The sequence below is a fragment of the Oerskovia flava genome (genome assembly GCF_026163685.1).
GTDB classification, from domain to species: Bacteria; Actinomycetota; Actinomycetes; order Actinomycetales; family Cellulomonadaceae; genus Oerskovia_A; species Oerskovia_A flava.
The window spans coordinates 974,395-1,055,317 of record NZ_JAOXSR010000001.1 but is presented as its reverse complement, the minus strand read 5'-3'; the positions used below and the strand labels follow the sequence as shown (position 1 = coordinate 1,055,317).

The window sequence follows — 80,923 nt, the reverse complement described above, 5'->3', positions numbered from 1 at the left end:
GCTCGGGGGTTGGGGGGGCCGGGGGTGGTTCGCCCCCCCCGGGGGGGGGGGGGGGGGGGGGGGGGCGGGGGGGGCCCCCCCCACGACCCGGTGCTCACCGAGGGGCCCTGCGGGGCCCAGCGGTGCGAGGGATCAGTTGTTGAGAAGCGGGTCGATCTTGGCGTCGTACTCGGCCGCCAGAGCGGTCACGTCGCCGCCCTCGGCGATCTTCTGGAACAGCTCCTCGAGGACCTTCGAGCCCTCGACGCCTGCCCAGCCCGGCGCGGCCGGGGTGAGCTTGGAGTCCGCGGCGGTCTCGATCATCGCCGTGGCGAACTTGTCGTCCCCGAGGGAGCCGACGTAGTCGCTGTTGGCCGGGCCGAGCCCGTTGGCGCCGAGCATGTTCTGGTACTCCTCGGAGAAGATGATCCGCAGGAGGTTCTCCGAGAGCTCGGGGTGCTGCGACTGCGCGGAGATCGCGATGTTCGAGCCACCGGCGAACACCGGGGCCAGGCCACCGTCGACGCCCGGCAGGGCGAAGATGTCGAACTTCGAGTCGTCCACCATGCCGTCACGGACCTCTTCGCCCTCGTCGTTCTCGACGAGGTCACCGATGGACCAGCGGGCCCAGCCCGGAGCCATGATCGTGGCCGCGGGAGCGGGCGAACCGTCGGTCCCGTCGTTGAGGAACTCCCAGTACGCGACGTCCTGCTCGGTGGCGGGGATGTTCGACGTCTCGGTGTAGAGCTCCTGGAACTGCTCGAGACCGGTGATCGTGTTCGGGTCGGAGAGCGTGGACGTCCAGACGCCGTCCTCCTCGACGGCGAGCTCGCCGCCGTTCGCGAAGACCCAGGAGATGCCGTTGCGCCAGTCCTGGCCGCCGAGGGCGAAGCCGGACTGCTCGTCGGTGCGCAGCTCCTTGGCGGCCTCGGTGAACTCGCCCAACGTCGTCGGGACCTCGACGCCTGCCTCGGACCAGACGTCGGAACGGTAGAACATGTACCGCGAGCCGAAGTAGTACGGCAGCGCGAACTTCTGGTCCCCGACCGAGCCGACCTCGACGAACGAGGGCAGCAGGTTGTCGCCACCGAGCTCCTCGTAGAGGGGCGTGAGGTCGCGGAAGGCGCCGATCGTGGTGAAGGTCGGCGACTGCGTGTTGCCGATCTCGACGACGTCCGGCGTGTTGTTCGCGTCGGGCAGCGCGGTCGTCAGCGCGGTGACCAGGTCGGGCCACTCCTGCTGCTCGATCGTCAGCGTCGAGCCCGGGTTCTCCTCGGCGAACGTGTCGACGAGGTAGGTGCGCAGCTCGTCCGGGGTGTCACCGCCGGCGACCCAGAGCGTGATGTCGCCGGACTCGGCGGTGGTGTCGCCGTCCGTCGTCGGGTCGTCACCGGGGCTGTCGGTGCCGCACGCGGTGAGTGCGAGCGCGAGCGTGATCGTCGACGCCACGGAGGTGGCGACGATGCGGTTCCTCTTCACTGGGGTACGTCCTCTCGGTCATGCTGTGGCGGCGTCGGGGACGCCGCCCGAGGTGTGCGGGAAGGTCCTGCTGGTGGAGCGACGTCCTGCTGGGATGCCGGACGGCGGGGACGTGGTTCTGGGGAGTCCCCTGGTCGCGGTGGTGCGCTGGGGACCTGCGACCGTCCGCGACCAGGACGGGCAGGGGTCGAGCACCCGGGGCTAGGAGACCCCGAGCTGTCCGGAGAGCACGAGGACGGCGGCCCCTGCGAGGACGACGTCTTCGTCGAGCGAGGCCATCCGCAGCTCGAGCTCGGCGCTGATCGCCGGCATCGTGCGCTGACGGACGGTCTCGAGCGCCTGCTCCCGCAGAGGTCCGTCGAGCAGGTCCGCAGGACCGCTGAGAAGGACCTCGGCGAGGTTGAGGGCGCTCACGACCGGCGCGAGGGCGACGCCCAAGAGCCGGCCGACCGACGCGAGTGCCGCGTCGGTGGCATCAGGGTCGAGCCCATCGACCGCTCTGCGCAGCGCGGGCTCGGACAGGATCGTCTCGAGGCAGCCGCTGCGCCCGCAGGCGCACGGCTCGCCACCGTCGACCACGGTCACGTGACCGAGCTCTCCGGCCGCGTCACTGTGACCGCGCACCCGGGCGCCGTCGAGCATGATGCCCGCGCCGACCCCCTCCCCGACCGTGAGGACGAGGAGCCCGTCGCCGGACGCGCCGCCGAACGTGAACTCGCCGAGCGCTGCGATGTTGGCGTCGTTCGCGACGTGCACGGGCAGGGCGAGGCTCTCGGAGAGCTCTTCGGCAAGTCCCAGGTCGAACCAGCGGCGGTTCGGCGCCTCGATGACCCGGCCGGCCGCGTCGATCACACCGGGCGATCCGATGCCGACGCCGAGCACGGGCTGGGTGGCAGCGGCGATGAGGCGGCGGGCGAAGCGGGTGAGCAGATCGACGAGCTCGGTGCCGGTGCGCCCGTCGATCGCGAGGCTCTCCCGGACGACGAGGTCGCCGGTGAGCGACAGGACGGCTCCCCGCATGACGGCGGCGTCGGTGAGGTCGACGGAGACGATCTGGTAGGCGCTCGTGCGCATCCCGACGAGGATGGCGGGCTTGCCGACGCGCTGGCCCGGACGGATCCCGAGCTCCTCGACCAGGCCCTCCGCGATGAGGACCGCGACGAGGTCGGAGATGGTGACCCGCGTGAGCGACGTGGCGCGTGCGAGGTCGGCACGGGACGTGGGCCCGGCGTGGAAGAGGTGCTGCAGGACGAGGGCACGGTTGTGCGCCCGCGCGTGCTCGGGCAGCACCTTGGAGGTCGGCCTGAGCCCTGCGCTCAGCCCTTTTCTCGTGGTCCCGTTCCGGGTGACTGCCGTTGTCATGTTAGTTAGTAGACCTCCTTTACTAAGCGCGTGTCAACCGTCTCGGGAGGTCGTGTCCGCACCGTGACCTTTCGGCCCCAGGGTGCCGATCCCGGCGGGTCAGGGATAGCGCAGGAGCGCTGCGGTGCTCGTCCAGCCGCGAGCGCCGGTGAACCCGACCGAGTGCGACGCCACCCGCGCGGCCGCCTCGAGCGCGGGCAGCGGGCGCGCCCCGCGAGCGAGCGCCGCGGCGAACGCACCGTGCAGCACGTCCCCTGCCCCGAGCGTGTCCACGACCCGTTCGGCCCGCGGCACCGGCACGACGGACAGCTCGCCTGCGACGAGCACCTCCAGGGGAGCCTCGCCGTGCGACTGTGCCACGAACGCAGGCCCGAGCGCTTGGACGGCGGCGAGCGTCCCGTCGTCGGGCACCCCCGGCAGGCGGAAGTCGTCGGAGAGCACGACGGCGTCGCACAGCGCGAGGAGCTCGGCGGTCCCGGGCTTGTAGGACCCGCCGTCGAGGACGACGACGTCCCCCCGCTCGCGCGCCCGGCGCGCCGTGGCCAGGGCGAGGGACGGCAGGTGCCCGTCGAGCAGGAGCACGCCGCCGGGCTCGGCGGGAAGGAGCGCGTCGACGTCGACGTCGAGGTCCGGCACCGCACCGGCGTTCGTGCTCACCACGGCCCGCTCGCCGGTCGCACCCGTCACGAGCACGGTCGAGACGGCCGGCCGCGCACCGTCGGGACGGGCGGCCTCGACGAGGTCGACACCCGCCGTCGCGAGCTCGCCCCGGACGACGTCGGCCAGCGACCCGTTCCCGACGACCGTGACGAGGCGCGCGGGAACCCCCAGCGCGACCGCGGTGGCGGCGGCGTTGGCGGCGGGCCCCCCGAACGTCGCCTCGACGGACCGGGAGACCACCTTCTCGTTCGCCGCCGGCAGCCGGTCGAGGGTCTGGACGACGTCGAGGGTCACGAGTCCGCAGCACACGAGCACGGCTCCATCATGGCGCACGCTGCGTGCCGCGTGCGGACCGCCTCGGCGATCACGGAGCGGTCGGCGGAGTCGCGGGAGGGAATACCCGACCCCTCGATGCGTTTGCATCAACATGCGACTCGGCTTCTACACCTTCGGTGACAACGCCCCCGACCCCCTGACCGGCGAGCAGACCGCGGTCTCGACGCGCCTGCGGGACGTGCTCGAACGGATCCGGCTCGCCGACGAGGTCGGCCTCGACTACGCGGGCATCGGCGAGCACCACCGGCCGGACTACGCCATCTCCTCCCCCGCGACCGTCATCGCGGCCGCGCTCGCCCAGACCGAGCGGATCACGGTCGGCAGCGCCGTCACCGTGCTCTCCACCGAGGACCCTGTCCGGGTCTACCAGCAGTTCGCCACCATGGACCAGATCTCCGGTGGTCGGGTCGAGCTCCTCGCCGGACGGGGCTCGTTCATCGAGTCCTACCCGCTCTTCGGGGCCGACCTCGAGGACTACGACGCGCTGTTCGACGAGAAGATCATGCTGCTGCGGCAGATCGACCAGGGGAACCCCGTGACCTGGTCGGGCCGCTTCCGCGCCCCGCTCACGGGCGCCGAGATCCTCCCGCGCCCGTTCGACAAGCCCGGCCGCGGCGAGCGGCTGGACATCGCGATCGCCACGGGCGGCAACCCGCAGTCCTCCGTGCGCGCCGGCGTGCTCGGCATGCCCGTCAACTACGCGATCATCGGCGGACGCCCGGCCCAGTTCGCCCCGCTGGTCGACCTCTACCGGCGGGCCGCGGACGAGTCCGGTCACGACGGCGCCGCACTCGAGGTCTCGGTGTCGACCATGGGGTTCGTCGGCGACGACTCGCGCGGCGCCCGCGACTTCTACTACCCGTACTACCTGCAGAACATGAAGAAGATCTCGGCCGAGCGTGGCTTCCCCCTGCCGAACCGCCTCTCCTACGACGCCACCGCCGCCCCCGGCGGTGCGTACTTCATCGGGGAGCCCGAGGAGGTCGCCGACAAGATCATCACCCTGCACGGCGCACTGGGCCACGACCGCCACATCCTGCAGATGGACCTGTCGGGCGTCCCCCAACGTGAGTCGCTCCGGGCGATCGAGCTCCTCGGTACGCAGGTCGCGCCCCGCGTCCGCGAGGCTCTGGCCGACTGAAGGTCCGCCCCACCGAGCGCAGGTACCGGGTCGATCACGGCCAGTTCACAAGACGGTCACGATCGCCCGATCGACCCCATCTTCGGGTGAAGTGCCCCCTACGCTCGCAGCATGGCGATCACACCTCGCAGGCCTGGCCTGCTCGCAGCACTCCTCCTCTCCGCGGCACTGGTCACGGGGTGCACGGCGAGCGGTGGGGACGCAGGCGACGCGTGGGTCAGCTCCGACCAGGGGGCGGGGAGCGACTCGGCCGAGGAAGGCGTCGCCTCCGACGAGAGCGCGGCCCGCCAGAGCACCGTGGACGACGAGCTCGCCGCGCGCGAGGTCATCACCACCGGGTCGGCGACCGTCGTGGCCGACGACGCGGCCGGCGCGGTCGGCGCGATCCAGGCGCTCGTCGACTCCGCCGGGGGCTACCTCGAGGCGCGCCACGAGTCGGCCGCGACCGACGACCGTCCGGGATGGGCGAACGTGACGGCCCGGATCCCCGCCGACCGGATGACGGCGACGATCGACGGGCTCGACGGCGTCGGCACGGTCCAGGACATCGACCTCGACTCCGTCGACGTGACCGGCACGGTCCGGGACCTCGACGCTCGGATCGACGCGCTGCGGGCGTCGGTCACCCGCCTCACGACGCTCATGGCCGAGGCCGGCTCGACCGCCGAGCTGCTCGCCGCGGAGCAGGAGCTCACGACCCGCCAGTCGGACCTGGAGTCGCTGGAGTCGCAGCGCGCCGGGCTCGCGGAGCAGGTCGCCATGTCCACGCTGCACATCGAGGTCACCGAGGTGGCCGAGACCCCCCAGCTCGCGCCGGGCGGGTTCCTCGGCGGCCTGACCTCGGGATGGAACGCGCTGCTGGCCACCCTCAACGGGCTGGTGGTCGTCGTCGGTGTGCTGCTGCCGTGGATCGTGCCGGCCGGGGTCATCGCCCTCCTCGTGCGGTGGGTCGTGCGACGTGTCCGGCGCCCCGCACCGGACGCGTCCGCCGGCGGCGGAGCCGGCGGCACCGGGGACGGCGACGGCCCGGGCGACCCGGGTAGCGGCGGCACCGGCACCGACGCAGGCCCCGTACCCGGCTCGGACCGGCTCGTCGGGGCCGGGTCCCCCGAGCGCTGACGTGCCGGCCGTGCCCGACCTCGAGCCGTACCGCGCGCGGGTCGCGCGGCTCTGGCCCACCGGCGCCGCCACGGTTCCGCGCCCTGCGGGCACGACGGAGACCGAGCCGACGAGCGTCGGCTACCTCGTCACCCGGGTCTGCACCCACTGGGAGACCGTCGGACCGCACGCGTTCCCCCACCACGTCAACCCGCAAGAACGACTGGAGTGGCGCATCGAGCGCGACCGCCACCGGGACGTCTTCTGGGACGACGGCGACGCCGAGCGCGACATCACCCGACTGCTCGCGACCTGGGACTCCGGGCACATCACGATCGACGGCGTGACCCTGCGGCTCGAGTGGCTGGAGGGCGACGACGCCGCCCGGGCGTGGGCCGAGCGGGGCTGGTGACGCACGCGGCGTGCACGTCACTCCGCGGTCAGGACCCCCACCGGTCGTCCTCGTCGCTGCCCGCGGTGAGGTCGGCGCCGCACTCGGCGCGCGCGGCAGCTGTGGACCGTCCGCCTGCTCGTACGCCGGTGGGCACGCGCCCCTGCCCAGGCAGGGGCTGGACGAACGGCGTGACGACACGCCCGCCGGTGGGGCGGGTGGAGCTCAGGCCCGTGCGGGTCTGCTCGGTGACCGCGGCGATGTTCCCCGCCACCGCGCCTGCCGGGAAGTCAGCGTCGGGCGCCGTGGTCTCGTTGGCCGCCTGCTCGAACGCGGGCGGGATCGAGGTGGCGAGCTCGTCGCCCCAGTCGATGACCCCGTCCGGTGGCAGCCCGGCGCCCTCTCAGCGCTCGCGCAACGCGCGCCCAGCTGGATCTCGTTGGCGATGGCCCTCATGGTGGTCATCGTTCCGTGACAGCATCGATTGTCACGGAACCGTGACCCCGCCCCGACGCGGGGGCGCCGCCCAGGACCGGGCCGCGCCGTCGGCCGGTGCAGCGCCTCCGGGGCTGAGGGACGACACACGAATGCCCTACCCCAGCAGGGCTGAAGTAGGGCACCCGTGCAACTTCACTGGTGGAGGTGCGGGGAATCGAACCCCGGTCCGGTGACGCAAAAGGAGGACTTCTCCGGGCGCAGTCTGCTGTTGATTTTCTCGGCCCCAGCACTCACGCAGACAAGGTGCTGACGGGCTCAGTCATCTAAGAGTCCCTACGCCGCCGATGACGAACGTCGTAAGCAGTGGCTCTCTCGCTGACGCCAGGATCCGGGTCGAGAGCGAGCCCGGGCTGACGGACTTCGAAGACTCGCTCAGGCGGCGAGTGCGAAGTCGGTGCGCTTGTTATCGGCACCTATTGGTTTGCAGACATCGTTAACGAGATAAGTCTGCATCCTCGGCCCGCTTCTCCTCGAAACACGACCACCGTCGAAACCGATCACCCCCTGTGCAGTTGTCAACCACAGACCCCGACGCTCTCGCGCTGCGGCCTGCAGGTCCAGACTACGTCATCAACACCACGAGGGGCGACGGTATTTCCGGCTACTTCTTGCGGCTCAGCGCGTCCACGAGCAGACCGCCGGCGATCCCGAGGAGGAACACGTCCTTGGCCAGTCCCGTGCCGGCCTCCGTGGGACGGACGCCGTCCTCGCGCGTCATGCCCGGCGTGTTGAGGTACATGCCGACCAGACCGCCCGAGAACGCGCCGAGGCCGAGCGCGACCAGACCGGTCGGGACGAACGGGGCGACGAGCGCCGCGCCGAGGGCGATCTCCGCCGTCGACAGCGACTTCGCGAACTGCTGCGGCTCGACGTCCTCGAGGAACGAATAGGTGCCGGCGGCCAGCCCGTGCATGCCGCGGGCCGCCTCCTCGTCCGCGCCGCGCTTGGTCAGGCCGGAGTTGAGGATGTAGGCCCCGGCGGCGAGCCGGGGGATGTACTGACGGAGCTTGACCACGTGGCCTCCTCGATCGCGGATGAGTTCCTGTCGACCGTACGGCTCCGGGCGTCGCCTCGCACGGTGCGCCACCGCCCCGAGGCCTACCTGTGGTGGCTACCGGTGCTGGCGCTGGCGCATGGCGCGCTGCGCCTCGCGGTTGTCCTGCTGCTCGCGGAGGGTCTGGCGCTTGTCGTACTCCCGCTTGCCGCGGGCGAGCGCGATCTCGACCTTCGCGCGACCGTCGAGGAAGTACAGCGCGAGCGGGATGATCGTGTGGCCCTTCTCGCGCGTCTTGATCTCCAGGCGGTGGATCTCGTCGCGGTGCAGCAGGAGCTTGCGGCGCCTGCGCGGCGCGTGGTTGTTCCACGTCCCCTCGGTGTACTCGGGGATGTGGACGTTCTCGAGCCACGCCTCGCCGCCGTCGATGCCGACGTAGCCGTCGACCAGCGACGCCCGCCCGGCCCGCAGCGCCTTGACCTCCGTGCCGCTGAGCACGATCCCGGCCTCGAACACGTCCTCGATCACGTAGTCATGGCGTGCCTTGCGGTTGCTGGCGACGATCTTGCGGCCAGTGTCCTTCGCCATGCTCACTCATCCGATCTGCTCGTGTCCTGCGACGTCACGCTCGGGGCGCGACGTCCCAGGCTACGCGACCGGCGGTGCGGACGGCAGCGATTAACGGCCACCGCCCACCCGCTGCTCGCCGCCTGCCGCCGACCGGAGCGCGTCAGAGGCGGGACATCGGGTTGACCGTGCTGCCGTTGATGTACACCTCGAAGTGCAGGTGGCACGCGCTCGAGGTCCCGGTGTTGCCCGAGTACCCGACGACGTCGCCCTTGCGCACCGACTGCCCGGCCGACACCGCGAAGCGGGACAGGTGGTTGTAGCTCGTCATCACGCTGTCACCGCCCGAGTAGCCGTGGTTGACGAGGACCTGGTTGCCCAGGCCGCCGTAGCTCCGGGCGAACTGGACCGTGCCGTCGGCCGACGCCATGATCGGCGTCCCGCAGTAGGCCCGGAAGTCCGTGCCGGCGTGCAGGCGCCAGATGCCGAGCACGGGGTGCAGCCGGTTGCCGTAGTGGGACGTCACGTGCGGGACCGCCGTCGGGTACGACAGGAACCGTCCGGTGCTGGAGCCACCACCACCGCCCCCGCCACCGCCACCGCCGGAGCCGCCCGAGCTCGATCCCCCGCCGCCGCCGCCGGAGCCGCCGCCGGAGTTCTGCTGCGCGGCCTCCTGACGCTTGCGCTCCTCCTCGGCCCGGCGCTGACGCTCCGCCTCGGCCTTGCGGTCACGTTCTTCCTGCTCGGCGATGATCTGCTGGAGCTCGGCGGCGAGGGACTGCTGCGACCGCTCGTTCTCGGCGACCTGCTCGATCGCCGCCTCCTTGCGGGCCTCGATGGTCTCCTTGGTGCGCCGCTGCCGGTCGATGAGCTCCTCGACCTCGACCTTGCGGTCCGCCGCGGCCTTGCGTGCGGTCTCCGCGTCGACCACGTTCTGGTCAGCCTCGTCCTTGAGGTCCGCGATCTTCTCTCGCACCGCCTCCAGCCGCGCCTCGCGGTTGCGGGCGATCGACTCGGCCTCCTGCAGCTCCGTGAGCGTCCGCGACTGGCTGCGCGCCGCCGTGGAGGAGATCGCGTACTCCTCGATGAACTCCTCGGTGCTCTCGACACCCGTGACGATGCCCAGGCTGGAGACTTCGCCCTGGCCCCGGTAGGCCATCCGCGCCATCTCCGCGATGGTCGACTTCGCCTCCGAAACCTCGGCCGCCCCCTGCTGGATCTCGCGGCTGATCGCCGCTTCCTCGCCGAGCGCGTCCTCGAGACGCTGCGCGAGCAGCGCAGCCTCGCGCTGGGTCCGTTCCAGCTCGGCCTCCGCGGCCTCCAGCTCGGCCTGCGCCACCGGGAGCCGCGCCTCGATCTCCTGCAGGTCGAGCACGGCCTGCGCAAGCTCGGCGTCCGTGTCCTCGAGCTCGGACTGGAGCTGCTCGCGATTCTCGAGGATCTCCGACTGCCGCTGCTCGGCCGCTTCCCGGCGGTCGTCGATGTCGTCCGCGTTCGCGGAGCCGACCACCGACCCGAGCACGAGCGCGGCGGCCGCGAACGTCGCGACGGACCGTCGGCCGAGCCGCATCGCCATGGAGGGACTCGTGCGGGAAGAACTCATCGAGGCATTCACACCTTTCACACCCTCGTGTACCGGTTGAGCGTCACGAACGAGGATATGGCAGCCAGGAGAAATGCGATCGCGATGAGGACGGGCGCCAGACGCAGCACGTCCCCGCCCGAGACGTAGGCGACCCAGCTCAGCGACTCCGACAACCAGTCCGTGACCAGGTACTTCACCCCCAGCCACAGGCCCCCGATCGCCAAGAGCGCACCGATCACCGCCGCGATCGCCCCCTCGAGCAGGAACGGCAGCTGGATGAACAGGTTGGACGCGCCCACCAGGCGCATGATGCCGGTCTCCCGTCGACGGCTGAACGCCGAGAGCCGGATCGTCGTCGTGATGAGCAGGACCGCGGCCAGGAGCATCACCCCCGCCAGCCCGGCCGAGAGCAGGGACGCGCGGTTGAGCATGAGGAACAACGAGTCGAAGATCCTGCGCTGGTCCTCCACGAGCTCGACGCCGGGCCGACCGGTCAGGACGTCGTTGACGATCTCGTAGTGCTCCGGGTTGGCGAGCTTGAGCCGGAACGAGGCCTGCATGTCGTCGACCGTCAGCGGCGTGCCCAGGTAGCCGTCAGGGTAGCGCTCCGAGAAGACCTCGAACGCGTCCTCCTTGGACTCGAAGAACACCTGCTCGACCTCGTCTCCGAGCTCGGTGTCGAGCACCCCCTCGATCGAGGCCATCTGCTCCGGCGTGGCCTCTCCCACCGCACACGTGGGCGAGGGCGAGTCGACCGGGCAGAGGAAGACCGAGACCTCGACCTTGTCGTACCACTCGTCCTTGAGCATGCCGATCTGCGTCTGCAGCAGACCTGCGGCGCCGACGAAGGTCAGCGACACGAACGTCACGAGGATGACCGAGATCGTCATGGACAGGTTGCGACGCAGCCCCGTGAGGAGCTCGCCGAGGATGAACTGTGCCCGCATCGTCTACCGCTCCTGGGTCCCGGCCGAGACCTCGGCCTGCGCAGAGGGCGGGTCGAGGACGACGGGCGACGTGCCGTCGTCGGGCTCGTGGCCCGGCGCCGCGACCGCAGGTGCGGCCGGTGCCGGCCGGACGGTGCCCTGCGCGCCGTAGCCGCCGCGGGACTGGTCACGGACGAGCTCACCCGTGGAGAGCTCGATGACGCGCTTGCGCATCTGGTTGACGATCTCCTCGTCGTGCGTCGCCATGACGACGGTGGTACCGGTGCGGTTGATGCGGTCCAGGAGCCGCATGATCCCCAGCGACGTCGTGGGGTCGAGGTTTCCCGTCGGCTCGTCCGCGAGCAGGATCGGTGGGCGGTTGACGAAGGCTCGCGCGATCGCGACGCGCTGCTGCTCTCCGCCCGAGAGCTCGTGCGGCCGCCGCTTCTCCTTGCCGCCGAGGCCGACCATCTCCAGGACCTCGGGGACGGTGATCGCGATGGTGTGCCGCGGCTTGCCGATGACCTGCAGGGCGAAGGCGACGTTCTCGAAGACCGTCTTGTTGGGCAGCAGGCGGAAGTCCTGGAAGACGACGCCGATCTGCCGGCGCAGGCTCGGCACCTTCCAGCTCGACAGGCTGGACAGGTCTCGGCCGGCCACGAAGACCTTGCCGCGCGTCGGCCGCTCCTCGCGCAGGATGAGGTGCAGGCACGTCGACTTGCCGGAGCCCGAGGCGCCGACGAGGAAGACGAACTCGCCGCGCTCGATCTCCACGGACACGTCGTCCAGCGCCGGCCGCGCACCGCGTGCATAGACCTTCGTGACGTTCTCGAATCGGATCACAGCCGTTGACCAGTTTCTGGGTGGGGGGTGCGAAGACGTTTCGCTGGTCGCCCCCGAGAGTAGGCACGCCACCGGCGGCCGATCCCGCAGACACGCCGCGCGACGACCTGCCGTTGCCCGGAGCATCCGTCGTCGAGGCGGGCGCCCGGCGCCCACGGACAGGTCAGGCGGTGCGGTCCGCGCCCCGGCGCCAGCGGATGCCGGCCTCGATGAAGCCGTCGATGTCGCCGTCGAACACACCCGAGGTGTTGCCGACCTCGTGCTCGGTGCGCAGGTCCTTGACCATCTGGTACGGGTGCAGGACGTAGGAGCGCATCTGGTCGCCCCAGCTCGCCTTGATGTCGCCCGCCATCTCCTTGCGGGCCGCGCTCTCCTCGGCCTGGCGCTGCAGCAGCAGGCGGGACTGCAGGACACGCAGCGCGGCGGCACGGTTCTGGATCTGCGACTTCTCGTTCTGCATCGACACGACGATCCCCGTGGGGATGTGCGTCATGCGCACGGCGGAGTCCGTGGTGTTGACGGACTGCCCGCCCGGGCCCGACGAGCGGAACACGTCGACCTTGATCTCCGACTCGGGGATCTCGATCGAGTCGGTCTGCTCGATGAGCGGGATGACCTCGACCGCGGCGAACGACGTCTGGCGGCGGCCCTGGTTGTCGAAGGGTGAGATCCGCACGAGGCGGTGCGTACCCGCCTCGACCGAGAGGTGGCCGAACGCGTAGGGCGCCTTGACCTCGAAGGTGGCGGACTTGAGCCCGGCCTCCTCGGCGTACGACGTGTCCAGGACGGCCGTGGGGTAGCCGTGGCGCTCCGCCCAGCGCAGGTACATGCGCATGAGCATCTCGGCGAAGTCCGCGGCGTCCACACCACCGGCACCCGCGCGGATGGTCACGACGGCCTCACGGGCGTCGTACTCCCCCGCCAGCAGCGTGCGGACCTCGAGCACACCGAGGTCCTTGCGGATGTCCTCGAGCTCGGACTGCGCCTCGGCGAGCGTGTCGGCGTCGCCGCCGTCCTCGGTGGCCATCTCGACGAGCGTCTCGAGGTCGTCGATGCGCCCGCCCATGCTCGTGATGCGCTCGAGCTCGCCCTGCGCCTGGGAGAGCTCGGTCGTGACCTTCTGCGCGGCGTCCGTGTCGTCCCACAGGTCGGGCGCGGAGGCCTGCTCCGACAGCTCGGCGATCCGGGTCGCCAGCGCCTCGGGGTCGCTCACCGCGCTGATGGTCTCGAGCGTGGAGCGCAGGGTGCGGATCTCGTGCGGGAAGTCGATGGTGGCCACGAGGTTCAAGGTTACGCGACCGGCGAGGCGGGTGGGCCGCACGTCCGGGCAGGGCTGCCCGACGGCGCGCGATCCCCCCGGTTGGTGGGCCTCAGTCGGCGCGGGGCGTGGGGGCAGGCGCGCCGGTCTCGGGCGTGAGCGCCGCCTGGCGGCCCTCGTCGCGGGCCCGGTCGAGCATCTGCTGCAGGCGTGCACGCTTGCGGCGCCGCTCGTCGCGGACACCGAGCACCAGCACGACGACGATCGCGACCAGCAGGAGCTGCGGCCACGGGATCGCCCAGGTGACGACCTGCTGGGTGACCGGCGCCGGGGTGGTCTCGAGCTCGTCCTCACCGACCGGGACGGGGGTGAGGGTGACGTCGGTCGTGACACGGCCGAGCGGCCACACGTCGGTGATCTCCGTGGTGACGGCGTAGCTGCCGCCCGGGAGCACCTCCTCGACCGGGGTGGCGGTCGAGGTGCGGGGCGCGAGACCGAACGGGCCGGTCGCGGTCGCCTCGCTCTGCGCGCCGAGGCGGATGTTCCCGTCGTTGCTCACGTCGTAGGAGACGCGCAGGTCCCCGGGGGCGAAGGGGTTCCAGGACGGAGAGTAGGAGGCACGCGGCTGAGGCACCGCGAGCACGGCGGAGACCTCGCCCGTGACGCGCATCATCACGCGGAAGCCGACGCGGCTCTCGACGCCGACGCTGTCGCTGGTGCTCGTGACCGACGCCGCGACGCCGGCGGGGTGGTCACCAGGCGTGACCTGCTCGGGGACCACGATCGTGAAGGGCACGACGACAGTCTCCCCCGCACCGACGACGACCTCGTCCTGCAGGTCGATCCAGGTACCGCCGTCCACCGACGGCTCGGACGACGGCAGCATGTTGAAGCGGCCCTTGTCGGTGAGGTAGCCGTCGGCGGCCTGGAGGGCGAACGTCGACTCGACGTCACCGAGGTTGCGCACGGCGAGGTGCTCGGTGACCCGGTCGCCGGGGTCGAGCGTGAGCTCGAGCCAGCGACGCCCGTCAGGTCCGTCGGCATCGGCGGGGACGACGGACCACGTGACCGAACCCGCAGGTTCTGTCTCGTCGTCGGTCGCGGCGTGCGCCGAGCCCGGGGCGAGGGCGAGCAGTGCGGCGATCGCGGTGACCACGAGCGCGCGAGGGCGAGATGAAGCAGTGATCACCGGTGATCCTTCGATGCGTTCGGGTGAGGGCTGCTGGGCCGCGAGGTGCTCGCAGAGCAGCCCTCACCCGGCCTGAACCGTCGTGCCTCGAGGTTACTCGAAGAGCGAGAGGGTCAGGGTCGAGCTGTACGAACCGCCAGCGACGTCGGCAGGGGTCCGCAGGAAAAGGTCGGCGTTGACCGAGAACTCGCCACCGGCAACCTCACCGGAGTCGAACGTCGAGATCAGGAGCTCCTGGTCGACGAGACCGACGTTGTTGCCGGGCTGGGTCGCTTCGTCGAGGACGGTGACGACCTCTTCACCTTCCGAGACCAGGCCGTCCTCGTCACCCTCGAGGAGGTTCGGCGTCCAGCCGAGGTGCTCCGCGCCGATGACGTCATCGCCCGACGTGAAGTCGGACGCGCTACCCAGGACGGCCCATGCGGCTCCGTCCGGGATCTCCTCGGCGGTACGCGTGTCCGTGACGGTCACCTCGGGAAGGGTTCCGGTGAACTGGCGCACCTCCTCGTCCGAGCCGTTCTCCGTGAGGGTCACGGCGTTGCTGGCGACCGAGAACGCGAGAACTCCCGGCTCCACGGTCGACTCGATCTCGACCGAGATGTCGATGTCCTCGTCGGCGATCGCTGATGACGAGAGAGCGACGGTCCCGATCAGAACCGCGCCGAGGGCACCCCCGGCGATCCACTGCTTCCTTGCGCGTGTCTTCATGTAAATCTCCGTCGTAGGAGTTGCTGGACGGGTTCACCATAGCGGCGAACTCGTTGTTTCGACAGAGTCCGTCAAAAGTGCCCTCTCCACCTTGAGAAAGTTGACGCCTATGTGAGCGCTAACGTAGTCACAAACCGTTCATCCCCAGTCATGATCGGGGATGGGTGGTGCTACCACGCTCGCGCGCTGGACTCCGCACGAACGATGATGCCATCACTCCAGAGCTCCGTCACGCGACTGACGAGGGTCGGCCGCGTCCGGGCAGCCAACGAGACGGTCGCGGTCCGGCCGTCGGGGGTCGACGCCGAGACGACCGTGACGTCCCGCAGGCTCCCGACCGCACCCGGGTTCGCGGCCAGGTACGCACCGACCTCGGCGCGGATCTCCGCGTCTGCGAGGGACAGGACCGCGCCCTCGGTCGGCTCGGGCAGACCCTCGACGTAGAACGACTCCTGCGTCATCGAGTCCGCCGCGGCGAGGGCGAGCGCATCGGCGAGGTTGTACAGGCGCTTGCGGTCCAGGTGCATCCCGGTCGCTGAGACGACAACCGTGATGAGCAGCAGCGCGAAGGCGACGAACGCGCTCGTCATGAGCATGATCTGCCCGCGCTCGCCGTCGCCGGGTCGCGTTCCGTCGCCGGTTCCTTCGCCATGGAGTCGTCCACGGAGTCGACCGCGCAGGCGCTGCAGCAGGCCCGTTCGCACGGGTCCGAGCTCGCCGTTCCGGTGGATTCTTTTCACCCGCTCCAGCTCCGTCGTCAACCTGTTCGTTTCTGTCTGCTTTATGGCCGGCGCGCGGCGTACTGGTCGACGGACGCGACATACGTCGCCTCGAGAGGGATCGCGAGCGGCACGGCTCCCTGGACGAACGCGGGGACCCACGGGAGGTCGACCGCATAGCTGACCTGTACCGCGACCTCACCGCCGGGTTCGAGGCAGGGGTCGAGCGAGCAGGCGAGCGAGAGCGCGCTCGAGCCGTCGGCGCTGTCGAAGCCCTGGTCCTCGAGCGCGAGCGCGACCGCCGTCCCGGCCCGCGCGGTGCCCTCCGCGGAGGTCTCCGCGGTGACGAACGCCCGGCCGGCCTCCCGCGAGGCCCCTTCGACGGCGAACGTCGCGGCCTGGATGCGCCCGAGCAGGACCACGAGGTACATCAGCGGGATGAGGAGGATGAGCGCGACGCCGAGGAACTCGACGACCGCGTTCCCGCGGTCGCCCGTGGCGGTCGCGCCCTCCGTCCGCGTGCGGTCGGCGACGAGCCGTGCCCGCCCGGCGGCGACGACACTGCGGAGGCGGTCGGTGGCGCGTCGGACCGCGTTCATGCGGTCTCGTCCAGCGCGTGGCCCTCGACCGTGATGACGCCGGCCGGTCCCAGCAGGCCGACGACCGGCAGCGGTGCGCTCACCGTGACCTCGACGACGGGCAGCCCGGCGTAGGTGGTGCGCCGCGCCGAGACGTCCTGCGCGTAGCGGCTCGAGAGCGAGCCGGCGATGAGCTGCTCGGTCCGCACGACTCCGTCCGCCGGAGTCCGGTCCGCCCGTGCGGCGACCCGAGCACCCTCGGCGGCGGAGTCGATGAGCATCGCCCGGACGTGCACGGCGAGAGCGACCTGGACGACTCCGAGGAACAGGACCAGGACGAGGACCGAGACCAGGACGAAGTCCACGACCGCCGAGCCCTCGTCACCGGCGCGCCCCGACGCCGGCCCGCCCTCCGCCGGTCGGCCGCTCCCCGGATCACGACCCTCGCTGCGCACGCCCACCGGTCGTCAGGGCCCGCCGACGCTGCTGATCGCCTCGCTGAAGGCGTTCGTCAGCGCGGGACCCGCGACCGCCCACAGCGCGATCACGAGACCAGCCGTCATCAGCGTCACGAGAACCCAGCCGGGGACGTCGCCCCGGTCCGTACCGCCCTGGCGAAGCCGTCCGGCGACCTTGCTCGTCCACGTCCTGACACCATCCATCGATCCGGTTCCTCTCGTTCGTGCCGTGATGAAGTCCGGCGCCGTCGCGCGCCGGCAAGCAGTCGTGCACAGTCAGAAGCCGATCCGCAGGGTCGCGATGGACGGGAACACGGCGAAGACGACGGTCACCGGGAGGATGAGGAACACCACCGGGACCATCATGATCACCTCCTTGCGGCCGCCCGCCTCCATGAGCGCGCGACGCCCGGACTCCCGGACGTCCTGCGCCTGAGCACGCAGGACCTCGGCGAGGGGCGTCCCCCGTTCGACGGCGACGGAGACCCCTTCGGCGAAGCGGGCGAGGCTCGGCAACGACGTCCGGTCGGCGAGCCCTTCGAGTGCCCGAGTGAGCGGGACACCAGCACGGACGGAGGCGAGCATGGTGGCCAGCTCGCCGGAGAGCTCACCCTTGGCCGTCGTCGAGACCCGTTCGAGCGCCGAGACCGGACCCTCCCCCGCGGCGACCGAGAGCGCGAGGAGCTCGGCGATGGTGGGGAACTCGGCCATGATCCGTTCCTCCCGCCTGCTGATCGCACGGGAGAGCATCTGGTCGCAGGCCAGCACGCCGCCGATACCGCACATCAGAGCGAGCAGCACGAGGGCGACGACCGAGGACCCACGGGTCGCGGCGAGCACGAGGGCGAGGGCGACACCGCCAGCCAGGCCGAGCACGCCCCAGACGATCTGCCGTGCCCGGAACTGATCGACGCTCTCCGCGCGCCCGGCGCGGTCCAGCCGTCGGCGCAGCTCGGTCCGGGACGAGCCCAGCCGCTCGAGTGTCCGGCCGACGTCGGCAACCCACGGTGCGACGAGGCGCTCGAGCGTGGGGAACGGCGTATGCACCGGTACATCACGGAGCAGCGCGGACGTACGGTCCTGCACACGGAGGTACGGCCCTACCCGCTCGTCGAGACGGATACGGCGTGCCCGGAGCCGCGAGACGACCAGCAACAGGCCGACCGCACCGAAGGCACCGATCCCGGCCCCGAGCCACGACACCTCCAGCCCGCTCACCGCAGCACCCGCACTTCTTCGGGGAGGCGACCGATCCGGAGCATCAGCTGGTAGGCGAACGCCGAGCACGCCGCACCACCCAGGAGGACCATCGCACCCGAGACGGTGTTGTAGGCCGTCGCCGTCTCCGGGCGAGTCGCGAGGAACGCCAGCACCACCCAGGGTCCGGCGACCGCGAGCCGCGCGCCGTTGACCGTCCAGGACTGACGCGCCTCGAGCTCTCCTCTGGTGCGGGCGTCCTCCCGCAGGAAGGTCGACAGGGTACGCAGCAGGCGGCCGAGGTCCGTCCCCCCGACGTCGCGCGTCATGCGCAGCGCCTCGACGATCCGATCGGCCACCGGGTCGGCGAGCCGCACCTTGAGCGCGTCCAGGCACTCCACGAAGCGCCCGGATGCACGGTAGTCCTGCGCGAACCGCTGGAACGGCTCGCGCAGCTCGACCGGACCCCGGTCACCGAGCTGGCCGACCGCTTCCGGGAGGGAGAGTCCGGCCCGCACACCGGAGGCGAGGTGGTCGACCACCTCGGGCCACACCTCGCGCAGGGAGGCCCTCCGGCGCCGGGCACGAGAACGCACGAGGACACCGGGGACCGACGCGGCGATGAGCGCGAAGCATGCGGCGATGGTGACCGAGCGGGTCAGCGCAGTCCCGACGAGGAGGACCACTGCTCCGATCCCGATGCTCGTCCCCGCCAGCGCCGCCGGGGTGACCGTCGGGGCGCCGGCCTGCACCAGGAGGTCCTGCGTCCGCCCCGCCCATCCGTCGGCGCGACGTGCCGGCCGAGCCACCGGCTCCCAGAACGACCACCAGACGCAGAAGAGGCCCGCGCCGAGGAGAAGCCCGACGACGACACCCACCTCAGTAGACCTCCGCGTGCCGCACGTCGCGCAGGAGAGCCGGCAGGTCGATCCCGGCGCGCGCGAACCGGTCCGCCGCGGGCGGGTAGCCCTCGCCCCGCACGAGGTGCTGTCCTCGACGGACGAAGATCTCTGAGGTCTCGACCACGCCCTCCTCGACCCGCCCGGGAACACCGAGGACCTCCCGCACCTGCCGTGTGCCGTCGGCGCTCACGCCGAGATGCACGACGAGGTCCACCGCGGACGCGACGGTCGGGACGACGAACCGGTCGGACACGTTCTCACCGGCCAGCAAGGGCAGGGTGCACATCTTCGCGAGGGCCTCCCGGGCGGAGTTGGCGTGGAGGGTGCACATGCCGGGGACGCCAGCGTTCAGAGCGATGAGGAGGTCGAAGCTCTCCGCCTCCCTCACCTCGCCGATCACGATCCGGTTCGGTCGCATCCGCAGCGCCTCCTTGACGAGCCGGCGCAGCGGGATCTCACCGGTTCCCTCGAGGCTGGGCTGACGGCACTGCATCGAGACGATGTCCCGGACCGCGAACCGCAGCTCGAAGACCTCCTCGCAGGTGATGACGCGCTCGGTCGCGGGGATCGAACCCGACAGCGCGTTGAGCATCGTCGTCTTGCCGGCCTGGGTCGCACCGGCCACGAGAACGTTCAGACCTGCCCGCACCGCCGCGTCCAGGAATGCCGCCGCCTGGGGGGTCAACGAGCCGAGCCGCACCATGTCGTCGAGGTGGGACGCTCGCACGACGTGCTTGCGGACGTTGACCGCGAAATGCTCGCGGGTGACGTCGGGGATGACCACGTGCAGTCGCTCACCTCCGGGCAGCGCGGCGTCGACGAACGGGCTGGAGAGGTCGAGTCGCCGACCTGAGGAGCGCAGCATCTGCTCCACGAGGTCGCGGACCTGCGTGTTGGTGAGGATCGTCGTGGTGAGCTCGGGCTCCCCGCCACGGGCGATGAACACCTGGGTCGGCGAGTTGATCCAGATCTCCTCGACGGCGGGGTCGTCGAGGTACTGCTGGAGCGGGCCGAGCCCGGCGACGGCGTCAACGACCGTGCGGGCCGCGGCGTGCGCGTCGGCGAGCGGGGGGACGACGCCGAGCGCCGTCCTCGTGTCGTAGTCGGCGAGGGCGTCACGGACGAGCTGGTCGATGCCCGCGCGGTCACGGGCAGGGTCGAGACCGCGACGGCGGATGAGCTCGCGCACCTCGGTCTCGAGGATCGCGACCCCGCTCGTGTCTGCCACGCGTCTGCCCCCTGATCAGCTCACCCTGCACCGCACCTGCACCGCGCCGTCGCCCTCGTCGGGGCGGTCCGTGCCGGTTCGGTCTGGCCAGGACTTTAGGGCATCCGTGAAGGTCGGCACCTCTGCCCCTGTGGACAACTGGCGGGATCGTTGCGAACGCGTGACCTTGCGCGGTGACCTGTCCGCGATGTGGGCACGCCGCACGTCGACGCCTCGTCGGAGCGAGTCGGCGGGTGGCGGATAGGGTCGATGACCATGACGACGCCTTCCCCGACCGGCCGCTGGCGCGACGCCGCGCGGGCCGCCGGCCTCCTGCGCGCCGACGGCACGGTCGCGGCGACGATCTTCGCGGAGATGACCGCCCTGGCGACGCGCACGGGCGCGATCAACCTGGGCCAGGGCTTCCCGGACGTCGACGGCCCGCACGCGATCCGGCAGGCCGCGATCCGCGCGATCGAGGCCGGGCACAACCAGTACCCGCCCGGCCCGGGCATCCGCGCGCTCCGGCAGGCGATCGCCGACCACCAGCACCGCCGCTACGGCCTCGACGTCGACCCCGACACCGAGGTCCTCGTCTCCACCGGCGCCACGGAGGCGCTCGCCGCGACGATCCTCGCCCTCGCGGATCCGGGCGACGAGGTCGTCACCCTCGAACCGTTCTACGACTCCTACGCGGCGTGCATCGCGCTCGCCGGCGCGACGCACGTCACCGTCCCGCTGCTCCCCTCCCCGGACGGCTTCCGGCTGGACGTCGAGGCGCTGCGCACCGCCGTCGGGCCCCGCACCCGGCTGATCGTGGTCAACAGCCCGCACAACCCGACCGGCACGGTCCTCACCCCCACCGAGCTCGCCGAGATCGCCGCGGCAGCCCGCGCGAGCGGCGCCGTCGTCGTCACCGACGAGGTCTACGAGCACCTGACGTTCGACGGGGCCCGGCACGTCCCGATCGCCACCCTCCCCGGCATGGCCGAGCGCACGCTGACGATCTCCTCGGCCGGCAAGACGTTCTCCTTCACCGGGTGGAAGGTCGGCTGGCTGCACGGGCCGGCGGAGCTCGTCACGGCCGTGCGGACCGTCAAGCAGTTCCTCACCTACTCCTCGGGCGCACCCTTCCAGCCCGCGATCGCCGAGGCGCTCGGGGACGACGTCGGCCCGCGCGCCCTCGCCGACTCCCTCGCCACCCGCCGCGACCTGCTGTGCGAGGGCCTGGTCGCCGCGGGCTTCGACGTGGTCGTGCCGCAAGGCACGTACTTCGTCGTCGCCGACGGCACACCGCTCGGGTTCGACGACGGCGCCGAGCTCTGCCGCCGGTTGCCCGACCTCGCCGGCGTCGTGGGCGTGCCCGTCAGCGCGTTCTGCCGCACCCCCGCACCTGGTGCCTCCCCCGACGCTCCGTCGGACCTCGCGGCCCACCTGGTCGCCGGCGTCCGGTTCACGTTCGTCAAGCGCGAGGACGTGCTGCGCGACGCCGTCGGACGCCTGGCGTCGCTGCGCCGGGCCTGACGCTCGGCCGTCCGCTCGGCCGGCCGCTCAGTCGTCGCAGACGCCCGGCAGCGGCTCGTCCTCGGGCCCCTCGGTCTCGCCGCCCGAGGGACCGTCGGTAGCGTCGTCGGTCGGATCCTCCGGCGCGTCGTCGCGCGGGTCCGTCGAGTCGTCGGTCGGCTCCTCGGACGCACCTTCCGTGGCGTCGTCGGTCGCGCCGTCCGTCGTGCCGTCGGTCGGCTCGTCCGGAGCCTCCCAGCCGGGAGGCGGCTCGTCGGCGGCGATGCGCTCCCACAGGGGCGCCGCCTCCGCCGTCCACACGACCCGGTTGGGGTCGCTCGGGGCGTCCACGACAGGGACGGACGTGAACTCGACCTGGCTCGGGTCGATCCCGCGCAGGCTCACCGCGAGCCCAGCGAGCGCCTGCGGGCTGCCGAGATCGGGGCTTGTCGAGATGGACTGCAGGACGGCCTCGACGAGCGAGTAGAGCTCCGGGGAGTTCGTCAGGAGGTTCTTCGAGGTGATCTGGCGGACGGTCGCGTCGAGGAACGCCTGCTGGCGTTCGATGCGGGCGAGGTCGCTGCCCATCTCGAGTCCCATGCCGGTGCCCTTGCGGGCGCGGATGAAGCTGATGGCGGTGCGACCGTCGAGCACCTGCTCCCCCGCCTCGAGGTCGAGGTCGGGTGAGTTGGAGCCGCCTTTGACGGGCTCGGGCAGGCACATGCGGACCCCGCCGACGGCGTCCACGACTCCGATCACGCCGGTCATCTTCACGACGACGTGGCTCGTGATGGGCACGCCTGTGAGGGACATGACGGTCCGCTGGGTGCAGGCGGCGGCGTGCGCGAGATCCTGCTCGGGCCCGCCGCCGGTGGCGAAGGCCGAGTTGAACATGGCGCCGTACTGCTCGTAGGTGCGGGTGCCGTCGGGCCGGACGCACTCGGGGATGGTCACGAGCGAGTCGCGCGGGATGGAGACGACCTCCATCCGACGACGGTCGCCGGAGACGTGCACGACGAGCGTCGTGTCGGAGGCGAACTCGCCTCCGCCTCCGGCGATCTCGGCGTTCGCCTCGTCACGCATGTCCGTGCCCATGACGAGGATGTTGAGGGCTTTGCCGGCGAACGGGTCGTCAGGGTCCTTGGTGGGTTCGACGACCGGCAGGTCGTCACCGACGAGCTCGGTGATGTCGTGGACCTCCATCTGCGAGCGGAGGTCGATGTACGCGGCCGCGGCCCCGACGCCGACGAACGCGACCGCTGCGGTCGTCACCATGCCGACCGCGCGCGCGACCCGGTGCGAGCGGGGGTTCCGCGTGTGCCGCGGGAGCCCGCGACCGCTGCGTGCGGGACTTTCGGAAGACGACACGTCCTGAGAGTAGGCATGCGGCACCGATCGCGCTCTTCGGAACACCGGAGGAAATGTGAACGTTACGAGGATCGTTCGTCGGTCGAGGGCCGAATCGGTGCAGGTCGGGCACCGGGGTGCTGTCAGACGGGGGTGTGCCATCCGCCGCGCCGGAAGGCGGGCGTGGCGAGGGCGAGGATCAGGATCGACGCGACGACCACGCCGAGCATGACGCCGGACATCGCCAGGGCGTCGCCGCCGAGGACGCCCACGAGCGGGCTCACGAGGCCGGCCACTCCCGCCTGGAACGCGCCGATCACCGCCGCCGCGGTCCCGGCCATCTCGCCGTGCCGGGACAGGGCGAGGGCCGAGGCGTTGGCCGGGATGAAGCCCTGCATCGACAGGACGAGCCACAGCGCGACGAGCAGGCCGATCAGCCCGCCCGCGCCCGTGATCGCGACGGTGAGCAGCGCGAGCGCGAACACCCCCTGGACGACGAGCGCCGCGCGCAGCAGGCGCACGGGCGCCACCCGTCGCACGAGGGCGGCGTTGGCCTGGGCCGAGGCCACCAGCCCGATGCCGTTGACGGCGAAGAGGAGAGCGAACTGCTGGTGGCTGAGGCCGTAGCCCTCCTGGAGCACGAACGGGGAGCCGACGACGTAGCTCATCACGACCGCCATGCCGAGGCCCGGCAGGATGGCGAGCGCGATGAAGTGGCGGTCGCGCAGCAGGGTGGCGTACCCGCGGAAGACGGTGCCGACGCCGCCCTCGCGCCGACGCTCGGTCGGCAGGGTCTCGGGCATCCAGCGCAGGACGACGGCGCCGAGCACGAGGCCCATGACCGCCAGGACCCAGAACACCCAGCGCCAGGTGCCGTAGGTCGTGATGAACGAGCCGATGGTCGGCGCCAGGAGGGGTGCGAGACCGATGACGAGCATGAGCCGCGAGAGGATGCGGGCGGCGTCCGAGCCGGTGAACCGGTCGCGGATCACGGCGATCGCGACCACCTGGGCCGACGCGTTGAAGAACCCCTGCAGGACACGCAGCACGATGAGCGCCTGGATGCCGGGCACCACGGCGCACAGGACGGACGTGACGACGTGCAGGCTCAGCCCGACGACGACGGGCAGCCGACGCCCGAACCGGTCGGAGAGCGGCCCGATGACGAGCTGACCGACGGCGCCGCCGATGAGCATGCCGGAGAGGGTGAGCTGCGCGAGGGCGGGGCTCGTGTCGAGGTCGGCCGCGACGTCGGGCAGTGCCGGGAGGTACATGTCGACGGTGAAGGCCGGCAGCGCGGCGAGCGCCCCGAGGAGCAGGACCCAGCGCGCGGTCGAGCCTCGGGAGCGCGACGACGGGCGATGGGGTGGTTCAGGGGCGGCCATGGCCTCGATCATATCGATTCGATCGTTGCCCGGGGACATCTCCTGAGTGTCGATGTGGGTGACGTGCGGCACCCTGGAGGCATGTGCGGACGCTATGCCTCCTTCCGGGACGCCCAGGACCTCGCGGACGAGTTCGCCGTCGCCGACCTCGCCGAGGACGCGCGTCTGCTGCCCCCCGCGTGGAACGTCGCGCCGACCGACCCGGTGCGGATCGTCGTCGAGCGCGCCGCGAAGGAAACCGGGGAGATCCGCCGCTCCCTGCGCGTCGCCCGGTGGGGGCTCGTCCCGTCGTGGTCCAAGGACGCCCGCGGCGGCGCGCGGATGATCAACGCGCGCGCCGAGACGCTCCTCGACAAGCCCGCGTTCGCCAAGCCGCTCGCCGTCCGGCGCTGCCTCGTGCCGGCCGACGGCTACTACGAATGGCGCCGGCCCGCCACGGACGCAGAGGACGCCGCCGCACGGGCGGGCACGGGCGCCCGCACGGCCAAGCAGCCGTACTTCATCCACCCCGACGGGCCCAGCGCTGCCTTCGCCGGTCTGTACGAGTTCTGGCGCGACCGCTCGGCGGCCGACGACGACCCGGCGCGATGGCTCGTCACCACGACCATCATCACGACGGACGCCGCCCCCGACCTCGCCCCGATCCACGACCGGATGCCCGTGACCCTCGCCCCCGGCGACTGGGACACGTGGCTGGACCCCGCCGTCGGGCCGCAGGACGCCGCGGCGCTCCTCGGCGGCCCACCGGGCGTGGCACTGACCGCCGAGCCGGTCTCCACCGCGGTCAACACGGTGGCGAACGACGGTCCGGAGCTCGTCCGCCCGGTCTGAGGATCAGACGGTCCGAGGGTCAGCCGGTGTAGGCCCACTGCAGGCGGACCGGCTCCACCACGCCCAGGCCCGGCACCTCGCGCTCGGGCTGCGCGGTGAGGGCGAACTGCGACTCCCCCGCCAGGAGCGCCGCGGTGCCGCGGTCGAGCAGGACGGTCGCGGGCTCGGCGAGCTCGGTGAGCCGGGAGGCCAGGTTCACCGACGGCCCGAAGACGTCCCCGAACCGTGACAGCACACGGCCCCACACCAGGCTCACCCGCACGGGCGGGACGTCCGCGGAGTCCTCCGGACCGGCCGACGCTGCGAGACCCAGGGCCACCTCGGCGCCGGTGACGACGTCGTCGGCGACGAAGAGCACGGCGTCGCCGATGGTCTTGACCACCCGCCCGCCCGCAGCCGTGATGACGTCGCGCGCACGCGCCTCGAAGAGCTCCACGAAGTCCGCGAGCTCGCTCGACCCGAGGCCGGCCGTGCGCTTGGTGAAGGAGACGATGTCCGCGAAACCCACGGCACGCGGCAGCGGCAGCGCGCCCGAGTCGATGTTGCTGGCCCGAGCCTGGGAGAACTCCACCGCGAAGCGCCCGGCGACCGCCGCGAGCTGGCGCCGCCACGCGTGCACGAGCTGGCGCTCCAGCACGGGCGCGAGGTCGGGCAGCCGGTCCAGCACCAGGAGCCGGGCGCTCGTGTCGTCGAGCCCGTGCCGCCGGGCCATGTGCTCGACGAGCGCCTCCACCTGCCACAGCACGAGGCGCTCGGTGGTGTGCCCCGTGGAACGGATCAGGGTCGTCAGGGAGCGGTCGTCGAGGTCCTCCGTGGCCGCGACCGAGAACATCTCCTCGAGGGCGCTCGCGTCGTCCTGCGTGAAGATCGGTTCGGTGCCGTCCGTGCTCGGCAGGCCCAGGGCCCGCCAGTAGGACCGCACGTCCGCCTCCGAGACGCCCGCCCGCTCGGCGAGGTCGCGGTCGGTGTAGGCGCGGGGCCCACCGAGGAGCGCCTCGTCGAGATGGATCTCGGTCTCGCTGTTCTCGGGGGGCACGGGCCCGATCCTAGTTCAGGGCACCCAGCCGCAGGTGCCGGACGTCGCCGCTGCGCAGCACCTGCTCGCTCCCCGCGTCGTCGCGGACGACGAGTCCGCCGTCGGGCGCGAGAGCCACTGCAAGCCCTTCGACGGACGAGCCGCCCGCGAGGTCCACCCGCACCCGTTCGCCGAGCGTGACGCAGACCTCCACGCACTCGTCGACCAGACCCGCACCGAGGGCGTCACCGCCGGCGTCCTGCCAGCGCACGATGACGTCGAGGAACGACTCGGACAACGCCGTCAGCAGCACCTCGCGGTCCGTCGTGGCACCGCCGCACAGGGCGAGCGACGTCGCGCTCGGCACGGCCAGCTCGTCGGTCGTCTGCAGCACGTTGAGCCCGACGCCCACGATCACCCCGCCCGGCACGACCTCGGCGAGGATGCCCGCGACCTTGCGGTACCGGCCCCAGCCGGGAAGGTCTTCCGGCTGCCCGTCCTCGGCCTGTCCGTCGTCGGTCTGCTGGTCCGACGAGACGGGGACGAGCACGTCGTTGGGCCACTTGACCACCGCCTGGACGCCGGCCGTCGCGCGGAGCCCGTGCGCCGTCGCGAGCCCGGCGAGCAGCGGGAGCCAGCTCAGCGCCTCCGGCGGCACGTCCGGGCGCAGGAGGAGCGAGCCGAGGAGCGCGGAGCGCGGCGGCGCGGACCACTGCCGCCCCGTGCGCCCGCGCCCGGACTCCTGGTGCTCGGCGACCAGCAGGGACGGCGCCGGCCACGCGTCGGGGTCCGCCGCGACCGCCGCGGCGAGCTCGGTGTTCGTGGACGTCGTCGTCTCGACGACGTCCAACCGGTGCAACGGTCCGTTCGGGGCGACGAGGAGGTCCCGGAGGAAGTCGGCGCGCAGTGCCGGACGAACTGCCGGACGAACTGCCGGACGAACTGCCGGACGAGCTGCCGGACGAACTGCCGGACGGTCGGTGGGCGTCATCGATCCATCATCGCGCACCCGGAGCCGCTCGCCCTGCCGACGGGACCGCCCGCGCGGCCTTTTGTCGGAACCCCCCAACGCGAGCACACGCCGCGCTGCGCACCCCGCCATCGAGTTGGCCGCACCCACCAACTAGGCTCGACCCCGTGAACGAACCTGCGAGCACCACCGTCGACGCCCTCGCCGGCACCGCGGCCAAGCTGGCCGACCTCGAGCGCCGTCGCGCCGAGGCGACCACCGCGCCCGAGGAAGCCGCCCGGACCAAGCAGCACGCGCGCGGCAAGAAGACCGCCCGCGAGCGCATCGAGGCCCTGCTCGACGAGGGGAGCTTCGTCGAGCTCGACGCGTTCGCCAAGCACCGCTCGTCGAACTTCGGTCTCGAGAAGAAGCGTCTCGCCGGTGACGGCGTCGTGGTCGGGTACGGGACGATCGACGGGCGCCAGGTCTGCATCTACTCGCAGGACTTCACGGTGTTCGGCGGCAGCCTGGGCGAGGTGCACGGCGAGAAGATCACGAAGGTGCAGGACCTCGCGCTGCGCACGGGCGTCCCGCTGATCGGCATCTCCGACGGTGGTGGTGCCCGGATCCAGGAGGGTGTCGCGGCGCTGACGCAGTTCGCGGAGATCTTCCGGCGCAACGTCGCCGCGTCGGGCGTGATCCCGCAGATCTCGCTCATCCTCGGCCCGAGCGCCGGTGGCGCGGTGTACTCCCCCGCCCTCACGGACTTCATCGTCATGGTCGACCAGACCTCGAACATGTTCATCACGGGTCCGGACGTGATCCGCGCGGTGACGGGTGAGGACGTGGGGTTCGAGGAGCTCGGGGGTGCGCTGACGCACAACGAGCGCTCCGGGGTCGCGCACTACATGGGCAGCGACGAGGACGACGCGATCGACTACGTGCGCCACCTGGTGGGCTACCTCCCGCAGAACAACCTCTCGGACGCGCCGACGTTCCTGCCGGAGCACACCGAGCTCGAGGTGACCGAGGAGGACCTCGAGCTGGACGCGCTCGTCCCGGACTCGGATTCCCAGCCGTACGACATGCGCACGGTGATCGAGCACGTCCTCGACGAGGGTGCGTTCCTCGAGGTGCAGCCGCTGTTCGCGAAGAACGTCATCGTCGGGTTCGGCCACGTGGAGGGTCAGTCGGTCGGGGTCGTGGCGAACCAGCCGCTCGCGATGGCGGGCACGCTCGACATCGACGCCGCCGAGAAGGCGGCACGGTTCGTGCGCACGTGCGACGCGTTCAACGTCCCCGTGCTGACGTTCGTCGACGTGCCCGGCTTCCTGCCGGGCGTCGACCAGGAGCACCAGGGCATCATCCGCCGCGGCGCGAAGCTCATCTACGCCTACGCGGAGGCGACGGTCCCGCTCGTCACCCTCATCACGCGCAAGGCCTACGGGGGCGCGTACATCGTCATGGGGTCCAAGCAGCTGGGCGCGGACGTCAACCTCGCGTGGCCGACGGCGCAGATCGCGGTCATGGGCGCGGGCGGCGCGGTGAACATCCTGCAGCGCGCGGCGCTGAAGAAGGTCGCCGACGAGGGCGGGGACACCGAGGCCGAGCGTGCTCGTCTCGTCGCGGAGTACGAGGACGCGATCGTCAACCCGTGGGACGCGGCGGAGCGCGGGTACGTCGACGCGGTGATCCGCCCGTCCGAGACGCGCGTGCAGGTGGTGCGGGCGCTGCGGGCTCTGCGGACCAAGCGCGCGAGCCTGCCGCCCAAGAAGCACGGGAACATCCCGCTGTGACCCACGACCAGGACCCGCCCGACGACACGCAGCGCGACGACACCTCAGGAGACGACGTGCACGGCGACCGCGCGCACGGTCCGGCTCCGCTCCCGCCCGTGGACGCCACCCCCTTGCACGCGGCGGTCGACGCGCTGACCGCGTCGCTGCACGACTACGTCGAGACGGCGGTCGGGGTGCGTGCGGAGTTCGGCGCGGCCGAGGCCGACGAGGACCCGCGGGTGCTGGCGCTCGAGAACACCGTCGGCGTCCTCAACGCGAAGCTCTTCGACACCCTGCACGGCGCGCTCGGGATGCACCCCGACCTCACCACATCCGTGTGGGAGCCCGACGCCGCGGAGGGCGGCCCGGGTGCGAGCGTGGCCCCGGCGGGCACCGCCGAGGCGTTCTACCTGGGCTTCGTCGTGGCGGCCTCGCCCGCCGGTCCCGCCGACGGGACCTCGGACTGGTCGATGGACTCCGTGATCGACCTCCTCGACGAGGCGGGCGAGGGCGTGGTCCAGCGGTTGGTCGACGCGGGCCTGGACGTCGTGGAGTGGGCCGCCTCGCGCGGCGACGCCGCGGACTTCGACACCGACCCGCCGGGCGACACGGACGAGGAGGACCTGTCGTGAGCGATGCACCCTCGCGCGGCACGCAGGTGCGCGTCGTCCGCGGCGTTCCCGACGACGTGGAGGTCGCCGCGCTCGTCGCCGGTCTCGCCGCCGCGGCGGCCGCGGCCGACGTGCCCGACGACGTCGCACCGGTCGACGAGTGGACCAGCCACGCACGCGGTCTGCGCGGCAACGGCGCCGGGACCACGGCGCGCTCGTTCGGGGGCCGCTCGGGTCGGCACAACGCCGACGCGTGGCGGTGGAGCCTGCGGTCGTGACCCGTGCCGTCCTGCAGGTGGTCGCCACCCCGGAAGCGGTCGACGCCCCGCTCGGCGAGGTGCCGTCCCCGCCGGAGCCTCCGGTCTGGCGTCGCCACGGCTGGTTGCTCGGCGCCGTCCCCGCCGCGGCAGTCATCGTCGTCCAGCGCGCGGTCCCGCCGGAGGACCTCCCGCTGCGGCCCGCCGTGCTCAGCGCGATCCTCGGGGTCTTCCTGCTGGTCACGGTGGTGCTCGGGCTCGTGCGCTACCGCGACGACCGGGCCGCGGTGAGCTGGTTGCGCGGCACGGCCGCGCTGCGGACGGACACGCACGGGACCACGGGCTCGTTCGTCCGCGCCTCCGCCTCGGAACGCCGCGGGCGAGTGCTGTTCACCGGGCAGGTCATGTGGTCCGACGGCGGGGTGCCGGACGTCGTGCGTGTCACGCACGAGGACGCCGTGGACACTCCCCTGCCGCGTCGCGACGACCCCGTCGCGCTCTGGCCAGCACCGGGTGGCGAGCTCGTCGTGCTGCGCTATCACCGAGGCTGGGCCGACGACGTCCTCGATGCACGCGACTGATCGCAAGGCCGGCCCCGCGTGAGCATCGCGCACACGCAGTAGCCTTCATCGGTGAGCACTTCTGGCACCGACCTTCCCCACGCCCCCCGGACGCCCTCGGCGGTCGACGCTGTCGCGGACGCCTACGTCCTGCGGACCGCCGAGCTCGACCCGCTCGAGGCGACCTCCATGGGCCTCGCGGGGTACGACCACCTCATGACGGACCTGTCGCCCGCGGGGCACGAGGAGCGGGCGGAGGCCGACCGGGCCGTCCTCGCCGAGCTCGACGGCCTCGACCCCGTGGACGACGTCGACCGCGTGACGCTCGCGGCGATGCGTGAGCGTGTCGGGCTCGCGCTCGAGCTGCACGAGGCGGGCGAGCCGCTCGCCTCCCTCAACAACATCGCCTCGCCCGTGCAGGGGCTGCGGGACGTCTTCGACATCATGCCGACCGGGACCGTCGAGGCGTGGGAGAACGTCGCGGCGCGGCTCGGCGCGCTGCCGGACGCCGTCGAGGGGTACATGGCGTCCCTGTCGCAGGCAGCGAAGCGGGGGAACGTGGCCGCGATCCGCCAGGTGACCGAGGGCGTGCGCCAGGCGCGCGAGCTCGCCGACCCCTCGTCGTCGTTCTTCACGACGTTCGTCCAGGGGCCCGAGGCCTCGGCGGTGCTCGACGACTCGGCGGCGTGCCAGCTGCTGCGCGGCGAGCTCGAGCGCGGTGCGCACGCCGCCCGCGCGGCCTACGACCGCCTCGCGGACTTCCTCGGCACCGAGCTCGCGCCGCGGGCACCGCAGGCGGACGCCGTCGGCCGCGAGCGGTACGCGCTGCTCTCCCGGACGTTCCTCGGGGCCGAGGTCGACCTCGACGAGACGTACGCGTGGGGGCTCGAGGAGCTCGCCCGCGTCGTCGCCGAGCAGGAGGAGGTGGCCCGTCAGGTCGCCGGACCCGGTGCCTCGGTCGAGGACGCCGTCGCCGCTCTCGACGCCGACCCGGCTCGCACGCTGCACGGCAAGGACGCCCTCAAGGCGTGGATGCAGGAGACGTCCGACGCCGCGGTCGCCGCCCTCGACGGCGTCCACTTCGACGTCCCGACGCCGGTGCTCGCCCTCGAGTGCCTCATCGCACCCACCGAGACCGGCGGCATCTACTACACCCCGCCGTCGGACGACTTCTCCCGGCCCGGCCGCATGTGGTGGTCCGTCCCTCCGGACGTCACGGAGTTCAACACCTGGCGCGAGAAGACGACCGTCTACCACGAGGGTGTCCCGGGCCACCACCTCCAGTGCGGTCAGGCCGTCTACGCCCGCGAGACCCTCAACACGTGGCGTCGCCTCGCGTGCTGGGTGTCCGGGCACGGCGAGGGGTGGGCGCTGTACGCCGAGCGGCTCATGGCGGACCTCGGCTTCCTCGACGACCCGGGCGACCGCCTGGGCATGCTCGACGCGCAGCGCCTGCGGGCAGCCCGCGTCGTGGTCGACATCGGCGTGCACCTGGGCCTCGAGGCGCCCGCGCAGTGGCGCGGCGGCGCGAGCGACCCCCGGTGGGACGCGGACAAGGCGTGGGACTTCCTGCGCGCGAACGTCAACATGCCCGAGTCGTTCGTCCGCTTCGAGCTCACCCGCTATCTGGGCTGGCCCGGGCAGGCGCCCTCGTACAAGGTCGGTCAGCGCCTGTGGGAGCAGACGCGCGACGGCGCGCGGGCGGCCGCGCTCGCGCGCGGCGAGGACTTCGACATCAAGGCCTTCCACGCCCGCGCGCTGAACCTCGGATCCGTGGGTCTCGAAGTCCTCCAGGGCGCGCTGCGGTGAGCGGCCCGACGACGCTCGTCCTCGCCTCCGCGTCCCCGGCCCGGCTGAGCACGCTGCGGTCCGCCGGCATCACGCCGGTGGTGCAGGTGTCCGGCGTCGACGAGGACCGGGTCCTCGCCGAGGCGGTCGGCCGCTTCGGCGTGCTCGACCCCGCCGACGCCGTGCTGCTCCTCGCGCAGGCGAAGGCCGAGGACGTCGCCCGCACGCTCGAGGCGGTCCCCGGCCACGTCGTCGTCGGCTGCGACTCGATGCTCGAGCTCGACGGCGAGGTGCACGGTAAGCCGAAGGACGCCGAGACCGCGCGCGAGCGGTGGCGCGCGATGCGAGGGTCGAGCGGTGTGCTGCACACCGGGCACTGGCTGGTCGACGTGCGCGACACGGCCGACGGCGGCACGGGCGCCACGCTCGGCGCGACGAGCTCGACGACCGTCCACTTCGCCGACGTGACGGACGCCGAGATCGACGCGTACGTCGCGACGGGCGAGCCGATGCGCGTCGCGGGCTCGTTCACGATCGACGGCTTGGGAGGCGCGTTCGTCGAGCGGATCGACGGCGACCACCACGGAGTCGTCGGGCTGAGCCTGCCCCTCCTGCGCGAGCTCCTCGGGGAGCTCGACGTGGTGTGGCCCGACCTGTGGCGGTGAACCGGCCAGTGGGCAGCGTTGTGGACGCATCACAACGCACGAGCGCCCTGGGGACTCCCGATGGTCGCGCCATGGAGGTTTCCTACAACCAGCCGTGACGCGCGTTGGCCCGTTCTCCAATCTTGCCCTCGAGGGTGGTGCGGAGCGTGATCGCCCGGGCACCTTCGCGTTACCGTGAGCCGTGCCCGAGAACCCCCACCAGCCGCGACGTCTGACGAAGGTCCTCATCGCCAACCGCGGTGAGATCGCCGTCCGGATCGCCCGCGCCTGCGCCGACGCCGCCATCTCCTCGGTCGCGGTCTACGCCGACCCCGACCGCGAGTCCCTGCACGTTCGCCTGGCCGACGAGGCGTACGCCCTCGGCGGGGTGCGCGCCGCAGAGACCTACCTGGACATCAACAAGCTGCTCGACGTCGCGCGGCGGTCCGGTGCCGACGCCGTGCACCCCGGCTACGGCTTCCTCGCGGAGAACGCCGAGTTCGCGCGCGCGGTGCAGGGCGCCGGTCTGGTGTGGATCGGCCCGTCCCCCGCCGCGATCGACGCGCTGGGCGACAAGGTCAGCGCCCGGCACATCGCGCACCGGGCCGGCGCACCGCTGGTGCCCGGCACGCCCGACCCGGTCGCGGACGCGACCGAGGTGCACGCGTTCGCCGCGGAGCACGGGCTGCCGATCGCGATCAAGGCCGCCTTCGGCGGCGGCGGGCGCGGGCTGAAGGTCGCGCGCCACGCCGAGGAGATCGACGAGCTGTTCGAGTCCGCCGTGCGGGAGGCTGTCGCGGCGTTCGGGCGCGGCGAGTGCTTCGTCGAGCGCTACCTCGACACCCCCCGCCACGTCGAGACGCAGTGCCTGGCCGACGAGCACGGGACCGTCGTGGTCGTGTCCACGCGTGACTGCTCGCTGCAGCGTCGGCACCAGAAGCTCGTCGAGGAGGCGCCCGCTCCGTTCCTCAGCGCCGAGCAGCAGGCCGAGCTCTACAAGGCCTCGGAGGCGATCCTGCGCGAGGCCGGGTACGTCGGCGCCGGGACGTGCGAGTTCCTCGTCGGCGCGGACGGCACCATCTCGTTCCTCGAGGTGAACACCCGCCTGCAGGTCGAGCACCCGGTGTCCGAGGAGGTCACGGGGATCGACCTCGTCCGTGAGCAGCTCCGCATCGCCGCGGGCGAGCCCCTCGGGTACACCAGTACGGACGTGCGCGGGCACTCCATCGAGTTCCGCATCAACGGCGAGGACCCGGCCGCGAACTTCCTGCCCGCACCGGGCCGCATCACGGCCCTGCAGTTCCCGAGCGGCCCCGGCGTCCGCGTCGACTCGGGCGTCGTGGCCGGCGACACGATCTCCGGTGCCTTCGACTCCATGCTCGCCAAGGTCATCGTCACCGGCGCGACACGCACCGAGGCGATCGAGCGCGCGCGCCGTGCGCTGCGCGAGCTGCACGTCGAGGGGATCGCGACGGTCGTGCCGTTCCACCGCGCGGTCCTCGAGGCCGAGGACTTCGTCCCGGCCGGTGACGGCCCGTTCCGGGTGCACACGCGCTGGATCGAGACCGAGTTCGCCGAGACGCTCGCCACCCTCGCGCCCGCGCCCGTGGCGGTCCCGGACGAGGAGGAGGAGCCGGTCGCGACCGAGCGCGTCGTCGTCGAGGTCGGCGGCAAGCGCCTCGAGGTCGTCCTCCCGGCGGGCCTCGGCATGGCCGCCGGTCGCGCCCGCACGGCCAACGCGGCGCGGCGGCCGGCGCGGCGCGCCGGCCCCAAGGCCGCTCCCACGAGCAGCACGACGCTGGCGTCCCCCATGCAGGGCACCATCGTCAAGGTGGCCGTGGGCGACGGCGCACAGGTCGCCGAGGGCGACCTCGTGGTCGTGCTCGAGGCGATGAAGATGGAGCAGCCGTTGCTCGCCCACCGTGCGGGCCGGGTCACCGCCCTCACCGCGGGGATCGGCGCGAGCGTCAGTGCCGGGACCGCGATCTGCGAGATCGTCGACTGACAGGCCTGCGGCGGCGCATGCCGCCGGGTTCTCAGCGCCCCAGGGCAAAACCTGGGGCAATCTTGAGGTGATGCTGCACCCTCGGCGTGCTGGCACTGCACCACGCTCACCAGAATGATCGCGTCGGGCACGCACGAGATCATCTGGAGCAGAAGTGACCACAGCTCGCCGCCCCGAGCGCCAACGCCCCGGCCCGAGCGCGTGAACGCCGGGGCTCCCATGGGTGACGCGTGGCGGGACCTCGCCGCGCAGCTCGACGGTGACGTCCAGGCGGTCCGTCGCTTCGCCGTGTCCTACCTGGGCCAGCTCGACGATCGCCTCGAACGGCTCGGTCGCACGCTCGCGGACGGTGACGTCGAGGCCGCACGGTCCACCGCGCTCACGTTGCACTGCACCTCGGCCATGATCGGGGCCGGACAGCTCGCACGGTTCGCGGGCGAGGTCGACGCCCACCTCGTCGAACGCAACCTCGAGGCGGCGCGCACCACGTTGCCGCTCGTGATGTGGGCGGGCGACCTCGCCCGCAAGGAGTGCTACGTCCAGCTCGGCGCGCCGGCCTGGCGCAGCCAGGCGGGAGGCGCCCCGGCGTGATGGCAGGCCGGGCTCAGGCCCCGGTTGGCGCGAAGCGGTAGCCGACACCTCGCACGGTGTGGATCCACCGTGGCTGCGACGGGCTGTCGCCGATCTTGCGACGCAGGTTGGCCACGTGCACCTCGACGCTGCGGCGGTCGGCCTCCGCGACGGCCGTTCCCGTCCCGTACTCCTCGGCCCACAGGATGCGCACCAGCTCGGTCTTGCTGACGACCCGCCCGATGCGGCTCGCGAGGCCCTCGAGCAGGTCGAACTCGCTGCGCGTCAGGTGCACGTCCGCGCCGTCGACGCGCACGAGCCGTGCCGGGACGTCGATCACCAGGCCGCCGGCGCTGATGACACCCGGGTCGGCCTCCTGCACCGGCGACGCCGGAGCCACGACCGGGGCCAGGCTCGGCGGTGCGCCGCTGCCCGAGGCCGTGATGGCACGGCGGGGCCGCCGCAGCATCGCCTCGATCCGTGCGCGGAGCTCTCGGGGGCGGAACGGCTTGGTCTGGTAGTCGTCTGCACCGGCGTCGAGACCCATGAGGGTGTCGATCTCGTCGGCCCTGGCGGTCAGCATCACGACGTAGGCGTCGGAGAACGCCCGGATACGGCGTGCGACCTCGAACCCGTCGATGTCCGGCAGGCTCACGTCGAGCGTCGCGACGAGCGGGTCGTGTGTCCGCACGAGCTCGACGCCCTCCTCCCCTGTCCCGGCGGCGTGGGTGACGAACCCCGCCTGGCGCAGCACGACCTCAAGGAGGTCCCGGATGTCCGGATCGTCCTCGATGATCACTGCTGTACGATCCGCTCCCCTGCTCATGCCCACCACGCTAACCGCTGGTACCCCCACATGCACCGACGGCACGGCGCTCTGGGGACAACTCCCCCACGGCTTCACCCGCCCCGTACCACCGTCCCGGATGGCACAGTGGTGCGGTGACCATTCCCACGAGCCCGCCGGACCCGGACGCACCCGCCCCTCGCGCGCCCCGACACCTGCAACCCGGTGACGGGTGGGTCGAGTGCACGTGCGGGCGCCGGCACTGGGGTCTGCACGGGGCGGCAGGTCTGCTCCTCGCTCGCCGGGACACGGCGGGCCGAGCCGCCGACGTCGTGCTGCAGCACCGGGCGCCCTGGAGCGACCAGGGCGGCACCTGGGGTGTGCCGGGCGGGGCGATCGCGCCCGACGAGACGCCCGCGCAGGGCGCGCTGCGCGAGGCGCACGAGGAGGCGGGCATCGACCCGGGCGCCGTGCGGGTACTCACGCAGCGCACCCTCGAGCACGGCCCCTGGCGGTACACGACGGTCGTGGCGGAGGTCGTGGCCGGTGCGGAGGTCACACCGGCCGCCACCGACGCCGAGAGCCTCGAGGTCGTGTGGGTGGCTGTCGAGGACGTCGCCACGCTCGACCTCCTGCCCGCATTCGCCGAGGCGTGGCCCGCGCTGCGCGAGCTGCTCGGCTGAACAGCGGGGCCCGCGCCTCAGGCCGTGGTCCGTGGTGCGGCCCGCAGCGCGGGGACCACGACCTGGCCGTAGGCCCGCAACGTCTCCTCCTGGGCGTCGTGCTGGAGGTACACCGCGAACTGGTCGACGCCGAGCGCCTCGAGCTCACGGAGCCGCTCGACATGGTGCTCGGGCGGCCCGACGAGGCAGAACCGGTCGACGATCTCGTCGGTGACGAACGCCGTGTGCGTGTTCGCGGCCCTGCCGTGCTCGGCGTAGTCGTAGCCCTCGCGGCCCGCGACGAAGTCGGTGAGCGCCGGAGGGACGACGCCCCCGCCCGCGCCGTACCGCGCGACGATCTCGGCGACGTGGTTGCCGACCATGCCCCCGAACCACCGGCACTGGTCGTACGCGTGCTCGAGCGTGCGGCGGGTGGCCTCGGCCGCCGGTCGCCCGGACTCCGAGCTCTCGTCCGTCACGTAGGCGGGCGCGGCGACGCAGATCGTCACGTCGTGCGGGTCCCTTCCGGCCGCCTCGGCCGCCGCGCGCACCGCCGCGACCGACCACTCGACCACGTCCGGGTCGGCGAGCTGGAGGATGAACCCGTCCCCGACCTCGCCGGTCAGCGCGAGCGCCCGCGGACCGTAGGCCGCGACCCACACCTCGAGGGCCGAGCCCACGCTCCACGGGAACTGCACCGTGCGGTCGTTGACCTCCACCGACCGGGAGTTCGCCAGCTCACGGATGACGTGCACCGCGTCGCGCAGCGTCGCGAGGTTCGACGGACGCCCGTTGAGGGTGCGCACCGCCGAGTCCCCCCGCCCGATCCCGCAGACCGTGCGGTTGCCGAACATCTCGTTGAGCGTCGCGAACAACGACGCCGTCACCGTCCAGTCACGGGTCGCGGGGTTCGTCACCATGGGCCCCACGGTGACGCGGTGCGTCTGGGCGAGGATCTGGGAGTAGATGACGAACGGTTCCTGCCACAGCAGGTGCGAGTCGAACGTCCACACGTGGCTGAATCCGTACGACTCCGCCTGCCGGGCGAGGTCGACGACCCGCCACGCGGGCGGATCGGTCTGCAGGACGACGCCGAGGTCCACCGGGGTCACCGCAGGTAGGCCGACGGGCCGCGGCGCAGGTAGTTCCCGTGACCGGGGCTGCCGTGGTATTCGCCGTCGGCGACGAGCACCCGGCCCCGGGACATGACGAGGTCGACGTGCCCGTCGATCTCGAAGCCCTCCCACGCCGAGTGATCCATGTTCATGTGGTGGGTCTTGCCGAGGCCGATGCTCGTGTGCCCGGCCGGGTCGTAGACGACGACGTCGGCGTCGGCCCCCGGGGCGAGCACCCCCTTGCGGCCGTCGAGGCCGAACATCCGCGCCGGCGTCGTGCAGCACAGCTCCACCCAGCGCTCGCGCGTGATCCGGCCCTCCACGACGCCCTGGTAGAGCAGGTCGAGGCGGTGCTCGACGCCGCCGATGCCGTTGGGGATCTTCGAGAAGTCACCGAGCCCGAGCTCCTTCTGCTCCTTGAGGCAGAAGGGGCAGTGGTCCGTGCTGACGACCGACAGCGCACCCGTGCGCAGGTACTGCCACAGCTCGTCCTGGTGGCCCTGCGCCCGCGAGCGCAACGGCGTCGAGCACACCCACTTGGCGCCCTCGAACCCGGGCGCCCCGAGCTGCTCCTCGAGCGAGAGGTACAGGTACTGCGGGCACGTCTCGCCGTACACGGGCAGATCCTCCTCGCGGGCGCGGGCGAGCGTCGCCACCGCCTGCCGGGCGGACATGTGCACGATGTACAGCGGCGCGCCGGTGAGCCGCGCGAGCATGATCGCCCGGTGCGTGGCCTCCTCCTCGGTCTCCCAGGGGCGGGTCGTGCCGTGGAAGAAGGGTGCGGTGTCGCCGCGGTCGAGCGCCTGGCGCACGAGGACGTCGATCGCGATGCCGTTCTCGGCGTGCATCATGATGAGCGAGCCGTTGTCGCGGGCCTTCTGCATGGCCCGCAGGATCTGGCCGTCGTCGCTGTAGAACACACCCGGGTAGGCCATGAAGAGCTTGAAGCTCGTGATGCCCTCGGCGACGAGCTCGTCCATCGCCTTGAGCGCGTCGTCGTCGACGCCGCCGAGGATCTGGTGGAACCCGTAGTCGACCGCGCACTGGCCGGCGGCCTTCTCGTGCCACGCGGCGAGCCCGTCCTGGACCCGCTCGCCGGTGCGCTGCACGGCGAAGTCGACGATCGTCGTCGTGCCGCCCCAGGCCGCGGCCCGGGTCCCGGTCTCGAACGTGTCGGACGCGTGGGTGCCGCCGAACGGCAGCTCCATGTGCGTGTGGCAGTCGACGGCGCCGGGGATGACGTACTTGCCCGTCGCGTCGATGACGCGCTCGGCGCCCGCGGCGAGGTCGACGCCGAGGCGCATGTCCCCCGGGCGGAGCAGCGCGGCGACCTGCTCCCCGTCGACCAGGACGTCCATCTCGGCGGAGCCCGTCGGCCCGACGACGGTCCCTCCCCGGATCAGCGTGTGCGCCACGGCCGTGCTCCCCTCAGGTGGTGACGTAGGTGTCGGCGACGTCGAGCGCCGCGTCGATGCCGTCGAGGCCCCGGTGCAGGTCCTCGGCCGAGGTGATGAGCGGTGGCGCGACGTGCAGCCGGTTGAAGTGCACGAACGGCCACACGCCCTGCGCCTTGGCTGCCGCCACGACGGCTCCCATCGGGGCGGCGTCCTGGCCCGACGCGTTGAACGGCACGAGGCCCTCGCGAGTGCCGCGGTCGCGGACGAGCTCGATCGCCCAGAAGAAGCCGAGGCCACGGACCTCGCCGACGCTCGGGTGCCGCTGAGCGAGGTCGCGGAGCCGCTCGCCGATCACGTCCTCGCCGAGGGCGCGCACCCGGGCGAGGATCCCGTCGTCCTCGAAGGCGTGGATCGAGGCGACCCCCGCGGCGCAGGCCAGCGGGTGCCCCGAGTAGGTCAGCCCGCCCGGGTAGGGCCGCTCGTCGAAGGTGCGCGCGACCCGCGCGGAGATCACCACGCCGCCGAGCGGGACGTACCCGGAGTTCACGCCCTTGGCAAAGGTGATGAGGTCGGGCACGACCTTCCAGCGGTCGACGGCGAACCACTCGCCGACGCGACCGAAGCCCACCATGACCTCGTCCGCGACGAGCAGGATCCCGTGCTCGTCGCAGATCTTCCGCACGCCCGCGAGGTAGCCGTCGGGCGGCACGAGCACCCCGTTGGTGCCCACCACGGTCTCGAGGACCACGGCGGCGATCGTGCCGGGGCCCTCCAGGCGCACGACCTCGTCGAGGTGCGCGAGCGCCCGCGCACACTCGGTGACCTCGTCGCTCGCCCCGAACGGCGAGCGGTAGGGGTAGGGGCCGAAGAAGTGCCGCACCGCGCCGTCGGGCACCACGTCGTTGGCCCAGCGTCGCGGGTCGCCCGTCAGACTGATCGCCGTCGTCGTGGCGCCGTGGTAGGAGCGGTAGGCGGAGAGCACCTTGGTGCGGCCGGTGTGCTGGCGGGCGAGCCGGACGGCGTGCTCGACGGCGTCCGCTCCCCCGTTCGTGAAGAACACCCGGTCGAGGTCGCCCGGTGCGCGCGCGGCGATGAGGTGGGCGAGCTCGCCGCGCACGTCGTTCGCGAAGCTCGGGGCGATGGTGCACAGCCGGCCCGCCTGCTCCTGGATCGCGGCGACGAGCGCGGGGTGCTGGTGGCCCAGGTTGAGGTTGACGAGCTGCGAGGCGAAGTCGAGGTAGCGGGTGCCGTCCTCGTCCCAGAACCACGCACCCTCACCCCCCGCCACGGGCAGCGGGTCGATCATCGCCTGCGCGGACCAGGAGTGGAAGACGTGCGAGCGGTCGTCGGCGCGCACGGTGCCCGGCGGTGGGTGCATCACGGCGCGGCCCCTACCGCGTCCGCGGGAAGCCGAGGTCGACCGAGCTGGCCGCCGGGTCCGGCCACCGGGTCGTGACGACCTTGGTGCGGGTGTAGAAGTGCACGGACTCCGGCCCGTAGATGTGGGAGTCCCCGAAGAGCGAGTTCTTCCAACCACCGAACGAGTAGTAGCCGACGGGCACCGGGATGGGCACGTTGACACCGATCATCCCCGCCTGCGCCTCCACCTCGAACTGGCGGGCCGCGCCACCGTCGCGCGTGAAGATCGCCGCGCCGTTGCCGTACGGGTTGGCGTTGACGAGCTCGACGGCCTCGGCGTACGTGGCGGTGCGGACCACCGACAGGACCGGGCCGAAGATCTCGCGCGTGTACACCTCCTGGTCGGGCCGCACGTGGTCGACCAGGCTCGCGCCGAGGAAGAACCCGTCGCCCTCGCCGGTCGTCGCCACGGGGCTCTCGCGCCCGTCCACCACGACCCGGGCGCCCTGCTCCGCGGCCCGGCCGATCGCCGCGGCGACCGCGTCCCGGTGCTGCGCCGTGATGAGGGGGCCCATCTGCGATCCCGGGTCGTCCCCCGGGCCGACGACCAGGCCCTGGACCCGCGCGCGGATCGCGTCGACGAGGGCGTCGCCCGCGTCGCCGACCGCGACGACGACCGACACCGCCATGCACCGCTCGCCCGCCGACCCGTAGGCCGCGGACACCGCCGCGTCCGCGGCGGCGTCGAGGTCGGCGTCCGGGAGCACGACCATGTGGTTCTTGGCGCCGCCGAGCGCCTGCACCCGCTTGCCGTGCCGGGTGCCGTGCTCGTAGACGTGGCGCGCGACCGGGGTGGAGCCGACGAAGCTCACCGCCTCGACGTCGGGGTGCTCGAGCAGACGGTCGACCGCGACCCGGTCACCCTGCACGACGTTGACGACGCCGTCCGGGAGCCCCGCCTCGGCCAGCAGCCGCGCGACGAGCAGGGACGCCGACGGGTCCTTCTCGCTCGGCTTGAGGACGAACGTGTTCCCGCACGCGATCGCCGACGGGATCATCCACAGCGGCACCATGACGGGGAAGTTGAACGGCGTGATGCCCGCGACCACACCGAGCGGCTGCTTGACCTCGTGCACGTCGACGCCCACCGACACCTGCTCGGAGAACCCGCCCTTGAGCAGGTGCGGGATCCCGCACGCGAACTCGACGCACTCGAGCGCCCGGGCCACCTCGCCCGCGGCGTCGCTGCGCACCTTGCCGTGCTCGGCGCTGATCAGCGCGGCGATCTCGTCGCGGTGGTCGAGCAGCAGCCGGTGGAACGCGAAGAGGATCTCCACCCGGCGCGACAGGCTCGTCGCCCGCCACCCCGGGAACGCCGCCTTCGCGGCGGCCACCGCGTCGTCGACCACGGCGGGCGTCGCGAGCGCGACCCGACCCGTCGTCGTGCCGCGCGCCGGGTCGTGCACGGGACCGTAGGTGTGCGCACCGTCGCCGGGCCGACCGGCGATGACGTGGCCCACGAGGGGCGGGTCGGTCGGCGGGCTCTTCGGGGGTCCTGCTGGTGCCCGTGCGGGCTGCTCGGTTCCGGTGCTCACCGCGACCTCCCCAGGGAGCGGGGCGCCCGCCGGACCGGTGTCCGTGCGCGGCGCGCCGACCTCCGACACGTCCTCGTCCGTCCGGTCCAGTGTGGCACGAAGACCCGTTCGATGTGGCCTGAGTCACACTCGGGGCGACACTCGCGGTGACTGGCTCGACGGTGACGACCGGCCGGTAGCGTCACCTCCGTGACCGACCAGCCCGCCGCCCCGCCCACGCGCGCCGGCCGTCGCCGGGCACGAGCCGCCCTGCCGCGCACGGCGCGCACGCTCCTGGTCCTCCTCGCCCTCGTCACCGCCCTGGTCGCCGAGCTGGTGCGCGCGAGCGGCCCGCTGCTCGACCGCGCCTTCTCGTCGGGCGTGTCGATCGCGGCGCTCACGGCGCTCGTCACCTACGCAGCACCCGGGCTCGCCATGACGATCCTCGTCGCCCGGCTCCGGGTGGACGGCCGGGTCGTCCTCGTCGGTGTCGGCGCGCTCGTCGCGGTACGGATCGTCCTGCAGGTGCTCGGCACAGCCATCGGTGCCGGGGCGGAGCTCGGCATGCTGCGCTACGGCGTCGGGCTCGCCGGGACCGCGCTCGGGATCGCGGTGCTGGTCCTCGTCGCCGCCTACGCCAGCGGGGTCCGCCCGGCGGACTCGCCGGACCGCCTCGCCCACGGAGGGCTCGTCGCGGTCGGGGTCACGCTCGGCGCGCTCCTCGGGGCCGGCACCAGCCTGCTGCTGGGGACGTGGGACGCCGTCTGGCGCACAGGGATCGCCGGCTGGGTGGTCACCGTCGCCCTCGCCGGCGCCGCCCTCGCCCTCGCGTGGCGGACCCGGCGGCTCGACGCCGCGCCCGGCGCGCGCGGCCTGTGGGTGCTCGGTCCGTGGCTCGCCCTGACCGTCATGGTGCTCGCCAACCCCGCGTTCCTCGCCTCCCAGTCCGGCGTCGCCCTGCCGCTCGTCGCCCTCGCGCTCGCCGCGAGCGCCCTGCTCGTGGGCACGGCCGTGACGTGGCAGGCGCCGGGCCTGCCCGGCGGCGCCGTCCAACGCGCGACGCCGTGGGGGGAAGCCCTCGTCCTGGTGCTCGGTACCACCGCCATCTTCTTCGCGCCCGCAGGGCCCGCGCTGCTGGGGGTCGCGGTCGTCGTCACGCTCGCCGCGGCCCGGGTCGTCGCACGTGCCCTCGCCAGGCCGGCGCACGAGCTCTCCTGGGTGCGGCTGGCGGGGTCCGCGAGCGCCGTCGGGCTCGGGACGGTCGCACCGCTCCTGGTCTACCCGCTCGACTACGACGTCCCGCTGCCGTTCCCGAACGGCTGGGTGCTCGTCGCGACGGCGCTCGCCCTCGGGCTCGGCGGTGTGCGGGGAGCCCGCGCGGCAGTGGGCCCGGCCACCGAGGAGACCGACCCGCGACCCGTCGCACCCCGGCTCGCGGGGGTGTGGGCGCTCGCGGGCGCAGCCGCCCTGCTGTGCGCCGTCGGCGCGACCCAGGTCCACGTGAGCCCGTCAGCGTCCGCGGCCCCCTCGCCCGCTGGGGAGGTCCGGCTGCTGAGCTGGAACCTGCACTACGGCGTGAGCGCGGTGCCCGGGGTCGAGCTCGACGAGATGGTGCGCACGATCCGCGACTCGGGTGCCGACGTCGTCGCGCTGCAGGAGATCTCGCGGGGCTGGGTGCTCGGCGGTGGCGGGGACATGGCCACGGCCCTCGCCGCGGAGCTCGACATGCACGTCGTCTTCGCGTCGGCGGCCGATCGCCAGTTCGGCAACGCCCTGCTGTGGTCGGACCACCTCGGCGAGCTGGACGACGTCGTACGGCACGAGCTGCCGTACGGAGACGGCCCGCAGCAGCGGTCGGCGATCTCCGGGACCCTCGACGTCGGCGGAGTCCCGCTGCGCGTCACGTCGGTGCACCTGCAGCACCGCGAGGAGAACACCCCCACCCGCCTCGCCCAGCTCGAGGCGCTCTTCGCGGCCGAGCCCGTCGCCGGAGCCTATGTGCTCGCGGGCGACCTCAACGCCGAGCCGGGCTGGGACGAGCTCGCCGCTACCGAGGCCGCCGGTCTCACGAGCGGCCAGGACGTGGCCGGTGATCCCAGCGAGGCGACGTCCCCCGCCCTGTGGCCCCGGCACCGCATCGACTGGGTGCTCGGCTCCCGGGCCGTCACCTTCGTCGACGTCCAGGTGCTCGGCTCCGTCGCGTCCGACCACCGCGCACTGCTCGCGACGCTGCGCGTCACCGACGGCTGACGCGCTCACGACGCCGCGGCCCGACCGCCCGCACCACCGCACGAGTGGTGATCGGGCCGCGAGCCGCGAGCCACGAGCAGGGTCGGGCAGCTTTCGACCGCTCGTGAAGACCGCTCAGCCGGCGATCCTGACCGGTCGGCGGCTACTGCTTCTCAGGGAGAAGTGCCACCTCCTACCGTCGCCGACATGACGAAGAACACCGAGGCCGCACGCACGACGAAGCAGCGAACGAGCACAGGCAAGCGGAGAACGCTGCGCATCGCCGTCGCGGTGGTCACTGTGATCGCGATCGCAGTAGGCGTGCTCGCCTTCTTCAACCGCCCGCTCTCGCGAGACCAGGTCCATGAGGCGATCGACGAGCGTCTGACGCGCGTCGTGGCGGAGAACGACTCCGTCTCCAGCGTGCTGCTGACAGTGGCGGAGGCATCCGGCGACGTGCACGAGTTCGCCGTCGGAACAACGCATCCCGGCTCGTCGGAACCCGTGGGAGTCGACAGTCCCTATCACTCGGCGAGCGTCGGAAAGACGATGCTCGCCACTGTCTACGGCCAGCTCGTGGACGAGGGAGTGCTCGCCTTCGATGATCCGGTCACCCGGTGGCTGGACGCCGACACCCTGGCCGGCTTGTTCGTCGTGGACGGCGTCGATCGCGCAGGTCAGGTCACCATCGGTCAGCTGCTGCGCCACACCTCCGGCGTCGGCGACTACTTCGAAGGGCCAGTAGACGCAGGGCCGACGATGCTCGCGACGATCGCGACCGACCCGGACCGACTGTTCACACCGCTGGAGATCGTGGCCTTCACCCGCGATCGTCAGGTGCCCGTCGGTCAGCCGGGTGAGACCTTCTCCTACTCCGACACCGGTTACATCCTGCTCGGTCTCGCGCTCGAGTCCATCGAAGACAAGCCCTACGACGAGATCCTGGAGGATCGCATCTTCAGACCGCTCGGTATGGCGGACAGCCACCTGATGACTCGCTTCGGCGTCGAGTCGGACATCCTCGCCATCGAGGTGAACGGCGTCGACTTGAGCACGCGCAACGCGCTCTCGCTCGACTGGGCCGGCGGTGGTGTCGTCACGACCATGGCAGACCTGCTCACGTTCATGCGCGCCCTCGAGGGCGGCGAGCTCGTGTCTCCGCCGGTGCACCGGGAGATGACCGACTTCAGCAACGATGTCGACACGGGCATCGGCTACGGCATGGGCATGATGCAGTTCCGATTCAGTGAGCTCTCACCCCTGCTCTTCTCGATGTCGGACGTCCACGGCGCCGTCGGAGTCACCGGGACGTTCGCCCTGTACGATCCGGCCAGCGAGACCCACTACATCGCCAACTTCGGTTCGTTCGAGTTCCGAGAGAGGGCGATCGAGGAGCTCATCGACATCCGCCTCACCTTCGATCGTCTCGAAGGCTAGGCTCGCCCACCGGTCAGGACGCGAAGAAGCATGGTGCAGCTGGTCTGCTCGCCGAAGGTGCGCGAGAAGCTGGAGCGGGAGTTCGCGACGTACGACATCCCGGTGACGACGGACGGTGCCTGGGTACTCGTCGAGCGAGGCTTCGAGGTTCCGACAGGCAAGCCCGTCGTGGTCTTCGACGCCATCGACTACATGGAGGTCGTGCGGCTCTTCGTTTCTGGGGTGCGCGACGAGGCAGGTGGTCCGCGCACGCTGACCGGGCAGAGCGGCAGCACGTTCACGGTGATCGCCCCGCGTCAGGTGCTCTATCTCGAAGCTGCCCCGGACGGGATCGTGGCGTGCACGTCGTCTGGCCGGTATCGCGTGCGCCGCACGTTGCAGTACTACGAGACCGTCTACGCGCCGATCGGGTTCATCCGCATCAACAAGTCACAGCTCGCGAACATCGCGCACGTGAAAGAGATCATTCCCTGGTTCAACTCCCGATACGTGCTGCGGTTGGCCGGCGGCGAGGAGCTCGAGGTGTCGAAGACCTACGCCAAGCCGCTGCGCAGTGCGCTGAAGATCTAGAGGAGGAAGGGCACATGAATTATGAGAACGTGGTCAAGTCGTTCTTTCTCGGTGCGATCATCGGGTTGGCGCTGCAGGTGTTCAGCCCCGGCGAAGCCGACGCACCGACCCGCGTGCTCGTGGTGCTGGCCAGTGGCGGCGTGGGGCTGCTCATCGGTCTTGTCACCGAATGGCTCACCGCGCTCCTGCCGATCCGGATCGCGCGCGCCGGCGCCTACTTCCTCATCAACAACCTCATCGCCGTGGCGATCACCGCGATCGTCGTGGTCTCGCTCGTCGCGCTCAACGGCGAGGGGGTCGCACGCGCCGACGTGTGGTGGCCGGTTCTGGGCGTGGCCGTGGGAATCGTCAGCGTCGCGAACCTCGTCGACTACCTTCTGTACCGTCGCGCACAGCTTCGGCTCCGTGCACTGCAGGCGCAGTTGGCCGATGCTGCAACGGCCGAGCGCTCAGAGGTGTAGTCGCCACCGCGCACACCGCACGCCGAACGTTCGCTCGCGGTTGCGGGGTCGTGACGTCGGTGACGTGGGGGCGGGGCGTGAGGAAGGGGTAGGCCTGGCGGCAGGATGCACGTGCGCCCGATCGTCCTTGCCACGGGTGTGCAGGGAGACGCATCCGGCCCTGGCGCCGCGGGTCTTCTCTCAGCGCCCGGCGCCGGCGACGCGGTCCGCAGCGTTTCCGCAGCGCTAAGGTCGACGTGTGCGTATCGAGCTGAGTGTCGAGGAAGCCGTCGAGCTGGCGCGGGTGGGTGGTGCGGTGCCGCCGTACGTCCGGTCCGTGACCGGGGAGGGCGACGAGATCCGCGTGAGCGTGGACCTGCGCGAGGTCCCCGACGCGCCGTCGGGCCTGCGGCTGGCGGCGCGGCTCGTCCCCGTCGTGCGGGCGACGCTGCGCGTGGAGTCGTTCGTCGCCGGGACGGCCGTCGTGCGCGTCGAGGTGAGCGCGGGCGGCCTGCCCGCGCACAAGCTGCTCGGCTTCCTCGACGGTCCGCTGGCCGGCGCGCTGCGGTCGCAGGGGCTGCCGCCCGAGGCCGTCCAGATCCTGCCCGACGCCCGCGTCGCGCTCGACGTGCAGACCCTGATGCGGCCCGCGCTCGCCGAGACGCTCCCGCAGCTGAGGGTCACCGACCTCGGGTACGCGGACGGCACGCTGCGGGTGACCGCCACCCTCTGAGCGGCGCCCGGCCCCCTGGAGGTCGGGTCACCCCGCCCGGTGGTGCAGCATCCGGGCGACCTCGGCGATCGACCCCGACAGCGACGGGTAGACCGTGAAGGCGTCCGCGACGTCGTCGACCGTCAGCCGGTGCGCGACCGCGAGGGTGATGGGGAAGATCAGCTCGCTCGCGCGCGGGGCGACGACCACACCACCGAGCACGACGCTCGCCTCGGGGTGCGCGAACAGCTTGACGAACCCGTCGCGCATCCCGAGCATCTTCGCGCGCGGGTTGCGGGCGAGCGGCAGCGTCGCCGTGACGTACTTGCTGTTCTGCGCCTTGAGCGCTTCCTCGCTGTACCCCACGGTGGCGATCTCGGGGGCGGTGAAGATGTTCGCCGCGACCGTGCGCAGCTTGATCGGGCTCACGGCGTCACCGAGGGCGTGGGACATCGCGACCCGGCCCTGCATGGCGGCCACCGACGCGAGCGGCAGGATCCCGGTGCAGTCCCCGGCCGCGTACACGCCGCGCACCGAGGTGCGGGAGACCTTGTCGACCTGGATGTGGCCGCTGTCCGTGAGCCGCACGCCAGACTCCTCGAGGCCGATGCCCCGCGTCGACGGGATCGAGCCGACCGCGAACAGCACGTGGGAGCCCTCGACGACGCGCCCGTCGGAGAGCGTGACCGCGACCCCGTCGGCGGTGCGCTCGGCGGACTCGGCGCGCGTGCGGCCCATGACGACCATGCCGCGCGAACGGAACACCCCCTCGAGCAGCTCAGCGGCGTCGGCGTCCTCACCGGGCAGCACGCGGTCGCGGCTGGAAACGAGGACGACCTCGGAGCCCAGGGCGTTGTAGGCGCCGGCGAACTCCGCGCCCGTGACGCCGGAGCCCACCACGATGAGCTTCTTGGGCAGCTCCGCGAGGTTGTACAGCTGCGTCCAGGTAAGGATGCGCTCCCCGTCCGGGACCGCCGTCGGCAGCACCCGCGGGGTGGAGCCGAGGGCGAGGAGCACGACGTCGGCGTCGAGCTCGTGCTCACCGTCCTCGCCGTGCACGTGGACGCGGCTCGCCCCGTCGAGCCGCCCCTCTCCGAGCAGCACGCGCACGCCTTCGCGTTCGAGGCGCGCCCGGATGTCTGCGGACTGCGCCGCCGCGAGCGACATGACCCGCGCGTTGACGGCCTCCAGGTCGACGAGGTGGCGGCCCTGCGAGGGGTGCGTGGCCTGCGCGGTGTCGCTGGGCAGACGGATCCCGAGCTCCCCGGCACCGTCCGCGATGGTCATCCAGTCGGCGGTCGCGATGAGGGTCTTCGAGGGCACGACGTCGGTAAGCACCGCCGCCCCGCCGAGGCCCTGGCGCTCCACGACGGTGACGTCCGCACCGAGGCGGCGGGCGACGAGGGCGGCCTCGTAGCCGCCCGGTCCACCACCCACGATCACGATGCGGCTGGCCTGCAGGTCACTGGTCTGGTTCGTCACGGCTGCCATTCTGTCAGGGTTCCGGCGGGGCACGACGCGGCGGAGCGGCTAGCCTCAGATCATGACGACGACGCCCGAGCTCGACGACCCGAGCACCGACCCGTTCCTGGTGGCGCGCGCCGCCGCCGACCACATCGCCGAGGCCACGGGGATCGACGGCCACGACATGGCCCTCGTGCTCGGCTCGGGATGGGGTGGCGCCGCCGAGCTCCTCGGCGACGTCGTCGCGGAGATCCCGACCCACGAGATCCCGGGCTTCTCGCGGCCCGCGGTGGCTGGGCACGTCGCCACGACGCGCTCGATCCGGGTGGAGCGCGTGGACGGTTCGGTGCGCTACGCCCTGGTGCTCGGTTCACGGACGCACCTGTACGAGGGCAAGGGGGTGCGCCGGGTCGTGCACGGCGTGCGCACCGCGGCGGCGACGGGCGCGCAGGCGCTCGTCCTGACCAACGGGTGCGGCGGGCTCCAGCCCGACTGGTCCCCCGGCACACCCGTGCTGATCGCCGACCACCTCAACCTCACGGCGACCAGCCCGCTCGAGGGCGCGACGTTCGTCGACCTCACCGACCTGTACTCCACCCGGCTGCGCGACATGGCCCGGCGGGTGGACCCGACGCTGCCGGAGGGGGTCTACGCGCAGTTCCCCGGGCCGCACTACGAGACCCCGGCGGAGGTCCGCATGGCAGGCACGCTGGGCGCCGACCTCGTCGGCATGTCCACGACGCTCGAGGCGATCGCCGCCCGCCACGCCGGTCTCGAGGTCCTCGGGCTGTCGCTCGTGACGAACCTCGCGGCCGGGATCAGCGCGACGCCGCTCTCCCACACGGAGGTCATCGAGGCCGGCCAGGCCGCAGGCCCGCGCATCAGCGCCCTGCTCGCCGATATCGCGAAGGCGGTGTGACATGACGGGTCCACGGAACACCTCCCTGGGCGCCGCGGACGACCCGGGCCTCGACCCCGGCACCGAGCACCGGGCGCTGCACGAGCGGGCCGAGGCGTGGATCGCCGACGACCCGGACCCCGTCGACCGCGCCGAGCTGCGCGCGCTCCTCGACGCTGCGGACAGCGACGACCCCCGCAAGGACCGGGTGCGGGCCGCTGCGCTCGACGAGCTGCGGGACAGGTTCGCCGGGACGCTGCAGTTCGGCACCGCCGGGCTGCGGGGCGCGATGGCGGCCGGCCCACGACGGATGAACCGTGCCGTCGTCATCCGGGCCGCGGCCGGGCTCGGCGCGTACCTGCGCGACCGGCTCGGGGAGCAGACCCCGCGGGTGGTCGTCGGCTACGACGCGCGCCACCGGTCGGCGGACTTCGCGCTCGACACCGCGGCGGTGCTCACCGGCGCGGGCGCCGAGGTGCTCCTCCTCCCGGCTCCCCTTCCGACCCCGGTGCTCGCCTTCGCCGTCCGCCACCTCGAGGCCGACGCGGGCGTCATGGTGACCGCGAGCCACAACCCCCCGGCGGACAACGGTTACAAGGTGTACCTCGGCGGCCGGGTCGTCACCGGTCCCGGTCAGGGCGCGCAGATCGTCCCGCCCGCCGACGCCGGTATCGCCGCCGCCATCGCGGCGGTCCCCTCGGTGGCGTCGGTCCAGCGGGCGCAGGCGGGCTGGACCGTCCTCGGCCGCGACGTCGTGGACGCCTACACGGCGTCGGTCGCCCGGTTGTCCGACGGCGCCCCGCGCGACCTGCGCATCGTCACCACCTCGCTGCACGGGGTCGGGGGCGCGGTGCTCGCCCGCGTGCTGCGGGAGGCGGGTTTCACGCGGGTGATCGCCGTCGAGGAGCAGGTCGACCCCGACCCGGACTTCCCGACCGTATCGTTCCCGAACCCCGAGGAGCCGGGGGCGATGGACCTCGCCCTCGCCGTCGCCCAGGACGCGGGCGCGGACCTCGTCCTGGCGAACGACCCGGACGCCGACCGCTGCGCCGTGGCCGTGCTCGACCCACGGGTAGGCACCTACCAGGGGGTCGAGACCGCGCGGTCCAACGGCTGGCGGATGCTGCACGGCGACGAGGTGGGTGCGCTGCTCGGCGACGACGCGGCGCGGCGCGCCGCCCGCCTGCGGATCGCCCCCGGTGCGCAGGTGCTCGCGAGCTCGATCGTCTCTTCCCGCCTCCTCGCCCGCATCGCCGCCGCGCACGGGCTCGCCCACGCCTCGACGCTCACAGGCTTCAAGTGGATCTCGCGCGTCGACGGCCTGGTCTACGGCTACGAGGAGGCCCTCGGCTACTGCGTCGACCCCGCGCACGTGCGCGACAAGGACGGCATCAGCGCCGCGCTGCTCGTGGCCCAGCTCGCGAACCGGCTCGCGGCGCAGGGCCGCACCCTCGTCGACGCGCTCGACGACCTCGCCCGGGGCCACGGCCTGCACATCACGGACCAGCTCTCGGCGCGGTTCACCGATCTGGACGAGATCACCGGCACCATGGCGCGGCTGCGCTCCCGCCCGCCCCGCACCCTCGCCGGCGCGGGGGTGAGCGAGGTGGTCGACCTGTCGGCCGGCATAGACGGCCTGCCACCCACCGACGGCGTGCGGATCATGTCCGCCGACGGCACCCGGGTGATCGTGCGACCGAGCGGCACGGAGCCGAAGGTCAAGTGCTACCTCGAGGTCGTCGTCCCGGTCGCCGCCGACGCCTCGCACGACGACCTGACCGCGGCCCGCGCCTTCGGCCGGGACCGCCTCGACAAGGTGCGGGCCGACGTCGGGCAGGCGCTGGGGCTGTAGGCCCGCCGCGGGCGAGGTGCCCGTCTCAGGCGAGCCCGGCCGTCTGCTCGTCCTGCTCGACGGCGGCCTTCCAGTCGGCCTTCTCCGCGCGCCAGCCCTCCTCGGTGCGGCCGCGGCGCCAGTAGCCGGAGGCGGAGAGGGCCGGGGCGGGCACCCCGCGCTCGGTGCGCAGGTGCCGGCGCAGGTCCCGGACGAAGCCCGCGTCGCCGTGAAGGAACACGTGCGGGGTACCGGGCAGGAAGTCCGCCGACGTGACCGCCTCGACGAGGGCCCGTCCGGGCTCCTGCGGGTGCTCGTCGCGGTGGACCCAGCGCAGGTCGAGCTCGCCCGGGCTGGTGAGCACCTGCTCGTCCGCGGGCGACGCCACCTCGACGAACACCCGCACCGGCGCACCGGCAGGGACACGCTCGAGCGAGGCCGCGATCGCGGGCAGGGCCGACTCGTCGCCGATCATCAGGTGCCAGTCGAGCTCAGGCGACGGCACGTAGTCGCCGCCCGGACCGTAGAACGACATCGGGTCGCCCGGGCGGGCAGCGAGCGCCCACGGCCCGGCCAGGCCCTCGTCGCCGTGCACGACGAAGTCGATCGCGAGCTCGCGCACCACGGGGTCCCAGGACCGGATGGTGTAGGTGCGCATCGGCACCCGCTCCCCGGCGCCGGTCGCCTCGGGGAAGAGGAGCTTGACGTAGTGGTCGGTGCAGGGTCCCTCGTCGAACCCGTCCAGCCCCTCGCCCCCGAGCACCACGCGCACCATGTGCGGCGTGAGGCGTTCGGTGCGGAGCACGACGGCGTGCGTCGCGACCCGCTCGGGGCGGTCGGCCCGTGCAGGGCGGTCGGCGGCGCGCGGGGTCCGGGCGACTGACGGGCGGGGGCGGGGCATCGTGCCTCCAGGGGCGCGGACGGGTCGAGACGGACGACGGGACTGAGGCCACCCTAACCACAACGTCGACGCAGCCCGCCCCGAGTCCGCCGGCGGGCTCCGCGACCGGGTACCGGGCGGTAACCTGGGGCGATGAGCACTACGACACCGTCGTCGGTCCCGGCGACCGACGCGTCCCCCGGGACCGGATCGGTGAACCCTTCCGACCCGTCCGCCGACGAGATCGCGACGCTGGCCCGCGCGGTCACGGGCGCCGTCGACCTCGACGACGCCGCGTGGCGGCGCTACCTGCACGGACTGCCGGGCGTCGACCGGGTGGGGGCGGACGCGCGCGCCGCGACGCTGGGCACCCGCTCCATCAAGACCACGTCCAAGGCGTGGGCGCTCGACACGATCATCCGGATGGTCGACCTGACGACCCTGGAGGGCGCGGACACCGCCGGCAAGGTGCGCTCGCTGGCCGCCAAGGCGGTCCGGCCGGAGCCCGACGACCCGAGCTGCCCGTCGGCGGCCGCGGTCTGCGTCTACAACGACCTCGTCCCGGTCGCGGTCGAGGCGCTCGCCGGGACCGGCGTCAAGGTCGCCGCCGTCTCGACCGCGTTCCCCTCGGGCCGCGCGAGCCGAGCCGTCCGCCTGGCCGACACCGCCGACGCCGTGCAGGCGGGCGCCGACGAGATCGACATGGTCATCGACCGCGGTGCGTTCCTCTCGGGTCGCTACGCCCAGGTCTTCGACGACATCGTCGCGGTCCGGGAGGCGTGCCACGCCGACGGGCGCGACGCCCACCTCAAGGTCATCCTCGAGACCGGCGAGCTCGTCACCTACGACAACGTCCGCCGCGCCTCCTGGCTCGCGATGCTCGCGGGCGCGGACTTCATCAAGACCAGCACGGGCAAGATCAGCCCCGCCGCCACGCTGCCCGTCACGGTCGTCATGCTGGAGGCGGTGCGCGACTTCCGTGCGGCGACGGGCCGGCAGGTCGGGGTCAAGCCCGCGGGCGGTATCCGGACGTCGAAGGACGCCATCAAGTACCTCGTGGCCGTCAACGAGACCGTCGGCGAGGACTGGCTCGACCCCGACTGGTTCCGGTTCGGGGCCTCCTCGCTGCTCAACGACGTGCTCATGCAGCGGCAGAAGCTCTCCACCGGCGCCTACTCCGGCCCGGACTACGTGACGGTCGACTGACCTCCCGCGCGCACCCCCGCAGACCCTCCTGCAGCACCCGATCCGAGGAACACATGTCACCCTTCGAGTACGCACCAGCTCCGGAGTCCCGGGCGATCGTCGACATCGCCTCCTCCTACGGGCTCTTCATCGACGGCGAGTTCACGCCGTCGAGCGACGGCTCGTCCTTCAAGACCGTCAACCCCGCCACCGAGGAGGTCCTCGCCGAGGTCGCCGAGGCCACCGACGAGGACGTCGAGCGCGCCGTCAAGGCCGCCCGCCGCGCCCAGCAGAAGCTCTGGGGCCCGATGCCGGGCAGCGAGCGCGCCAAGTACCTCTTCCGCATCGCCCGCCTCCTCGCCGAGCGCGCCCGGGAGTTCGCGGTCCTCGAGACGCTCGACAACGGCAAGCCCATCCGGGAGTCGCGCGACGTCGACGTCCCGACGGCGGCCGCGCACTTCTTCTACTACGCCGGCTGGGCCGACAAGCTGGACCACGCCGGGTTCGGCCCCTCCCCGCGCCCGCACGGCGTCGCGGCCCAGGTGATCCCCTGGAACTTCCCGCTGCTCATGCTCGCGTGGAAGATCGCCCCGGCGCTCGCCACGGGCAACACCGTCGTCCTCAAGCCGGCCGAGACCACTCCCCTGACCGCGCTGCTGTTCGCCGACCTGCTGCGCCAGGCCGAGCTGCCGCCCGGCGTCGTCAACATCGTCACCGGCGCACGGGCGACCGGCGCGGCCCTCGTGGGCCACCCGGACGTCGACAAGATCGCCTTCACGGGCTCCACGCCGGTCGGCAAGCGCATCGCCCGCGAGGTCGCCGGGACGCACAAGCACGTGACGCTCGAGCTCGGGGGCAAGGCGGCGAACATCGTCTTCGACGACGCCCCCATCGACCAGGCGATCGAGGGCATCGTCAACGGCATCTTCTTCAACCAGGGCCAGGTCTGCTGCGCGGGGTCGCGCCTGCTGGTCCAGGAGTCCGTCGCCGAGGAGCTGGTCGAGCGGCTCAAGTCCCGCCTGGGGACGCTGCGCGTCGGCGACCCCATGGACAAGAACACCGACGTCGGGGCGATCAACTCCGCCCAGCAGCTCGCCCGCATCACCGAGCTCACCGATGCCGGGACGGCCGAGGGCGCCACCCGCTGGAGCCCCGAGTGCGAGCTGCCGTCGTCGGGCTACTGGTTCGCGCCCACGCTGTTCACCGGGGTCTCCGCGGCGCACCGCATCGCCCGCGAGGAGATCTTCGGCCCGGTGCTGAGCGTCCTGACCTTCCGCACCCCGCAGGAGGCGGTCACCAAGGCCAACGCGACGCCCTACGGCCTGTCGGCGGGCATCTGGACGGAGAAGGGTTCCCGGATCCTCTGGATGGCCGACAGGCTGCGCGCCGGCGTCGTGTGGTCGAACACCTTCAACCGCTTCGACCCCACGAGCCCGTTCGGCGGGTACAAGGAGTCGGGGTACGGACGTGAGGGCGGCCGGCACGGACTGGCGCCCTACCTGATCGAGGGGAGCTCCTTCTGATGGCCGCTCAGAGCATCGCCGCACCGGGCGCACGCCTCGAGGTGCGCAAGACGTACAAGCTGTTCGTCGGCGGGAAGTTCCCCCGCAGCGAGTCCGGCCGCACCTACGAGGTCGCCGACGCCAAGGGCCGGTTCCTCGCGAACGCGGCGCTCGGCTCCCGCAAGGACGCCCGCGAGGCGGTCGTGGCCGCACGCGCCGCGCAGGCCGGATGGGCAGGTGCCACCGCCTACAACCGCGGACAGGTCCTCTACCGGGTGGCCGAGCTCCTCGAAGGGCGCCGCGAGCAGTTCGTGGCCGAGGTGGCCGCCGGCGAAGGGCTGAGCACCCGCAAGGCCGAGGCGGCCGTCTCCGCGGCGGTCGACCGCTGGGTCTGGTACGCCGGCTGGACCGACAAGGTCGCGCAGGTCGCCGGGTCGGCCAATCCCGTCGCCGGGCCGTACTTCAACATCTCGGCCCCGGAGCCGACGGGGGTCGTCGTCGTGATCGCCCCGCAGACGTCGTCGCTGCTGGGCCTGGTCTCGGTCATCGCGCCGCCGCTCGTGACCGGCAACACCGTCGTCGTCGTGTCGAGCGAGGCCCGGCCCCTGCCGGCGATCACGCTCTCGGAGGTCCTCGCGACCTCCGACGTGCCGGGCGGTGTCGTCAACGTCCTCACCGGCCGGACCGCCGAGCTCGGCCCGCCGCTCGCGTCGCACCTCGACGTCAACGCCATCGACGTCGGTGGCGCGCTGGGCGCCGACGGGCTGGCCTGGGGCGACCTCGAGGCCGCGGCGGCGGAGAACGTCAAGCGTGTGCTGCGGCCCCCGGTCGGCGACCGTGAGCCGGACTGGACCGAGGCGCCGCACCCCCGCCGCATCCTCGCGTTCACCGAGACCAAGACGGTCTGGCACCCCAAGGGCGTGTAACGCCCCCAGGGCGCCGAACAGGCGGTTGGTCGGCACGCTGCTCGCGGCGTGCCGACCCACCGCCTGTTCGGCGTTCCGACGGTCAGAGCTGGGCGCCCTGGGCCTTCTGGTAGCCGGGGAGGATGACGTCGTCGACGAGGGCCTGGCGCTCGTCGTGGTGGATGAACGCGCTCCACGCGGCGGTCATCGTCACGTCGGCGAGGTCGTCGATCGTCCAGTCGGCCTGCTCGACCAGCAGCGTCATCTCCTGAGTCATCGACGTGCGGGACATGAGCCGGTTGTCCGTGCTGAGGGTCACCGCGAAGTCCAGCTCCTTGAGCCGGGTGATCGGGTGCGCGGCGATCGAGGTGGCCGCGCCCGTCTGCACGTTCGACGACGGGCAGAGCTCCAGCGGGATCTGGTGGTCGCGCACCCAGTGCGCGAGACGCCCGAACGTCGCGGTGCCCGACGTGGCGTCGAACGCCGGGTCGAACGTGATGTCCTCGATGATCCGCACACCGTGGCCGATGCGGCTGGCCTGCCCGAGGTGCACCGCCTCGGCGATCGACGCCGGTCCTGCGGCCTCGCCGGCGTGGATGGTCACGGGGAAGTCGTTCTCGGCCAGGTAGCGCCAGATCTGCGGGTGCCGCGAGGGCGGGAAGCCGTCCTCGGCACCGGCGATGTCGAAGCCCACGACGCCGTTGCCGCGGTTCGCCACCGCGAGCTCGGCGATCTCCTGCCAGCGGTCGGCGTGGCGCATCGCGGTGACGAGCTGGCCGACGCGGATGGTGCGGCCCTGCGCCGCGGCCTCCGCAACCCCCTCGGCGAGCCCGGCCTGCACGGCGTCGACCGTGTCCTGCAGGCTCAGCCCACCCTGCAGGTGCTGCTCGGGCGCCCAGCGCTGCTCGGCGTAGACCACGCCGTCGGCAGCGAGGTCGAGCACGGCCTCGCGCGCGACGCGCCGCAGGCCCTCGGTCGTCTGCATCACGGCGATCGTGTGGTCGAACGTCTCGAGGTACCGCACGAGCGAGCCCGAGTCGGCCGACTCGGCGAACCAGCGGCCGAGCGCGTCGGCGTCGGCGGCGGGCAGGTCGTGCCCGACCTCGGCCGCGAGCTCGAGGATCGTCGCCGGGCGGAGCCCGCCGTCGAGATGGTCGTGCAGGACGACCTTGGGCAGGTCGGGGATGAGGGCGGTGAGCTGTGCGACGTGTTCCGAGGTCATGGGGCCACGCTACCGCCGCGGGCGCTCCCCCCGCCGCTCACGGGTGGCTACGCGTAGTCGTCCGGCTCCCCCGGGACGGCGCTGGCCTGCTCGACGACGTCGGCCTCGTCGGCCTCGCCGTCCAGGTCGGGGCGCGGGGTGTGCGGCCGGTACTCCTCGGCGGCGTCGGCAGCCCGGTCCGGGACCGCGGAACCGCGTTCGTCGACCTCCTCGACGAGGTTCACCACGTCGTCGGCGGGCTCGGTCAGGCCTGCGTCACGCCAGGCGTCGTGTCCGGGGACGGTGCTCATGGGGCGCTCCTCTCGTTCCCCCTCATCCTCACCCCGCGAGGTGAGGCTCGCCAGCCCGGCCCGGCCGTCCGGCCGGCAGGACCGCCCAGCACACGTGCCGCCACCCGCCGAGCGCACGGCGCACGCCGTCCCCGGCCGCGGCTCCGCGCACCAGGTCACCGGCGCCCAGACGGTGGAGCATGCCCGACGACGGTTCGTAGACCGTGCACCATCCCCCGCGCGCGGTGGTGGGGTCGGGCCCGGGACCGGCCGCCGCGAGGAGCACGACGTGCCGCGGGACGGCGGTCTCCAGACCCGTCGTGAGGTCCCCGCCGGTGAACAGCGGCACGGGCACCCCCGCCGCCGCTGCGGCGAGCGCGGACCGGAGCACCCGCGGACCCGTGCGGCGGTCCACGACCCGGTGGGTGTAGCGCACGTCCGCGTAGCGGGCCACGCTCGCCGCGCCCCACGGCGGGGTGCCGAAGCGGCCGGGCCACGGCGCCAGGACCAGCCCGCGCCGGGTGCTGCGCGCCTTGAGGTCGCGCTGGAGCTCGCGCCACCGCTCCTCCGGGCCGCCGCGGCGGGGTGCAGGCGCAGGTGCGGGCGCAGGTCCGGCCCCGAGCCGCTCCCCCGTCGCGACCCACCACGCCAGGACGGGGTCGCCGGCCACCGCGAGGACCGCCAGCACGGCGGACCCGCAGGTGGTCTCGTCGACCTGCACCGCGGGCGCCCCGCCGAGCACGACCGGGGTCCGGGCCGTGACGGGCCGCCGCAGACCAGAGCCCTCCCCGCCGCCGGCCACCGCGCGGTGCAGCGGGTCCAGCACGTCGTCCCGCACCGGGCGCGGGTCCTCGACGCGGGCGACGAGCGCGTCGACGACGCCCGCCCGGTGCCCCGCACGCAGGGCGAGGCGTCGCACCCCGGCGGGACCGGCGTCGGGCAGGTACGGCCCCGTGGGCGGCGCGGGCGGCGGCGGGCCCGACCACGCACCCACCGCGCCCAGCAGCCCCGAGAGCTGCCAGGGCCGGGACGACCGTGCGGCCGGGGTGGTGCTCACCCCTGACCCGTCAGGGCGCCAGCGACAGCTGCGACCGTCCCGAGGACACCCAGAGTGACCACCATCGCCACCACCCGGACCAGGAAGTCCCACGAGTACAGCCGACCGTCGCGGGGCGACCCGCCGTCGGGGCGGCGCAGCACGGTCGGGACGAGCGAGAGCACGGCGAGCAGCAGGGCGAGCACCGAGACGACGGCGACCTGGGCGCGCAGGGCGGCGGTCGCGAGCAGCAGCGAGCTGATGACCACACCGAGGACGGTGCGTTGCCAGGCCAGCGCCGTGCGTTCAGGCTGCAGGCCGGGGTCGCGCGCCCGCTCGCTCACGCCCCGATCGCCGTCCACGCCGCGTACGCGCCGAGCAGCAGCGCGAGCACCACCACACCGGTGACGAGCACCGGCAGCCCGCTCGGGGCGGGCAGCGGCCTGCCCTCGCGCAGCGCGCGCTCGTTGCGCCGCCACGAGACCAGGGCGTAGCCCGCGACGCACGCCCCCACGAAGCAGGCGAGCGCTGCGACCACATCGAGGAACCCGGAGAGCTCGGCGAACGCCGCGAAGGACGTCAGCGCCACCCCGCCCGCCACCAGGCCGAGGCCCGTGCGCACCCACGCGAGCGCGGTCCGCTCGTTGGCGAGGCTGAACCGGGCGTCGGGCTCCTGGCCCGCGCCGTAGACGGCGCGGGGCCGTCGGCGGTCCGGCGCGCGGGGAGAGGTGTCGTCGTCGGTCAGTCCACACGCTCCAGGACGATCGGGCGCCGGTCGACGACGGTCCCGGCCGGTGCGATGCTCCACCCGCCCACGAGCGCCGCGACCGCCCGGTCGAACCGCTCCGGGGTGTCGGTGTGCAGCGTCATGAGGTGCTGGCCCTTGCGGACGACGTCGCCCGGCTTGGCGTGGATCTCTACACCGGCCCCGGACTGCACCGGGTCCTCCCTGCGTGCCCGCCCCGCGCCCAGGCGCCACGCGGCGACGCCGACCGCGTAGGCGTCGAGACGCTCCAGCACACCGTCGGTGTCCGCCACGACGTGCTCCCGCTCCCGGGCGACGGGCAGCGGCGCGCGTGGGTCGCCGCCCTGCTCGGCGATCATCTCGCGCCACTTGCCGAGCGCGCGGCCGTCGGCGAGCGCGTGGCGGACGTCGGCCTCGGCGTGCGGTCGGCCGGCACCTGCCAGCATCTCGAGCGCGAGGGCCACGGTGAGGTCGACCACGTCCTGCGGTCCACCGCCCTGGAGGACCTCGACGCTCTCGCGGACCTCGAGCGCGTTGCCCGCGGTCAGGCCGAGCGGCGTCGACATGTCGGTGAGCAGCGCGACGGTGCGCACTCCCGCGTCGGTACCGAGGTCGACCATGGTCCGCGCGAGCTCGCGCGCCTGGTCGAGCTCCTTCATGAACGCACCGGAACCGACCTTGACGTCCAGGACGAGCGCGCCCGTGCCCTCCGCGATCTTCTTGCTCATGATCGACGAGGCGATGAGCGGGATGGACTCGACGGTGCCGGTGACGTCACGCAGCGCGTACAGCAGCCGGTCGGCGGGCGCCAGCCCGGACCCCGCCTGACAGATCACTGCCCCCACGTGCTCGAGCGCCTGAAGCATCTGCGGGTTGCTCAGGGCGGCGCGCCAGCCCGGGATCGACTCGAGCTTGTCGAGGGTGCCTCCGGTGTGCCCGAGCCCCCGGCCCGAGAGCTGCGGCACCGCGACACCGAACACCGCGACGAGTGGGGCGAGGGGCAGTGTGATCTTGTCGCCGACGCCTCCGGTCGAGTGCTTGTCCGCGGTCGGCCGGGTCAGCGACGAGAAGTCCATCCGTTCGCCCGAGGAGATCATGGCCGCGGTCCACCGGCCGATCTCGGTGCGGTCCATCCCGTTGAGGTAGATCGCCATGCTCAGCGCGGCCATCTGCTCCTCGGCGACGACGCCGCGGGTGTAGGCGTCGATCACCCAGTCGATCTGCTCCGCGGAGAGCCGGGCGCCGTCCCGCTTGGTACGGATGACGTCCACCGCGTCGAAGCGCTCCGTGGGCGCCGCGGGCTCCTGACCGGTCTCTTCCAGCGGGACGTCCTCGTCGCTCATGACCGCTCCTCCAGGTCTTGCGGCCCGAACGCGTCGGGCAGCACATCTCTCATCGTCTTGATACCACGCACCGTCTCGACGAGCAGGTCCGGGCCGCCGTGCTCCCACAGCAGCTGCCGGCACCGGCCGCAGGGCATCAGCGTGTCCCCGTGCTTGTCGACGCACGTGAACGCCACGAGCCGCCCGCCGCCCGAGCCCACGAGGGCGCTGACGAGCGAGCACTCCGCGCACAGCGTCACACCGTACGCCGCGTTCTCGACGTTGGCGCCGACGACCAGCCGACCGTCGTCCGCGAACGCCGCCGCTCCGACCGGGAACCCGGAGTAGGGCGCGTACGCCCGCTCCATCACGGCGCGGGCCGCTGCACGCAGCGCCGGCCAGTCCACCGTGTCCTGTCCCCGCGACGTGTCCTGTCCTGACGAGCTCACGGCCGGGCTCACTTGACGTAGGGGATGCCGTTGGCGGCCGGTGCACGCACCTTGCCCACGAGACCCGCCACCGCGAAGATCGTCACGACGTACGGCGTCATGAGCATGATCTGGCTCGGGATGGGTGTCCCCACGATGCCGAGCACCGTGCGGAGGTTGTCGGAGAACCCGAAGAGCAGGGCAGCGGCGAGCGCGCCCATGGGGTTCCACCGTCCGAGGATCATGGCGGCCAGCGCGATGAAACCCTTGCCGCCCGTCATCTCCTTCCCGAAGGCGAGACCCGCGGCGACCGTGAAGAACGCACCGCCGAGACCGGCGACGGCCCCACCGAGGATCGTGTTCTTCACGCGCGTGACGTTCACCTTGATGCCGACCGTGTCCGCCGCCTTGGGGTGCTCCCCGACGGCGCGCATCCGCAGTCCCCACCGGCTCTTGAAGACGAAGATCTGCAGCAGGATCACCGCCGCGTACATGAGGTAGACGAGCAACGTCTGGCGGAAGAGCACCGGTCCGAGGACCGGGATCTGCGAGAGCACCGGGATCTCGATCACCGGTAGCGGGTTGCGGGAGTTCCACGTGGCGGGGTCGGCGGCGAGCACGGTCGAGTAGAGATAGCTCGTCACGCCGACGACGAGGACGTTGAGGACCACGCCGACGATGATCTGGTTCACCCAGTACTTGACCGAGAAGATCACCAGCAGCAGACCCACGAGAGCGCCCGCGATGGGCGCGGCCACCAGGCCCATGTAGGCGGACGAGGTCACCGACGCCACGACTGCCGCGAGGAACGCCCCGGCGAGGAGCTGGCCCTCGATCGCGATGTTGATGATGCCCGAACGTTCGCACAGCAGGCCCGAGAGCGCACCGAAGACCAGGGGGACGGCGAGGAACAGCGAACCCTGGAGCAGACCGGTGAGCGGGATCGCGGATTTTCCCGCCCCCGCCCACGCGAGGAACGCGAAGACGACCACGAGGCCGAACACGACGGGCAACCAAACTCCGAGCCGGCGTCGGGTCCACGCGGCCCAGGTCGCGAGACCCGCGAGGCCGAGTGCCACGAGCGACAGCACGAGCGCGAAGCCGGTCGAGCTCACGGTGAGGGCGGGGATCTGGAAGAAGTCGGTCGCGGTCGAGATCCGGAACGTGGTCTCGGTGCCACCCGCCGGCAGCAGCGCGAAGAAGATCAGCGACGCGAGCGCGAAGAAGCCGTAGACGATCGGGCCGCGCCAGCTGATCGGGGCGAGCGTGCTGGTCGTACGGGCCGGTCGTGCGGGCGCCGGCTTCGTGGTGACGGTGCTCATGCGCTGACCTCCTGGGCGGCGGGGCGGGACGTCGACCGGCGGCGCTTTCGCGTCGTGTCACCCGGTGTCGGGAGCCGGAAGACCGACCGCACGAGCGGCGGCGCGGCGATGAACAGCACGATGAGCGACTGCACGACGAGCACGATGTCGATCGGCGTGCCCGTGCGAGCCTGCATCGCGAACCCGCCGGCGCGCAGCGCACCGAAGAGCAGGCCGGCGAGCACGGTGCCGAGCGGTCGCGAACGACCGAGCAACGCGACCGTGATCGCGTCGAAGCCGAAGCTCGCCGCCACCCCGGCTGTCAGCACCTTCTCCGTGCCGAGGACCTGGGCGGAGCCCGCGAGACCGGCGAGCGCGCCGGCGATGACCATGACCCACACGTAGGCCCAGGGCACCGACATGCCGGCGGTGCGTGCCGCGTGCGGGTTCTCCCCCACCGCGCGGAAGCGGAACCCGATCGTGGAGCGCTCCATGAGCCACCACACACCGACCGCGGCGACGAGCGCCAGGACGAAGCCCAGGTGCAAGCGGAAGCCGTCACCGAGGAGCAGCGGGAACTGCGCGGAGCTCGGGATAGGCGGGCTGATGGGGTTGGAGCTGCCCGCACGCTGGAACGCGGACGTCGTGAGCAGGTAGGCGACGAGGAAGACGGCGATGTTGTTGAGCATGATGGTGACGATCACCTCGTGCGCGCCGGTGCGTGCCTTGAGCACACCGGCGATCCCGGCCCAGAGCGCGCCGCCGAGCGCCGCGCCGAACACGGCGAGCAGCAGGTGCAGGCCCGGAGGCAGCGAGAACGTGAAGCCGATGAACCCTGCGAAGATGCCACCGAGGATGATCTGCCCCTGCGCACCGATGTTGAACAGCCCGGCGCGGAAGCCGATACCGAGGCCGAGACCCGCGAGGATGAGCGGGGTGGCGACCGTCATGGTCTCCGTGAGCGGCCGGATCGCCCGCTCGAAGGTCGGGGCACCGAGGTTGACCACCGACCCCTGGAACAGTGCCGCGTACGCACTGGCGACCGAGCTCCAGATCGCGCCGAAGAAGTCCGAGGGCCGGGCGAAGACGTACGTCGCGGTCCGCTGCACGTCCGGGTCGGCGGCCGCGATGAGCACGCCGCCGAGGACGAGGGCGATGACGACGGCGAGGAACGAGACGAGCCAGCTGCTCTCCAGCATCTCGCGCAGGATGCTCGACCCCTCGCCGCGCCCGTCGTCGTCCATGGGCCGGCTGGGTGGGGCCGCTGCCGGCGGGACGCCGCCGACGTCCGGGGTGGCCTGAGTCACTGGATCTCCTCCTCGCGTGCGTCCTCGACGGTGTGCGACGGCGCGGCCTCGGCCTCGAGGTCCGCCTCACCCAGGACGGTGTGGTGCTCGGCGGCCTGCGCGACCGCTTCGTCGAGCGGGACGCCGGCCATCATGAGGCCGAGGACGTCCCGGTCGGTGTCGCCAGGCACGATGCCGACGATCTTGCCGCGGTACATCACGGCGATCCGGTCGGCGAGCGCGAGCACCTCGTCGAGCTCGGTGGACACGATGATCACGGGCGTGCCGTTGTCGCGCTCCGCGACGATCCGGCTGTGCACGAACTCGATGGACCCGACGTCGAGACCACGGGTGGGCTGCGAGGCGAGCAGCAGGCGCAGCGGCCGCGACATCTCGCGGGCGAGCACCACCTTCTGCTGGTTGCCGCCGGAGAGCGTGCCCACGGCGGCCTCGACGGTCTGCGTCCGGACGTCGTACTCGACGATCCGCTTCTCGGCGTTGTCCCGGATCACCGACTTGTTGAGCGCACCGCCCCGGGAGAAGGGCGGCTGGTCGACGAGGTCGAGGACGAGGTTCTCCTCGACGGAGAAGGTGCCGATGATGCCGTCGGTGCTGCGGTCCTCGGGCACGTACCCCACGCCCGCGCGCAGCACGTCGAGGACCCCCGACCCGACGAGCTCCTTGCCGTCGAGCGTGATCGACCCCGCGACCGGGGTCTGCAGCCCGACGATCGCCTCCGCGAGCTCGGTCTGGCCGTTGCCCTGGACCCCGGCGACGACGAGGATCTCGCCGCGGGCGACCTCGAAGTCCACCCCGTCCACGACGGGGGTGCCGACCGTGTCGATGACCGACAGGTCGCGGACCGCGAAGACGGCCTCCCCGGGCTCGGCGGGCGCCTTCTCGACGCCGAGCGAGACCGACCGCCCGACCATGAGGGAGGCGAGCTCGGTCTCGGACGTGCTGGGCTCTGCCGTCCCCACGACCTTGCCGCGCCGGATCACGGTGATGCGGTCCGCGACGGCGCGGACCTCACGCAGCTTGTGGGTGATGAAGACGATGGAGGTGCCCGCGGCCTTGAGCTGGCGCATGATCGCGATGAGCTCGTCGGTCTCCTGCGGGGTGAGGACCGCCGTCGGCTCGTCGAGGATGAGGACGCGCGCGTCGCGCGAGAGCGCCTTGATGATCTCCACGCGCTGCTGCACGCCGACGGGGAGGTCCTCGACCATCGCGTCAGGGTCGACCTCGAACCCGAAGCGGTCGGAGATCTCGCGCACGAGCGCGCGAGCCTTCGACTGGTCGATCAGGCCTGCACCCTTGACCGGCTCGTGCCCGAGCGCGACGTTCTCCGCGACGGTGAAGACCGGCACGAGCATAAAATGCTGGTGCACCATGCCGATGCCCGCGGCCATCGCCTCGCCTGGCCCGGCGAACTCGACGGGTACGTCGTCGACGAGGATCTGACCGTCGTCGGGATCGTAGAAGCCGTAGAGCACGTTCATGAGGGTGCTCTTGCCCGCCCCGTTCTCCCCGAGGAGCGCGTGCACCTCGCCGGGTTCGATCACGAGGTCGATGTGGTCGTTCGCGACCAGGGATCCGAAGACCTTCGTGATCCCTCGCAGTTCAAGCTTCACTGGGCCCGGCCTCTCTACCGCTCGGGAACCGACACCCCGCCGGTGTCCGGTGGGATGTGTCCATCACACCAGGTGCGGGGGTTCTCGTCTCATCATGACGGCGGTGGCCCGGGCTGGTGAGCCCGGGCCACCGCACAAGGTGGTCGGTCGACGACGCCCGCGGTGCGCGGGACGTCGGGGACCAGCCGACGTCAGCCGGTGATCACGGGGAGTTCGGGGACTCGACGACCAGGTCGCCGCTGATGATCTGCGCCTGGTAGTCGGCGATCTGGTCCTTGAGCTCCTGCGGGATCTCGTCCTCGAAGTCGTGGAACGGCGCGAGGCCGATCCCCTCGTTCTCGAGCGTGCCGACGTACGGCTCGGCGGAGAAGTTGCCGGCGGAGGCCTCCTCGACCGTGTCGAACACGGCCGGGCCCATCTGCTTCATCACCGAGGTGAGGATGATGTCACCGAAGTCGGTGGTGAGGTAGCCGTCCGAGTCGACCCAGATGATCCGGGCGTCGCCGCTCTGCGCGGCGGCCGCCGCACCGAGCCCGACAGGTCCGGCGACCGGCATGATGATGTCCGCACCCTGGTCGATGAAGCCCTGAGCCAGGTTCTGCCCGTTGGACTGGTTCTCGAAGTCACCGGTGAAGGAGCCCGTCTGGGCCTCCTTGTCCCAGCCGAGGACCTCGATCTCCGCGTCGTTGTCCTCGTTGTACTTCGCGACGCCGTCGACGAAGCCGTCCATGAAGATCGCCACCGAGGGGATCTGCAGACCGCCGAAGGTCGCGACCGTGCCCGACTCGCTCACCCCTGCGGCGAGGTAGCCGGCGAGGAACGCCGCCTCGGCCGTGTTGAACAGCAGCGGCTTGCCGTTCGCCAGCTCGACCAGGTTGAACTCCTCGTCCGAGAAGGCCGAGTCGATGAGCGCGAAGTCGACGTCCGGGTTCGCCTCGGCAGCGGCCTGGATCGGATCCTCCAGAAGGAACCCGACACCGATGATGAGGTCGCAGTTCTGCTGGACGAGGTTGTCGATGTTGGGCCCGTAGTCGGTGTCCGCGGTGGACTCGACCTCGAACGCCGAGATGCCCAGCTCAGCCTCGGCGAGCTCGAGGCCCTCGAAGCCTGCCTGGTTGAACGACTGGTCGTCGAACCCGCCCTGGTCCGAGACCATGCACGCGGTGTAGTCGACGCTCTCGACGTCCTCCCCGCCCGTGCCGGTCGTGGGGTCTTCTCCCGGTGCCTCGCCGCACGCGGCGAGCGCGAGCATCGTGGCAGCCGCGAGCGCCGTGACCTGAGTCGCTCTCTTCATGTGTTGCTCCTGTCGAGTCGTCGCAAGGCCACGTGCTGGCCGGGGTCCGCCCGCGCGCCGTTGCACGGGAGGACCACGGGGTCCGTCGGCCTCTATGCACCGAACACTAGCCAGCCCGAAGCGCCTCGAACGTTACTTGCACGTAACGGGCCTGCTTCGTTATGCAAGCGTCATCTTGTGTCTGCGGTGTGACACACCCTGTTCCACGGGTCGGGACCGCGGAGGTGTCAGCGCGTCGCGACCCGGGCGAGCAGGCGGACACCGGCGTCGATCGCCCGCTCGTCCACCCGCAGATCACCCTGGTGGATGTCGTACGAGCGCCCCCCGGGAGTGCGCGTCCCGAGCCGCGCCATCGCACCGGGGACCTTCGTGAGGTACCAGGCGAAGTCCTCGCCGCCGAGGGACTGCTCGGTGAGGAGCACCGACTGCGGGCCGAGCATCTCCCGCGCGGCCTGCTCGAGCGCGGCCGTCCCCGCCTCGTCGTTCTCGACCGGGGGCACACCCCGCGTGTGGTGGACCGTGACCTCGACCTCGTAGGGCGCGACGACCTGCTCGACGGCGTCGTGCAGCACCTGGCCCGCGAACTCCCAAGCGCGGACGTCGAGGCAGCGCAGGGTGCCGCGCACGGTGCCGGTGCTGGGGATCGCGTTGTGCGCCGACCCGGCGTGCACGGCTCCCCAGGTGAGGTTCACGCCGGAGCGGGGGTCGAGCCGTCGGCCGAGGACCGCCGGGACCTGGGTGATGACCTGACCGAGTGCGTAGACGACGTCGCCGGTCAGGTGCGGGCGTGACGTGTGCCCGCCCGAGGAGGAGACGGTCACGGACACCTCGTCGGAGGCGGAGGTGATCGGGCCGATCCGCGTGCCGACCTGGCCGACGTCGACCTTCGGGTCGCAGTGCAGGGCGTAGATCTCGCTCACCCCGTCGAGGCCGCCCGCCGCGATGACGTCGAGCGCGCCGCCGGGCTGGACCTCCTCGGCGGGCTGGAAGATCAGGCGGACCGGTCGGTGCAGCTCGCCGACGGCGTCGAGCGTCGCGAGGACGAGGCCGGCACCGAGCACCGCGGTCGCGTGGACGTCGTGCCCGCAGGCGTGCGCCACGCCGGGCGTGGTCGACGCGAACGGCAGGTCGCAGCGGTCCTGCAGCGGCAGGGCGTCGATGTCGGCCCGCAGGGCGATGCGCCCGCCCGCGGACTGCGGCCCGAGGTCGCAGACCAGGCCCGTCCCGGGCAGCGGCCGCGGCTCGAGGCCGGCGGCGCGCAGACGGTCGGAGAGCAGCGCGGTGGTGCGCACCTCGGCGCGGGAGACCTCGGGATGGGCGTGGATGTCGCGGCGGATCGTGACAAGCTCGTCACGCAGGTCGTCGGCGAGCGCCGCGATCCGCGCCCCGGGGCCACCTGGCGTCCCGTGACCGTCCTCCGGCGCCTGCGGGCGCGCGGGGTCGACGGGCTCGGGGGACCTGAGGTGCTCGGGGATGGTCACACGCCCGAGGGTAGCCCGCGGCACGCCCACCGTGCGTGCGGCCGTGCGTGCGGCCACGCCCGCGGCGGGCTCAGAGGAGCTCGTCGAGCCCGCGCTCGCGGACGGCGTCGACCATGCCCTTGACCTGCTGGGCGCGCGCCCGGGTCGTGACGAGCAGCGCGTCGGGCGTGTCGACGACCACGACGTCGTCGAGCCCCAGCACGGTCACCACTCGACCGGACGCGGGGACGACGACCGAGCCCGCGCTGTCCTTGCGCACGACCTTCCCGGCATCGCCCAGCACCTTCGACCCGGCGTCGTCGGCCGCGGGCAGCAGCGCGGCGAGCGAGTTGAAGTCGCCGACGTCGTCCCAGCCGAAGTTCCCGGGTACGACGGCGACTCCCCCGACGGCGGCCACGGGCTCGGCGACCGCATGGTCGATCGCGATCTTCTCCAGTCCCGGCCAGACGTCGGCGAGCACCCGGTCGCGCTCCGGAGTGTCCCAGGCGGCCGCGACCTCCAGCAGCCCGGCGTGCAGCTCGGGGCGCTGCTCGGCGAGGTGACCGAGCAGCACGGACGTGCGCGCCAGGAAGATGCCCGCGTTCCAGCGGTACTCCCCCGTGGCGAGGTAGCGCTGGGCGGTCGCGGCGTCGGGCTTCTCGGTGAAGCCGCGCACGTGCAGGGCCGACGGCGCACCGTCGAGCCCGAGCGGCGCTCCGCTGTGGACGTACCCGAACGCGGTGGAGGGTCGCGAGGCGGCGATGCCGATCGTCACCACGTACCCGGCCCGCGCGGCCTCGACACCCTCGCGGACGGCGGCCTCGAACGCGTCGCGCCCGGCGATCACCTGGTCGGCGGCGAAGGACCCGAGCACGACGTCGCCGTGCCGCCGGGCGAGGACGGCCGCGGCCAGGCCGATCGCGGCCATGGAGTCGCGCGGCGACGGCTCCGCGAGGATCGAGCCCTCGGGCAGCTCCGGGAGCTGGGTGCGCGCGGCGGCCACGTGGTGCCCGCCCGTGACGAGCAGGACGCCGTCGGTCCCCGCCAGCGGGGTCAGGCGGTCCACCGTGGCCTGCAGGAGGCTGCGCCCGGTACCCGTGAGGTCGAGCAGGAACTTCGGCGCACGGCTGCGGGACAGCGGCCACAACCGGGTCCCCGCCCCGCCCGCCGGGACCACGGCGTAGAAGCCGGGCACAGGCGCGTCGCGCGCGGCCGGGGCCGCTGCGTCGCTCGGACGGTGGTCGGGCGTGGTGGTGGGGGCCATGGGGGAAGCATAGTGAGCGCCCGACCCGTGTGGGATCAGTCACAAATGCGGGTCCGGAGGGCCCCTACCACCCCGCGTCGTGCGCCGCACCGTGCCGATGTCACTATGGTGGAATCCCAGAGACGGATGCCGACGAAGGCCCCTGGGTCGTCGGCGTCTCCCCTGAACTCGCCACAGGAGGCCCCCAAGTGCCCAGTGCACCAGCTGGCACGCTCTACCGCGGCCGTGAAGGCATGTGGTCGTGGGTCGCGCACCGCGTGACCGGCGTGCTCATCTTCTTCTTCTTGCTCGTGCACGTGCTGGACACGGCGCTCGTACGAGTCTCGCCCGAGGCGTACAACGCCGTGATCGGGACGTACCAGACCCCTGTCATGGGCCTCGGCGAAGCCGGCCTCGTCGCCGCGATCGTGTTCCACGCCTTCAACGGCATCCGGATCATCCTCGTCGACTTCTGGGCCAAGGGCCCGAGGTACCAGCGCACGATGCTCTGGATCGTCATGGGTCTGCTGGTCGTGACGATGGCAGGGTTCCTGCCCCGTCACCTCATGAACGTCTTCGGAGGTGGGCACTGATGGCCACGAGCACCCGGACGAGCTCCTCGCTCGCCGCCCCCCGCTCCCGCTCGGTCGGACGCGGTACCACCCGCGGGAACTACGAGCTGTACAGCTGGGTCTTCATGCGCGCCTCCGGCGTCGTGCTGGTCGTCCTCGTCTTCGCCCACCTTTTCGTCAACCTCATGGTGGGAGACGGCGTCAAGGCGATCGACTTCGCCTTCGTGGGCGGCAAGTGGGCGTCGCCGTTCTGGCAGATCTGGGACCTGCTGATGCTGTGGCTCGCGATGATCCACGGGACCAACGGCGTGCGCACGATCATCAACGACTACGCCGAGCGCGACGGCACCCGCCTCGTGCTCAAGCTCGCGCTCTACACGGCGTTCGTGGTCGTGACCGTGCTCGGCACCCTCGTGATCTTCACCTTCGACCCCTGCCCCGCGGACGCACCGGCGAACCTGCTGGCCTCGTTCTGCACCGCCTGACGGACGACCGCCCGGCCCCTCCCCCCGGACGTACCCGTCCGAACAACTCGCCACAGGAGGCATCGACCCCGATGCAAACCCATCAGTACGACGTGGTCATCGTCGGCGCAGGCGGCGCCGGGATGCGCGCGGCACTGGAGTCGTCCGGCTCCGTCCGCACGGCCGTCATCTCCAAGCTCTACCCGACGCGCTCCCACACGGGTGCCGCGCAGGGCGGCATGTGCGCCGCGCTCGCGAACGTCGAGGAGGACAACTGGGAGTGGCACACCTTCGACACGGTCAAGGGCGGTGACTACCTGGTCGACCAGGACGCCGCGGAGATCATGGCCAAGGAAGCCATCGACGCGGTCCTCGACCTCGAGCGCATGGGCCTGCCCTTCAACCGCACGCCCGAGGGCCGGATCGACCAGCGCCGGTTCGGCGGGCACACCCGCAACCACGGCGAGGCCGCCGTGCGCCGCTCCTGCTACGCGGCGGACCGCACCGGCCACATGATCCTGCAGACGCTGTACCAGCAGTGCGTCAAGCAGGACGTCGAGTTCTTCAACGAGTTCTACGTCCTCGACCTCATCGTCGACCACGACCTCGCGGCCGGTGAGGTGCCCGACGGCGAGACGGTCACCGCGACCGGTGTCGTCGCCTACGACCTGGCGACCGGCGAGATCCACGTCTTCCAGGCCAAGGCGATCATCTTCGCGACCGGTGGCGCGGGCAAGATCTTCAAGACGACCTCGAACGCGCACACCCTGACGGGCGACGGCATGGCGCTCGCGCTACGCCGCGGCGTCCCGCTCGAGGACATGGAGTTCTTCCAGTTCCACCCGACAGGTCTCGCGGGCCTCGGGATCCTCCTGTCGGAGGCCGCCCGCGGCGAGGGCGGCATCCTGCGCAACGGCGACGGCGAGCGGTTCATGGAGCGCTACGCCCCGACCATCAAGGACCTCGCGCCCCGTGACATCGTCGCGCGGTCCATGGCGAACGAGGTCCGCGAGGGTCGCGGTGCCGGTCCGAACAAGGACTACGTCCTGCTCGACCTCACGCACCTCGAGCCGGCGCACATCGATGCCAAGCTCCCCGACATCACGGAGTTCGCCCGCACGTACCTGGGCATCGAGCCGTACACCGAGCCTGTGCCGGTCTACCCGACCGCGCACTACGCCATGGGCGGCATCCCGACGAACGTCGACGCCGAGGTCCTGCGCAACAGCACGGACGTCGTCAAGGGCCTGTACGCAGCCGGCGAGGTCGCCTGCGTGAGCGTCCACGGCTCCAACCGCCTCGGGACGAACTCGCTGCTCGACATCAACGTGTTCGGCAAGCGTGCGGGCCGCACGGCCGCCGCCTACGCGGCCACGGCGTCCTACACCGACCTCCCGGAGGACGCGGCCGCGGCCGTCGTCGCCCAGCTCGACGAGATGCGCAACCGGCCCGACGGCGAGCGCGTCGCCGAGGTCCGCAAGGCGCTCCAGGAGACGATGGACGCCAACGCCCAGGTGTTCCGCACCGGCGAGTCGTTGACCGCAGCGCTCGACGACATCCGCGCGCTGCAGAAGCGGTACAAGAACGTCTCGGTCCAGGACAAGGGCCGGATGTTCAACACCGACCTCCTCGAGGCGCTCGAGCTCGGCTTCCTGCTGGACCTCGCCGAGGTCGTCGTGATCGGGTCGCTCAACCGGCGCGAGTCCCGCGGCGGGCACTTCCGCGAGGACTACCCCGAGCGGGACGACGCGAACTACATGCTGCACACCATGGCGTACCGCCGTCCCGCCCACCTGGGCGCGGACGAGGTCGTCGAGGCCGACGGGGTCGGCGTGGTGGAGGGCTACTTCGACCACGTCGAGGACTTCGACGGCTACAAGATCGTGCTGGGCTCCAAGCCCGTCACCCAGACCCGGTACGAGCCGATGGAGCGTAAGTACTGATGACCGCCACACTGGAAGCCCCCGCCGGCGACGAGCAGACCGAGGTCGGTGCGATCCCCTCGTTCGAGGTGACGCTGAAGATCCGGCGCTACTCCCCCGAGTCCGAGCACGGTGACGAGGCGTACTGGGACGAGTACACCGTCCTCGCGCACGGCACCGACCGCGTGCTGGACGCCCTGCACAAGATCAAGTGGGAGCACGACGGCTCGCTGACGTTCCGCCGGTCGTGCGCGCACGGCATCTGCGGGTCGGACGCGGTGCGGATCAACGGCCGCAACCGACTCGCGTGCAAGACGCTCCTCAAGGACGTCAACCCCGACAAGCCCATCACGGTCGAACCCATCAAGGGCCTGCCCGTGATCAAGGACCTCGTGGTCGACATGGAGCCGTTCTTCGCCTCCTACCGCGAGATCATGCCGTTCCTCATCACCACCGGGAACGAGCCGAGCAAGGAGCGCCTGCAGTCCGCCGAGCAGCGCGAGCGGTTCGACGACACGACGAAGTGCATCCTCTGCGCCGCGTGCACGTCGTCGTGCCCCGTGTTCTGGACCGACGGTCAGTACTTCGGCCCGGCGGCGATCGTCAACGCCCACCGGTTCATCTTCGACTCCCGCGACGAGGGCGCCACGCAGCGCCTCGAGATCCTGAACGACAAGGAGGGCGTGTGGCGCTGCCGCACGACCTTCAACTGCACCGAGGCGTGCCCGCGCGGCATCGAGGTCACCAAGGCGATTCAGGAGGTCAAGCGCGCGATGATCACCCGCGCGTTCTGACGACGTCCTCGGGGTACCGACCGCGGCGCACGCCCCGGACGATCGGGCTCCAGGGGCGGCCGCGGCCCGCACCGGCCACCACCCGCTGCTCGATCTCCGCGCGGCGGGCGGCCTCGTGGGCCGCGGCGATCTCGGCAGGGCGTGGGACCGGCGGCGGGTCCGCCATCCAGGCACACACCATGAGCAGGACCCGCGCGACGAAGTTCACGAGCAGCAGGAGCGTCACGATCACCGCGAACGACGCGAGCAGCGCGTTGCGGGAGGCGCCGCCGGCTATGACGCTGGTCCCGAGGTAGCGTAGGACGCCGAAGGCCACACCCGCGACCAGCGAGCCGAGCAGCAGATCACGCCGCGGTGGCCTGATGCCGGCGAGGAAGACCACGACGAGGCAGACCACCAGGGCGTCGAGCAGCACACTGACCACGAGCCCGCCGGCGGTCACCACACCGGCCGCGATCCCCTGCAGCCCGATGGCGTCCAGGAAGCGCGTGCTCACCGTCGCAACGACGAGACCTGCAGCCGCGCTGACGACGACGCTCAGACCGATGAGCACGAACCCACCGAGCTCACGGAGCTTGGTGAAGACCGCGCTCTGGCCCAGCTCGTTCTCCCCGAACATGGCCCGCACACCGGTCCGCAGCGCCGCGACGAAGGCGATCGCGCTGACGAGCAGCACGACGGCCGCGATCACACTGGTCAGTCCGAGCCCGCTCGTGAGCAGGAGGTCCTCGGGCTCGAGCACCCCGCCTTCGCCCAGGTCGACGAGCCCGGGGATCGCATCGTCGACCTGCTCGAGCACGGCGGTCCGCAGGTCCTCCCGGTCGCCGAGGACGGTCATGAGGACCGTGTAGCCGATCGCGAGAGCGGCGAACAGCGAGAAGAGAGCGGAGTAGGCGATCCCGCCGCAGAGGAGCGCTCCGCGCCCCTGGCCGTACCGCCCGATCGCGCGACCCGGGCGACTGAGCTGCCACCGCTCCAGGAGAGACTGCGCACGGGTGAGGGCACCGCGTGCGGCGCCGCGGTCCTCCTGGTCGGGGGAGGTCTGCTGCGTCACCCCCCGAGCCTACGAGGGCGCCGAGCCTCCGGCATCTGCTGCGCGACCGCCCAGCGCGAAGTGCTGCTGCGGGCGCCACACGCCGTCGTCGCCGTGCTCGTAGAGGTGGATCCCCGACACGTCGAACGCGGCCTCGTAGTCGGCCATCTCGACGAGCGCCCGGTCGAGCGCGGCGTCGTCGACCTCGTGGGCGACGGTCACGTGCGGGTGGTAGCTGAAACGCAGGCGTTGGAAGAGCGGACCGGACCGTACGCGCGACTCGAGCCGCTCGCACTCCTCGAAGCCCTCCAGCACCTGCACGAACACCACCGGGGAGATCGGTCGGAAGCTGGCGCTGCCCTTGAGGTGCACCTGGAACGGCTCACCACCCCGGGCCACCGCCGCGAGGTGGGTGCGCGCGACGGCGAGCTCGTCGGCGTCGAGGACCGTCGGCCCCAGGAGTGTGATGTGGGGCGGGATCGCGTCGGCGAGGACGTCCCCGAACCGGGCACGCGCGGCCTGCAGCTCCGCGTCGAACGGTGCCGGGATCTCGATCGCGATACCGACCCGCGTCTGCGTCGGCAGGCGATCGGGGAGGTTCACCGGGCGCCTCCGGCGGCCGGGAGCAGCCCCACCCGGTCGTAGATGCGGTCGAGCGTCCCCCGGGCGATCTCCCGGGCTCGTTCCGCGCCCCGGGCGAGGACTGCGTCCAGCTCGGCCGGGTCGTCCAGGTAGCTCGTCGCGCGCTGCTGGAACGGCGTGAGCACCTCGACGACGACCTCCGCGAGATCGACCTTGAGCCGACCGTACCCCTGGCCGTCGTACTCCTTGACCACGGACTCGACGGGCCGACCCGTGAGCGCCGAGAAGATGGTCAGCAGGTTGGAGATGCCGGGCTTGGCGACGGGGTCGAACCGGATCTCGTTCTCCGAGTCGGTCGCGGCGGAGCGGATCCGCTTCGCCGCGGTCTTCGGGTCGTCGAGGAGCCAGATGACGCCCTTGCCGCCCGACGCCGACTTGCTCATCTTCGCGGTCGGCTCCTGCAGGTCGTAGATCTTGGCGACCGCGCGCACGATGTGGGGCTCCGGCACGACGGCGGTGCCGTCACCGAAGCGCGAGTTCATCCGCTCCGCGAGGTTGCGCGCGAGCTCGAGGTGCTGGCGCTGGTCCTCGCCGACCGGGACGAGCGCGGCGTCGTACAGCAGGATGTCCGCTGCCATGAGCACCGGGTACGTGAACAGGCCGACGGTCGTGCCGTCCGTCCCCTGCTTCGCGGACTTGTCCTTGAACTGCGTCATCCGGCCGGCCTCGCCGAAGCCGGTCTGGCACGACAGCACCCACGCGAGCTCGGCGTGCGCGGGGACGTGCGACTGGACGAACAGGGCCGACCGCTCGGGGTCAACGCCTCCGGCCAGGTACTGCGCGGCCGTGCGGCGGGTACGCTCCCGCAACCGCGCGGGATCCGGGTTCACGGTCATCGCGTGCAGGTCCACGACGCAGTACAGGGTGTCGTACGACTCCTGGAGCGCCACCCACTGCGAGAGCGCCCCGATGTAGTTCCCCAGCTGCAGGGAATCCTCGGTGGGCTGCATCCCGGAGAGGATGCGGGGGCGCGGCGCGTCGGGAACTCGACCTAGAACCTCGTTGGACATTGACCCATTCTGACAGGTCCCCGAGTCACCGACCGAATCCGGGGTGGCCGCCGACGCGGGCATGCTCAGGTCGCCTCGTCGTCGAACGGCGCGGGCCCGGTCGTCCGCTCGGCAGATGACTCTGCCTGGTCCGCCCCCGGCGGGGGCACCGGTCGACGTGCGGGCGCGGGCTCGTCGTCGAGCAGTGCCTCGCGCACGATCCGGCGCGGGTCGTACTGGCGCGGGTCGAGCTTCGCCCAGTCGACGTCGCCCACGTGCTCGCCCAGCTCGTCGTCGACCCGCGCCTTGGCGTCCTTGAGGTAGCCCCGGGCGGACCGGACGAACGCGCCGAGCTGCTCCGCGTAGTGGGGCAGGCGTTCGGGGCCGATGACCACAGCGGCGACGACGAGGAGGACGACGAACTCGGCGCCGTTGATTCCGAACACGCGGTCAGACTACTCGCTCGTCGCCTCGTCGAGCACGACCCGGACGTCCCGCTCCTGCTCGCCCGTGCGCACCCGCAGCGTGACGGTCTCCCCCGGTGCCTTGGCCCGGATGGCCACGATCAGCTGGTCCGGGTCCGTGACCGGGCGTCCGTCGATCGACAGGATGACGTCGCCCGGGGCGATCCCGGCTGCCTCGGCCGGTCCGCCGCTCGTCACGGGTGCGTTGCCCTCCTGGGTCTGGGTCGAGACCTGGACACCCTCACCCTGGTAGCGCTGGTCGAGCAGGACCCCGATGACGGGGTAGGTGGCCGCGCCGGACTCGATGAGCTGCTCCGCCGTGCGGCGTGCCTGGTTCGAGGGGATCGCGAAGCCGAGACCGATGCTCCCGGTCGCACTCGTGGCACCCGGGGGCTGCGCGATCGCCGAGTTGATCCCCACGACCTGCCCGGCCGCGTCCACGAGCGGCCCGCCGGAGTTGCCCGGATTGATCGCGGCGTCCGTCTGGATCGCGTTGATGAAGGCGGTCTCCGCGGAGTCGCCCGCCGAGACGGGCCGGTTCAGCGCGCTGACGATCCCTGTCGTCACGGTCCCGTCGAGACCGAGCGGCGCACCGACCGCGACGACCGTGTCGCCGACCACCACCCCGTCGGAGTCCCCGAGCACGAGCGGGGTCAGCCCGTCCTCGGCGACCTTCACCACGGCGAGGTCGTAGTCGACCGTCCGCCCGACGAGGGTCGCCGGCCGCTCACGCCCGTCCGCGAAGAGCACCACGATCCGACCGTCGTCCGCGGCGCCCGCCACGACGTGGTTGTTGGTGAGGATGTAGCCGTCCTCACGCAGCACGAACCCGGAACCGGTCGACAACCCGTCGGATCCCTGGACCTGCAACGAGACGACGCTCGGCAGGACGCTCGCCGCGATCCCTGCCACGGAGTCCCTCGGGCGCTCGGGCGCCGTGACCGAGGACGGGACCGGCAGCGCCGCGTCGACCGGCCGGCTCTCGCCGAAGCCGTCGGCGAAGCGGTCCGCCGCGACGCCGCCCACGGCGCCCGCGACCAGCGCGAGACCGGCAACCGCGGCGACGGCGCCGGCACCGAGGCCTCGCCGGGCCCGGGCGCTCGGTGCCGGACCGTGCGGCGGGTGCAGGGCGGCGTGACCCGGCTGCGGCGGGGGTGCGGGGTGCGCGTAGCCGGCAGCGGGCGACGACGGGGGCGGGGGTGGCGGTGCACCCGCGCCCGGTGGCGGCGGCACGGGTCCGAACACCCGCTCGTCGGCCGGGTTCGCCGGGGTCGACGCGCTGAGCGCCTGCAGGAGGTGCGCCGCGGCCGACGGCGCGTAGCCGTCGGCCGGTCGCTCCGGCGACCGGTCGTCCGGTCGGACGGCCCCGTAGGCCGAGGGCGGGGCGAAAGGGCTGGGCGAGCCGGCTGCGTCGGGCGAGTGCGCCCGCTCGCCCTGCCCGCCGGGCTCACTCTGCGTGATCGGCTCACCCTGCTCGCCCGATGCCACGTCGCGGTCGCGCGGGGCCCGCGGGTCGAAGAGGTTCATGGGGTTCCCAGCGCTCCTGTCATCGTGGACCAGCCCCGCACGACGCGGGCCGGGACCCCGGCATCGTAGTCGCGTGCGGGGAACGCCGCGACGAGATCGGTGACGACGACGTGGTCGGTGTCCGCGACGACGTCGATCACGGTGTCGCCGGACTGCCACACGACGTGCCACGGCTCGTCGGTCACGACGTGGACGGTACGACCGTCGACGTCCAGCTTCCGCAGGTCACCGAGCGCGACGTCGTCGAGCCGGCCCTCCTGCTGCCGGAGAACGATCGAGCCCTGCGGACCGACGAGGTCGAGCTCGAGGACCTCACCCTGGGCGCCCGCGAGCCGCAGCGCGCTCACGGCGAAACCGTCCGGGATCCGGGCCGGTCGCTCCCAGCCCTGCTCGGTCATCCAGGCGAGTGCGGCCTGCTCGACGTCGTTGCCACCCGCCGGGTCACCGGGGCCCGACGTACCGAGCGGGTTCGCGGTGAGCTCGACGACCACGGTCTGGCCAGCCGCACGCTCGTCGGGGCCGGCCTGCGCGAGCAGGGTCAGCGGCTCGGCGAGATGACGGCTCGGAGTGACCACCGGGCTGTCGCCCAGCGTGAAGAGCGCGACCACCGCGAGACCTGTGCCTCCGACGACGAGCGCCGTCACCCGACCACGGCGTCTGCGGGAGCACGCCGTCAGGTCACCCGTGAGGGCGCCGTCGAGGAGCGTGCCGTCGAGACCGGGTTGCGGGCCACGGTCCGGCCAGGGCTCACGGGACGGAGGCGGGCGACGCAGCGGGTCGTCGTCGGCCGGGGACATCTGTGCAGAGAGCGCGAGCAGCCGAGCCGTGAGGTCGGGAGCCGGCGGCACGTCGCACGCGGTGCTCAGTGTCCGTCGTGCGGCCCGTGCGGACTCCAGCTCCGCGGCGCACAGCCCGCAGGCCGCGACGTGCGCCAGCGCCCTCTCGGTCTCCTCGGGCGAGAGCTGGCCGTCGGCGAGCGCGCTGGTCCACGATCCGAGGTGCGTCACGAGACCCCCCAACCCACCCGGGTACGCATGCTCCCGCCGATCTCCCGCCCGGCCGGAGCAGCAGGCGCGCTGACCGGGTCGGTCTCCCGCTCGGGGCGGCTCGCGGGGTCGCGGTGCGGCAGGGCCGCCCGGAGCTGGGCACGAGCGCGGTGGATGCGGGAGCGCACGGTTCCGAGCTTGACGCCGAGAGTGACGGCGATCTCCTCATAGCTCAGGCCCTCGATGTCGCACAGCACGACCGCGGCCCGGTACTCGGGCGACAGGGAGTCGAGCGCACGCTGCACGTCATGGTCGAGGTGGGCGTGCTCGAAGCCTCGCTCCGGCTGCTGCAGCTCACCACGGGCCGGGTACTGGGCCGCGTCCTCGCCCATCGACTCCATCCGGATGCGCTGCTTGCGGCGGACCTGGTCGAGGAAGAGGTTCGTCGTGATCCGGTGCAGCCAACCCTCGAACGTCCCGGGCGTGTAGCTCGACAGCGAGCGGAAGACCCGGATGAAGACCTCCTGGGTGAGGTCCTCGGCGTCGTGCTGGTTGCCCGTCAACCGGTACGCGAGCCGGTAGACGCGCGCCGAGTGCTCCCGCACGATCTCGTCCCACGACGGCGGCGTCCACGTCCCGGCAGCTTCCTGGCTCACACGTCCCATTGTCCCCGAACAACGCGCGGGCCGTGCGCCGTGTTCCCCCGGTCCGCACGGTCCCTGCACGCCACCCGCCCCGCGCGTTCACCGGGCGGACGTCCGGCCGACGACCCCGACGCCCCGCACGGCCCGGCGCCGGGTGAACGTGGGGGGCGGCCGGTACGATCGGCAGCATCCTCGGCGACACCCGCCGGGACGAGCACCCAGGAGGATCCCATCACCGCCGACACGAGCCCGCGCTCCAGCGCCAAGGCCGCGAGCTGGGCCTACTGCGAGGAGTTCCTCCCGGAGGACGACGTGCTGCTGCGCGCGCGCGAGCGCGCCTCCGAGCTGGGCTGCTCGGTGATCCAGCCCGGTGTGGGCGCGGTGCTGCAGACGCTGGCGGCGGCCCTGCGTGCGCGGTCGGTCGTCGAGATCGGCACGGGCACCGGGGTGGCTTCGCTGTGGCTGCTGCGGGGCATGCCGAGCGACGGCGTGCTGACGACCATCGACGTCGAGGTCGAGCACCAGCGGGCCGCGAAGGACGCCTTCGCCGAGGCCGGCATCAAGCCCACCCGGACCCGCACCATCCCCGGCCGCGCGAGCGACGTCCTGCCGCGGCTGACGGACGGCGCCTACGACCTCGTCCTCGTCGGTGCCGACAAGCTGAGCTACCCCGAGTACGTGGAGCAGGCACTGCGGCTGCTGCGACCCGGTGGTGTGCTCGCCGTCGACGGCGCGCTGTCCCACGACCGTGTCGCCGACCCGACCAAGCGCGACGAGGTCACGACGATCGTGCGCGAGGTCGGGCGATCCCTCCGGGCCGACGACCGGGTGCTCCCGGCGTTCCTGCCCAGCGGGGACGGACTCCTGCTCGGCGTCCGCCGCTGACCTGTCGGGACCTGCGCACGGGCCGACAGTCCGGACCGTCAGTCCAGATCGGCGAGGAACCGCAGCAGCAGGCGGGCGCCGAACCCGGTGGCACCTTCGGTGACCTCGTGACGGTTGGAGGTCGCGCGCGCCGGGCCCGCGATGTCGAGGTGCGCCCAGGCCACACCGTCCGTGAACTCCCGCAGGAAGAGCGCGGCCGTGATCGATCCCCCGCCCTGCGGCTCCAGCGGCACGTGCCGGAGGTCCGCGACGGTCGACCGCAGCGCGTCGGTGTAGTCCTCGACGAGCGGCATGCGCCACAGCTGCTCGCCCGTCGAGGCCGAGGCCTCCTCGAGCACCGCCAGGAGCGGCTCGTCGGTGCCGTAGAGCGCGCCGTGGCCCCTGCCCAGCCCGAGGCTCGCCGCGCCGGTGAGCGTCGCGACGTCCACCAGGAGGTCGGGCTCGAGCTCGCTCACGGCGTAGGAGAGCGCGTCCGCGAGGACGATCCGACCCTCGGCGT

The 80,923-nt window shown here is 72.4% G+C and carries 80 protein-coding genes and 1 other RNA gene (1 of these 81 cut by a window edge); 29 read left to right on the top strand and 52 right to left on the bottom strand.

Going from position 1 to position 80,923, the window contains the following annotated elements:
• Positions 1-132 precede the first annotated feature (132 nt).
• The 3 genes from OHL10_RS04670 to OHL10_RS04660 all read right to left on the bottom strand — a co-directional run bounded on the left by OHL10_RS04670 (position 133) and on the right by OHL10_RS04660 (position 3,789).
• Complete coding sequence (locus OHL10_RS04670) at positions 133-1,458, bottom strand: extracellular solute-binding protein (protein WP_265520967.1); 1,326 nt, start codon at positions 1,456-1,458, stop codon at positions 133-135.
• 201 nt (positions 1,459-1,659) lie between these two features.
• Positions 1,660-2,820: an ROK family transcriptional regulator gene (locus OHL10_RS04665; RefSeq protein ID WP_265520966.1), complete on the bottom strand. Its 1,161-nt coding sequence runs from the start codon at positions 2,818-2,820 to the stop codon at positions 1,660-1,662.
• A gap of 99 nt (positions 2,821-2,919) precedes the next feature.
• Positions 2,920-3,789: a PfkB family carbohydrate kinase gene (locus tag OHL10_RS04660; RefSeq protein WP_265521031.1), complete on the bottom strand. Its 870-nt coding sequence runs from the start codon at positions 3,787-3,789 to the stop codon at positions 2,920-2,922.
• A 118-nt stretch (positions 3,790-3,907) separates the two neighbouring features.
• On the opposite strand from OHL10_RS04660, the gene OHL10_RS04655 reads away from it, so the two are divergent.
• From OHL10_RS04655 to OHL10_RS04645, 3 genes are all read left to right on the top strand, one after another.
• Positions 3,908-4,957 (top strand): LLM class flavin-dependent oxidoreductase, encoded by a 1,050-nt coding sequence (locus OHL10_RS04655; protein ID WP_265520965.1) that lies wholly within the window; start codon positions 3,908-3,910, stop codon positions 4,955-4,957.
• A 111-nt stretch (positions 4,958-5,068) separates the two neighbouring features.
• Positions 5,069-6,076 (top strand): DUF4349 domain-containing protein, encoded by a 1,008-nt coding sequence (locus tag OHL10_RS04650; protein WP_265520964.1) that lies wholly within the window; start codon positions 5,069-5,071, stop codon positions 6,074-6,076.
• A gap of 10 nt (positions 6,077-6,086) precedes the next feature.
• A complete protein-coding gene (locus OHL10_RS04645) occupies positions 6,087-6,467 on the top strand; it encodes a hypothetical protein (RefSeq protein ID WP_265520963.1) in 381 nt (126 codons plus the stop codon).
• Between the two features lie 28 nt (positions 6,468-6,495).
• On the opposite strand, the gene OHL10_RS04640 is transcribed toward OHL10_RS04645, so the two are convergent.
• From OHL10_RS04640 to OHL10_RS04560, 17 genes are all read right to left on the bottom strand, one after another.
• Positions 6,496-6,720 carry a hypothetical protein gene (locus tag OHL10_RS04640; RefSeq protein ID WP_265520962.1) on the bottom strand — a complete coding sequence of 75 codons (225 nt, stop codon included), beginning with the start codon at positions 6,718-6,720 and terminating at the stop codon, positions 6,496-6,498.
• 360 nt (positions 6,721-7,080) lie between these two features.
• Positions 7,081-7,449, bottom strand: a transfer-messenger RNA (tmRNA) gene (ssrA, locus tag OHL10_RS04635).
• Between the two features lie 96 nt (positions 7,450-7,545).
• Positions 7,546-7,959, bottom strand: coding sequence for a hypothetical protein (locus OHL10_RS04630; RefSeq protein WP_265520961.1), 414 nt, complete (start codon positions 7,957-7,959; stop codon positions 7,546-7,548).
• Positions 7,960-8,055: 96 nt separating this feature from the next.
• Positions 8,056-8,526: an SsrA-binding protein SmpB gene (gene smpB / locus OHL10_RS04625; protein ID WP_265520960.1), complete on the bottom strand. Its 471-nt coding sequence runs from the start codon at positions 8,524-8,526 to the stop codon at positions 8,056-8,058.
• 142 nt (positions 8,527-8,668) lie between these two features.
• Positions 8,669-10,108, bottom strand: a complete 1,440-nt coding sequence (locus tag OHL10_RS04620; protein WP_265520959.1) for a M23 family metallopeptidase — start codon at positions 10,106-10,108, stop codon at positions 8,669-8,671.
• Positions 10,109-10,125: 17 nt separating this feature from the next.
• Positions 10,126-11,037, bottom strand: a complete 912-nt coding sequence (gene ftsX / locus OHL10_RS04615) for a permease-like cell division protein FtsX (RefSeq protein WP_265520958.1) — start codon at positions 11,035-11,037, stop codon at positions 10,126-10,128.
• 3 nt (positions 11,038-11,040) lie between these two features.
• On the bottom strand, positions 11,041-11,859 hold the full coding sequence (ftsE, locus tag OHL10_RS04610) for a cell division ATP-binding protein FtsE (RefSeq protein WP_265520957.1): 819 nt from the start codon (positions 11,857-11,859) through the stop codon (positions 11,041-11,043).
• A gap of 163 nt (positions 11,860-12,022) precedes the next feature.
• Positions 12,023-13,138 carry a peptide chain release factor 2 gene (gene prfB, locus OHL10_RS04605; protein WP_265520956.1) on the bottom strand — a complete coding sequence of 372 codons (1,116 nt, stop codon included), beginning with the start codon at positions 13,136-13,138 and terminating at the stop codon, positions 12,023-12,025.
• Positions 13,139-13,229: 91 nt separating this feature from the next.
• Positions 13,230-14,306: a hypothetical protein gene (locus OHL10_RS04600; RefSeq protein ID WP_265520955.1), complete on the bottom strand. Its 1,077-nt coding sequence runs from the start codon at positions 14,304-14,306 to the stop codon at positions 13,230-13,232.
• 93 nt (positions 14,307-14,399) lie between these two features.
• A complete protein-coding gene (locus OHL10_RS04595) occupies positions 14,400-15,014 on the bottom strand; it encodes a hypothetical protein (RefSeq protein ID WP_265520954.1) in 615 nt (204 codons plus the stop codon).
• Positions 15,015-15,184: 170 nt separating this feature from the next.
• Positions 15,185-15,775 carry a pilus assembly protein TadG-related protein gene (locus OHL10_RS04590; RefSeq protein ID WP_265520953.1) on the bottom strand — a complete coding sequence of 197 codons (591 nt, stop codon included), beginning with the start codon at positions 15,773-15,775 and terminating at the stop codon, positions 15,185-15,187.
• A 20-nt stretch (positions 15,776-15,795) separates the two neighbouring features.
• Positions 15,796-16,332, bottom strand: a complete 537-nt coding sequence (locus tag OHL10_RS04585; RefSeq protein ID WP_265520952.1) for a pilus assembly protein — start codon at positions 16,330-16,332, stop codon at positions 15,796-15,798.
• Entirely contained in the window at positions 16,329-16,766 is a 438-nt protein-coding gene (locus tag OHL10_RS04580) for a TadE/TadG family type IV pilus assembly protein (RefSeq protein ID WP_322645518.1), read from the bottom strand. Before OHL10_RS04580 ends, OHL10_RS04585 begins: the two co-directional genes overlap by 4 nt.
• Before the next feature lie 12 nt (positions 16,767-16,778).
• Positions 16,779-16,973 carry a hypothetical protein gene (locus tag OHL10_RS04575; protein ID WP_265520951.1) on the bottom strand — a complete coding sequence of 65 codons (195 nt, stop codon included), beginning with the start codon at positions 16,971-16,973 and terminating at the stop codon, positions 16,779-16,781.
• A 72-nt stretch (positions 16,974-17,045) separates the two neighbouring features.
• Positions 17,046-17,978 carry a type II secretion system F family protein gene (locus OHL10_RS04570; RefSeq protein WP_265521029.1) on the bottom strand — a complete coding sequence of 311 codons (933 nt, stop codon included), beginning with the start codon at positions 17,976-17,978 and terminating at the stop codon, positions 17,046-17,048.
• A 5-nt stretch (positions 17,979-17,983) separates the two neighbouring features.
• Positions 17,984-18,844 (bottom strand): type II secretion system F family protein, encoded by an 861-nt coding sequence (locus tag OHL10_RS04565; protein WP_265520950.1) that lies wholly within the window; start codon positions 18,842-18,844, stop codon positions 17,984-17,986.
• A gap of 1 nt (position 18,845) precedes the next feature.
• The gene (locus tag OHL10_RS04560; RefSeq protein ID WP_265520949.1) at positions 18,846-20,096 is read right to left on the bottom strand and encodes a TadA family conjugal transfer-associated ATPase; all 1,251 of its coding nucleotides are present in this window, start codon (positions 20,094-20,096) and stop codon (positions 18,846-18,848) included.
• Positions 20,097-20,351: 255 nt separating this feature from the next.
• Between OHL10_RS04560 and OHL10_RS04555 the strand changes: the two genes are divergently transcribed.
• Positions 20,352-21,599 carry a pyridoxal phosphate-dependent aminotransferase gene (locus OHL10_RS04555; protein ID WP_265520948.1) on the top strand — a complete coding sequence of 416 codons (1,248 nt, stop codon included), beginning with the start codon at positions 20,352-20,354 and terminating at the stop codon, positions 21,597-21,599.
• A gap of 27 nt (positions 21,600-21,626) precedes the next feature.
• On the opposite strand, the gene OHL10_RS04550 is transcribed toward OHL10_RS04555, so the two are convergent.
• Both OHL10_RS04550 and OHL10_RS04545 read right to left on the bottom strand, forming a co-directional pair.
• Positions 21,627-22,946 (bottom strand): LCP family protein, encoded by a 1,320-nt coding sequence (locus tag OHL10_RS04550; protein ID WP_265520947.1) that lies wholly within the window; start codon positions 22,944-22,946, stop codon positions 21,627-21,629.
• A gap of 122 nt (positions 22,947-23,068) precedes the next feature.
• Positions 23,069-24,310, bottom strand: a complete 1,242-nt coding sequence (locus OHL10_RS04545; RefSeq protein WP_265520946.1) for a multidrug effflux MFS transporter — start codon at positions 24,308-24,310, stop codon at positions 23,069-23,071.
• 81 nt (positions 24,311-24,391) lie between these two features.
• On the opposite strand from OHL10_RS04545, the gene OHL10_RS04540 reads away from it, so the two are divergent.
• Positions 24,392-25,141 (top strand): SOS response-associated peptidase, encoded by a 750-nt coding sequence (locus tag OHL10_RS04540; RefSeq protein ID WP_265520945.1) that lies wholly within the window; start codon positions 24,392-24,394, stop codon positions 25,139-25,141.
• 19 nt (positions 25,142-25,160) lie between these two features.
• On the opposite strand, the gene OHL10_RS04535 is transcribed toward OHL10_RS04540, so the two are convergent.
• Positions 25,161-26,177 carry an adenylate/guanylate cyclase domain-containing protein gene (locus OHL10_RS04535; RefSeq protein WP_265520944.1) on the bottom strand — a complete coding sequence of 339 codons (1,017 nt, stop codon included), beginning with the start codon at positions 26,175-26,177 and terminating at the stop codon, positions 25,161-25,163.
• Positions 26,178-26,187: 10 nt separating this feature from the next.
• Entirely contained in the window at positions 26,188-27,006 is an 819-nt protein-coding gene (locus tag OHL10_RS04530) for a biotin--[acetyl-CoA-carboxylase] ligase (RefSeq protein WP_265520943.1), read from the bottom strand.
• A gap of 287 nt (positions 27,007-27,293) precedes the next feature.
• On the opposite strand from OHL10_RS04530, the gene OHL10_RS04525 reads away from it, so the two are divergent.
• The 8 genes from OHL10_RS04525 (at position 27,294) to OHL10_RS04490 (ending at position 35,339) form a co-directional block, all read left to right on the top strand.
• On the top strand, positions 27,294-28,901 hold the full coding sequence (locus OHL10_RS04525; protein WP_265520942.1) for an acyl-CoA carboxylase subunit beta: 1,608 nt from the start codon (positions 27,294-27,296) through the stop codon (positions 28,899-28,901).
• On the top strand, positions 28,898-29,515 hold the full coding sequence (locus tag OHL10_RS04520; RefSeq protein ID WP_322645517.1) for a hypothetical protein: 618 nt from the start codon (positions 28,898-28,900) through the stop codon (positions 29,513-29,515). The genes OHL10_RS04525 and OHL10_RS04520 overlap by 4 nt, the downstream gene beginning before the upstream one ends.
• Positions 29,512-29,772 (top strand): acyl-CoA carboxylase epsilon subunit, encoded by a 261-nt coding sequence (locus tag OHL10_RS04515; RefSeq protein WP_265520941.1) that lies wholly within the window; start codon positions 29,512-29,514, stop codon positions 29,770-29,772. Before OHL10_RS04520 ends, OHL10_RS04515 begins: the two co-directional genes overlap by 4 nt.
• Complete coding sequence (locus OHL10_RS04510) at positions 29,769-30,332, top strand: hypothetical protein (protein ID WP_265520940.1); 564 nt, start codon at positions 29,769-29,771, stop codon at positions 30,330-30,332. Before OHL10_RS04515 ends, OHL10_RS04510 begins: the two co-directional genes overlap by 4 nt.
• A gap of 51 nt (positions 30,333-30,383) precedes the next feature.
• The gene (locus OHL10_RS04505) at positions 30,384-32,120 is read left to right on the top strand and encodes a DUF885 domain-containing protein (RefSeq protein ID WP_265520939.1); all 1,737 of its coding nucleotides are present in this window, start codon (positions 30,384-30,386) and stop codon (positions 32,118-32,120) included.
• Positions 32,117-32,764, top strand: a complete 648-nt coding sequence (locus OHL10_RS04500) for a Maf family protein (protein WP_265520938.1) — start codon at positions 32,117-32,119, stop codon at positions 32,762-32,764. Before OHL10_RS04505 ends, OHL10_RS04500 begins: the two co-directional genes overlap by 4 nt.
• A 181-nt stretch (positions 32,765-32,945) precedes the next feature.
• Entirely contained in the window at positions 32,946-34,748 is a 1,803-nt protein-coding gene (locus tag OHL10_RS04495; RefSeq protein WP_265520937.1) for an acetyl/propionyl/methylcrotonyl-CoA carboxylase subunit alpha, read from the top strand.
• A gap of 219 nt (positions 34,749-34,967) precedes the next feature.
• A complete protein-coding gene (locus OHL10_RS04490) occupies positions 34,968-35,339 on the top strand; it encodes an Hpt domain-containing protein (protein WP_265520936.1) in 372 nt (123 codons plus the stop codon).
• Between the two features lie 13 nt (positions 35,340-35,352).
• Here the strand turns inward: OHL10_RS04490 and OHL10_RS04485 are convergent, their stop codons facing one another.
• Complete coding sequence (locus OHL10_RS04485; RefSeq protein ID WP_265520935.1) at positions 35,353-36,144, bottom strand: response regulator transcription factor; 792 nt, start codon at positions 36,142-36,144, stop codon at positions 35,353-35,355.
• A gap of 122 nt (positions 36,145-36,266) precedes the next feature.
• Here OHL10_RS04485 and OHL10_RS04480 point away from each other — a divergent pair, with 122 nt between their 5' ends.
• The gene (locus OHL10_RS04480; protein WP_265521027.1) at positions 36,267-36,788 is read left to right on the top strand and encodes an NUDIX hydrolase; all 522 of its coding nucleotides are present in this window, start codon (positions 36,267-36,269) and stop codon (positions 36,786-36,788) included.
• Between the two features lie 17 nt (positions 36,789-36,805).
• On the opposite strand, the gene OHL10_RS04475 is transcribed toward OHL10_RS04480, so the two are convergent.
• The 4 genes from OHL10_RS04475 to OHL10_RS04460 are packed head-to-tail and all read right to left on the bottom strand — an operon-like array spanning position 36,806 to position 42,158.
• The gene (locus OHL10_RS04475) at positions 36,806-37,870 is read right to left on the bottom strand and encodes a TIGR03842 family LLM class F420-dependent oxidoreductase (RefSeq protein WP_265521026.1); all 1,065 of its coding nucleotides are present in this window, start codon (positions 37,868-37,870) and stop codon (positions 36,806-36,808) included.
• 5 nt (positions 37,871-37,875) lie between these two features.
• Positions 37,876-39,297 (bottom strand): dihydropyrimidinase, encoded by a 1,422-nt coding sequence (gene hydA / locus OHL10_RS04470; protein ID WP_265520934.1) that lies wholly within the window; start codon positions 39,295-39,297, stop codon positions 37,876-37,878.
• A gap of 13 nt (positions 39,298-39,310) precedes the next feature.
• Positions 39,311-40,657 (bottom strand): aspartate aminotransferase family protein, encoded by a 1,347-nt coding sequence (locus OHL10_RS04465; RefSeq protein WP_265521025.1) that lies wholly within the window; start codon positions 40,655-40,657, stop codon positions 39,311-39,313.
• Between the two features lie 13 nt (positions 40,658-40,670).
• Positions 40,671-42,158: a CoA-acylating methylmalonate-semialdehyde dehydrogenase gene (locus OHL10_RS04460; RefSeq protein WP_425498955.1), complete on the bottom strand. Its 1,488-nt coding sequence runs from the start codon at positions 42,156-42,158 to the stop codon at positions 40,671-40,673.
• A gap of 264 nt (positions 42,159-42,422) precedes the next feature.
• Here OHL10_RS04460 and OHL10_RS04455 point away from each other — a divergent pair, with 264 nt between their 5' ends.
• The 5 genes from OHL10_RS04455 (at position 42,423) to OHL10_RS04435 (ending at position 47,621) form a co-directional block, all read left to right on the top strand.
• Entirely contained in the window at positions 42,423-44,462 is a 2,040-nt protein-coding gene (locus OHL10_RS04455) for an endonuclease/exonuclease/phosphatase family protein (RefSeq protein WP_265520932.1), read from the top strand.
• Between the two features lie 186 nt (positions 44,463-44,648).
• On the top strand, positions 44,649-45,878 hold the full coding sequence (locus OHL10_RS04450; protein ID WP_265520931.1) for a serine hydrolase domain-containing protein: 1,230 nt from the start codon (positions 44,649-44,651) through the stop codon (positions 45,876-45,878).
• A gap of 30 nt (positions 45,879-45,908) precedes the next feature.
• Positions 45,909-46,448, top strand: coding sequence for a LytTR family DNA-binding domain-containing protein (locus tag OHL10_RS04445; protein ID WP_265520930.1), 540 nt, complete (start codon positions 45,909-45,911; stop codon positions 46,446-46,448).
• A gap of 14 nt (positions 46,449-46,462) precedes the next feature.
• Positions 46,463-46,909: a hypothetical protein gene (locus tag OHL10_RS04440; protein ID WP_265520929.1), complete on the top strand. Its 447-nt coding sequence runs from the start codon at positions 46,463-46,465 to the stop codon at positions 46,907-46,909.
• Between the two features lie 238 nt (positions 46,910-47,147).
• Positions 47,148-47,621 (top strand): hypothetical protein, encoded by a 474-nt coding sequence (locus tag OHL10_RS04435; RefSeq protein ID WP_265520928.1) that lies wholly within the window; start codon positions 47,148-47,150, stop codon positions 47,619-47,621.
• Between the two features lie 27 nt (positions 47,622-47,648).
• On the opposite strand, the gene OHL10_RS04430 is transcribed toward OHL10_RS04435, so the two are convergent.
• Positions 47,649-49,082 (bottom strand): NAD(P)H-quinone dehydrogenase, encoded by a 1,434-nt coding sequence (locus OHL10_RS04430; protein WP_425498941.1) that lies wholly within the window; start codon positions 49,080-49,082, stop codon positions 47,649-47,651.
• Positions 49,083-49,143: 61 nt separating this feature from the next.
• Between OHL10_RS04430 and OHL10_RS04425 the strand changes: the two genes are divergently transcribed.
• Both OHL10_RS04425 and OHL10_RS04420 read left to right on the top strand, forming a co-directional pair.
• Complete coding sequence (locus OHL10_RS04425; RefSeq protein WP_265520926.1) at positions 49,144-49,983, top strand: purine-nucleoside phosphorylase; 840 nt, start codon at positions 49,144-49,146, stop codon at positions 49,981-49,983.
• Between the two features lies 1 nt (position 49,984).
• Positions 49,985-51,814 carry a phospho-sugar mutase gene (locus tag OHL10_RS04420; RefSeq protein WP_265520925.1) on the top strand — a complete coding sequence of 610 codons (1,830 nt, stop codon included), beginning with the start codon at positions 49,985-49,987 and terminating at the stop codon, positions 51,812-51,814.
• A 25-nt stretch (positions 51,815-51,839) separates the two neighbouring features.
• Here OHL10_RS04420 and OHL10_RS04415 read toward each other — a convergent pair whose 3' ends face one another.
• Positions 51,840-52,694 carry a siderophore-interacting protein gene (locus OHL10_RS04415; protein ID WP_265520924.1) on the bottom strand — a complete coding sequence of 285 codons (855 nt, stop codon included), beginning with the start codon at positions 52,692-52,694 and terminating at the stop codon, positions 51,840-51,842.
• Between the two features lie 132 nt (positions 52,695-52,826).
• Between OHL10_RS04415 and deoC the strand changes: the two genes are divergently transcribed.
• Genes deoC through OHL10_RS04400 form a run of 3 tightly spaced genes read left to right on the top strand, consistent with a single transcriptional unit; the run spans position 52,827 to position 56,286 of the window.
• Entirely contained in the window at positions 52,827-53,879 is a 1,053-nt protein-coding gene (gene deoC / locus OHL10_RS04410; protein ID WP_265520923.1) for a deoxyribose-phosphate aldolase, read from the top strand.
• A 53-nt stretch (positions 53,880-53,932) separates the two neighbouring features.
• A complete protein-coding gene (locus tag OHL10_RS04405) occupies positions 53,933-55,381 on the top strand; it encodes an aldehyde dehydrogenase family protein (protein WP_265520922.1) in 1,449 nt (482 codons plus the stop codon).
• A complete protein-coding gene (locus tag OHL10_RS04400) occupies positions 55,381-56,286 on the top strand; it encodes an aldehyde dehydrogenase family protein (protein ID WP_265520921.1) in 906 nt (301 codons plus the stop codon). The genes OHL10_RS04405 and OHL10_RS04400 overlap by 1 nt, the downstream gene beginning before the upstream one ends.
• Positions 56,287-56,368: 82 nt before the next feature.
• Here the strand turns inward: OHL10_RS04400 and OHL10_RS04395 are convergent, their stop codons facing one another.
• From OHL10_RS04395 to OHL10_RS04335, 13 genes are all read right to left on the bottom strand, one after another.
• A complete protein-coding gene (locus OHL10_RS04395) occupies positions 56,369-57,487 on the bottom strand; it encodes an adenosine deaminase (RefSeq protein ID WP_265520920.1) in 1,119 nt (372 codons plus the stop codon).
• Positions 57,488-57,534: 47 nt separating this feature from the next.
• Entirely contained in the window at positions 57,535-57,777 is a 243-nt protein-coding gene (locus OHL10_RS04390) for a hypothetical protein (RefSeq protein WP_265520919.1), read from the bottom strand.
• 28 nt (positions 57,778-57,805) lie between these two features.
• The gene (locus tag OHL10_RS04385; protein ID WP_265520918.1) at positions 57,806-58,813 is read right to left on the bottom strand and encodes a hypothetical protein; all 1,008 of its coding nucleotides are present in this window, start codon (positions 58,811-58,813) and stop codon (positions 57,806-57,808) included.
• The gene (locus OHL10_RS04380) at positions 58,810-59,136 is read right to left on the bottom strand and encodes a DUF202 domain-containing protein (RefSeq protein WP_265520917.1); all 327 of its coding nucleotides are present in this window, start codon (positions 59,134-59,136) and stop codon (positions 58,810-58,812) included. Before OHL10_RS04380 ends, OHL10_RS04385 begins: the two co-directional genes overlap by 4 nt.
• Positions 59,133-59,600, bottom strand: coding sequence for a YidH family protein (locus tag OHL10_RS04375; protein ID WP_322645516.1), 468 nt, complete (start codon positions 59,598-59,600; stop codon positions 59,133-59,135). Before OHL10_RS04375 ends, OHL10_RS04380 begins: the two co-directional genes overlap by 4 nt.
• Positions 59,534-60,880, bottom strand: a complete 1,347-nt coding sequence (locus OHL10_RS04370) for a thymidine phosphorylase (protein WP_265520916.1) — start codon at positions 60,878-60,880, stop codon at positions 59,534-59,536. The genes OHL10_RS04375 and OHL10_RS04370 overlap by 67 nt, the downstream gene beginning before the upstream one ends.
• Positions 60,877-61,308: a cytidine deaminase gene (locus OHL10_RS04365; RefSeq protein ID WP_265520915.1), complete on the bottom strand. Its 432-nt coding sequence runs from the start codon at positions 61,306-61,308 to the stop codon at positions 60,877-60,879. Before OHL10_RS04365 ends, OHL10_RS04370 begins: the two co-directional genes overlap by 4 nt.
• A gap of 8 nt (positions 61,309-61,316) precedes the next feature.
• Positions 61,317-62,609 (bottom strand): ABC transporter permease, encoded by a 1,293-nt coding sequence (locus OHL10_RS04360; RefSeq protein ID WP_265520914.1) that lies wholly within the window; start codon positions 62,607-62,609, stop codon positions 61,317-61,319.
• On the bottom strand, positions 62,606-63,895 hold the full coding sequence (locus tag OHL10_RS04355; protein ID WP_425498940.1) for an ABC transporter permease: 1,290 nt from the start codon (positions 63,893-63,895) through the stop codon (positions 62,606-62,608). Before OHL10_RS04355 ends, OHL10_RS04360 begins: the two co-directional genes overlap by 4 nt.
• A complete protein-coding gene (locus tag OHL10_RS04350) occupies positions 63,892-65,505 on the bottom strand; it encodes an ABC transporter ATP-binding protein (protein ID WP_265520913.1) in 1,614 nt (537 codons plus the stop codon). Before OHL10_RS04350 ends, OHL10_RS04355 begins: the two co-directional genes overlap by 4 nt.
• A gap of 202 nt (positions 65,506-65,707) precedes the next feature.
• Positions 65,708-66,799 (bottom strand): BMP family lipoprotein, encoded by a 1,092-nt coding sequence (locus OHL10_RS04345; RefSeq protein WP_265520912.1) that lies wholly within the window; start codon positions 66,797-66,799, stop codon positions 65,708-65,710.
• Between the two features lie 227 nt (positions 66,800-67,026).
• Positions 67,027-68,280, bottom strand: a complete 1,254-nt coding sequence (locus OHL10_RS04340; protein WP_425498939.1) for an amidohydrolase — start codon at positions 68,278-68,280, stop codon at positions 67,027-67,029.
• Positions 68,281-68,350: 70 nt separating this feature from the next.
• A complete protein-coding gene (locus OHL10_RS04335) occupies positions 68,351-69,523 on the bottom strand; it encodes a mannose-1-phosphate guanylyltransferase (RefSeq protein ID WP_265520911.1) in 1,173 nt (390 codons plus the stop codon).
• Between the two features lie 188 nt (positions 69,524-69,711).
• Between OHL10_RS04335 and sdhC the strand changes: the two genes are divergently transcribed.
• The 4 genes from sdhC to OHL10_RS04315 all read left to right on the top strand — a co-directional run bounded on the left by sdhC (position 69,712) and on the right by OHL10_RS04315 (position 73,254).
• Entirely contained in the window at positions 69,712-70,095 is a 384-nt protein-coding gene (gene sdhC, locus OHL10_RS04330; RefSeq protein WP_265520910.1) for a succinate dehydrogenase, cytochrome b556 subunit, read from the top strand.
• On the top strand, positions 70,095-70,559 hold the full coding sequence (gene sdhD / locus OHL10_RS04325; protein ID WP_265520909.1) for a succinate dehydrogenase, hydrophobic membrane anchor protein: 465 nt from the start codon (positions 70,095-70,097) through the stop codon (positions 70,557-70,559). Before sdhC ends, sdhD begins: the two co-directional genes overlap by 1 nt.
• Positions 70,560-70,630: 71 nt before the next feature.
• Entirely contained in the window at positions 70,631-72,481 is a 1,851-nt protein-coding gene (gene sdhA, locus OHL10_RS04320) for a succinate dehydrogenase flavoprotein subunit (RefSeq protein WP_265520908.1), read from the top strand.
• Positions 72,481-73,254: a succinate dehydrogenase iron-sulfur subunit gene (locus OHL10_RS04315; RefSeq protein WP_265520907.1), complete on the top strand. Its 774-nt coding sequence runs from the start codon at positions 72,481-72,483 to the stop codon at positions 73,252-73,254. The genes sdhA and OHL10_RS04315 overlap by 1 nt, the downstream gene beginning before the upstream one ends.
• Here OHL10_RS04315 and OHL10_RS04310 read toward each other — a convergent pair.
• From OHL10_RS04310 to sigE, 7 genes are all read right to left on the bottom strand, one after another.
• Positions 73,238-74,308 carry a YihY/virulence factor BrkB family protein gene (locus OHL10_RS04310; RefSeq protein WP_265520906.1) on the bottom strand — a complete coding sequence of 357 codons (1,071 nt, stop codon included), beginning with the start codon at positions 74,306-74,308 and terminating at the stop codon, positions 73,238-73,240. The genes OHL10_RS04315 and OHL10_RS04310 overlap by 17 nt on opposite strands.
• A gap of 9 nt (positions 74,309-74,317) precedes the next feature.
• Positions 74,318-74,890, bottom strand: coding sequence for a 2'-5' RNA ligase family protein (locus tag OHL10_RS04305; protein WP_265520905.1), 573 nt, complete (start codon positions 74,888-74,890; stop codon positions 74,318-74,320).
• Entirely contained in the window at positions 74,887-75,939 is a 1,053-nt protein-coding gene (trpS, locus tag OHL10_RS04300) for a tryptophan--tRNA ligase (RefSeq protein ID WP_265520904.1), read from the bottom strand. The genes OHL10_RS04305 and trpS overlap by 4 nt, the downstream gene beginning before the upstream one ends.
• A gap of 65 nt (positions 75,940-76,004) precedes the next feature.
• Positions 76,005-76,364 (bottom strand): twin-arginine translocase TatA/TatE family subunit, encoded by a 360-nt coding sequence (locus tag OHL10_RS04295; protein WP_265520903.1) that lies wholly within the window; start codon positions 76,362-76,364, stop codon positions 76,005-76,007.
• A 9-nt stretch (positions 76,365-76,373) separates the two neighbouring features.
• Positions 76,374-77,909: a trypsin-like peptidase domain-containing protein gene (locus tag OHL10_RS04290; protein WP_265520902.1), complete on the bottom strand. Its 1,536-nt coding sequence runs from the start codon at positions 77,907-77,909 to the stop codon at positions 76,374-76,376.
• Entirely contained in the window at positions 77,906-78,916 is a 1,011-nt protein-coding gene (locus OHL10_RS04285; protein ID WP_265520901.1) for an anti-sigma factor family protein, read from the bottom strand. Before OHL10_RS04285 ends, OHL10_RS04290 begins: the two co-directional genes overlap by 4 nt.
• Positions 78,913-79,560, bottom strand: coding sequence for an RNA polymerase sigma factor SigE (gene sigE / locus OHL10_RS04280; protein ID WP_265520900.1), 648 nt, complete (start codon positions 79,558-79,560; stop codon positions 78,913-78,915). The genes OHL10_RS04285 and sigE overlap by 4 nt, the downstream gene beginning before the upstream one ends.
• A 210-nt stretch (positions 79,561-79,770) precedes the next feature.
• On the opposite strand from sigE, the gene OHL10_RS04275 reads away from it, so the two are divergent.
• Complete coding sequence (locus tag OHL10_RS04275; protein WP_265521021.1) at positions 79,771-80,424, top strand: O-methyltransferase; 654 nt, start codon at positions 79,771-79,773, stop codon at positions 80,422-80,424.
• A 38-nt stretch (positions 80,425-80,462) separates the two neighbouring features.
• Here the strand turns inward: OHL10_RS04275 and OHL10_RS04270 are convergent, their stop codons facing one another.
• Positions 80,463-80,923, bottom strand: partial view of a leucyl aminopeptidase family protein gene (locus OHL10_RS04270; RefSeq protein WP_265520899.1) — the end only. It continues 1,159 nt past the right edge of the window; 461 of the gene's 1,620 nt are visible here — the last part of the coding sequence; its start codon lies beyond the right edge, outside the window; its stop codon occupies positions 80,463-80,465.

Excerpts from the sequence above, each read along its gene's own strand:
- OHL10_RS04315 (WP_265520907.1), top strand. The coding sequence starts at position 72,481 with ATGACCGCCACACTGGAAGCCCCCGCCGGCGACGAGCAGACCGAGGTC.
- sdhD (WP_265520909.1), top strand. The coding sequence starts at position 70,095 with ATGGCCACGAGCACCCGGACGAGCTCCTCGCTCGCCGCCCCCCGCTCC.
- OHL10_RS04595 (WP_265520954.1), bottom strand. The coding sequence starts at position 15,014 with ATGAAGACACGCGCAAGGAAGCAGTGGATCGCCGGGGGTGCCCTCGGC.
- OHL10_RS04400 (WP_265520921.1), top strand. The coding sequence starts at position 55,381 with ATGGCCGCTCAGAGCATCGCCGCACCGGGCGCACGCCTCGAGGTGCGC.
- OHL10_RS04665 (WP_265520966.1), bottom strand. The coding sequence starts at position 2,820 with ATGACAACGGCAGTCACCCGGAACGGGACCACGAGAAAAGGGCTGAGC.
- OHL10_RS04650 (WP_265520964.1), top strand. The coding sequence starts at position 5,069 with ATGGCGATCACACCTCGCAGGCCTGGCCTGCTCGCAGCACTCCTCCTC.
- sdhA (WP_265520908.1), top strand. The coding sequence starts at position 70,631 with ATGCAAACCCATCAGTACGACGTGGTCATCGTCGGCGCAGGCGGCGCC.
- OHL10_RS04655 (WP_265520965.1), top strand. The coding sequence starts at position 3,908 with ATGCGACTCGGCTTCTACACCTTCGGTGACAACGCCCCCGACCCCCTG.
- OHL10_RS04555 (WP_265520948.1), top strand. The coding sequence starts at position 20,352 with ATGACGACGCCTTCCCCGACCGGCCGCTGGCGCGACGCCGCGCGGGCC.
- OHL10_RS04290 (WP_265520902.1), bottom strand. The coding sequence starts at position 77,909 with ATGAACCTCTTCGACCCGCGGGCCCCGCGCGACCGCGACGTGGCATCG.
- OHL10_RS04345 (WP_265520912.1), bottom strand. The coding sequence starts at position 66,799 with ATGAAGAGAGCGACTCAGGTCACGGCGCTCGCGGCTGCCACGATGCTC.
- OHL10_RS04360 (WP_265520914.1), bottom strand. The coding sequence starts at position 62,609 with ATGAGCACCGTCACCACGAAGCCGGCGCCCGCACGACCGGCCCGTACG.
- OHL10_RS04440 (WP_265520929.1), top strand. The coding sequence starts at position 46,463 with ATGAATTATGAGAACGTGGTCAAGTCGTTCTTTCTCGGTGCGATCATC.
- OHL10_RS04540 (WP_265520945.1), top strand. The coding sequence starts at position 24,392 with ATGTGCGGACGCTATGCCTCCTTCCGGGACGCCCAGGACCTCGCGGAC.
- OHL10_RS04390 (WP_265520919.1), bottom strand. The coding sequence starts at position 57,777 with ATGAGCACCGTCCCCGGACACGACGCCTGGCGTGACGCAGGCCTGACC.
- sigE (WP_265520900.1), bottom strand. The coding sequence starts at position 79,560 with ATGGGACGTGTGAGCCAGGAAGCTGCCGGGACGTGGACGCCGCCGTCG.
- OHL10_RS04485 (WP_265520935.1), bottom strand. The coding sequence starts at position 36,144 with ATGAGCAGGGGAGCGGATCGTACAGCAGTGATCATCGAGGACGATCCG.
- OHL10_RS04420 (WP_265520925.1), top strand. The coding sequence starts at position 49,985 with ATGACGGGTCCACGGAACACCTCCCTGGGCGCCGCGGACGACCCGGGC.
- OHL10_RS04585 (WP_265520952.1), bottom strand. The coding sequence starts at position 16,332 with ATGAACGCGGTCCGACGCGCCACCGACCGCCTCCGCAGTGTCGTCGCC.
- trpS (WP_265520904.1), bottom strand. The coding sequence starts at position 75,939 with ATGTCCAACGAGGTTCTAGGTCGAGTTCCCGACGCGCCGCGCCCCCGC.
- OHL10_RS04490 (WP_265520936.1), top strand. The coding sequence starts at position 34,968 with ATGGGTGACGCGTGGCGGGACCTCGCCGCGCAGCTCGACGGTGACGTC.
- smpB (WP_265520960.1), bottom strand. The coding sequence starts at position 8,526 with ATGGCGAAGGACACTGGCCGCAAGATCGTCGCCAGCAACCGCAAGGCA.
- OHL10_RS04415 (WP_265520924.1), bottom strand. The coding sequence starts at position 52,694 with ATGCCCCGCCCCCGCCCGTCAGTCGCCCGGACCCCGCGCGCCGCCGAC.
- OHL10_RS04575 (WP_265520951.1), bottom strand. The coding sequence starts at position 16,973 with ATGGATGGTGTCAGGACGTGGACGAGCAAGGTCGCCGGACGGCTTCGC.
- OHL10_RS04335 (WP_265520911.1), bottom strand. The coding sequence starts at position 69,523 with ATGGCCCCCACCACCACGCCCGACCACCGTCCGAGCGACGCAGCGGCC.
- OHL10_RS04395 (WP_265520920.1), bottom strand. The coding sequence starts at position 57,487 with ATGACCTCGGAACACGTCGCACAGCTCACCGCCCTCATCCCCGACCTG.
- OHL10_RS04370 (WP_265520916.1), bottom strand. The coding sequence starts at position 60,880 with ATGAGCGACGAGGACGTCCCGCTGGAAGAGACCGGTCAGGAGCCCGCG.
- OHL10_RS04405 (WP_265520922.1), top strand. The coding sequence starts at position 53,933 with ATGTCACCCTTCGAGTACGCACCAGCTCCGGAGTCCCGGGCGATCGTC.
- deoC (WP_265520923.1), top strand. The coding sequence starts at position 52,827 with ATGAGCACTACGACACCGTCGTCGGTCCCGGCGACCGACGCGTCCCCC.
- ftsX (WP_265520958.1), bottom strand. The coding sequence starts at position 11,037 with ATGCGGGCACAGTTCATCCTCGGCGAGCTCCTCACGGGGCTGCGTCGC.
- OHL10_RS04620 (WP_265520959.1), bottom strand. The coding sequence starts at position 10,108 with ATGAGTTCTTCCCGCACGAGTCCCTCCATGGCGATGCGGCTCGGCCGA.
- OHL10_RS04445 (WP_265520930.1), top strand. The coding sequence starts at position 45,909 with ATGGTGCAGCTGGTCTGCTCGCCGAAGGTGCGCGAGAAGCTGGAGCGG.
- OHL10_RS04450 (WP_265520931.1), top strand. The coding sequence starts at position 44,649 with ATGACGAAGAACACCGAGGCCGCACGCACGACGAAGCAGCGAACGAGC.
- OHL10_RS04545 (WP_265520946.1), bottom strand. The coding sequence starts at position 24,310 with ATGGCCGCCCCTGAACCACCCCATCGCCCGTCGTCGCGCTCCCGAGGC.
- OHL10_RS04425 (WP_265520926.1), top strand. The coding sequence starts at position 49,144 with ATGACGACGACGCCCGAGCTCGACGACCCGAGCACCGACCCGTTCCTG.
- OHL10_RS04465 (WP_265521025.1), bottom strand. The coding sequence starts at position 40,657 with ATGCACCCACCGCCGGGCACCGTGCGCGCCGACGACCGCTCGCACGTC.